A 111,841-nucleotide genomic window follows, 5' to 3' on the forward strand; every position below is an offset into this window, starting at 1 on the left:
CTCCTTATCTCCCAACCCTCCTGCTCCCCCCCCCCACTCCTCAACACTCAGGAAAACGAAGAAGAAGAAGAAGAAGAAGCCCAAAACAAAACCGCCTCAGTTCCCAAAAGAAACTGAGGCGGTCTCATCTTCAAACAAACAGCAAACAGGCCAAAGCCTTACTTCTCCACGCCCCCACCCAAGATCACGCCGTTCACCTCCTTACCGTAGTAACTTTCCTCGCCATCATGGAACTCCACACGCGCTTGCTCAACCGTCCCCTTCTGACGAGCATCCTTGGGACGCTCATGACTATTGATGTAAGCCGCTACGTCCCAGGCATCCTGATCGGACAAGGAGAACGGTTTACCCAAAGGCATATTGGCCTTGATGAAACCAGCAGCCGTATCAATACGAGCCATCCCGGCACCCCAGTTATACGAGTTGGGGCCCCACAAAGGCGGGAACACCACGCCACTTTCGGCATCCTTCTGCCCCTGGCCATCGACCGCATGACACAAGACACAGTTGTTGGTGTAGACCTCTTTACCGCGTGCTACGTCATAGCCCAGCTCAGTCTTTTTAACTTTGGGGAAACCAGCACCCGGCAACTTCTGACCCGTAGGCGCCCCATCGGACATCCAGTACATATAAGTCATCAAGTCACGATACACGTCGCTGCCAGCGGGCGGCGCAACACCCGAGGGCGAAGCCTGCGCATTCATGGAATAGGTAAAACAGCCAATGATGCGATCTTCCAGCGTGCTGATCGCCTTGGTCTTGGCACGATAGGCGGGATAGCTGACATAGGCTCCCCACATAGGCGCAGAGTGTTCACGACGACCGCCGTCCAGGTGGCAGTTCACACAAGCCAAGGTATTGCCCACGTGATCCGACACCGTGGTCGAGGTTTCCATAAAGATCTTGTGACCGCGACGAACCGCCTCGCCATACGGCGTATCCGGAATGCTGCTCTCTGGCGGTGGCACGTAGTAACCATCTGCGCCTACCGGCATACCAGCCGTGACCGAATGCTTGTCCTTGCTCTGTGCCTTGCGATCGGCTTCCATGGCCTCACGACTATAGGTGGCCTCGCCAAGCTGGATGGTGCCCTTGTCGGGCGAACCCAGGGAAAAGGACAACCAACCCTTGGCGTTCATGCCATAGCCAATCGCAAAAAGCAGCACACCAATACCGGCCCCCCAGGCCAGTCTGCGCCCACCCGACATGGTGGATTTGCTGCGACCATTTTTTTGAGTGTCTTTCATAAAAAGCTCTCTGTTCTGATCTTATTTCGCCTGCTTGCCATTGGCTGGCAGCGAGGCGGCGTAATAGGAAACCGCATACAGGTCCTCGTAGGACAAGCGCGATGCGATGTCATCCATCAGGCTTTGCGGCGAGTTGTGACGATGACCACCTTTCCAGGCCGACAACTGACTGAACAAGTACTCGGCCTGCTGCGCAGCCAACGGCGGGAAAGACGTACCTACGCCTTCACCCTGACTGCCGTGGCAACTGATACATGCAGGCACGTTCTGCTTCCAGTCCCCTTTATGGAACAGGGCTTCGCCACGGGCCAGGTTCGCTTCCGAACTGGGCACATTAATGGCAGGAGCAGGCAGCTTGGCGTAGTAAGCAGCCAGCTCTTTCATATCCTCAGGCTTCAAACCGCGAGCTACGTACTGCATGGACTCGTTCAGGCGTGTACCTTGAGCAAAATCCTCCAGTTGCTTGAGCAGATACGCCTCGGGTATACCGGCCAAACGAGGAGTGATGCCTGCGCCTTCACCGGCCTCGCCGTGGCAGGAAGCACAGCTCCACACACTGCCCTGCCCCGAATGCACCAGTACGGGTGCATCCTTCAATGCGGGAATGGCTGGCACCACAGGGGTGCCGCCTGCATTGGAAGCAACAATAGCAGCGGTCGGCTTGTCCGCTGCGGCATGTGGCGCCAGATCGTGCAGGTAAAGACCCACACCGGCCAAGGCCAAGGCGAACAGCACAGCCAACAGGAAGATCGGAATGGGACGCGGCGGCTCCCACGGCTCGAAGGTGGGGTCGATGTTCTCGACCTGGGGCGAACTAGAAACTTTTTCCATTGTCATGACTTGTCCTATTTAGCGCCCGAATCCGTCGAGGCTTCAGCGGGGCGACGATCGTAGCCACGGTCACGTTTATCCAGTTCCTGCGCGCTGGTCGCATAGGTGCGATCCAGAGCCAGCAGGTACTCCACCAAGTCCAGCGCTTCCTTGCGAGCAACCACATGCTTGCCCGCAGGCTGCAGGGACTCTGGCAAACGCACCACTACATCGCCTTCGGAAACCTGGTCCTTCAGTTCGAACATATAGGGATAGGACGGCATCAGGCTCCAGTCAAAAATCGCACGGGGCTGATACAGGTGGGTCAAATGCCAGTCACGGCTTTTCATGCGCGCACCGACGTTAAACAGGTCCGGACCGGTACGCATGGTGCCCAGCAGGTGGGGCGAATCGTAAAAGTAATCGCCCGGTGTAGACGCACGGCCCCAGCCACGTGCCGTATCAAACAGGGTTTGACCGGTAGAGCGTGGCTGCTGGCTGTGACAGTACAAACAGCCGTTGGCCACGTACTCGTCACGCCCCAGCAGTTGCTGGGCGGTATAGGGTTGCAACTGCTCCGGCGGTTCCGAGGTACGCAATTGCCAGGCTGGCAAAATCACCAGCATCAAGGTAGCCAGCAGCAACACGCCAATGGCCCCGATTAGTAAAGGTAAGAGTCGATTCATGACGCATCTGCCCGAGCAAGTGTAGGAGTCGCATTAACAGCGGAACCTTTGCGCAGCAAGAGCAAGGCAAAGTGAGCCGCAAAGACAAAGTGGCCCAGTGTCATCATGGTGCCGCCAATGGAGCGGGCTTCCAGATACGGAACCATCTTGCGAGTGATCTCGCCAAAACTTGAACCTGGGTCCATCAAGCCCATGCCCTGCACCACACCGGCAATGCTCAGAGCCAGCACGTAAATCGTGAAGCCTGCCGTCACCAGCCAGAAATGGGTTTTGATCAGAGCCGGGAAGGGCCAGCGACGTCCCAGAATGTGCGGCATCATGTAATACAGCGTGCCGAACATCACCATGGACACAAAGCCGTAGGCGCCCAGGTGAGCGTGACCGACGGTGTAATGCGTGAAGTGCGTCACTGAGTTCACCGAGCGGATGGCTTCCAGCGAACCCTGGAAGGAGGACAAGGTGTACATCAGCGCGCCAATCCAGACGAAACGCAGGGCCATGGATTGCTTGAAGGCCCACAGGTTCTGCGCAACGGTTACGTGCTGGTTAATGGCCACGGCAATCACCGGCACAAACATCATGATGCTGTGCACCACGGACAAGGTGACGGCCCAGGTTGGCACCGGACCGCCCATCAAGTGGTGAATACCGACCTGGCTGTAGAACAGCGCCAGACTCCAGAAACCCAGCAAGGACACGTTGTAGGAATACACGGGCTTGCCGATGATCTTGGGGATGATGTAGTACGCCGCACCTACACCCATCGGCGTCAGCCACAGACCCAGCACGTTGTGAGCAAACCACCAGTTCACGGTTGCTTGCTGAGCACCGATGTGCAGACCGGGGATGTTGGACACCAGAAACAGGAACGGAAACCAGACCATGCCGGCCAGGAAATACCAGCCCGACACATAGATGTGGCGCGATTTGCGGTTGGCGGCGGTTTCAATGGCAGGCCAGGCCAGGAAAAAGCCCCCTACTGCCAACAGAATGTCGATCTGCCAGGGGAATTCCAGCCACTCGATCCCGTCGGACCAGCCATTGGCCACGGCAATCGTGCCGCCCAATACCCCCAGGGTCCACAAGGCAGCGCCGAAGTACACCATATTGGGACGTCGCAAAGGCGTATGAAAAATACGCGGCAACAACCACAGAGCCACGCCAATCCCGGTCACCGACAACCAGCCGTAAGCCACGATGTTCAGGTGCAAGGTACGCGCACGACCAAAGGTCACTTGTGCCACGTCGGCCAGCCAATCGGGCCAATGCAATTTCAGCGAGGCCATCACGCCAAACACCGAACCGATCAGCAGCCAGGTAATCCCGACCGTGACCAGAAGCAGAACCGGCCCCCGACCACTGCGGTCAATACCGGCACGCAAAACGTCAAAGCGATGCGTCTGTGCTTCGTTCTCCCCCCCAAAGGAAGCACTGTCATCCGGCTGACCAAGCTCACCTTTCATGAAGATGGTCTCAGCTTCGTTCTTCCCAACGAAGATCAGCTTGTTTGCCACGGCCCAGACAAGAATGCCCAGTGCCACCAAAGAGGCGACAAAACTGGTCGCCAGTAATATTCCTAATATAGGAGTCATGTGAATAAATGCCCGATATCTGTCATGCGGCTAAGCCTAAAGAAACGTCATTGCCCAAGCCGGTTTTATTAAAAAAGTAAGTACCGAGATACAAATGCAATGCAATCTACATCACAGTAGAGGATCAGGATTAAGGCCAAATTAAGAGAACTTTCCCTCTCGCCCCTGCCCTCAAGGCTGCTAACATGAACGCCGAAACGTAATAAACATCAGGCTTTGCCTGCACAAGCCGCATTTACCACAGGGGGGGAGAATGCACGTTTTACTTATTGAAGATGATGCGCTCGTCGCCAGCGGAATTGTGGCGGGCTTGCGACTGCATGGGCTGACCGTGGACCACGTGGGCACGGCCAGCCTGGCCGACACGGCCTTGCTGTCTTCGCACTTTGATGTCTGTATTCTGGATCTGGGTTTACCTGATCAGGACGGGCTGACGCTGCTGCGGCGTTGGCGCGAACAAGGCCGTAAACTGCCCATTCTGATTCTGACGGCTCGCGACGCCCTGCATCACCGGGTTGAAGGGCTGCTGGGTGGGGGCGATGACTATGTCATCAAACCTTTTGACCTGGACGAGCTGCTGGCACGCCTGCATGTATTGACACGACGTGTGGCGGGCCACGAAACAGATTGCATTGAATATGGGCGACTCAGTTTCTGTGCCTCCACCGGCCATGTCACCCTGGACGGCAAGCCAGTCAGTCTGGCGCGACGTGAGCTCTCCTTGTTGCGTGCCCTGCTCAGCAAACCGCACACCATCCTGAGTGCCGAACAACTGTGCGACAGCGTCTACGGCTACGATCAGGATCTGGAAAGCAATGCTATCAATGTGCACATCTACCATTTGCGCCGCAAGCTGGGCAGCAATATTGTCGAGACCGTGCGGGGCCTGGGCTACAAACTGGGGCCTGCCGGTTAGGTATTTCACACCATGAGCCTACGCCTTAGATTGCTGCTGGTTATCGGCATTTCCCTGACCGTGCTCTGGAGTGCGGTCGCCACCTGGATGCTGATGGATGCACGCCACTCCTTGCGTGAAGCGCTGGATAGCCGACTGGCAGCATCGGCCCGCATGGTGGCTGGACTGGTGGCCCAATTTCCAAACTTGCAGGAGTTGGCCCAATCCGCGGAGCGCCCCCTGGACATCATTGCCCGAGATGGGGTGGCTTGCGAAATCAGTGTGGTGCGCAGTGAAGTAGAAATTCAGGCGGTCAGCCGAACTGCGGGTAGCCCGGATATGTCACAAGTGGCTTTGGGCTTTGGCACGCACGTGCATGGTGGCAAGCGCTGGCGCACCTTTGTGCTGCGCGAAGGCCATATTCAGATTGCCGCCGCCGACAGCATAGAAATACGCGAAGCACTGGTACGGGAAATCATGCTCTCGGCTGGCCTGCCCTTTGTCGTGGCCTTGTTTGGCAGCCTGCTGCTTTTGTGGGTTGGTATCGGTCACGGCCTGGCTCCCCTGGAGCGAATTCGGGACATGCTGTCGCGCCGTCGTCCTGGGGATGACAGCCCACTGCCCAAAGTCAACGTCCCGGTTGAGCTGCAACCCTTGCTGCGAACCCTTGAAGAACTGCTGGAGCGACAACAAGCCGCCATCATGCGCGAACGCCGCTTTACCGATAGCGCTGCCCACGAACTGCGTACACCCCTTACCGGAATCAAAACCCATATTCAAGTTGCCCATCTGGCTGCCCAACGTCCTGGAGAACGCAACACGCTGGATACGGCCTTGAGCCAGGCAGACCAGGGCGTGCAACAGCTACAGAACATTTTGCAGCGGCTGCTGGAGTTGGCACGGCTGGACGGGCAAAGCGCCCGAATGGAAAGTAGCCAGGCCGACGAGGCGGTATACGCTGCCCTGCATGCCCTTAAAGCCATCTACGGCGACACCATAGACCAGATCACGCTGGATATACGCAGCAAACCCGGCCCGGTGCAGATTGAAAAAACCCTGCTGACAGTGGCCGTACAGAACCTGATCGACAATGCCTTGCGCTATACCAAAGCCCAGCAACCGATCAGCCTGCGGATTGAAGCAGGAGAGCCGGGCTATCTGCGTCTCAGGGTGCTGGACCACGGTCCCGGATTAAGCGACAGCGAACGGGATCTGGCCATGAACCGTTTTTGGCGTGGCTCGCAACAACAGGCGGGCTATGGCTTGGGCTTGTCGATTGTGAACGCGATCGCCACCCAGCATGGCGGAACGCTGGAGCTGCTGAATCGCAAAAGTGGCGGACTGGAAGCGCGTCTGACCGTGCCCCTTGCCGACCAGGGCAACTGAAACCAAGCCACGCAATAAAAAAAGGCCGGAGCCCATGAGGGTCCGGCCTTTCTGTTTGACGCGGTGCTTGCCTGTTTCAGGCAAGCCCATCATCAAAGAATTTGGATTTTAGTTGCGCATGGGCCTTTTTGGCCTGCACCTTCGATGAAGGAAACGCGTTGGTTCTCTTCCAGAGTTTTGAACCCGGTTCCCTGAATTTCACTGTGGTGTGCGAAGAGATCCTTGCCGCCGTTCTCCGGCACGATGAATCCGAAGCCTTTTTCGCTGTTGAACCACTTCACAATACCAATTTCTGTCTTCAAAATAAGTCCTAAATGTAATAACGATCAGAGAAAAAAATTTTCTCTCCCTGAACTATCCTCCGATTGCGTCCACAAAGATAGCTCCGTTACTTTTTAATTGTAAAAATCCGGAGATTCTGTTGTTTCCTGAGCCTGTCCATCCTGTTTGTCTAGCCCCGCCCTTGCATCCGGGATGCCACTGCGCACCATGTCCGGGCCAGCTGCCCCTGCCATCTCCAACACAAGAACGCCTGGGGAAAAGCGCCGCCATTTCAGCGCCAAACGGTATTTGAGGCCTGAACAACTCACTTCAGCCTATAAAAAATCCCCACGCAATCAAAGCACTCTTGGCTATACTGGCTCGCACTAAGCGGTCTACTCATCCTGATTGACGTGTGTCATGTCATGATCACGAGGAACATACAATGAAACGTAGAAACTTCCTGCTGGCCACCCCAGCCGCCGCACTTGGAACGCTGGTTCTGCCCTCCACCAGCCTGTCTGCCCCCGCCATCATCACCAACACCAGCCAAATCCTGCCGCGCCACACCAAAGGCCCGCGCATTGTCATTTGTGGCGGCGGTTGGGGCGGGATGACAGCCGCCAAATACCTGTCCAAACTGGTGCCGCAGGCGCAAGTGGTATTGATCGAGCGCAACCCCACGTTCTGGTCCGGCCCCATGAGCAACAAGTGGCTGATTGACATCGTCAACACCGATTTCCTGAACCACGACATGCTGGCGCCATCCATCAAATACGGCTACAGCCTGGTGCATGCCGAAGTCACCGCCATCGAACGCGACAAGAAAACCGTGCGCACCACCCAGGGCGCGCTGGAATACGATTACCTGATCCTGTCGGGCGGCATACGCAATGCCTACGACGCCTGGTTCGGCAATGACACTTATGCGGCGGAATACACCCGCCAGCATTTCCCCAACGCCTACATCCCGAATGCCGAGATGTTCGCCTTGAAGAACAAGCTCAAGGCCTTCAAGGGTGGCACCATTGTGATGACGCTGCCCCCGCCACCCCATCGCTGCCCGCCCTCGCCCTACGAGCGCGCCTGTCTGATGGCCTGGCATATCAAGACCAACAAGATTCCGGGCAAGATCATTATTCTGGACCCCAAGCCCACCATCGCCCCCATTGGCGAAGGCTACCGCGCGGCTTTCCAGGAGCTGTACCCGGACATCATCACCCACGTCCCCAATGCCCGAGTGCGCGAAGTAGATCCCTTCAAGAAACACATCAAGACCACCGCTGGCGACTTTGATTTTGACGACGCCGTGCTGATGCCCCCGCATCAGGCCGCCGACATGGTCTGGAATGCGGGCCTGGTCGGCACAGGTCCTGACGGCAAGCCAACAGGCTGGGCCAATATTGACCCGCGCCTGTTCACCTCTCGTGACGACGACAATGTTTACGTGGTCGGGGACTCCATGGGCTTTATTTCCGACCAGTTCGGCCACTACCCCAAGAGCGCTCACGTGGCGCACGCGGTGGCCAAAATCGTTTCCCAGAATCTGGCGGAGCGCATTGCGGGCAAGGAAGTGGTGCCCGTCCTGCCCGACAACCTGTGCTACATGATGGTCAACGGGGATCCGCAAGAAGAAATCTCGGTCAAGTTTGAATACGAGCTGGACGCAAGCGGCAAGGTTCTGCAAACGCAGATTGATATGGACGTACGTACCCCCGACCTTGTTCAAGAAGACTTCCAGTGGATCCAGAGCCGTTTCAATGACTTCCTCTAAACTTCCTTCCCGTTTTGTCCGCCGCCGCCAGCTTGTGCTGGGCAGTGCCGCCGGACTGGGCGCCGCGTGGCTGCCCATCAATCTGCATGCGCAAGTTGCCTTTGATCAATTGCTGAAACCGGCCACGGCGGCCCAGGTGCAAGCCATTGTGGACGAGTTCCTGAAAGGCGCCAGCCCAGAAGAAAAAGGCATGAAGCTGGATATGCCTGCTCTGGGCGACAACCCCGCCGCAGTGCCCGTCAAAGTGGTGCTGGACTTGCCCGCAAGCGACGATGTGTACTGCCAGGAACTGATCATTCTGGCCCAAGGCAACCCGCATCCGCTGGCCTGCCGCTTCAACTTCACGGCCCTGGCCGGAACAACGGAAGTGGCCGTTCGTCTGCGTCTGATTGAAACCCAAACCATCCGCGCCCTGGCACGGTTAAGCGACGGCCGCGTCCTGAGCGCCCAGCATCACATCACCGTGACGGCTGGTGGCTGCGGCATGTAAACAAGGGGCACTCATGAGTAAACCACGTATCTGGATCAGCAATGCCAAGCCCAAGGCGGGCGAAATGGTGCGCGTGCGCGCCCTGGTCGAGCACCGCATGGAAAGCGGTCTGCGCTTGAGCAAAGAAGGTCAGGTTGTGCCGCGCAACATCATCCACGAATTCAAGGCCACCTTTAACGGCGAGCCCTTGTTCAACTGGCAGCCGGAAACAGCGATTTCCCAAAACCCGTACATTGAATTTACCTTTGTTGCACGACACTCCGGGGCTCTGGAGATGAGCTGGACGGACGATCAAGGTGCCGTCATTACCGGCCAGACGGAGCTGAGCATCAGCGGCTGATTGCTTGCCACTTGCTGCCAGACTCCCAGACCTGCCCTCTTCAGCGCCCTGCCCGGGCGCTGAGTTCATAACAGCGTTCTATATAGTCATACAGGGTGGGCTTAACGGTAATGCTACGCTGGCGTCCTTTCCTACAACGAAGCACATTGACAAGAAGAATGCCCATGTCCCTCTCTCTGGTAGGTCGTCTCCTTATCGCCCCCGCCTTGCTCGTGGCCAGCAGTGCCACCGCGCCGGCCTGGGCCAGTTCCACATTGGACATCAAAACGGTGGCCAACTCCTGTGCGAACTGTCACGGCCCGGATGGGCGTTCCACGACCATCATTCCCTCGCTGGCAGGCCGTCCCGAAGCTGCCTTGCTGGAGCAACTGCGCGCCTTTGCTTCGGACACACCTCCGGCAGGCACCACCATCATGAGTCGTCTGGTCAAAGGCTACCAGGACGCGGATCTGGAAGCCCTGGCACGTCATTTCTCTGAAATCTCCTCCACCCCTCGCAGCGTTGCGGAAGGACGTTAAGAATGAGCACCCCCTTGAACTCCTCCCGTCGCCAATGGCTGAGCCGTGTCGGTAAAACCAGTGTGGCTGGCCTGGCCTTAAGCACCCTGCCGGTGTACGCACGCAGCAGCTCGGCCCATGTGATTGTGGTCGGTGGCGGCTTTGGCGGGGCAACGGCTGCCCGTTACTTGAAGCGCGGTGATCCGTCCCTGAAAGTCACCTTGATTGAACCGGCCACCACGTTCTACACCTGCCCCTTCACCAATCTGTATCTGGCCGGTTTGCGCCGCTTTGAACAGCAAGGCCACGGTTTCGATGATTTGCGCGCCGCCGGGATCGACGTGATTCACGACCTGGCCACCGCCGTCGACTCCCAGGCCAAGACCCTGACCCTGTCCAAGGGCCAGAAGCTGTCCTACGACAAGCTGCTGCTCTCGCCTGGCATTGATTTTCGCTGGAACACGCTGGAAGGCTATGACGAGGCCGCTTCCTTGCTGGCTCCGCACGCCTGGAAAGCAGGCGATCAAACCCGTTTGCTGAAAAGCCAGCTGGATGCCATGCCCAATGGCGGCACCTTCATTATGGTGGCCCCCGAAAACCCCTTCCGCTGCCCGCCCGGCCCGTACGAGCGCGCCAGCATGGTGGCCCACTACTTCAAGCAGAACAAACCCAAATCCAAGATTCTGATTCTGGATGCCAAAGACAGCTTCTCCAAACAAGGCCTGTTCCAGGACGGCTGGAAACAAGTCTATGGCGACATGATTGAATGGGTGCCCTTCTCCAAAGACGGCAAAGTCACCCGCGTGGATGCGGCCAAGCTAAGCGTGGAAACCGAGTTTGGCGAGATTCACAAAGCTGACGTGCTGAACGTCATCCCGCCACAAAAAGCCGGGGCCATTGCCGAGCAGGCCGGTGTCACCAACGCCAGCGGCTGGGTGCCGATTGACCCGCATACCTTCGAGTCCGAGCAGGTCAAGGACATCTATGTGGTGGGCGATGCCACCATTGCCTCGCCCATGCCCAAGTCGGGTTTCTCGGCCAATACACAGGCCAAGCTGGCAGCAGCCTCCATCATTAATGCCTTGAGCGGCAAGCCTGCACCACAGGCCACACTAAGCAATACCTGCTACAGTTTGATCGCTCCCGACTACGGCATTTCCGTGGGGCACTTGTACGCCTTTGCCGATGACAAGTTGGCCGAAGCCTCCGGCGGGGTCAGCCCCAAAGAAGCCAGCCCGGCCTTTCGCAAGCAGGAAGCCCAGTATGGCGAGGCCTGGTATGCCGCGATCAGTCGCGACATCTGGGGCACCAAAGGCTAAGTGGTTCTAATCCGGTCCTAACATCCAGCGCACATGATGAATACAGAACTTGTACTGTGGGTTAGCTTGGCCATTGGCCTGCTCTTTGGCATTGGCGGCCAGCTCAGTGGTTTTTGCTTTTATCGTGGCTTGACCGAGCGCTGGTCCGGGCGCAACGGCTACAAGCTCCAGGGTTTTGCCCTGGCGCTGGCCGTCGCCCTGGCCGGGACACAACTGGCCGCAGGCTATGGCCTGATCAGTCTGGACAAGGTCCTGTACCTGAACCCCACCTTTTCCTGGCTGCTGGTGCCGCTGGGTGGCGTGTTGTTTGGTGCCGGCATGACGTTGGCCAATGGCTGCGGTGCCCGTGCTCTGGTTTTGCTGGGACAGGGGAATCTTCGCTCCTTTGTCGTCGTGCTTTGTCTGGGCATCGCCGCCTATATCACCTTGACGGGCCTGTTGGCACCGCTGCGCATGAGCATCGCCCAAGCCAGCAGTGTCACTTTGCCGGCGGTCACTCTGCCCGAAGGCCCCGTCCGATCTATTGTGATTGCCCTCATTGTCGCGGGGCTGATCGCCTTTTCCCTGCTGCGCCGACAGGACGGCCAGCGCCTCAATGACCTGCTGGCTGGAGCACTCATAGGACTGCTGATTGTGGCAGGCTGGCTGACCACGGGCTGGCTGGGCGATGATCCCTTCGAGCCTTTGCCCGTCAGCTCGCTAAGCTTTGTCGCCCCAATTGGTGAAAGCATTCAATACGCCATGATCTCCACCGGCATGAGCCCGCGCTTTACCATCATGATTGTGGCGGGTGTGGTGGCCGGTTCCTTGCTAAGCGCCCTGCTGCGTCGCCGCTGGAAGCTGGAAGGTTTTGAGTCACCCCGCCACATGCTGCGCTCCATGGCAGGCGGAGCCTTGATGGGAGTCGGTGGCGTGCTGGCCCTGGGCTGCACCATAGGCCAGGGTTTGAGCGGCCTGTCCACCTTGTCGGCCACCTCCTTGCTGGCGGTGCTGGGCATCATCGTCGGTGCACGCCTGACCTGGGCCCGCCCAAGCGCCTGAGTCCATGTTTCAATAAGGGCTTGATTGACGGCTCTTCAGACTGCCCAGGCCACCTCCGTCTGGCATCGCTGATGCGCTCTTATTGAGACTCCCGCAATGCGACAGATCCTGCTTGTTGTCGATGTGCAAAGCTACTTTTCACCACCCCCGTGGCTGATTGACGGCATTAACGCCCTGAGCACCCGCCTGCCTTGCGCGGCCTTGATTGAACTGCACGACGAGTCGCAAACGCCCTTTTCCAGCCAACTGGGCTGGTGCCCACCACGCAGCGATCGCTGTCTGGTCGATGCCAAACAAATCTTCATCAAGCACGGCTATGCCCCCAGCCCGGCGGCGATGGAGTATTTGCAGCAATGCCAGGCTGATCGCATTCTGGTCTGCGGCATTCAAACCGATACCTGCGTACTGGCAGCCGGTTTTGCCTTGTTTGATGCCGGGCTGCACCCCACGCTAATTACGGATCTGACGGTAGGCTCGTCCCTGGATCGCTCCGGCGAACTAGGCATCAAGCTGTGGAAACATCACTTCGGGCGCACAATTCACAGCAGCGAATTGTTGGCAGAACTGGACCCGCCATAAACAGCTCGCTTTCACAGCCTGCGCCCCTTCACACCCATCTGATCCCCCCTTCTATCTGCCCCAGCCACAACGCCCCTCACTCGATTCCCGACTCCTGCTGCCCCACTTCCTGAAAACCGCGCCTGCTCCGTGCAAGTACAAAAGCGTGCTAGTTGAAAGCTCAACCATCGCCTCCCTGACTAATCATTACGTTTAGCGTAATTGTTCAGTCATAAGCTTTATTGATAGCCCCATACCGCCACTGATATGGTCGTTTCCAGAAACCTGCAAAAGGTTCACTTACAAGGAGACGAGACATATGCATTGGCTATCCATTGCCGTATTAGGAGGTATGTTCGTGCTGGCAACTGCCCTGCCCATCAATATGGGGCTGATTGCTTTTGTAGGCGCTTTTCTGGTGGGTACGCTGGTGGCGGGCATGGGCGCCAAAGAAATCATGGGCGGCTTTCCGGCTGACCTGTTTCTGACACTGGCCGGTATTACCTATTTGTTCGCTCTGGCTCAGAACAACGGCACGATCAACTGGCTGGTCAGCATGGCCGTGCGAGCAGTGCGTGGCCGCATCGCCGCCATTCCCTGGATCATGTTTCTGATCACGGCCGCATTGACCGCTGTCGGCGCCGTCAGCCCGGCTGCCGTTGCCATCATTGCCCCGATTGCACTGGGCTTTGCCCGCCAGTACGGCATCAACCCGCTCCTGATGGGTTTGCTGGTGATACATGGTGCGCAAGGGGGCGGCTTCTCCCCAATCAGTATTTATGGCGGCATCACCAACCGTGTGGTCAGCGCCGCCGGTTTGCCCTTGAATGAAATGGCCACCATGATGGCCAGCCTGGGCATCAACCTGGCCGTGTCCATTTTGCTGTTCGTGTGGATGGGTGGTTTGAAGCTGATGCGTCAGAAAGTGGACTTAAGTTCAGCAGACGTAAACGTTGCCCGCGTGGCCCATGGCTCGGGTGGACCGCAAGTATTCGGCGATGCCGAAGCCGAAGCCTTTGGCGAAGAGCGCAAGACTGCCCGGAAAAGTCCCGATGCCCTGGTCGAAGCCGGCAATGGTGCCAGCGAGGCCCCGCACTGGTATCGCGTCCTTACCTTGATCGGCCTGTTCATCCTGGCCGTTCTGACCTTGTTTTTCAAACAGGATATTGGCTTTACCTCGATCACCATCGGTCTGGTACTGACCTTGATGGCCCCCAATCTGCAAAAACGCGCGCTGGGCCAGGTGTCCTGGCCTGAAATCATGCTGATTGTGGGTGTCAGCACCTATGTGGGCGTGATGGAATCCATGGGCACGATTGATTTTGTCGGCCATAGCGTTGCCCAACTGACCTCTCCCTTGATGGCGGCCTTGCTGCTGCTTTTTGTGGGTGCGGTCGTGTCGGCTTTCGCCTCTTCCACCGCCGTGCTGGGTTCGCTGATTCCACTGGCCGTGCCCTTTTTGCAAGGCGATGGCGGCGTGGGGCCGGTGGGCTTTATTGCGGCCATGGCCGTATCCTCCACCATTGTGGACGTCAGCCCCTTCTCCACGAATGGCGCACTGGTACTGGCCAATGCCCAGGGAGTGTCGCGTGATGCCTTCTTCCGTCAGCTTTTGCTATACGGCGCTGCCGTCACGGTTATTGCCCCGGTCGTCGTCTGGCTGCTGTTTGTGGTGCTCTAAAACTCCCGGCGAAGCAGAAATTCAGCTGGCCCCGGCACTTTGCTAGCCGGGGCCTTTTTGATGGGGATTCTGGCCTCATCAACCGGCAGTTAACGCTCTATGGTCCAACTCCATAGTCCATAAGATTTGCTAGTAGCGTGGAATGCCTGCAAGGCGTATTCCCTTCTGCCTCATCCCGGCGTTCAGCCCTCAGCCCGGAACCGACAAGACTTATTCCCGCCCGAGTCTCACCAGCTCATCGCCCCGCCTCCCTCTCAACCGCGTTTTTCCCTATGGAAAACGCCAAAACAGCTATGGCGCCGCATTAATTTCTGAATAAAGCCTTGAAAGCTGGAAATTCCCAACACCGAAATGAGAATGATTGCTATTATTCTGCCGTTGTTTCAAGCCTGATGCCCTCTTCCCCTCTCTGTCACCAAGAACTTGCTTACTGAAAAGCGAAGCTTGCGTGATGAGCGCAGCGTACAAGAATGGCGGACTCAATCCGTCACCCACAGCTGCCAAGCAAGCACGGCTTTTCTCGGTTTAATGGTCATCAATCCAGCACCCGGAGACGGTGCTGAAGTAGGAGGCGCGTCAGCGTGAAAGAGTCATTTCGCCAATGTATGGCATGGCTGCATACCTGGGTCGGTCTGGTGGTGGGCTGGATCCTGTTTTTCGTCTTCGTCACCGGCACCGCAGGCTATGTAGACGATGAAATCACCCGCTGGATGGAGCCGGAGCGTCCCTTGCCCATGCAAGTCCTGCCCGAGCAATCCAGCCAGATGCTGGATCAGGCCCTGACGCAGCTGCAAGCGCATGCCCCGGCAGAATCCAAAGCCTGGACCATTACCCTGCCGCATCAAGCCCTGAACCCGCGTGCCACACAAGGGCTATCCATTGGCTGGGAAGAAATGCCCCAGCCCGGTCAACGCGCCCGTCGCGGAGGCGAAGAGCTGGACCCGGTCACCGGCCAGATTCAGCCTGAAACCGAGCCCCGCGCCACGGCCGGTGGCACTGGCCTGTATCGCATGCATTACGCCCTGCACTACATCCCTTACCCGGTCGCTATCTGGCTGGTCGGTATCTGCACCATGCTGATGCTGCTGGCCGTGATTACAGGCGTGGTGACTCACAAGAAAATCTTCACCGATTTCTTCACTTTCAGACCCGGCAAGGGGCAGCGCTCCTGGCTGGACGCGCACAATATCGTCAGCGTGATGTCCCTGCCCTTTTTTCTGATGATCACCTACACGGGCCTGATCTTTTTCATGTCCATCTACATGCCGACCGGGCGAGAAGTCATGTACGGCGCGACGGAAGAAGGACGACAGGCTTACTTCCAGGACCTTCGCCAGCAAAAACGGGACTTCCTGCCCATCAGCGCGCCGCAGGCCTCGCTAAGCGAGATGATGCATAGCGCTGAACAAGCCTGGGGCAAGAACAGCATTGCCTCGGTGCAGATTACGCACCCGGCAGATAGTCAGGCTTATGTAGAACTGCGTCGCACCGGCGTCACGGGCGTGTATTGGACCCGTGCCGAAACCCTGCGCTTTAACGCCATCGACGGCAGTGCCATGGAGCCGGAGAACAATAGCAATGTCACCGGAGATACGCACCGCGTGTTGCTGGCCTTGCACGAAGGTGTGTTTGCCGAATGGTGGTTGCGCTGGCTGTACTTTATTTCTGGTTTGCTGGGCTGCGCCGTTATTGGAACAGGCCTGGTGCTGTGGACCGTGAAGCGTCGCACCCAGCATCAAAAACGCATGGCCAAAGCCGCCGCGCTTAGCGTCTCCGAGCGCTTTGATGCCGCGGGCCTGCGTCTGGTGGAAATCCTGAATGCCGGAACCCTGGCCGGTTTGCCGCTAGGTCTGGCCGCCTACTTCTGGGCCAACCGCCTCTTGCCCGTCAATATGGCTGACCGCGCGGCCTGGGAGTTCCATGCTCTGTTCCTGGTCTGGGGCTGGTCCTTCCTGTATGCCTCCTGGCGCCCCTTGAAGCGCGCCTGGCTGGAACTGCTGTGCCTGACAGCCGCCGCCTACGCCCTGATTCCCGTCCTGAACCTGCTGACTACCGATCGTCACCTGGGTGTCACCATCATTCATGGCGACTGGGGCCTGGCAGGCTTTGACCTGACCATGTTTGGCCTGGCCGCTCTCTTTGTCTATATCGCCATCAAAATGAAACGCAAATGGCACATTGCCAGCCTGCCTAAAAAAGCCGCTGCCCCGGCCAGCTTGCAAACCGCGGGAGTGAACGGATGAGTGGTCTGACTTCCCGCTACCGCCTGCAAGTGCTGTCGCGCATTGTGGCCGCCACGGTCGGCGGCTATGCCCTGGCCGCTGCTGCCACAGTATTGCTGACCGTGCTCTGGCCTTTGCCTAGAGCCCAGGCAGTTCTGGCAGCGAATATGTTGAGCTTTGTCTGGTACACCATCGCCGTGATGTGGGTGTTCAGCACTAAAAGCGCCACCCGCGCCTGGGTGGGCATGGTTCTGCCTACGGCCTTGATCGCCGTGCTCAGCGCTGTGCTGATGCCCGCCGGAGTGCTGCCATGAGCAATACCAGTCTGTGGCTGAATCTGGCCGTTTTTATCATCAGCCTGGTGGGCTTTATCTGCCTGGCCTTGGCCAGTGATCGCCAGGGAGAATTCCTGCTGCATCGCACGCCCAGCGAGAAGGAAAGACGGATCTTTCGTCTGCTCGGCTGGCCCTTGCTGGCTGTGGCTTTAGCTCTATGCTGGCAAGGCTGGGGCTGGAGCATGGGTACGGTTGCCTGGCTGGGTTGGCTGACCATGGCCGGTGCCGGACTGACCTTTTACTTGCCCTGGTGGCCTTGGCAGGAAAAGAAACCTGTGCGGGCCAGACCTGCGCCAGTTGTGAAGGCAGCGCCTGAAGCGGTTGGAACAGGTAGCACTGAATCCGCACCAAGTAGCGCAGTAGTTGGGAAAAATGGAGTGGCGGCGGCAAATTCAAGCGCTGCTTCAGCTACCGCTGGGGCTAAACGTACAGAGCCTGCTCAAGTTGGAAGGACGCCGACGGCATCACGCTTGACTACCCGTAGCCTGGTTTTTGCCAGCACCCTTCTGGCCATCCCTGCCGCCTTCATGATTTATCTGGCGCAGCAAGGCCCGGAGCCTGTATTTGGCAACAATGCCCTGCAAGGTCAGATTGGTCCATGGTCGTTTGCGCTGGCTGAAACGGATGACAAAGCCCCCATCAGTGGGCCTTCCGGCGCACATCGCAAAGCCTTCCAGATTCGCTTTTGCGAGACCTGCGATCCACATATACGCCGCGCCTATCTGCAAGTCAGCAAGCCCGAGCCTATGCCTGCGCCCCGTCAGGCTTTTAGCAACACCCGCTGGACACGTGCAGTAGACGTTGCCATCCCGCCCAATAGCCAGCTGGAGCATCAACTGTGGTTAACCGTGGAGGCCAAGAGCGGGGAAATCTACCATCAGGCTTTTGATTTCCATCAGGTATCACCCGTAACGGCAGCGTTCATCCAGCAAAAGCCGTAAGAGCGATCTGCACAGCAAGGGCCAAGATTGAACTGCCCCCCGAAAGTTGGATAGCAATCCCGGCTGTGGGGGCAGTTCAATCTTGGCCCTGTTTTTATTCCTGCGCCATTCGGGTTCCCTGATGAAACACCATCTGCCAGCGTCCCTGTACCTGCTTCCAGATGGAACTGCGCAAGGATCGCTGCGGCCCTTCATCGCCTGACACTTCACATACGTAAGTCACCAGGACGACATCCTCTGACAGGAGGCGCAGCTTGAAGTCGCTCAGGCGACGCTGCACAAAATCCTGTTCAGGCAGATCACGTAGCACGTCTGCTTTACTCCATGCCGCGCCCCTGGCTCCAAACTCTACAAACTCGTCGGCCAATAAAGCGCCAAGCATCGTCACGTCTTGACGAGTGGCTCGATCAAACAGGCGCTCTTCCAGAGACAGGATCAGGGCTTCAAGGGAATGGGTCATGTTGATGTGGGCACCTTGGAATATGCAGCTGCGTTCCCGAGTTTCATTATGTCGTTGAGGAAGATATTAAGGCTGAGAATCGCCCAAACAAGTCTTCACAAACCCGACAAGATCCTACACTCGACACAATCCAGCACACGAGCGAAATTTCTCACATTTACTATAAAAAAACACCACCCTCAACAAAGGAAAACTTTTAACAGTTGTTTTCCTTTCAAGGAGTTAGCGCCTCTTTCTTATCGCTAGAATCCAGCCGTGTTAAATCACTAACAGGGCAATATCATGTCTTTATTAAAACGATGCACCGCAGAAACGCTGGGCACTTTCTGGCTGGTCTTTGGGGGCTGCGGAAGTGCGATCTTTGCCGCTGCCTATCCTGAACTGGGGATTGGTTTTGCCGGGGTAGCCCTGGCCTTTGGTCTGACCTTGCTGACCATGTGCTATGCCATCGGCAATATCTCCGGTTGCCACATCAACCCGGCTGTCACGCTGGGCCTGGTTGCTGGTGGACGTTTCCCCGCTCGCGACGCCATTCCCTACATCATTGCACAGGTTATTGGCGGCCTGTTGGCCGGCGGCGTTCTGTACCTAATCGCCAGCGGCAAAACCGGCTTTGATCCCGTAGCAGGCTTTGCCTCCAACGGCTTTGGCGAGCATTCGCCCGACAACTACAGCCGTAACGCTGCCCTGATCGCAGAAATTGTGCTGACCGCCTTCTTCCTGTTCATCATCATGGGCGCGACCCACAAGCGTGGTCACGCTGGCCTGGCAGGCGTGGCGATTGGTCTGTCCCTGACCTTGATTCACCTGATCAGCATCCCCATCACCAACACCTCCGTGAACCCTGCGCGTTCTACCGGCGTGGCCTTCTTCCAGGGCACCTGGGCCATCGAACAGCTGTGGCTGTTCTGGGTCGCTCCCTTGATTGGTGGTGTGATCGGCGCTCTGGTGTATCGCTTTCTGCACAGCAACGACGAATAAGCTGCACTGACTCCTGCTGACAGGAGCATTGAGCCGCATCGTCTTGAATCGGGCACATAGCCCGTTCAAGCCGATGCGGCTCAATGCTATTTATGGAACCTAATTGTCGCCCTGCAAAGCACCAGACTTGTCGCGCTTCTGTAGTAGGATTTACACCCTGCCCCAAGCAAACAGGCAGTACGCGCTGCACCTGGCGACTCAACCCAGACTCATACGCTTATCCACGCCCGCACACCCGGAGAACCTCATGAAAAAAGCATTGAACACCGGCCTGATCGCTTTAGGACTCAGCTTGATGGCAAGCGCCTCTTCCGTTCAGGCAGCCGACTGCGGCAGCATGACCAATCAAAACGCCATGAATCAGTGCTTTAGCAACGAGTACAAGAACTCGGACGCCGAACTGAACAAGCTCTACAAGGAAATCGGCAATCGTCTTAAAGATGATGCTGACACCCTCAAAGCCTTGCGCAACGCCCAACGTGCCTGGGTCAGCTTCAGGGATGCGGAATGCGACTTTGCCGCGATCAACACCCAAGGCGGCAGTATTCACTCCATGCTGATCACCACTTGCCGCAATGAATTGACGCAGGCCCGTATCAAGAACTTCAACACCTACCTGTCCTGCGAAGAAGGCGATATGAGCTGCCCGGTTCCACCGGCCATGTAATGACATGCCCGACACCAAACACCCATCCACGCGCGATTTGAACGACCTTTACTACTTTGTACAGGTCGTGGACCACGGAGGATTTGCACCGGCCGGACGGGCTTTGGGCATCCCGAAATCCAAGCTAAGCCGACGCATCACCTTTCTGGAAGAATCCCTGGGTGTGCGTCTGATTCAGCGCTCCAGCCGCCATTTCAGCGTCACGGAAATTGGCCAGATGTACTACCAGCGCTGCGTAGCCATGCTGGTGGAGGCCGACTCCGCTCAGGACATCATCGAGCGCCATCGCAGCGAGCCGCAAGGCTCAGTACGCATCAGCTGCCCCCTGGCTTTGCTGGACTACGGCGTCAATGAATTGCTGGCCCGCTATATGGCGGCCTATCCGCAGGTCAAGCTGGAAGTGGAAAGCACCAACCGCCGCGTGGACGTGATTCGCGAAGGCTTTGATGTGGCCTTGCGCGTCCGCTTCCCTCCTTTGGAAGACAGCGGTCTGGTGATGAAAGTCCTGGGCGAGAGTACACAGTATCTGGTTGCCAGCCCGGCCCTGATCGAACGCATGGGCGGGCTGCCCAAGCTGGACCAATTAGGGAACTGGCCCGCCTTGAGCGACGAGCATCTGCAACGCAATCCCACCTGGCAACTGCAAACCGCAGAAAACACCCTGATGGAAGTGCCCTACCAACCCCGTCTGGTCTGCGACGACCGCATGACTTTGCTGCAATCAGCCTTGCAGGGAATTGGCGTCGTTCAGATGCCGGCCATGCTGATCGCTCCGTACATGCAGGACGGCAGACTGGTGGATGTGGCCCCCGGCTGGAACCCCCGCTCCGGCGTGGTACATGCCGTCTTTCCTTCACGCCGAGGCCTGGTGCCTGCGGTACGCGCTCTGCTGGATTTTCTGGGCCAGGAGTTCGTCACTATTTTGCATACGCCCGCCCCCTGAATCCCTGCTGCAAATTACCCAAAGCCAGCCGCCACTCAGTCGTTCTAATTATGGAACGCTGATGGCCATATTCTTATCTATTCAAGCCATCGTTGCACTCCTATAGTCTCTTCATCACACTATTCATGATGGGGAGTACATCAACATGAACGCCAAAATGGCTGCGGCCACCGCCGCTATTCTCTGGGGCTTTACCTACATTCTGACCACAACCTGGTTGCCACCTAATCCCTTGTTCCTGGCTGCTGTCCGGGCGCTGGGAGGCGCCATCGTCCTGCTGGCATTGGTACGCAGCCTGCCGCCCCGTGCCTGGTGGGGGCGCCTGGCCGTGCTGGGCACCCTGAACACCGGCCTGTTCTTTGGCCTGTTCTTTATCGCTGCCACCCGTCTGCCCGGTGGCGTGGCCGCCATCTTCCAGGCGCTGACACCGCTGGCCACCATCTTTATCGCCTGGGGCATTTTGCGTGCTCGCCCTGCCCTAACGCGGATTGGAGGCGTTCTCTTGGGTGCGCTGGGCGTGTCGCTGGTTGTCCTGTCCAGCAATGCCACTCTGGATCTGATCGGCATTGCCGCCGCTTTGGGCAGCATGTTGTCCATTGCGACGGGCGGGGTCTTGATGAACAAATGGGGTGCGCCACCTATCCCTTTGCTGGGTTTTACCGGCTGGCAGCTCTTGATTGCCGGTGTGGAACTGAGTGTGGTTGTGCTGCTGACGCAGGACATTCCAAGCCAGCTTATCCCTGTGCATTGGCTGGGCCTGTTTCTGCTGGCAACTGTACTGACGGCTGGTCCCTTCGCGCTATGGTTCAGTGCCATCAAGCAACTGGGCGCCGTCACTGTTGCCCCCTTCATGCTGCTGGTGCCTGTGACCGCTTTTATTCTGGACGCGCTGATCAAGGGCATCTGGCCCACCACGCTGCAACTGGTGGGAGTGGCACTGGTCATGGGTGGACTGGTCTTGAGCCAGCAAACACTGGCCGTCGCACGCTCCACGCTGGAAGCATCTGTCCACAAGCCCTGAACGCCCCACCCAAGGAGGAGGCATCATGAACCACGTCATACAAGAATTACTGCGTTCACGAGTGTATTTTGTACTGGCTACTCTGCTCCTGACCTACATTTTCTGGTGGAGCGGTGTGAATAAGGTTTGGGACTTCAGCGCTGCAAAAAAGGAAATGGCCCACTTCGGACTGGAGCCCCAGGCTTTATTCGCCGTGCTGACTATCACAGTTCAATTGCTGGGCAGCTGGCTGATTATCAGCGCAAGTCGCCTGGCCTGGATGGGAGCGCTGATGCTGAGTGTCTTTACTTTGTCCACGATTCCCCTGGCACATCGGTTTTGGGAAATGCAGGGCTTGGAAGCCTTTCTGGAACAAGCTCTGGTGCAGGACCATATCAGTGTGATCGGCGGGCTGGCGGTGGCCGCCGCTTTGGCCCATGCTTACCGGCAGGCGCGCCAGTAAGCGCGATATCAAGCGTTCTTCTTGCAAAAACGGCAGACATGGTTTGATGTCTGCCGTTTTCCTTTACAGGGCCGGTTCGGGCTGATCAGGGTCGCGCTGTATATCAAAACCAGCGGCCCGCCAGGCTTCCAATCCGCCTTCCAAAGGGCGCACCCGACTATAGCCACTTTGCAGCAAGCGTTTGGACACCAAGGCTGCGGACACCTCATTGGGGCAATCGCAATACACAATAATTTCCCCGTCGGTAATCAAATTCAGCGTGGCCTCACCCAAAGCCAGACTGATCGCCCCCGGAATACGTCCTTGCGCCTGCATCAGGGTCGAACGCACATCCACAATCGTGGGGGGCGTGTCCGAGGACAGCATCTGATGCAACTCTTGCACGCTGACACGCTCCATGCACAAGGATTTCATGAAGCGATGGCGCTGCCACCACTTTCTGGCAATGAATACCGCCAAAGCCAGCGCCAACAGGATTCCACCCACCACCCCCAGACTGATCAGCACATTCAGCAGCTCATCCACCGCCGAGCTGAACAAGGAGCCCAGGAACACGGCAGAGCCGGCCCAGACCGTAGCCCCGATGATGTCGTAAAGCAGGAAGCTTCTTCTGGGCGTCCCCACCGTACCGGCCAACACACTGGCAATGGAAGCAAAGCCGGGTATGAACTTGGCCACCATCAAGGACGGTGCCCCCCAACGCATATAAATGGATTCGGTCTGCCGAATACAGGAGTCCGGCGACAGTGAAATTTTGCACAGCAAAGCCAGCAATTTGCCACCATAGCGTCGCCCAGCCAGGTACCAGCCGTAATCCGCAATCATCGCGCCCAGCACGGCAAAACCCAGCAAGCCCCACAGGCTGTAACCACCGGACTCGTGCAAGGCACCCGTTACCACCAACACCGGATAGGCCGGCACCGGCGCCCCTGCCTGCTCCACCAGGACATTGAAAAACACGATCAACAGACCGTGTTGCTCGATAAGTTGCAGAATCGATTCGACCATATTGCGAGGTACAAAAATTGCCAGACAGCCGATATTGTAGGCTGGTGTCGGCCGATTTCTGTTTCAACGCTAAAGCATTCCGGCATAGCTTCCATGCAAAAAACACGGTCCCTTTTAAGGGCATCTGGCCAGACTCGACGCCGCCACTTTCATCACGCCCCTGCACTGTCCCCGAGGCTGGCTCCGCAGCCACAAAACCGCTCAACAAACAAGAACTATTCTCATTAAAAGCCTACAGGTTAACGCTAGTAGTCATCGCTTTTTACCTGTCTATACAATAGCGGCGTCAATAACGGTTCAGGTGAGAGTCTTCACTTTGATGAAGCGCCGACGGAGCAACGACCCCGGAATCTCTCAGGCAAAAGAATCCTGAACCTTTGACCATCTGGAGAGAGGCACACCCGTGCCCACCGAAGGGGACCATCGCGAACCGATGGATAAGCTCTCAGGTAAACGGACAGAGGGGGTACAGAGGCCATATGGCCTGTGTTCACCTATTCGTCCGGAGCCTATTTATGAGCAGATAGTCAGGCGCCTTTTCTGGCCGCCTGGCATACCACATCCCTATTCCCATTTTTAATCGCACACAGGTCTGTTTTGACATTTCATGTCGTCAGAACAAGGAGGACTGCTGTGCGCTCCTCAGCTTATTTAGATCGGCATCAAGAAAACCGTCCTTGAGGACGGGTTGTGCCCTTTGTTTTCTCGCAGCACAGTCATAATTACGCATTTGAACGAAAAAAAATTAGGAGAACAGTGTGTCTCAGCAACATTCATCTGGACTGCAGCGCTCGTTGAAAAACCGGCACCTGCAACTGATAGCAATTGGAGGCGCTATCGGTACAGGGCTATTTATGGGATCAGGCCGCACCATTAGCCTGGCCGGACCCTCGGTCTTGTTTACCTACATGATCATTGGGTTCTTTTTATTCTTTGTGATGCGGGCGATGGGGGAATTGCTCCTGCATAACCTGGAATACAAATCTTTTGTGGATTTCTCCGCCGATATTCTCGGGCCCACCATGGGTTACTTTCTGGGCTGGAGTTATTGGTTCTGCTGGGTGGTTATCGGTATTGCGGATATTGTCGCCATTACCGGCTATACCCAGTTCTGGTGGCCGGACATTCCGCTCTGGTTACCCGGCCTGGCATGCATTGCCTTCTTGCTGATCTTCAACCTGCTGTCGGCCAAATTGTTTGGCGAGCTGGAGTTCTGGTTTGCCCTGGTCAAGATCATCGCCATTGTGGCCCTGATTGGTGTGGGTGCTTACCTGCTGTTCACCGGCTTTGTCGGCCCAACCGGCGAAAAAGCCAGCCTGACCCACTTGTGGGATCGCGGCGGCATGTTCCCCAATGGCCTGCATGGTTTCTTTGCGGCCTTCCAGATCGCCATCTTTGCCTTCGTAGGGATCGAGCTGGTGGGTACGGCCTCTGCTGAAACAGCCGACCCAGCCAAAAACCTGCCCAAGGCCATCAACAAGATTCCCGTTCGCGTGATTGTGTTTTACGTGCTGGCGCTGACTGCCATCATGACCGTCACCCCCTGGGATATTGTGGCGCCCAACAAGAGCCCGTTTGTAAACATGTTCTTGCTGATTGGCGTGGGTGCCGCAGCAGCCATCATCAACTTTGTGGTGCTGACCTCGGCCCTGTCGTCCGCCAACAGCGGCATGTTCTCGACCGGTCGCATGTTGTATGGTCTGTCCAAGAACAAGCTGGCTCCCGAAGCCTTCAGCCAGTTGTCGCGTAACGGCACTCCCCGTAATGGTCTGATCTATTCTTGCGCCCTTTTGCTGTCCAGCCTGTTCCTGCTTTACGCAGAAGGCGACGTAATGCGTGTGTTCACCATTGTGACCACCGTGGCCAGCATCTGCTTTATCTTTGTCTGGGCCGTGATTCTGATCACCTACCTGAAGTACCGTCGCATTCGTCCTGAGGCCCATGCCGCATCGAGCTACAAAATGCCCTTTGCAATTCCCATGTGCTATCTGACCCTGGCGTTCTTTGCCTTTGCGCTGTACCTGTTCAGCCAAGAAGAAGAAACCCTGATCGGCCTGATGGCTACGCCATTCTGGTTCCTGGCCTTGTTCATCTGCCTGCCTTTCTACAAGAAACGCATGAAGCAAGATCTGGCCCTGGGTCTGGCCGCGCAAAACATGCGCTAAGTTGTTGAAGTACACGGCACGGCTCTACCCGGAGCCGTGCTGATGCAGTCGGGTCTGGCCACGTTCTACACAACTTGGCTGGCACACACTGGCAACACTCCACCTTGCTGTCCCTGGACAGCAGATCTGGAACGAGGCTGGAGCCCGGCAGCAAAAAGCCACCCAAACGGGTGGCTTTTTTCATGCTCATTGTCGCCCCGAAAGTCTGGCTTTCACCTTCAGGCCCAGCACGATTTCCCAAGAAAATCACCCTTATTTACGCCTTATTACCCTTAATTATTAAACTCAAGTTTACGTAAGGGTAAACCCAAGTTGTGGCGCTTTAGAGCTTACTCATAGACTAAACCTGATGTGTGGCCAATAAAAACGTACAAAAGGGACAAGCATGGTTTTGCGTCTAATCGACTCAATCAATGAATGGATAGGAAAGCTCATTTCCTTTATTGCCATCATTTTCTCCGCCATTATTATTTACGAAGTGTTCATGCGCTATGTGATGAATCAGCCCACTCGCTGGACTTTTGACGTCACCAAGCAGCTATATGGGTTCTACTTTCTGATGCTGGGCGCCTACGCACTTAAACATCAGGCCCATGTCCGGGTGGATTTGCTGATCAACCGCTTTTCCCCCACCGTTCGCAAATGGACCGAGATTGCGGGTTATCTGATTTTCTTCTTCCCTTTTGCCTGGGTATTTCTGACACGCAGCTACGACTTCGCCATGCGCTCGCTGGCGCAAGGCGAAACCACGTACGGCGCAGTACAGTTGCCCGTCTACCCCTTGAAGATGTCCATGGCCCTGGCCGCCGCGCTTTTGCTGCTCCAGGGCATTGCTGAAGTTATTCGTTTGTTGACCCAGAAGGAAGCCGCTCACCATGACGCCTGAACTGATTGCACTCGTCATGGGTGGCCTGCTTTTACTGGGGCTATTCATGGGCCACCCTTTGGCCTTTGTTCTGGGTAGTACCGCCGTCATCGGCGCGCTGGTGGCTGGCAAGCCCATGGTTCTGGGCATTGTCGTCAACCGCATTTACGGCGATGTTCTGGACAACTACACCCTGATCGCCATTCCTTTATTCATCCTGATGGCGCGCTTTCTGTCCGACTCGGAAGTGACCGACAAGATGTTCGAAGCCTTGCGCCTGCTGATGTCTCGCGTGCGTGGCGGGCTGGCGCTGGCCGTGGTGTTCATCTCCATCCTTCTGGCAGCGACCACCGGCATTATTGGCGCCTCCATTACCGTTACCGGCATGATGGCCTTGCGCCCCATGCTGCGCTACGGCTACTGCCCCAAGCTGACCACCGGTGTTATTGCGGCCTCCGGCTGTCTGGGCATTCTGATTCCACCGTCCATCATGTTGATCCTGATGGCCAGCTACTCTCCCCTGTCCATCGGTGAATTGTTCGCCGGCGCATTGATACCAGGTGTCCTGCTGGGCCTGCTGTATGCCGTCTGGGTGGTGTTCGTAGCCTGGCGTCACCCGGAACGTGCCCCCTCGGTGGAGCCTGATGAAAAGATCTCCAAGCCCGCCTTGATCCGCATGCTGCTGGTGGAAGCCGTGCCTCCTATCTTTTTGATTCTGGGCATTCTGGGCTCCATGCTGGCCGGTATTGCAACGGCCACGGAAGCCTCGGCCATTGGGGTATTGCTGTCCCTGCTGATCGTTATTTTCCGGGGCAAATTCAAATGGTCCATTTTCCTGAATGCGCTTTACGAAACGGGCCGTACTTCCTCCATGATTTTATTTATCGTGGTGGGTGCTACCGCCTTTACCGGCGTCTTTAATATCACCGGCGGTCTGGGTGCCGCACAGGATCTGATGCGTGGCCTGGATATGGAACCCTGGCTACTTATCGTGGTGATGCTGCTGATTATTTTTGTGCTGGGCTGCTTTCTGGACTGGACCGGTATTGTCCTGCTTTCCTTCCCGATTCTGTTGCCCATTGTGCAAGAGATGGGCATCAGCCTGCTGTGGTTTGTGATTCTGGTCGCCGTTGTTTTGCAGACCTCTTTCCTGACCCCTCCCTTTGGTTATGCACTGTTTTATTTGCGGGCCATTACGCCCAAATCCGTCAAAACCATGGAGATCATTACCGGGGTCATTCCATTCATTGGCCTGATTATTTTGATGTGCATCTTGCTGGCCATTTTCCCTGGCCTGGCCACTTGGCTACCCACCGTCCTGTACGGAACTTAAATAAAACAAGGAGACACCATGAAACTGACAAAGAAGGCACTCTTCGCCTTGACGGGTTTTGCCCTGCTGGGCATGACCAGCCTGAGCCAGGCGGCACAGAAGTGGACCATGACCAGTACCTGGCCCGCTTCGATCGAGCTGGTGGAGCTGGACAAGAAATGGGTAGAGCTGGCTAACAAGCTGGTCGGTGATGAGTTGAAGATCGAATTCTTTGAAGGCGGCGCACTGGTTCCAACCGGCGAGGTCTTCAGCGCGGTGGAGTCCGGCACCATACAAGCCGGAGCCGACTGGCCAGGCTATTGGGCCGGCCGCAACCCCGCTTTCTCCCCTTTAGGGACACACTCCAGCCTGTTCAACGCGGTTGACTACGCAAACTGGATCAAGGAATGGGGTGGCGCCGAGCTTTATAACGAGATCTACGGCAAGTACGGCATGGTGTACCTCCCCTACGCCATCACCAATAACGAATCCGGCTTCCATACCAATGTGCCGATTCGCAATCTGGAAGAAATCAAGGGCAAGCGCCTGCGCCTCTCTGGCCTCGAACAAGGCAAGGTGCTTGAAAAAATTGGTGGTACGCAGGTGTCCATGGCTGGCCAGGAACTGTATCAATCGCTTGAGCGTGGCGTGATCGAGGGAGCCGAGTTCTCCACTCCGAACGTGGACGTTTCTGCCGGTCTCCATCAGGTCACCAAGCACTGGACAACGCCGGGTTGGCACCAGTCCGCTTCCGTGTTTGGCGTCATGATCAATAAAACCGCCTGGGATGCACTCAGTGATTCGGCCAAGGAGAAACTGCAAATTGCCGCCGACGCCACCATGATGTGGTCCATTGCTTTTACAGAGAAAAAAGCGACGGAAGGTCTGCGCACCTTCCAGAAAGCTGGTGTGGAAATCCACCGCATGGACGATGAAAGCCTGAAGACTATTCAGCAAGTCACCAACGAGGTGATGATTTCCATGGCCTGCAGCAACCCTGATGCGGCCAAGGTATATGCCAGCCAGATGGAGTATCTGCACGACTACAAGGACTGGCGCGAAACCTCCATGCCCTTCAATCTGGGACGTCCGATTGATGGCCCGGATCTGGAGAAAATCAAAGCCTGCCTGAAATAAAACGCCCTCCTCCAGTGAGCTTAAAAGCGATAGTGGTCCGCCACTATCGCTTTTTTATGCGCCCCGCAATCAAGTCTGAATCACTTTGATCGCTACAGGACCTGCAGAAAGGCCAGCAAAGCCTGAAGTTCCTCATCGCTCAAGTTCAAGACCTGTATCCGTTCCGATTTACGCGGCACCAAAAGGCCGGTTTCTTTAGGGTCCGGCCCCATTGCCACGTCATACATACGCAACAAGCCATCCAGGCTGGGGAACAAACCGTTATGCATCCAGGGACCTGCCTTGGCAACATTGCGCAGGCTGGGTGTTCGGAACAGCCCCAGATCCGCAGGGTCTCGGGTCCATTCAAATCGTCCCAGATCCTGCAAGCGACGCCCATAAAAAGTCAGACCGATATTGTGAAAACCGTTGTCTGTCAGCATGGGGCCGTTATGGCAATTCATGCAGCGTGCCTTGGTACGAAACAAGTGCAGGCCGATCAGTTCCTGATCATTCAAGGCAGCCGTATTCCCGGCGATAAATTCATCAAAGCGCGTTGCTGCCGGGCGAATGGTAACGACATAGGCGGCCAAGGCACGGGCCAATCGCTCGGCGTCGATGGGATTGGATGAGGATGCGCCAAAGGCCTGTTGAAATGCCTGTCTATAGTCTTCCGAGTCCTGCAAACGTGGGATCAAGTCACTCAAGGCATGGTTCATTTCTACCGGGTTTTCTATGGGGCCGACAACTTGCTCCTGCAAGGTTCGCGCACGGCCATCCCAGAACAGAGCGTCAGCAAAAGGCGCAGCAAACAAGGGTGGAGTACGGCGTTTTCCCATCAAGCCATCCTCCCCTACGGCTGATGCCTTGCCATCGGTAAAGGACTTGTCGGGCTGATGACAGGAGGCACAGGAAATCTGCTTTTTACGCGACAGCTGCTTGTCAAAAAACAGGCGTGCCCCCAAGGAGACGATCTGCCTGTTCTTGGCATCCTCTGCCGCCTCGGGCTGGGCGCTGGATCCCGGCCCAGGCACGGGCCCCCACTCTTGCCAGGACTGCCCCGGATCAATGGTGGGCGCTGGCCATTGGACGGGGACATTTTTATAGAGGGCGCGTAGACACCTGGCCTCAAGCATGTCCTTAGCTCCACAGGATTGCTCTGTTGTCTCCGACGCGGAAGGCCCCGTAATGACCACAGGAGCAGAAGCTAAACCTGAGCCAAGCTTCTGGTCCGCTCCTGTCTCCACTCCCCCCGCCGCGCAGGCTGCCCCTGACAGCACTGTTGCCAGTGCTACCATCAGCAAACTTGCGCCCGCTCGTCCTCCTGTTAATACCGGTAGGAAGCGCGCAGCCACAACTCTCGTCCTGTGCGATAAAGGTTAGGGTTCAGCACGGAGGTCGGTGTCGAGACCACCACTGGCGCTTGCTTATCCAGCACGTTCAGCACATCCAGCCCCAGGCCCAGACCTTTAAGCATGGCTGGCTCCCAGTCCAGACGCATATCCCAGGTCCAATAGGAACCGACCCGACCGGATTCATACTTCTCCAGCCCATCACCCCGATTCAGACCCACATAGTGCACATCCATGCGAGCGCTGTTCCAATTGATCCGGTTGTTCATCTGCAAGCCATACCGCGCCCACATGCCGGTTACGCCAGCGCTGACTCGCCAAGGCAGGTTGTAGTCCCCCACTGGACGATCACCACGGCGTATCAGGTCGCCGTTGTAATAGATGTTCTCCTCTTGTGCCTCCGCCTCGCCATCGTAACCGTCGGCCAGCTTGTTGTTCCGCTTACTGTGCTGATAGGTCACATCCACCCGCGCGGTCCACAAGCTCTCGCCCAAGGTCCAGGGAGCCGTGTTCATCACACTCAAGGTGAAGGCATCGGTTTTGGACTTGCCGTTATTCATATAGGTGTAGCCCGTCTTTGCCAGCCCTTCGATAGAGACTTGTTGACGACCATAGCGGCGCACATAAGCCAGCTCGGCGGCCACCTTGCTCGTCAACTGCTGCTGCAAGCGCAAGGCCCATTCGTCGTCATACGGAGTTTTCAGGCCATCCAGCTTGTAGGCTGTATGCGAAGGACGGTCTACCGGATTGCCGCCCATCACCAGCAAGGTGTGCAGCTGGCTCTTGCGCTCACGCATGGCGATGCCAAGAATATCCATGCCGTAATAGCGCGACCAGCCACCCGACAAACAGGTTTCACCCGTCCCCAGCACATCCCATTCCAGCAAGGTGCGCGGAGCCAGATTGGTGTTGCCAAAGTAGTTGTCCTTATCCATGCGCAAGCCTGTTGTCAGGGCCAGACGCTGCCAGGACATGCGATCCGATACATAAACGGACGCATTGGTATAGCTGACGCCCACCTCTCCAGCGCGGTAATAGTTCAAGACCTGCACCTTGCTGGGCTGCCCATCGCTGTAATGGCGTTTCTGCCCCCCGTAGGCATCCCGATCTCGGACAAATTCTCCCTTGGTATGGGCCAGCTCAAAGCCCACGTAGGGCGTATGTTCAATGGCCCCGGTCTGAAACGGCTTGAACTCCAGTCGGGTCTTCATGGTCAGATTGCGTTGCTCGGTAGACTCCTGCCCGAAACCACCGCTGATATAGGTGTAGTCGGGGCGGCCATTGGGCAGAAACACCATATTGACCATATATTCCGTGCCGTCTGAATTACGGTAGCTGTTCATCTGGTCGTAACCCAGCTGAACCCGCCCTTGCCCCCAACCAAAGTCATGGTTCAGGTCGAAACCCAGACCATAGGCTTTTTGTTGATGCTGCCACTGAACACGATTGGCCATCATGCCGGAATCGACCAGATCCTCGCGCCGGTCCGCGTACTTGAAGGTCAAGGCGGAATCCGTGCTGGCACTCCAACGGGTATGGACTTTGGCAAACACATTATCGACACGGTCTTTGGAGTTCGTATTCACATCACTGAACTCCTTCTCGTGCAAGACCCGCATGGTGCGATCAATGCTGGACTCACGCCGGGACACATTAATCAAAGCCGCAGTATTGTCCGTAATGACCACATCCAGCATGGCGGATGAAAAACGCTTGGTCCAGGCAGGGGTGAAACCCGGCTCGCCCGCCCCGAACTTTTTCTTTTGCTCTTCAGGCACAGTCTGCGAGGTCAGCCCGGAAGAGTTGTAGCTGAAGTCCGCACGGAAGCTGTTATTGCCCTTGGGATCACGCACCTTGGCATCAACCACACCCCCAGTGAAGCGGCCGTATTCCACAGGAATGCTGCTATCGAGCACCGTCACGCTTTCCAGCATATTCGTGTCCAGGTTGTAGGCCTGGGAGTAGGCAGGCACATTGCCCACCTGCAAATTCAAATTGCGGCTGGCAGGATCAATCTGATTGGTGGAGCTGATGCCATCAATCTGGAACTGATTCTGGAACGGACTGGCCCCGTAGAAGCTGATATCCTCCAGCGCCAGAGAGCCACGGTTGGCACTGGTTTTTGCGGCCTCGTTCTGACGCACGGCCGGGTTATCGGCCAGAAGGCTGGACAGGTCGCGGTTACCTGCAGCACGTTGATCCAGTTCCTCGCGGGTATAGTTGCGTTCACCAACACGCTGGCCTTGTACGCGGACGGGCTCCAGCACGGACAAACCTTTGGCAACAGTAGCCGTCACAATCGTATAGCGCTGATCGCCCTGAGCTCTGGCCGCCAGTCCCCAAGGGGCCAGTAAGGTATCCAAGGCCTGCTCAACCGTCAGTTCGCCCTGCAAGGCCACGGCTCGCTTTTCCCGAACCTGTCCCGGTGAAAACGCAATTTCCACCTGGGCCAGACGGCCAATTTGCAAAAGTGCATCAGCCAAAGGCTGAGAGGCCATATCCAGCACAATAGGCCCGGCAGCGTGTGCCGGCATGGGCTGCATCACGAGCAAAACACTGGCCATCAAGAAAGCCAGTTGCACCTGCTTGAAGCGCGAGCCTTGGGAAGAAGAAAGAGACTTGGTTGTCACGCCGGGGCGAGCTTGCCTGCGCAAGGCAAAAAGAGACGGCGTGTCCTGCAAAGCGCACTTCATGATTGAGCATCCTATGTAAACAACTACCCTCAGGACGCTGTGCTACCCCTCTCCCCTCACCCCTGATTGCCATCGTATTTTTTAATTGATAATAGTTATCATTAGTAAATAACTATAAGCCCTGGTAACTCCTTGATTTGCAAGCCTTGGCCCAGGGTCAGCAAGTTCAGTGCAGCGGCTGGGCGAGCCGCTTGCACCACACCGGACACTCGCATTGAGCCCGCCTGCTCGCTGCCAATCCAGATCACTCGATGGGTGTATTCCCCCAACTGACGGGCAACTTCTTTCAAGCTGACATCATCAAAGCTCAGCAAGCCGTTCACCCAGGCAGGCGCCGCTTCCGCATACGTGGACGTTGCAGGCTGAGCCAACTGCGCCCGCAGTTGCCCGCCCGCTACCGTGGCACTGTCTCCCGGCTGCAAGATTACTGGCTGCGAGCTCTCGCAAGACTGGCACTGCACCTGCACGGTATGTTCGTATACCGCCACAGCGCTGATCTGATCTATAAGACTGACCTCGTAGCGCGTTCCCAAAGCCGTCGCTTGTGCCGGACCGGCCTGCACGGTGAACGGACCTGTCTGGGGCGAAGCAGGCACCACCTGGAAGAAGGCACGCCCCGACTCCACGCTGACTTGTCGTTGGCCATTTTCAAAATTCAGACGCACACGAGTCTGTGCGTCCAGAATCGCCACCGAACCATCAGGCAAACTCAACTGAGTGATCTCCACCCCGCTGCGGATCGAGCCTTGCAGCTCAAACATCTGCCAGGCGTAAAAAGACGCACCCATCAAGACACAGGCACTGGCCAGGGTTTTGACGCGTGACTTTCTCTTTTTACGGGCGATAGGCAACACCGAAACCTGATCCAGCCTCCGCCAACTGGCTGCCAAGGCATCGTAGGTTTGGGCATGCAACGGATCGGCTTCATACCAGGCGTCGAACTGGGCCTGGGCGTCCGGCTCCAGCTTGGTGCCTTCTTTGCGCACCACCCAGCGGGCGGCGTCTTCGTCTACACGGCTCCAGGCCGAATCTGACTGCGCGTTCATACTGCGGAATTAAAGACTTGGTGCGCCACCAGCAAAATGCGCATCATGTGTTTCTCAATCGTGCTCTCGGACACTGACAACTTCTGGGCGATCTGCGCGTAGCTCATCTCTTCACAGCGATGCATCATGAAAATCCGCACACTGCGCTGGGACTGGGCCATCAAGGCCTGCTCCAGGCGCTGCAAGGTTTCCTTGGCCAGCACTTCCTCATACGTATCCGGGGCATGGTGATGGGCGACACTCAAGGCATAGCCATCGAAAGCAGCCTGCTCACGTGTTTGACGCCGATACCAGTCCGCCACAATATTGGCAGCCACTCTGAACACATAAGCCCGGTGGTTGTCTGCCGTGACCTGCTTGCCCTTCTCCAGCAAACGCAGCCAGGTGTCATGCGCGCAATCTTGCGCCAGTTCAGAGCAGTGAGTACGCCTGCGCAGATAGCGGATCAAATCCGGGTAATGGGTCAGGAACGCCGCCGTCAGCTTGGACATAGAGACAATCAGGTTAATAACTAATTAATAATCATTCTCATTATTATATACACGTCCAGCGCCTTGTTTGCTACTACCTGCCATCAATACGCTAGCTGATAGTTGCTGTCGCCTGGATGCCTTATTCTGTCTGCAGACATAAAAAAAGCGCAGCGTGTCTATACGCTGCGCCTGCAAAAAAACCAAGTTTGGGTACTTAGGCTTTCTTCAAATACATGGCCTTCAACAAGTAGCTGATGCCATCAATTTTGCAATCGACTTCGTGGTCACCACGAACCAGACGTATGCCTTTGGCCTTGGCACCTTTCTTCAAGGTGCTGGAGCCTTTGACCTTCAAGTCGCGGATCAGAATCACATCGTCACCCGCGGCCAGCAAGTTACCGTTGCTGTCTTTAACGATCAGCTCATCGTCATCGGTGTCTGATTCGGCAGCCGGGTCCGCATCTTGCCATTCATAGCCGCAATCGGCACATACCCATTGCTCCGTGTCATGGTAGGTATTTTCCAAGGTGCACTGAGGACAGGGAAGCGGTGTGCTCATATTTTTTTCCTGTAAAAAGCTGGGTGCTGCTGCACCAGAAGTGCGGCCAGTTTAGCCTTTTGCATCCGGAAGACCAAAAACGCAAGATTCACATCAACCATGGCAATGGGCTTGCGGCCAAGCCGTACCTCATTCATAGCAACGTCAGCCCCCTTAAAAAGGGCAAACAAGCTGCGCATCAGGCTACAGAATTAACAATCTCTTCAAACACCAATCCCATACTGCCTCCACCGACTGTCTGACCGGGGCTGATCGCTTGCGTACCAGATAGAAATCCGGCCCTAAAGCCCCTGCTTCCGCCACCTGAACCAAACGCCCAGCGGCCAGATCTGTTGCCACAAAAGCCCTGCACGCCAAAGCCACACCTTGACCCGCCATGGCTGCATCCAATGCCAGCGTTGTCTGGTTGAACACCGGGCCCGGCAATCTGCCACTGCTTTTCAAAAACGTAGCCCAATGATCGTGAGCATCATGCAATAAAGGTAAAGCACTCAGTTGCTCAATCGACAATGGAAGCGTCATGTTCCCTATCAAACGAGGACTGGCCACGGCCACCAGATCCTGACGAAACAGCAGTTGGGCCTCCAGATCCGGAGCAAACGGTGGACGAGTCAGGCGCACGGCAATATCAACCTGATCGCGCTCAAAATCCGACAAGGCCTCGGTTGCCACGGTACGCAGCTCCACATCGGGCAAGACCGCTTGCAAATCCCCCAGGCGGGGAATCAGCAATTTGGCCGCCACCGTGGGCGTGACGCTGATCGTGACTGTATCGGGGCGCACCAACAAGCGCCCTGTTGCATCAGCCAAAGTGTCAAAAGCACGAGTCACCTCGGCCAAATAGGCCGCGCCCGCTAAAGTCAGCTGCAAACCACGCGGATGACGCTGAAACAGCGCCAGCCCCAGATGCTCTTCCAAGGCCCGAACTTGCTGGGCGACCGCACCTTGAGTCACGCCCAGCTCATCAGCAGCGGCACGGAAACTCAAACGACGGCCAGACACTTCAAAAGCACGCAAGGCGTTGAGCGGAGGCAATGAACGGCGAGATTTCATCATTATTCTGACAGTAGTTTTTCTACATCCTGGAAGGTTTATTTATCGCATGATTTTTCCATTTACAGCTGAAATAATAGTATTAATCTCAGCACACGGAGGCTCTCATGACTGTAGAAAAAGTAGCACTGATTAGCGCAGGCGGCTCGGGCATGGGCGCCGCTGCGGCCCGCAGGCTGGCTCAAGATGGTTATCGCGTCGCCATCCTGTCCTCGTCCGGCAAGGGCGAGGCACTAGCTAAAGAACTGGGCGGGGTGGGCCTGACTGGCTCGAATCAATCTAACGAAGATCTACAGCGCCTGGTTGACCTGGCCATGCAGCGCTGGGGGCGTATCGACGCCCTGGTCAGCTCCGCCGGACACGGTCCACGCGGCCCGGTTCTGGAGATCAGCGACGAAGACTGGCATAAGGGCATGGATGTCTACTTTCTGAATGCCGTGCGTCCAGCACGACTGGTAGCGCCCATCATGGCCGCGCAAGGTGGTGGGGCTATTGTGAATATTTCTACAGCCTGGGCGTTTGAGCCTGCGGAGATGTTCCCCACTTCGGCGGTATTCCGCGCCGGGCTGGCCAGCTTCACCAAGATTTTTGCAGACAGCTATGCAGCCAAGAATGTACGCATGAACAACGTGCTGCCTGGCTGGATTGATAGCCTGCCGGCGACCGAAGAACGGCGAGAAAGCGTGCCTATGGGACGTTATGGAAAAGCCGAGGAAATTGCCGCGACAATTGCGTTTTTGTTGTCGGATGGGGCTGGCTACATTACGGGACAGAACATCAAGGTGGATGGTGGGCTGACTCGGTCAGTGTGAACTGCCAAGAGCTGAGCTGACTGGCTGTGTTCACACTAAGGCTACTGTGCACACACTAAATAAAGGCCTTATGGGATCCATGAGTTCAATCCAGCAGCTGAGGCATAAACCAGCAAAGCAATAATCATGTCTTGACCCAATGCTACGGTGCCTGGACGTCCAGGTCGGCTCGAACGAGAGCCGACCTACTCACACCGCACAACATCAACTCTGAACCTCTGCACCAAAAACTCCAGGCGAACAATCACATCCCCGGCTGCTAACGCGCTTGCCCGTGCCACGGAACAAGCTTGGCCTGCAATCGACGCAAACCGATTTCAAGCGCAAACGCCACCAAGGCGATAAGCAGAATCCCCGCCATCACCACGTCAGTTGCCAGAAACTGCCCTGCTGATTGAACCATGAATCCCAAACCACGCGTGGCAGCAACCAGCTCCGAAGCCACAAGGGTTGACCACCCCACTCCCAAACCGATGCGCAAGCCCGTCAAAATATCAGGCAAGGCACTGGGGATAATGATGTAACGCAGCAACTGAGCACGCGTCGCCCCCAGAGATTGAGCCGCACGCAGTTTCACCGGATCCACATTACGCACTCCGCCAGCTGTCGCTATCGTGATCGGCGCAAAAATCGCCAGATAAATCAGCAGTACTTTTGATAGCTCACCAATCCCAAACCAGATCACGATCAGCGGCAAATACGCCAGCGGCGGAATCGGACGATAGAATTCAATCAAAGGATCCAGAATTCCCTGGGCAATGCGATTACGACCAATCGCGATACCCGTAGGAATCGCCAACAAGACAGCGGCAAACAATGCCAAGCTAATCCGCCACAAACTGGCCGCCAGATGCTGCTGCACGGTGGCATCCATATAGCCCACAGAGAACAGACGAAAAACGCGACTCAGCACGGCCTGGGGTGATGGGAGAAACAGCGGATCCACATAGCCCCACTCAGTAACGGCCCACCACAAGAACAGCACTCCACTTAGGGTAAGCAAACTGATCACGGCAATAGACGTTTGCCGAGGCTTAGTGGACGTTGATTGATGAGGCTTGGAATCGCTGCCTACGCTTAAAGACGAAGCACCCGACAAACCAGCGATATCGCCTGGTTGCAGAACCTCGCCAGCAACAGAGGATTTCATAAACAATCTCCCAAGTTCAGGCCGAAGCGGCAACAGGATGCGCCGAGAAAACATGCTCCAGCACGCGCTCTCGCGCCGCGATGAACTCCGGCGAGGACTTCACCTGACGCACCGGCTGCCCATCGGTGTAACGTCGCCCAAAATCCAACGTCAGACGCTCCACCACATGCCCAGGCGTACCGCCCAAAATAATCAGATCGGTAGCCAGAAACACAGCTTCCTCAATATCGTGAGTAATCAGAAAAGCAGGCTTGGCGCTACGCTGCCAAACATTTAACAGCAGCGTCTGGGCCTGCTCGCGGGTAAAGGCATCCAGCGCCCCAAACGGCTCATCCAGCAAGAGCACACGCGGGTCCGCTGCCAGAGCACGAGCAATACCCACCCGCTGCTTCTGACCACCAGACAATTGCCAGATACGGCGCTGCTCCAAGCCCTCCAGCCCCACCAAAGCCAATTGATGACGGGCCACAGCCTGCCGCTGCTCCTTGGACTCCCCCCGCAGCGTCAAACCAAAAGCCACATTTTCCAGAACCGTCTGCCAAGGCAGCAAGGCGTCGTCCTGGAACACCACACCGCGATCAGCCCCAGGGCCGCGCACAGGTTCGCCATCCAAGATAATCGTTCCAGCACTGGGCAAGGTGAAGCCTGCAATCAGATTCAACAAAGTAGTCTTGCCACTGCCCGAAGGCCCCAGCACCACCACCAACTGCCCCGGCCCCAATTGCAGCGACACATCTCGCAGCGCCAAATGATCGGCACCGGGATAACGTGCGCTGACGCGATTCAGTGTTAACTGCGCCATCAGAATTACTTGGCCGACGAGGCAGCCGCCTCGACATATTTGCCGGTGGTGTAACCGGCGTAATCAGGCAAAACCTCGTCGATACGACCCTGCTCTTTCAAAAAAGCAGAGGTATCGGCCAAGGCCTTGGCAGTGGGCTGACCTAAGGTCTTGATCTGATCAGCCGCAGATAAAAAGCCGCTGCCAGCCAGCACATTGGGGATTTCTTGAGGCGTCGCGCCAGTCAGGCGAGACAGCTTGTTGATGTTGTCAGCATTGGCAACCCAGGCAGCAGGATCATGCGTATAGCTCTCGTACGCAGCCAAGGTGACACGAGCAAAAGCAGACACAATATCCGGATGTTTTTCCGCAAAATCCTTGCGCACCAACCACACATCGAAAGTCGGAGCACCCAACTTGGCCAGCTCCCCAGAACTGATCAGCACCTTGCCGCTTTCCTTGGCCTTGCTCAAGGCCGGGTCCCACGTGTAGGCACCATCAATATCACCGCGAGCCCAGGCTGCTACGATATTGGCCGGAGTCAGATTAATGATATTGAGCTGCTTGGGGTCGATCTTCCAATGCTTGAGCGCAGCCAGCAGACTGTAGTGACTGGTCGACACAAAAGGCGTGGCAATCGTCTTGCCAACCAAATCTTGTGGAGACGCAATGTCCGAAGCATTACGCACAACCAGCTCTTCGCTGGTACCCAGTTCGGCCGCAATCAGAAAGGTCTCAATAGGTAATTTACGACTGGCCGCAGCGGCCAGGGGGCTGGAACCTAAATAGGCAATTTGCACATCACCCGAAGCGACAGCATTGATGACCTCTGCCCCACCATCAAACTTGCGCCAGTCGATCTTGGCGCCAGTTTCTTTTTCATAAACACCGTCTGCCTGAGGCACGTTCGACGGAGTAGGAATGGTTTGATAGGCGACCGTCAGACTGGTGGCCTGAGCTGTCAAAGATACGACGCTGGCCGCCAATGCCAGGCCCAGATACTGCAGAGTTCTCGTCAACGACATGGAGCATTCCTCGATTATTTTTGCGGCCCGATAAGCCGTTAGGTCGAGAAATCAGGATAGACAAAGCAAGGCGGCAGGCAAAAGACCGATTGCGCTTATTGTTAGTGCATGAATTTATGAGGTGGGTGAACACCCTAACTACGCACTTTACATTGCATAAAAGTATCCGAACGGATACAATCAACCCCATGAACACGATCAACCGCACCGAGACCTTCAGCTCCTGGCTATCAGACTTAAAAGACCTCAAGGCCAGAGCGAAGATCGTGGTTCGCATTAAACAAGCCAGCCTGGGTAATTTCGGAGACGTAAAACCAATTAGTGATGGCGTGTCTGAGATGCGCATCCACTTCGGCCCGGGCTATCGTCTCTACTATGCTCGTGAGGGCCGTGTGGTCTATCTGCTACTTAGCGGGGGCGACAAGTCCTCTCAAAAACAAGACATAAAAACTGCAATTGCCATGTGGAAAAAATTTCAGGAGGATCAATCATGACCACCATCAAAACTGCCCCTTTCGACGCCGCTGAATATCTTGATAGTGAGGAATCTATCGCCGAGTACCTCTCCGCTGCTTTGGAAGAAGACGATCCAGCCTTGTTCCTTTCTGCGCTTGCGGATGTGGTTAAAGCCAGAGGCATGACAAAGATGGCAAAAGACGCCGGTGTAGGCCGAGAAAGCCTATACAAGGCCCTTGCTCCTGGCGCCAAGCCACGATACGACACTGTGCTGAAATTAGCGCGGGCTGCTGGGGTGAAATTAACGGTAGAACCGATTCATGCTTGACGGTTCACGAAGCGTTTCTAATTTCCCAGAGTTACCCTCAAACAAAGTCAGAATAATACAAAGATCCAAAAAACAAAATAAAAAATACTTACCAGATTAAATTCTAAACCACAAACCCAAGCTTAATATTTCACTGCAAAACTCGCACTCCACCCAATACTCTAGCATTCAACTTCCATCAAACCAAACCTTAAGAATGGGTGTGCGCCAATAAATCCTGTGCCTTTACAAGCACATAGCCAGCCCTACGCTCTAATTTATCCACTTCTTTCTGGCTGCCTGTGGTGTGTTCAATAAGCAAATGCAGTATTGGCAGCAGCCCACCAAGCGCTGGAAATACACCATCAGTACCAAGCCCATATGCCGAAATACCTAAGCCTACTGTTGCATATGCAGTTTTCCAATATCTCCCCGAATTCTTTTTAACATTCTCCAGCTCATTCCGCGTCTCCATTGCCTGAAAGCGAAGCTCATCGACTAACTGACCAGACGATTTATTATAAAAATCATTAGTAGATAAATGACTAGCCAATAACTCTCGCAATCCCGGGAGAGCCTTAGAAGCCTCACTTCTGAGCTCAACAATCTGTGAAGCACTCAACTCAGTAACCCATGGAATTTGAATACTCCGCTTCTCATCAAAAGCTCTTAAAAGAGGGCGTTTTTCTAATTTTTGCTCGCGCTTCACTAAAGCAGCTAAGCCAACCGTAGAGTTAGAAAAAAGAGCGCCATTTCCTTTACTAGCCTCTTCACACACCCACAACGCAGATCGAATTGCAGTATATATAACCTCTTGTTTTGTCTCTTCTACAGTAGGCGTACGCCGTCCACCGACCCTGTTTTTACTCGGGTAAACACCCAAAACCAATGATGGATTATATACAGCCCCCGTATGGAGTATATAAGCGTCGTCACGTATTCTCTCAACATCAAAATCAGAAGAATATTCTGTCAACGTATCTTTCACCATTTTCTCCACTTCATTCTCAAACTCCATACAGCAAGATTTACAGAAACTTTTTAGAGGAGATCGAAATTTTATAACACCCGACGCTATTAATGGAAACAACTCCGCCAGAACAAGAGCATCATTCAAAATTCCGAATAACTTATCATCAGAAACTCTTTTGTATTTCTCTAAAAATTTCTCCGTTAAATAATCCGTAAGCCAAACAGAGTCGCCAATTAAAGCAAGACTACGGGATAAATTCCTTGCTGCTTTTAAACGGCAATCAATATCCGAACAACCAACTCTAGAATCAAATAAATTCAACCCCCCATCCAAATATATACTCAACTCTGTTGGTTTACCCACCACAGTCTGATTAAATGGAAAATTCTCCCAATAAAAACAACTCTGAGCATGCAGCTCAGGCCATAATTTTTTTAATCTATCATAGGCGTCTTGAGAGTCTTTTGATTTTCCAATAACCTCAACAACAAGTAGCGGTACTACCGGCGGGACGTTACTCAGCTCACTCCACATATCTCACCAAATAAAATAACCCAACGTTAAGTATATTTACCTACACAATCAGTAACCAAAAAAACTCATACCCAGCATCACATCAGAGATCTATCTCTTCACATATCAACATAGCTTCAATAAAATTTATTCAGGTACCAATACCTACCCTCAGACAACAGCCCTAAAGTATATCGCCAAGAACAAAGAGAAGTAGACGAATAACTGTCCCCCCCTATCTATCCCAACCCACAAAAAAACCACCCATGGGGTGGTTTTAAACAAACAATAAAAAACGGCCCACATTGCTGTGGGCCGTTTTCCTTATCTTGGTGGCGCATCCCTGATTCGAACAGGGGACCTGCGGATTATGATTCCGTCGCTCTAACCTGCTGAGCTAATGCGCCGAAGAAGAAATTATAGCAAGGTTTCGTCTTTTAGCAAGCACTTATCTCGATCTTTTTTCATCTTTTTGACGATTCTCTCCTATGAAAACGCTAAGCCCTTGTATTCATTGAGCTTCCCTTCTTCAATGCCGGTTCCGGCCACTCAATCAAATGATACAAAAAGTAAACACGCTAGCCATTCCCTGCTACTCCTCCCCCTTGCGCCCTATCAAGCCTGTTTGTCATCCCCTATTGCTACACTGCCTGCTTGGCGTTTGATCCGTCCTTGTTAATTGACTGACGTCCGTGATCCGGACTTTCCACAGGAACTTTGTTTATGGCCAGTACGCTTGCTATTGTTGTCTCGCTTTTGCTGCTGATGTTCTTCGCTTATCGGGGGGTGACGGTTCTGTTGCTGGCTCCCTTGATGGCCGCTCTGGCTGTGCTGCTCTCGGGGGACTCCGGGTTTTTGTTGCCCATCTACACTTCCACCTTCATGAGCGCACTTAGCGGCTATGTGCTTCAGTTCTTGCCCATCTTCTTGTTAGGTGCCTTGTTTGGTCAGTTGATGGCGGACTCCGGAGCGGCTCAGGCGATTGCTCAGTGGATTACGCGCAAGCTGGGGCATCGTCATGCTATTGCCACCATTGTGATGGTGTGCGGCGTACTGACTTATGGTGGTGTGTCCTTGTTCGTGGTGGCCTTTGCCATTTATCCGATTGCCAAGGATCTGTTTCGCGCAGCGGGTATCCCCAAGCGTCTGATTCCTGCGGCAATTGCACTGGGTTCCTTTACCTTCACCATGACTGCTCTGCCTGGCACGCCTGCCATTCAGAACGCGATTCCTATTCCTTACTACGGCACTAACGTGTTTGCTGCACCTGGGCTGGGGATTATTGGTGGTTTGATCATGGCTTTGGGCGGCTTGTGGTGGCTGCAGTCGCGTGCGCGCAAAGCTATTGCGAATGGCGAAGGCTATGGCGACCACGGTCAGGATCATTTTGAGGCCAGCGACGATCACAGTACGCATGGTCAGAAACCCATGCCTATCTTCCTGGCTATCTTGCCGCTGATTCTGGTGATTGGCGTCAATGCCTTGTTCACTTATGGGATTTTCCCCGGCACGAACTTCGAGTTCATGGCCGAGCGCTTTCCTCAGGTTGATCCTGCCAAGATTACGGGTCTGTGGGCGCTGATTATTGCCTTGATTACCGCGAACCTGGTGCTGATCATCAGCCGCTTGGGTCACTGGAAGAGTCTGCGCGAGAGCATCAATAAAGGCGTATTTGGTTTCATGCTGCCTTTGTTCAATACCGCCTCTGAAGTTGGTTACGGCGCGGTGATTGCCAGCCTGGCAGGCTTTGCGATTATTCGGGACTTTGTGTTGAACGTGGCTCCTGGCAATCCACTGATCTCGGAAGCAGTCGCCATGACGACATTGGCCGGGATTACAGGCTCGTCTTCAGGCGGTTTGAGTATTGCCTTGCAGACGTTGGGTTCGGATTATTTGGCGATGGCTCATCAAGCTGGCATCAGCCCTGAACTGCTGCACCGAGTGGCAGTGATGGCAGCGGGCGGTCTGGATACCCTGCCCCATTGCGGCGCGATCATTACCTTGCTGTCCATCTGCAAGCTGAACCATCGTCAGTCCTATGGCAATATCGCCATGGTGACAATGGCTGCTCCTATCTTTGCGCTGATCACCGTGATTACGCTGGGTACGATTTTCGGCAGCTTCTAAGCAAGCTCAAGAAACAGGCTCTATATAGAGCAGCCATGTGCAGATTCGCGCATGGCTGCTTTTTTATTGGCCTCACATCGACCGCAAGCACGTTTCGTTTTCTATCGCGAAAACCCGTAACGCTTTGCTATCCGACAGAGCCCCTCAGCGTGCTAGGATTCAGGCATATGGTCCCGTATTATCAAGGTTAATAATCAGGAGCACGCCATGAACTACACCTACACCCTTAATGAGTTAGGCACTGAAGCGATTCGTCAGTTTGTTCTGGATCGTGGTCAGCCTGATCTGAACCTGCAGGCTTATATCGCCGCTGCCGAAGTAGAGGCCGATAATTTCAATGCGGGCGGCAGCCAGCGCGGCCAGATCGAGATCGATTCCAACTGCAGCAAGGATGGTTTGACGCACACCCTGCTACTGGAAAAACACTGGTTTGCGACCCAGCCTGTTCCTGAGGCGCCCAGTGAAGACAGCTTCTTCTAAATAGAAGCTGGGCTTGTCTGTCAGTTCACAATCGACTGACCAACTGTCAGACAAACACAAGCTCAGTTATCGGCCCCTCGCCTCTCTATAGATATTGGCCCAGGTAAGCCCAAACCGCTGCCTGGGCCTCAAACTGTCTGAGGGACCAATAAGATTCATATAGAAACTGGGCATATTGCCGCATGATCTGATGCCTGCGGGTGCCGGAACACCATCAGAGGAAAACCTGTCGCTTGCGTTCCAGGAGTCAACGAGCCCGCAAAGCAGGGCCCTACCCGCCCTAATCCACCTGCAAACCAATCTTGTAAGCCAAGGCCCCAAATCGGTCGATGTCGTTCCAGATCATGGCCTTGAAGCCACTGGCTTGTGCTGATTCATTGCCTTCTTGCGGCGTATAACCCAATGCCAGCAATTGCGATTGCATGGCCGGGTCCGTCAGGGCTTTTTGCACGACGCGGTTCAGCGTATTGATAATGTGTTCAGGCGTGTGAGACGGAGCCAACAGGCCGTGCCATTGGTCCAGCTCGAAATCACTATGACTGACTTCAGCCACGGTTGGCACTTTAGGCAGAACGGGGCTGCGTTGGGCAGAGGTGACGGCCAAGGCGCGCAAGTGTCCTGACTCGATCAAGGTAGCCGCGCTGGACAAGGTCACAATGCCTAAAGGCACCTGGCCCGCGACCACATCGTTCAAAGCGGGGCCGCAGCCGCGATACGGGATATGCAGCAAGGCCGTGCCTCGCAAGTCATAGAGCATCTCTCCGGCCAGATGCTGAGGAGTGCCATTTCCGCAGGACGCATAAGCCAAGGCCGGTTCGGACTGCTGCTCCAGAACTTGTTCCAGATTCTGAATATCCGACCCGTGTCCGGTCACGATCACGGAGGGCACAAATCCTATATTCGCAATCGGCGCAAAGTCTTCTTTGGGTTTGAAGCCCAGGTTACGAAATACGCCAGGATTGATGGCAAAAGAGCTATTGGCCATCAGCAAGGTGTAGCCGTCAGCGCGGGCATAAGCTACCGCCCGCGCACCAATATTGCCGCTGGCACCAGGTCGGTTGTCGATAATAACGGGTTGGCCCAGCGCTCTTTCCAGCCTGGGGCCCAGTTTGCGGGCCAGCAAGTCGGTCCCGCCGCCAGGCGGAAAGGTGACGATCACGGTAATCGGCTTGAGGGGATATGTCACAGCCTGCTCGACTGCCACCTCCCTTGCCTGCGCCGCTGGATTACCCAAGCCTAGCGCCACCATTCCCAGCAAGGTGGCTGCAGCCGCCCGCTTCCCCACCTGAAAACCCGCCATGACAGCTAACACGTTTCTCTACTCAAGCATCCAGACCAATATCCAGCACACGGGCACTGTGCGTAATCCAGCCCACTGCGATTCGGTCTACACCGCAACGGGCTATTTCTACGGCTGTTTCCGGAGTGATACGACCAGAGGCTTCTGTTTTGGCTCGGCCTGCGACGCGGGCCACGGCCTCGGTCAAGGTTGCGGTGTCCATATTGTCCAGAAGAATGCTGTCCACACCCAGTTCCAGCACTTCATCCAGCTGCTCCAGGGTATCGACTTCCACCTCAATGCAAACCAGATGGCCAATATAAGCACGAGCTGCTTCCACGGCGGCTTTGACGCCCCCGGCAACGGCAATGTGATTGTCTTTGATCAGTACCGCGTCATCCAGACCAAAGCGATGGTTGCTGCCGCCCCCGACTCGAACTGCGTATTTCTGCACAGCGCGCAGGCCGGGCATGGTTTTACGGGTGCAAGTGACTTTAGTGCCGTAAGGCGCAATCGCGCGGGCAATGGAGGCAGTAGCCGATGCCACGCCACTTAAATGCCCCAGGAAATTCAAGGCGCAGCGCTCTGCCGTCAGCATGGAACGGGCCGAGCCACTAATGACCGCAATCTGCGCCCCCGGAGTCAGGACATCGCCATCTTGCAGTTGAGCCTCAAAGCGCAACGTAGGGTCCAGCAAGGTAAAGGCCAGACGAGCCAGATCCAGGCCAGCCAACACACCATCCTCGCGGGCCACCAGGCGCATTTGCGTGCGCGTTGCTGCGGGAACGATGGAGTCCGTCGTCAGATCACCAGCGCGACCCAAGTCTTCTTGCAAGGTGGCGCGCACCAAGGGTTCCAGGATGACGTCGGGCAAGGAAGGAATACGGTGAGCTCGTGTCTCTGCAGCTTGCGCTGTCGGCTCGGGGGCATTAATTATGCTCATTATGAGTATTTAAATCGCTAAAAATAAGGCCTAATGGCACGGTGCATTTATGCTATTCCTGAGCATAAGCACTGTCAAGCCATAGGCCCGCTTTTTAACGCGCTTGTTTCGCCAGCGGCAATTTACTGCCCGAGATGGCCCGTTCAAACAAAACGTCTCCACGAAAGCGAAACAATTTGGCGGGTCGGCCTGAACCACCCACACTCATGGCGCCGGTTTCTTCCACCAGGGCTTGCTGTTCAATCAAACGGCGAAAGTTCTGCTTATGCAGTCCCCGCCCTGCCAGGGCTTCCACGGCCTGCTGCAATTGCAGCAAGGTGAATTCTGGCGGCATCAGTTCAAACACCACAGGGCGATATTTGATTTTGGCGCGTAGACGCGCCAGACCTGTGGCCAGAATACGGCGATGATCGTGACGCATGCCCAGACCCAGCTCGTAATGCTTGCCCAGCTCTTGCTGTTCACGCTGGCGACGGCGACAGGACTCGGGCAACAAGCCCGCTTCGTACAGCAGTTCGTAACGCTGCAAAACAAAGTCCTCGTTCCAGATCGCCCCTTCCAGGCCAAAGCTGTAATTGACACGCTGGCGGCGCAAGGCCCGCAAGGATTCGTCCTGCTCGCACCAGTCCAGCAAGGCAGGCACGATGGTTTTCTGAATAATGTCCGGTGCACCATCGCGTCGATCTTCCCACGGGAAGTAGCGGTAGCAGTCCTGCCAGATCACCTGGGCTACATCCGGCTGGCCCACTTCACGCGTCAGCCCGACATAGCTGACCGACACAATACGCGTGCCCTGCGCGTCAAAACGGTCCCTGTCTGCAAAGGTATACAGCTGCTCCACATACCCCACCGGGTGATGGGTTTGGGTTTCCACCCAATCGCGCAGCCCCGTTTGCAAAGAACGGTGCGTGTGCTGAAACGGCCCGGCGGGCAAGGCTTGGCCGGCGTCCGTGGTCAAGACACGAGGCTCGCCATCGGTGACAGCCACTAAAACAGCCACCAGTTCAGCACTGACTACAGGTTCCTGCGTATCGATCACATATTCTCCTTCTGAATCGCGCCAGCGCGCGTCTGGCGGATTATAAGCGAGGCCCGCTCTGCTCCGGCGGGCGGCAGGGGCGCTATCCGAAAATACAGTGGGTACATTATTTTCAGATGATCAAATTATCACCCATGAACATCTAAGCCTAAAGAAATTCGTTTGATAGCCGTTAAGCGTTTGAAGTGTATGTGTTTGCCATAAATGACACGCAAGCGCTCAGTCAGAGGCCGGATCAGACAACAGTTTCACGCTTTGTTCTGCTCCGCCATTCGCAAAAATAGAAGGTTTCTGACAATTCAGGTCGAACACGGACAGACAGAAGCCTATGCCCCTTTTTTGCATGGCCCATGCGGGCTTGACGGCCCCCCGCGTCCCCTTTGTTGTTCTCCTCCAGGATGATGAATGCGTAAGAATTTCCCCATTACCCAGGACGAGGTTCGTGTCCGGGCCGATCAGTACCTTATTTCAAAGACCGACCTGAAAGGTCGGATCACCTACGCGAACGCGGCCTTTATTGCGATTAGCGGATTCACCCGCGAGGAGCTGGTTGGCAAGGCACACAATATTGTGCGTCACCCCGATATGCCGCCCGAAGCCTTCCAGGATTTCTGGGACACCTTGCAAAGCAAGCGCCCCTGGATGGGCGTGGTCAAGAACCGCCGCAAGGACGGTGGCTTTTACTGGGTCTACGCCATGGCAGTACCCATTTACGAAAATGGCACCGTAGCCGGTTATGCCTCGGTGCGCGTAAAACCCAGCCAGGAACAGATCGACGAGGCCGAAAGCCTGTACGCCGCCATTAATGAAGGCCGCGCCAAAGGTGTGCGCCTGCATGAAGGCCGTGCTGTGCCTACCGGCTGGCGCAAGGCCTTGAGTCAGTTGCGCCGCCCTTTCAGCAATTCCTTGCGTGCCAGCCTGTTCCGTATGGGCGCCCTGGCTTTGGCCACGACCGGCACCGCCCTGTACTTCGCCCTGACGGGGGGCGTACCTCAAGGCTCGGGTTTGTGGCTGACAGGTGGTTTGTGCCTGGCCAGTGCCGTGATGATGGGTTACGGCTGGCTGATTGCCCAGCGTGTGATCCGCCCTCTGGATCAGGCCTCCCTGATCGCCCAGCAGATTGCCACCGGCAACTTGCAGCTGGATATTGACATCAACTCCAGCGAAAGCAATTCGGAAATTGGCCAGCTCTACTTCTGTCTGGATTTGATGCGCAAGAGTCTGGTGGGAATTGCCAGTGATGCCCGCACCGGGATTGATGCCTCTATCCATGCGGCCCGCATTCTGGAAGTCAACAATACCAATCTGGCATCGCGCACCGAAGATCAGGCCGCGTCCTTGCAGGAAACCGCCGCCAGTATGGAAGAGCTGACGGTAACCGTGCGTCAGAACGCCGATAACGCCAATCAGGCCAGCCAGTTGGCCGATGCCAGTATGCAGATTGCTCAGCGTGGCGGCGAAGTGGTCAATGAAGTGGTGCAGACCATGCAAGGCATTCACGACAGCTCGCGCCGCATTGGCGATATCGTCACCGTCATTGAAGGCATTGCCTTCCAGACCAATATTCTGGCGCTGAACGCGGCGGTGGAGTCGGCCCGTGCCGGTGAGGCTGGCCGTGGCTTTGCGGTGGTGGCCGGTGAAGTGCGCAGTCTGGCCCAGAAGAGTTCCCAAGCTGCTGGCGAGATCAAGAACCTGATTGATGCCTCGGTAAGCCGTATGGCCGTGGGTGCCGAACAAGCTGCCCGCGCGGGCGCCACCATGGGTGAGGTCGTGGACTCGGTAAAACGTGTCACGGATATTATTGGCGAGATCTCCACCGCGTCGATCGAGCAGGCCAGCGGTCTGGATCAGATCAACGAAGCGATGGCCAAGATGGATGGGGTCACCCAGCAGAATGCCGCCCTGGTACAGGATCTGGGCAACACCATGAGCGACCTGGCCTCCGAAGCCTCCGAGCTGGCCGATGCCATCAAGGCCTTGAATACCGGCTCTGTCGATTCCAACCAAAGTGCTCCTGCTTTGGCTCAGTTGAGCAAGGCTCCCACCATGCAGGTACTGTCCTACCAGAACACGCAGCCCTTTCAGGCTCAAAGTGCCAAAACAGCGAATGCCCGCCTGGAAGCGATTCGCCGCTAAACCATAAAATCAGGATCGGCAGCGGCTCTGCTGATCCTGATAAAACTGACAGCTAGACAAAACAATAATTCCGGGATCGGTTTTGATACCCGGAATACTTGAAAATAATAATTAATAATAAAATCAAGGAAGTAGACCACGGCAACCTTGCTCTGAAACCCTGGATTTTGCTTGTCATTACCTTGACACATTTAGACTCTAATACAAATACCAAGTAACAAAATTGAGTCAATATGCAACATAATGATCTGTCCTTTCCCGCCTACGTCTTTAACAGGGCCAGATCATGCGTGAAAACCAAGCCATTACCTCTCATGAAACACAGGTACCCGAAAAAACCTATTTAATCTCCAAAACAGACCTGAAGGGGCGCATCATTTACGCCAATCCGGCCTTTATCGAGGTTAGCGGCTACAGCCATGAAGAGCTGATCGGGGCACCCCACAATATCGTGCGTCACCCACACATGCCGGCCGTAATTTTTTAGGATTTATGGCAGACCCTCAAGCAACAACGATCCTGGTCGGGGCTGATCAAGAACCGCCGCAAAGACGGCGGCTTTTACTGGGTGAAGGCCCGCGTCATTCCTTTAATCGAAAACGGCCGCGTCAGCGGCTATGCCTCGGTACGGGTACGCGCCCAGCCTAAAGAAATCAAGGAAGCAGAATATCTGTACCACTCCATCCAGCAACAAGGATTGCGCGGCTTTCGTCTGCATGAAGGCCAGTTGCAAGCCAGAGGCTGGCGCTCTGCCCTGAACACCCTGCTCCAGCCCTTGAACCGCAGCCTGCGCGCCAGCTTGCTGCGCTTCGGGATTCTGACAGGCGGCCTGGTGACGCTAAGCGCCGGTTTGCTACTGGGCAGCGGCGCATCCGGCACCTATCTGACAGCCGGGCTGGCGTCCCTGGGCGTGGTCAGTCTGACCACTCTGGCCTACGGCTGGATCGTGACCCAGCGCATGATGCAGCCCCTGCACAGCGCCACCCATATCGCCCAGCAAATCGCAACGGGCAATTTGCTGATCGACCTGAACCCACAACACACCCGCAGCCAGGAAATTGCACAGCTGTATTTCTACATGGACATGATGCGCAAGAGCCTGCTGAGCCTTGCTTGCGATGTGCATCAGGGCATTCAGGCTTCTCTGGATGTATCCACACAGATTGAGGACGGCAACCGCCAGCTATCCCACCGCACCGCCGCCCAATCCGGCTCCTTGCAGCGCACGGCCGCGAATATGGAGCAGTTGACCATGAATGTGCAGCAGACCGCGGACAATGCCAGGCTGGCAAATCAGCTGGCCGACCAAAGCCTGTCTACCGCAAGGCGTGGAGGCGAAGTGGTTCAGGACATGGTCAGCACCATGCAGGACATCCACAATAGCTCCGAGCGCATTGGCGATATTGTGTCGATTATTGAAGGCTTGGCGTTTCAGACGAATATTCTGGCGCTGAACGCCGCCGTGGAATCAGCCCGTGCCGGTGAAGCAGGCAAAGGTTTTGCGGTGGTGGCCGGTGAAGTACGCAGCCTGGCGCAGAAAAGCGCGCAGGCCGCCGGGGAAATCAAGCACCTGGTGGAAGACTCCCTGAAACGCATGGCAACCGGCGCCCATCATGCCAAGCGGGCCGGTTCCACCATGGACGAGATCATGCAATCTGTCTCGGACGTGACGCATCTGATCAGCGAAATCTCCACGGCCTCCAACGAGCAAGCCAGCGGTTTGGCGCAGATTAACGATACTGTCTCCACCATGGACAGCGATACCAACGACAACGCCGATCTGGCCCGCAGCCTGGGGGAGACCGTCCACGAACTCAGTCGTCAGGCTCTGGAGTTGAAACTGTCGATTCAATTGCTGAATACCGGCATGGCGAACCGATCTACTTATGTCCCCGACCCCAATGCCACCGAGGAGCCTGTGCCCTTGCTGAAAGTTGCCTGATTAAAAGCATGTCGGTAAAAATACAAGACCTCGCTGCTCCCACCCTCGCAGATACCTGGCAACACAAAGGCCGTGCGCTCACCTGGGTCCTACAATAAATGCCCGCTACGTTTCGACGTTTGCAAGCTACGGCTGGTACGCACGCATAACGCCGGTCTGCTCATGTCTCTCAGACCAGCCCCAATAACAAGATCGCGTGCAGGCCTACGCCAACCAAGCCGCCCACCACCGTACCGTTAAAACGTATGTATTGCAGATCCGTGCCTACTGTCAGTTCCAGCTCGCGCACCAGTTGCCTGTCATCCCATTGACGCACGGTGCGCGAGATATGGTCTTTGGCTCCTTCGCGTAATTGCTCGGCCAGGCCCGCTGCTGCGGACAGCATGTGTTCATTCAAGGTTTCACGCAGCGTCGCATCCGTATTCAAGCGTGTCCCCAAATCCTGCGCCACCTGACGCAAATGAGCCGCCACAGAAGAATCCTCTTTGGCCAGATCATTGCGCACAACACGCATCACATCCGTCCAGACACCATCAATGTACTCACCCACATCTTTATGGTGTAAAAAACGCTGCTTGATGGCTTCTACCTGCTCCATCAAGTCCGGGTCCTGGCCCAGGCGCTGAATATACTCGTGTACCCATTGCTCGTAATCCTTGCGCAAGGGGTGCTCGGGTTCGCTCAAAATGGCTTGCACTTCGTCCACCAAAGCGCGCGCCAGGCGGTCCGCCATCTTGCCGGATAGCTCGTCTACCGAAGTCACTACTCCGACCATGGCCAGGAGCTTGGGCCATTCACGCTGGGCGTAGCGCACCAATACATCGGCCACACGCTGCTTGACCGCCTCGTTGGACAGATAGCCACCCAATTGCTGTAAGACTTCATCCAGCAGGCGCTGGTGGCGGGCATTGCGCGTCAGCAGCCCCAGAATCTGGGAACTGGAACTGGCCATGTCCACCCGCATCAAGTAGCCACGTACGCCATCGGTCAGCGCTTGTTTGACGCTGCGTTCATCCAGCAATCGCAGGGCCTCGCCCATGGCGGTTTGCAAGGCACGGCTGACACGTTCGCTCTGCTCGGGTTGCGACAGCCACTGCCCCAGACGCGCGGCCGGGTCCAGGCTGCGCAGCTTTTCCAGCAGCATGGCGGAATCCAGAAAGTGGTCGCGTACAAAGACGCCCAGGCTTTCACCCAGGCTGTTTTTCTTGTTGGGGATAATCGCAGTATGTGGAAACGGCAGGCCCAACGGGTGGCGGAACAAGGCCACGACGGCAAACCAGTCTGCCAGCGCACCGACGGTGGCGGCCTCGCTAAAGGCACGCAACCAGGGCCAGAATCCGGCGACAGGTGCCGCCTCGCCCTGCCGCATCATGGCGTGGCTTAGCAGGAACAGGCAGATAGTCAGCACCAGCAAAGCCAAGGCGCTGCGCTTCATGCGACGCAGGCGGCGTTCGGGCGAGTCAGGGCGAGAGGATGATGTAGACATTTCCACAGTCTATGCGTAGTTCAGCGCAAAAGCGGTATTGAATAGTGCGGAGCCAAGTCTCGGGGAAAACGATTCCAAGCCTCAGACCACCCGTTCTGTCACAGAAATCTCATTGCGAACTTGGCATCACTTACGGTCAATGCGGACAGAACCGGACCTTAGCCCTCTTGGCAAGTTCACACATAGTCATCAGGCCCTTATTGTGGCCCTGTCTTTTTCTGCCTGTCCAGAAACGAATCAGCCTGGGCGAACCCAGGCTGATCACGGCACATCAACAAGCTATGTGTTTATTTGCAGGCTTGCTCGGCGCGCTTCACAAAGTCCGTTGTGGCATCGCGCAGGGCTTTGGCAATCTGACCAGACTGCTTGGGAGCCAGCGTGACCCCGCCGGTTGCCGTTGCCGCGCAAGCTGACAAACCTTGCCCGGTAATATCCACCACGTTAATGCGCAAACGTGGCTTGGCACGGGCAATGCTGCGCGACACGGCGCAAATATCCTGATCGCAACCGTCATTGCCATCCACGAACAAGACGATCAAGGCATCCCGATTCACCCCATCCACCCGGCTGGCAGCCAGATTCAGGGACTGCACCAGGTTGGTACTGTCCTTGGCCTCGATATTCTGGATCAGACTCTTCAAGCGTCCACGCTGGGCAGTCGTAAAGCGGCCCTGGTAATTGGGCGCGGCACACTGCTGCGCAAAGGTCACCAAGTGCAGATCCTGTCCGGCCGGCAAACTGTCCACCATGCTGGAGAACGCACTGCGCGCCGCATCGATACGCGACGTACCCCGGAACAGAGTTTGAGCACGCTGGGTTGCGTAATCACTCCAGGAGCCCATATCGTCCAGATCCTGACTGAAGAACCACTCCTCGTCCTGGATCTTGGCATCGACGCTCAGCAACATGGACATGGAGGAATCAAAAATGATGTAGACCTCGGGCTTGAGCACTTCACCCTTCTCGTCCTGAGCACACACAAAGTTAGGATCAGACGACACCTTGGGACCCGGCTTGGGTTTGGGTTCAGGCTTGGGTTTCGGTGGTGGCTCAGGCTTGGGCGGCGGCTCCGGTGCAGGAGGAGGCACAGGCGGCTCTTCCACCACGGGCTCGGGCACGGGCTCTACTTTAATTGGCTCGGGTTCCGGTTCAGGAACAGGCACCACCGGCTCTTCGGGTGGTGGCGCTGGAGGGACAACAGGCTCTTCCACCACAGGATCAGGCTTGACCACGGCGGGCGGCTCTACTGGCACCACCTCCTTGTCCCACCAGCCCGGAGGCCACTTGAACCACCACGACAAGAACAGCGCCAGCAATAAAGCCAGCAAAGCGGCCAACAAGAACCACAGCCACGGACGAGCTTTGGAGGTGGCCACCGTCGTCGCAGCAGCCCCTGCCCCCACGGCTGCTGCCGCAGGCACCACAGGTGGCACAGGCGGTGGGGGCGCCACCCGCTTCTGATAGGACTCGAACAAGGGCTCGGGCGACAGCGCCGGGTTCTCGCTCATGACCAGCAAAGGCTTGCCGCCTACGCTGTAAACCGCCCCTTTGGCCGACACATCTTTCAGCAAGGCTTGCAGCGCTTGCGCGTCCTGCGTCGCCCCCTGCTCTTGCAACTGGCGGCTCAGAACCTCGATCCGGTCCAGCGACTGCTGGTAACGCGCATCCAGAGCCTGTTGCTGTGCCGCAGACAAGCTGTTTTTGGGCACGGCTTGGCCCTGCATGCCCGTCCACCAGGCCGTGGTGTCGGAACCATCAGCCTGATAGGTGGAAAACAGATGCGTTAAAGGTTCATCCTGGCGTTTCAGCACAGTGAGTGCATGCTGATGCTGCTGATACGCCGAGGATGGTCCAACCGAATCAAGAATGACGCGCTGCATAGGCTTTTACTCGTCGTAACCCAAACTGGACTGCAGGCGGCTGACGTCTTTTTGCAGCTTCTGCAATTGCTGCTGCTTCTGGGCGATCGCGGCCGGGCTATTGTCTTCGGTAGAGCGGTTCACGTCTTTCAGGCCCTTATCCAGGTCCTTGAGCTGGTTCTGCAAACCGGCTTCCTTGCCTTTGCTGGCCTGCAAACTGCGCACCAACTGCCCCATGGAACGGTTCAGGGCCGTCTGGGCCTGACGCTGCTGGGCCAGACTGGCTTTGCTCAGGCTTTGCTGGGTCTGAATATCCTTGTAGACCTGATGAAACAGCGCATTGGCTTCCTGCGCGCTCAGCAAGCCCTGTTCGCGCGCATCAATATGCTGGCGATACGCGCCCGAAGTGTCGCAACTGATTTTGGTGAAAAAGCCGGCGTCCTGATCAGAGGGGTCGCATTCGCTCATGGTGGTGGCACAACCGGCCAGCAACAGGCTGGCTGCCAAAGGGGTCCAACGCAGAAATACTCGCATAATCCTTAACCCAAAGTAACGGCGGAACGCATGGAATACAGGTCGTCTACTTCTTTCTGCAGCACGGCCACTTTCACATTCATCTGATCAATTTGACGATCCAGACGCTGGACTTCGGACTTCTTGCCCCCGTCCTTGCGTTCAGCATCGGCCACGTCGCGGTACAGGCTGACCTTTTCGTTCATGTTTTTCAGATCACGGTTGAGCACTTCGATATTTTTATCGATACGGGCCAATTGCTTCTCGGCCTGTTTTTTCTCCATCGTTTTTTCTTTCATGTGCTTTTCGATTTCAGCAATCTGCCGCTTGTCGTCAGCAATCACTTGTTGAGCCGTATTGGTACGCTCAATGATATTGGCCGTATCGGCTTCTACGTCGCGCTGCATGGCGGCCAGACGATCCGAGGTATTGGCGTATTCCGTGCGACGCTGGTCCAGATAGTAGTTGGTCCCCATGGCGACACCGCAAGCGGCCACACCCGCAATAATCGCGCAAGCCGCTTTATTGCTGGAGTTGGACAACATGCAAGCCAGCACACCCACTGCCGCAGCACCAGCACACGCCTGAAAGCCCGAGCGGCTAAAGAATTTCGCATCCTGACCACTGGTCAGACGATCATCGGCCTGGGTACCGCCCAGCAAACTACTGCCAGTACTGGCACAACCCGAGAGCAAGGCCACGCCCAGCATCAGGCTGCCCAGCAAAGTTCTAGGGGTAAAACGGCGCACGTGTTGCATAACTTCCTCTTCCATTTGAAGTACGTCTGTTTTTATTGACTCGTGATTCACGAGTTGGGCACGGATTTACAACTGTTTTTCCAGGCATTGATATCAATGGCATCTGTTTTCAGATAGTCCTTCTGATTTTTCCAATGCACTTCCAGGTAGGGTTTCAGGGCACTGAGGCTCTTGTTTTGTTCCATCATCTGGCGCTCTACCGGCACCTGTTTTTCCAGCAAATTCAGGCCATACAAGGACGAGGCGTCAATCAAATTGCTCGCATAATAGCGGGCCAATTTGGCAACACGGTCTTCCTGTTCGTCCAACTTCACCTTGCGGCTGGCACATTGCTTGTCGTCCGTATCGGCTTCACACAAGGCATCGTAATTTCGGTGCAGCAATTCTACGAAGAGCACATCGTCTTTCAGCTTGGTGCACAGGAACGAGCCCAGCTCCAGATTGGCGCGAATGGCTTGGTCACGCATCTCTTCCTGACGCAGATTGGCCGCTCGCAAATCCCCTTCCAACTGCTTCAACTGGGCTTTGAGCTTGTCGTCTTCCAGCGTACTGGCTAAGGAGCCCAGGCGCTGCACCGCGGACTCTTCGGCTGGCTCATTCGGATTCACCGTGCCTTGCTCGGTGCCCAGGGCTTGCCAGCTCTTTTCAATCGCCTGCACACGCTCGCGCGAAGTCAGGGCAATCGACACCAGGGCCAGACGCATGCCGGTTGTTTTGGCTTTTGTTGGTCCTTTAGGTCCGTAGTACGCCAGCTCTTTACGAGCCGAAGAACGCAGTGCTTCGGGCTTGGACAGGAAATTGCCGCCACGCACCACAAAGCCACCGGCCTGTCCGTGCTGACGATCCAGCTTGTTCAGGCGGAAAGACTCCAGAATGATCTCGTCTACATTGCCCAGCATGTCATGCAGGCCCAGCGGGTTGGGCTTGAGCCGTCCCATCAACTGAACCGCCCCATTGGAGGACTGGGCACCGGCATACCATTCGTAGTCATTCATGCCTTCGGGCATGGGGTAACGCACATCACGGAACTCGGCCGAGGACAAGGCTGAGCCGCCGCGGGCGGCATATTCCCATTCAATTTCGGTAGGCAGACGCACAAAACCGGCCAAACCATCCTCCTTGGGCAGCTTGTCGGCGGCGTTCTCGCGCAACCACTGGTTGTACAGATCGGAGAAATGCACCGCATCCATCCAGCTGATGTCGGTCTGCGGCACCACCAAGTTGTTCTTGGGCGTAGGGCAAGTGGCCTCGGTCAAGGCCTGGTACTGCAACTTGTTCAGTTCGTACTTGGCCATCAAGTAGTAGCGCGACGAACCCGCCTTGCTATCGGTAAAGCTGCCTGCAATGAACTCGGGGCGCTTGTGTTCGATATAGCCCCATTCCTCGGCTTCCTGTCCCACCACCACTCGCATATCGTCCAAAGGTCCAGCCACGGGCACGGCCACGCGACGAAATACCATGGCGCCTTCGCAAGGCATGGGCAGAACCACATCCCCTTCAGCTGGCTTGGGGTTGTAGTACTTCTCGTCCCAGGGCGCTGCCTGCGCCACAGCGCTGAAACCCAGCAGCAAGCTGGCTGCACTGAACAAAGGTTTAAATTTCACGCAAACTCTCCGCAGGTTGAACACGAACGGCCCGCCAGGCTCCGATCGCCGCCACCACACACGCCAACCCTGCCACCATCAATAAGGCGTACAGGGCATGGGCTACGGTAATGCGACACACGAAGTCCGTCTGCAGGCCATCTCCCACCAGTAGTTGATTGAATAAGGTGCTGCCCAGGCCATACAGGCCCAGTCCCAAGGCATAGGCGATCAGGCTTAGCAAAATGGCCTGAATCAGCACATAGCGGATGACTCCACAGCTATCAATACCCAGCAAACGCAGGACCGCCAGATCTTTGCGCTTGCGGTCCACGTTCGCCAAAAATGCCCCGCCCAAAGAGGCCGCGCAGCCCACGATAGCGGTCAGGGCAATCACACCGAAGATCAGGCTCAGCACCCGGTTGATGGCGCGCACATTCTCAATATCGGCATAGCGACTGGCGACCGGAATGCCTTGCTGCTCCAGTCCTTTTGCCACCTCGCCAACCTGATCAATCGTGCTGGCATAGACACGGGCGCGGGCGTAGAGCACGGGCATATCGGCGGCCAAAGGCTTGCCGGTCAGCAGGGAAAAATCGGGGATTTGAAAACCATCGCGGGCGTATTCCAGAGCCAGCAAGGTTTCAGGGGCCACGAACACGGCGGGACGCGAATAGCGGTGTTCCGCCAGCACATCCACCACGGTCATGGCTTTATTGCCCTGCTCCAGCTGTCCGTCCAGACGGCGGCTCAGGCGCAAATACACGGACTCGCCCGCTGTCCAGTTCAAGCGACGGGCGGCTTCCTGAGTGAGGATGATTTCATTGGGAGATAAGTCACGGGCCTGATTTTGCAACAAGGGATCGCCCTGTGCGCTGGCCAGTACTTCGACGTTTTCGAGAAAACGGCGTCGGTCTAGACGCAAATCTGCCTGAGTATTCAAGGAGCGTGTCATGCCAATGGCATAGCCCACGCCGGGCATTTGACGCAGCTTGTTCAGCCAGGCCTGGTCAAAGCTGCCGCTGCTCAACATCTTCACTTCCAGGTTGCGTGGATCTTGCAGCAACTCCTGCTGCAACTGGGTGACCACACCGTGCTTCAAACCAAAGAGCAGCAGCAAGGGAGCCACCACGGCTACCATGGCCGCCACCATGCAAAAAGAAATGCGCCAGTCAAAACGCAAGTCGGCCCAGGCCAGACGAAAGACGTTCACAAACATGGGGCGGCAACCTCGGGAACAAAAATACTCAAACCCGGTTCCAGCTTGGCTTGCAAACGCGGAATGGCGAACTGGCTCAAGCTGTCCCAATCGTGCGAGACCAGCAAGACCGCCAGATCCAGCTCCTTGGCCAGACTGAAAAACAGCTGGAACACATTGTGAGCCGTTTCGGGGTCCAGAGCAGCGGTAGGTTCATCTGCCAGCACCAGACCAGGGGCGTGAGCAATGGCGCGAGAAAAGGCCACGCGCTGTCGTTCCCCAATGGACAAGGCCGAGGGGTACAGATTCAGTAGTCGTTCCAGCTTCAGGGTAGCAATGGCTGCGTCCAGATGGTCTGCCTTGATCGGCAAGCCCAGCAAGCGGCGCGGCAAAACCATGTTTTCCCAAACCGAAAGATACGGCAGCAAGCCGCCGTTCTGCAGCACAAAGCCCAGGTTCCTGGCCCGCCATTGGGCCAATTCAGACTCGCGCCCGCTGGCATACAAGGCATTGATGTCCTTGGCCTCTTTACCCAAAGTAAAGACCTGAGCCTGAGTGGGTCGCAAAAGCAGCCCCAAGGTTTCCAGCAAGGTGCTTTTACCGCAACCGCTCACGCCGGTCACGGCCACAATCTGCCCCGCGTCCAGAGCAAGCTCGGGCAGTTGCACACGAAAAGCGTGGGGGCCTTGCCCCCGGGAGACCTCTAGCTGCTGAATGCGGAGCATGTCAGGGCATCATCTCCAAAGGCACGGGATAAACGTCATCACGTGCATCGGCGCCTTCAGCCAGCGACACCCAGCGATCCGCATCGGCGTTGTAGCGCTCGTAGTAGCGCAGCTTGGTGCTCAGGTCACGAATGAATTTTTCCTGGCTCAAGGCATCCCAACTGGTCCAGGTATCTTCATCCAAGGTCAGTACCGCGCTCTGGTAAGGCAGGTCTTCCAGGTACTCGCTCATCAGGCCCAGTTCGGCCAGCTTGGTGCCCTTTTCCTGTTTCAGGGTGCTGGGGTCCGCCCCCATGGCCGCTGCCACGGAACGCAAGCGGTTGAACATATCGGTAGGCGAGATCATGCCTTCGTTGGCTGCATCCAGAATCTGTTTGACCACATCGCTCAAGTCACTCAACTGAGCTTTGGTCAGCAGGACACGCACATCGGTTGTCGGGATGTTCTGGCGCACCAGATCACGGTCGCTGATCCAGGCATGGAACACTTCAGGCGCGGTGGTGCCCGTGGTTTTGCCCAAATAAGCCAGGCGCATGGCATGGCCGATCAGCTCGGCGTCGGTCAGCATCTGGTCGGTGGTGGTGTCGCCGGTCTCCTGGGCACGGGCTGCACTGCCAATCGCATCCCCACCCTGGTAGGCCACTTTGACCTGCTCGGTCAGTGCGGTCGCCAGGTTATCGACCATCTTGCCAAACTGGTTCACGTCACCGGCATTAACCGGGTAGTACAGCGAAGTTTGTGTGCCACCGTAAGTGGATAGCTCGCGGTATTGGTCTTCGGCCTTGGCGTGGTTGTTCTTGCCCGATGGTGTCTTCAAATGCAGGGTGTAGATCGCCACACCGGGCTTGGCGGCTTCGATGCGCAGTTGCGGTGCATCCAGTCCGGTCGAGGAGTACTTGTTATTGCCTTCCAGCGCCCCGGCATCCGTAATCAGCACCACATAACGCGCGCCAAAATTGTTCCAGTTCACCTTGTCCAAGGCTTCCAGCACGCCCGCGTAAGCATCTTCGTCGTAAGCAACGGTAGAGACCTTGGCTTGCTTCAAGCCCGACACTTTGGACAGGAAGTCTTCGCTGCTGGTCACGGTATTGGGGTCCGCATACACATGCGTCAAATACTCGATGCCCGGCGCGGCTTCCATATTGGAGCGAAACGCGATCAGGCCAAACTTGACCTGTTCGGACAAGCCCTGCTCTTCCACCTTGGCATAGACCTTGCGCACGGCCTCGCGAGTGCGATCAATGTACGGGTCCATGGAGATGGTGGAGTCAATCACAAAGACCACGGCCGCACTAAAGCCCTTGATCTGGGACGTACGTTGGGCGGTATCCTGATCCTGAGCCTGCTCAGGCTCTTGCTTGGCGGCTTCCGGCTCTTTCTGGTCTGCCGTGTGCTTGGTGACGGACGCCACATTCAGCAAACGGGTACGAAAGCCGTTTTCAGTCATGACTTCTTCGCCGCTCAAGACGGGCAAGAGGTAGAACTGTTCCTGCACATCCACAAAGTACTCGGGCTCTTGCGCCAATACGCCCTCTGTTTGCGCGTCTTTACGCAAAGCCTGACGCATAGGGGCCACCAAGGTGGCCGGGTCTGGCGTGTCCAGCACTTTTTCCAGCAAGGCGCGATCCTTGAAAAACAGCATGCGATCGCGGTTGGCCGGGTTGGTGAAGGCCAGGGTCAACTGCATTTTCCAGTCCACCGTGCAGGCCTTGTCCAGCCAGCCTACGGTCTTGCCCTGGCTATCCGGGCCAACTTGCACGCGCTCTGCCCCGCCCTGCTCTTTGCGCTGGTAAATATAAAAGCGGCTGAACGCAGGCACCGGCTTGCCCTGCTGATCCGTTTCCGAAGAAAACAGACGGCAGGACGGCGTGGTCAGAACACGTTGATACAGCGTCTTCTTGCCCTCTTGCAGCAAGGGAGCCGCGGCCTGTGCCTGGCTTGCGCCCAACAGGAGAGCACCAAGCAAACTGAATCGAACAAGGGGACGTATCATCATTGACTCAACTCCTGGAAGCGGGCCTTGGCTTGCGCGTTATCAGGCTCGGACAGCAAGACGGTTTCGTACCAGTACGCAGCCGTAGCGGGATTGGGCTTGCTAAAGCAGGCATTGGCCTGGTGATCCTTGGGATCGTATTCACGGGCGTAAGCCATGGCGATTTTCACATCACCGGACTGTGCCTTGTTCACGTACAAGCGCTGGGCCACGTCACACTGTTCCGCCTTTTTGGCTTCCTCAATCACGGCCAGCCATTGTTCGGAGGTTTTGCTTTCCTTGACGCACTCTTGCACAAATTGCAGGCCAGGACGGTCTGCCAGCTTGTCCATGGTGCAGTTGTCTGTTTCCACGACCGCAGGCCTGGACTCTGGCGCATCGGGGGCGGCCGGGCTGTCGTCCTTGGCAGATTGGCTGTAGAACCAGTAACCTGCTGCCCCTGCCACAATCAACAACAGAACAAGCAAGACAATCCATTTGCCCATACCGCCTTTCTTGGCAGGAGGCGCAACAGGAGCAGTCGTCTCTACCTTGGGCGCAGGTGTTTCTTCCTTGACGGGTTCTGGCGGTGGAGGAGCCACCGTTTCCACCACCGGAGGCGTTTCAACAACCGGCTCCGGAGCAGGCGTTTCGGGTACGGCGGCCACAGGCATGGTCAGCTCCATGGCCTGGGCATTGCCACCGGCTGTGGAGGGCAAGATGCCCTTGTCCAGCTTCAGCGGGCTGCGGCCCAGCTCTTCGCCGCTGGCCTCCGCCAAAGTGATTTGATACGCATCGCTGGCATTGGCCAGCAGCGAATCCACAATGTCAGCGTTCAGCAGAACGGCAATACCCTCTTCATGCTCGGTCCAGCCTTGTTGCGGCAACCAGCGCAAGGACGCATCCCAGCTTTGGGCCGAGTGCAAGTAATAGCTGTTCTGACTGCGCTGAATGGCGATCGAGTATTCGCCCAGGTCCAGCTCTTCATCCAGATCCCGTACATACAGACGAGCACGGCCAGGGACCGCGGGCTCCAAAGCCTGCAAACTAAATCTTAATTTCATGCCACGCTCTTATCGGTAAATCGTTCCAGAATGCGTCCCAAGGCCTGGTTCTGTTCCAGGCTCAGTTCGCGGCCACCTTCATAACCGGCGTTATGCAAAGTGGTATGGGCCAAAGCGGCCAGCCATTGTTCAAAGAAAATCGCGCCGTGGTCCTGGGGCTCTGCCGGCAGGACCGGCATGCCATCCTGGGCGAAGGCTTTGGGACTCTTGAAGAAGTCGTCGCTCCCGCCTTTCAGGTAGAACCAGGTCACAAACTCGCTGATCGTCATGGCCACATTGCAGACCTGGCGATCGGCCAGACGCTCGCGACGCACGCCGCTTTGACGGCGCTTGGTCAGCACAGCCAGCAACTTGTCGCGCAAGGCCCAACGGTCCGAGGCCACAATCAGCTCTTCAACCAGACTGGAGAGCAAATCCACCGGCATGCGCAGCACGTTCTGATTGGTACGGCCGGCGGGCAGCTCGCGCAACTGACTGACCCAACTGCGGTACACCAGATCGGCGTACTGCTGCTCGAAGGGCTGCTCTTGCGTCAGAACGCCCGGCTCGTCCGGTTCGGATTTGCTGGAGCCCAGGCTCAGGAACAGATCACGCAAGGTATCTTGTGGCAGGTGCAGCGCAGCCAGCAGCTCGCCCACAATGGCGCGGTAAGCAGGCAGTTCCTGCCGGAACTGTTTGGCCAAGGCTTCCTTGACCACCGATTGCTGGTCGCCGTCCTGGCTGTACCAGGAATGCAGGGACTTCTTGACCAGGCTGTCATGCAAGCTACGGAACTGTTCCTGCAAGCGCATCAGTTTGAAGTCCAGACCACCAATCTGGGCCACATACGCACGCAAACGCTGCATGCCGCCATCATTCAAAGCCAGCATGGCGTCCCAGGCTTCGGCCGGATCACTTAATTGCTGTGCCAGTAGCGGGTTTTCGATAAAGCTGCCACGCATGCGCCCCATTTTCTCGGCCACGGATGCCGTAATGGATAGCTCCCGGCTTTCAGTGTCCAGATCAATAAAGGGGGTGGGCATGCCAGGCTTGCGCACCAGGAAGGTGTTGGAGAAGGGCTGGTCCGGACGCCATTGCTGCAACCATTCGCAGTGGCCGAAACGCTCCTTGAAGCTCATCTTCATCAAGCCGTCCCAGCTATCGCGCACCTGGGCGTCGTCCTGAATCAGGGAGGCGCCGATACGCTTGTCGAACATGGTGATGGCCCACATCAGGCCCACTTTACGGTTCTGACGTTCCTGAGGCGTGGCACCTTGAGTGCGATGGACCCAGCGTGTCAGCACGGGCTCTACGTCTTTCACATCGCTTTGCTTGTCCGAAGCGGTACACATGACCAGGCCATTCATTTCCTGCTGGTCGGTATAGCGTTCAAACAGATAAGCCACCTTGCCGCGCAGAATCAGTTGCGAAGCGGGGTTGCCACCGCTGCTTTCCGAAGCGGCACCGGCATCCTGCACGGAGCGAATATTCAAGCGACCGCGGTAACCGGGGAAGTCCAGCAGATCCACCTTGTCCACGCCGCCGCCCTGGGTTTCACCAATCAGGGGGAAGGTCAGTTCCACCGTCAGCGCCGCCAGGTGGGCCAAAGGCACTTCCACCGCCTGGGCGGCCACAACGGGCTGGCCGTCCTGCTCGCGCACGGGCAAGACGCTCAGGCTTTTCTCGGTGGCACTGCCCAGCGATTCGAGCACGTCCACGTTCATGATGCTGTCTTGCTGCACAAAGCCATCGCCTTCGCGACGGATCAGCGCCGTCAGCGGTGCGTAGACCTTGCTGGGATGCCCCAGAGCCTGCAGCACTTTGGCCAGGCCGATATAAAGCTCGCTCAGCTCAGCCTGCTCGCCCCACAAGATGGAGAACAGCTGTGCCCGGTCTTCCAGACGCAAGGCGGGGGCCAGATTGATGACCTCCGGCCAGTAAGTGCTGTCCAGCAAACGAGTGGTATTGCCAAAGCTGCTGCGCACGTAGTCCCACAGGGACACGGCATCATCAGCGCTCAAGCCGGCATCGTTCGCACCGGCACGGCTCTTGAGCGATTCGATCAAGGCCTTGATGCGGTCTGCGGCAAAGGTGTAGCCGATCTGTTCCTTGTCAAAGTCATTGAAGTAACTATTGACCAGGATTTTCACCATATCGACTTCAGAGAAAATCTGCAGTTCGACGGGATAGGCATCCGGGCCTGCGGTGGCATTGCGGCTAAAGCGCGTCACCAGACCCGTGGCTTCCTTGCCGCCCCCTGGCGGGTTCACATGGCGCAGGAAGTCGATGGTTTCCCCGCCGTAATTGGTTTCCAGACGGCCATTGCCACCGGCGGCAAGACTGGAAATCAGGTAAGACTTGCCCGCCTGCGACAGGCCAAAAAAACCAATCGTCATGGGGCGGCCCGAGACCAAGCCCAGACTGCGGGCGGTATTGCGGGCACGGCGCAGTTCCAGCACCAGACTATCGGCCTGCGCGTTCAGGCGCTGCGATGAACCGCGAGCCTGCATCACCCAGTCAATGGCCTGTCCGGCACCTTGGTATACGTTCTGCCAGTCCTGGCACAAATCCTGCTGTAAGGTCGTCATGTCCATCATTTGAGCACTACGCTCCCGCTATCGAGCCAATATGGAGAATCACCCAGGCCTGCTTCCAGCATGGTGTTGAGCTGGATACGGACGGCCCCTTTGGACACGCCACTCAGTTTGAAGTCTCGGGGTGCCGAGTTCTTGATCTTCAGACGATCGCTGATCAAACGGCGTCCTTGCCCACCTTGGGACGCCTTGTCCACCATCAAGGTCACTTCCATGGATGGCAGCTGGCCATCATCGTCGGGCGCATCGGCCATCTGGCGACGCACCTTCTCGTTCAGGTGCAGGTAATACAAGGGCGAGGCGGGCCAGCGCTCTACATCCAGTTGTCGATAACCCAGGCGCAGATAGCTGCCCTGCATGAGCAGATGGTAGCCATCGGAGTCTTCACTGCTGACGCTTTCCAGCGTCACCATTTCCTCGCGGGTATCGGGGTCCATCTGGAGCACGTCCTTGTAGACAATGTCCTGATCCTTGATCTGATTATTGGAGTCAATAATCCCGATGTGACGCAGGGTGGAACGCGGGCGCAGATTCGATACTTTGAAATTGAACTGGTCAATATTCATGTTGTAGCAAAGCAGGCACAGCATGGCGCCCACTGAGGCCGTGCTCTTGGGATCGTCGATCCGACCATTGGTATGGAAGGGATACCAGCTGCCCGTGCGGTAATTGTGCAAAGGCAGCAAGCGCGCAGGCGATACCGGCATTTGCGAGCGCACATAGGCTTGTACGCCCGGCAGACGCGAAGGACGGCCAGCCATCAGCACAATGTCGCAATCGTAGTAATTCAGCACTTCGCAGAAGGCGCGCAAGGGATCGTTGATGTTCAGAGAACCGCTGACCAGACCCTGGTGCAAATGGGCCAGATCAAAAGGCTGTTCAACCTTGGCCAATTCCAGACCGACGCGCTGACCGGCATGCTTGTGCAACTCGTCCAGCACGTACTGAACCACCTTGCTGGAGACCCGTGGCAAGGCATCGGCCGAGCCTGCCGACGCGTGAGACAGCGGTGCATTGGCCTGATCGCCCTGCAAGTGCTCGAACTCCAGCAACTCGCCCCACGGCAAGGACTGGACGGCACGCGGGTCTTCATGCGGGTCGTAGGCTTCGTAGCGTTTCAGGAACTCCAGGCCCAGCGGTACAAAGACCTGCAAGGCCAGTTGCTGACGCAAGACGGCTTTATCGGCATCGGCTTTTTCATTGCCGCACAAACGCGACAGGAACACATCCGTGTCTTCCACACCGGCATGGCTCAAGGCATCTTCAAAGGCGGGCAGCACATAGCGCTGGATGACGTCCAGCAAGATGTCATCACCGGCCACGCGGAAGCTGTCACGGAAACGCTGTTTGGGCGAGATGGTCAGGTTGCTGCCACCGCCCGCCCCTGCCGGGCGACGCAAGGTGTAGTCACTGATCACGATATCGGTGGTACCGCCGCCAATATCAATAATGCCCAGCGTCAGTGTTTCCCGATCTTCCTTGTAGGGAGCGGCAACCGCATCAAAGAACTCGTCAGCATGGCCAGCGAAGTTCTGGGTAATTTCGGTAAACAGGTACACCAGCTGAGAGCTGGTGGCCTCGTCCCATTCCACCCGGAACTCGGGCAGAGGTACGCGCAGACTCTCCGGCATGCGGCCCGATTCAGAAGGCTCCAGACCATAAGGGTCTTCTTCGCCTTGATACCAGTCCATGCTGGTCCACAACAGACCAATGGCCTGACGCAGACGTTCAGCCAGCAGGCTGCGTTCTACCAAAGGCATGCCGGGCGGCACGGTCAGAACAATATTGCTCAAGCGGCGAGGCTTGTTGGAGTGACCTTGGCGTACCCGCTGGGCCGGGCTGTTGATTTGCAGCAGCGCCTGGGCCAGCACCTCAGTCAGCATGAAAGTCATGACCGAGCTGCGCGAATAGAAAGGCTCGAACACCGGCAGACGGTCGTCTTCCTCCAGGGTGTACAGAGCTTCGCCACGCTCGTCGATATGCAGGGAGAACGGTGCCGCCAGGGCACGCGGCTCTGCATCGGAGCGGTCGTACTGCTGACTGAAACGCCAGCCGTGCTTGTATTCGTTTTCGTCCCACAAGTAGCGCTTGGGGCTGGACAGCCCGGTCGTGCCCTCGGTGCCGCGACGGCGGGCAGCCAGACGCGCGGCCTCATCCCCGACACGCACTAAAGTGGGCCAGGAGAAGGCGGTGGGGCGTCCGCTTTTCAGGGACAAGTGGTTCTTGCCAAAGTCCGTCTGCGCAAACTCCACGCGACTTTCAAAGGGCTTGCTGTACACCTGATGCGGATGCGACAAGTCCCGCAGTTGCAGCACATAATTCTGCCGCAAGCCGGAGTCGTCCTGACCGTGGTTTTCAATCAGAATCCCGCAAGTGCGCGAGTTCCCAACGTCCAGCACCAAGTCCACAGGAATGACCTGTTCACTTTGCCAGTTGGCGGCCAGCACCTTGATGTCCGGCAGGCGTACCCAGGCTTCAGAGCGACCATCCACACACTCATGCGGTGGTGCGAACAGGCTGAGCAAATTCAGGAAATGCAGCTGGGCCGAACGCAAGGCGTTCACGTCTTCGCCAAAGTCGATATTGCGCGTTTTGTTGACGTTGTCTTTATAGACTTCCAGCAACCATTCCTGCACCCAGTCGCGGTTCAGGAACCAGTCCATATGGGCGCTGTCGCAGGCAATGCGGAACAAGGCCCCGGCATTGATGTCTTCACGCAAGGGGGCCAGGTAGGCCGCACCCTCGGTCAGGTCCACCACGCTGGTATCGCAGGCAACCGTAATACGGTGTGTATTGCCGTCGCGATCGGGCGTTTCCAGACGCACGACGCGCAGACGGCTCCAGCTGGCCGGGCCATGGTCAAAGCGATGCGGTGCCACAAAGCGCACATAGGGCACGGGCAGCCACAGGCCATCGAACAGATCCAGGGTGCGGCTCAGAGAGACATCGCATTCCTGATCATTGCGACCGCCACCCTGGTACACCCCAACCTCGCCTTCAGGCTGATGGAACAGGGTTTGTTCCTGGCCAAACTGCAAGCCTTCAAACAGGAAACGCCAGTTCTGGCCGTTCGTGCTGAAGAAAGAATGGTTCAAGGTGCCCAGCTTCTTGCTGCCCAAAGTGGGAGCGTTGATGTCAAAACCGAAGTCCATGAACTGGACTCCGGTGTTTTCAATCAAAGTAACCAAGCCATCGTGTTTGAGTAATTCAGGCAACATAAGATTCAAGCACTCATCATTCGGATTGCTGCAAGATCAAAGGAAAGGCATTGGAGCCGTACATGCCCGCACATTGGGCAGCTGCGCCCGCTGCGCCGGGGTCGCACACAATCTTGGGCATATCGTAAGCGGCATTGTCCGTGCACTTTGCGGCGGAATTGGCATTCAAAATCAAGCGACCCTGCTCAGACGACGCAGACACGGGAGCTTCACACTGAACGCCGTCGCCACGCTTGATCTGCACATTGCCTGCACCGTCTTTCAACTGATATTGCAGTTGCACGGGTTTGCCGGTCTGGCTGTCTTGCACACCCATGCGGGCAGCCCACTGGCCATTCAGGAAATCCATCTTGCCGGACTGCAAGGCATCAGGCGGCACCACCAAGGAACCGGCAGGGGCAGCAGGCGTGGCCGGAGCAGCCGGGTTGGCATCCGATGTTGGGGGCGCGGCAGGATCAGCAGGCGGGCTTGCCGGGTCTTGCGGCAACTCGGGCGGCTGGGGATTGGCGTCTGCACCGGGTTCAGCTGGCGGTGCAGGCGGCGTGGCATCAGGAGCCTGCCCCCCATCCGGAGCGCCCGCTGCGGCAGGAGCATCCGCCCCCGGAGCGGCAGCCCCTGGTGCGTCAACACCGGGAGCGGTGCCAGCACCCGTGGCGCCTGGACCCAATGGAACGGTGCCCGTGGGGACAAGGCCTGTCGCATCCACACGACCATTCGGTAGCAAGGCGCCAGCATCCAGTTTGGGCAAGGACCAGCCCAGCCAATTACGGACTTTCTCGGGCAAGTAGCTGCCTACGCTGGAAGTGAAGGAACCCAAAGGGGTATCGGGCACAACCGGCGTGGTGCACCAGCGCAAACCGAACAAGAGCAAGGCCAGCAGCAAGAGCAAAGCCAGCAAACGCCACCACCAGCGGGACCACCAACTGGCAGCAACCGGGGCCACGACAGGGGCCACCACGGGCTCGACGGGCGGCACCACAGGTGGAGCCACGACAGGCGCGGCTTTAGGCGCGGGCATCAAAGGCAGCAAGGGGTCCTGATTCTGATCTGCACCGTGATGCAGAAAACCCCAGAAGGTCAACACGGGCTTGCCATTGACCAGATACACAAAGTTATCGTCCGGGAAATAAAGCACGCGGCGCAGCAAGCTGGAGAACAAGGCCTTGTCGCCCAATGCCTCTTGCTCTTCGGCATCCATGCTTGGGGTCATCTCGTTCAACCGGGCCTGAAAAGCACTTAATTGCTTCAAGCCTTCTTCGCGTTCTTGCTCGGTAGCGGCGGTCCAGGGTACGACCTGGCCAGAGACCGGGCTGTACCAATCCAGCGTGGAACCCGTTTCATTGCTTTGCGGAATCGCCAGATGGTCGGCAAAGTTGCCCGCCCGACGGCGCAAGGCTTCTCGCAACTGTAAAGCGGAGCGAAATACCGGTCGACCGCCCTCACCTAAAGCCATGAAAGCATCGGCACGGCCACTGCGCAGTAAAACCCCTTGCTTCATTGAGTTCCCGAAGAAAAAAAAGAAACATAGTACAACAAATAGGAAGTATCAAAGCCTCTGAAAAAGGCCCATTCATGGGGCGTACACCATGAAAAAAAACGGGCTTTGAACCTTAAAGATTCCTGAACAGCAAAAAGAACTCAAGGTCGCTTTAGCCCTTGCGTTCTAAATAGATAGAGAAATCCTCAAACAGAGTTACGGCAAAAAACATAAAAAATGTACAACTCTGTACATGAAACAAAAACAATATTCATCCAATAGCCAAGGCACTGATTTTTTTAATTAAAACAAAAGTCCAATTCCAGCCTGATCCGGCGAACAAACCAGCATCGCCAAAAACCAGCGCCAGACCCTGCCCGCTTGCCCCTTCGTTTCCCCTCCACCCGGGCAAGCCAACAAAAAGCCACCATCCCGAACATTCAGCTCCTTGTCATAGACCTTTCACGTTGAGCCACTAGCATGAGCGCTACCCCCACAACTCAGCCTTGGCGCTATTGATCACTATGAGCAAACATATCTCCGACAAGACTGTACGTAACGTCAGTCAGAACACCCCTTTTAGTGAAATTCTGGAAAAAAGCATGTCACGCCGTGCCGTGATGCGCGGTGGCCTGGCGGCCGCACTGGCCACCATGACCAGCTTTGGTCTGGCAGGCTGTGATAGCGGCAGCACGGGTGGCAATTCCACTGGTAACGGTGGCGGCGAGAACCCGAACCCCGGCCCCGGCCCTGATCCAGAACCACCAGCAAGCGTCAAACTGGGTTTTGAATCCCTGCCCACTTCCATGACCGACGGCTGTGTCGTGCCTCCCGGCTACATTGCCCATGTGCTGGCCCCTTGGGGTACGCCGATCAATGACAATGCCCTGCCCTGGGACAAGAACGGCAACAACAGCTCCAACGACCTGCTCAATTCCATGGGCATGCACCATGACGGCATGCACTTCTTCCCCCTGGAAGGCAGCTCTACCGAGGGCCTGCTGGCCGTCAACCACGAATACATTGATGAAAAAGCCCTGCACCCCAATGGCCCGACCCTGGTCAATGGCAAGCGCCCGGCTGAAGAAGTACGCAAGGAAATCAACGCCCACGGTGTCGCCATCATCCATATTCGCCGTAGCAATGGCCGTTGGGACATCGTTCAGAACTCGCGCTACAACCGTCGCTTTACCTCTGCCACTGCCATGAAACTGGCTGGCCCTGTTGGCGGCACGGACTGGGTCAAGACCCCCTTCTCGCCCAACGGCACGCAAGTGCGCGGTACCAACAATAACTGCGGTAACGGCACCACCCCCTGGGGCACCTACATCACCGCTGAAGAGAACTGGGCGGCCTGCTTTGTCAACACCGGCAATCGCCCGCCTCACCAGCAGCGTGTGGGCGTATCGGCTGGCCCCGTTGGCCGCTACCAGTGGGAAACGGCTGCCAAGGATCCTTCGGAAGTCCTGGGCGAATTCGCCCGCTTTAACGTGACCGAAACCGGCGCCAGCGCAACCGAGGACTGGCGCAACGAAGTCAACGGCTTTGGCTACCTGGTCGAGATCGACCCTTACGACCCCAACAGCATTGCCACCAAGCGCACCTCCATGGGTCGCTTCGCTCACGAAGGCTGTGCCTACAGCAAGCCTGAAGCCGGCAAACCCCTGGCTTTCTACAGTGGCGACGATTCGCGCTTTGAATACGTTTACCGCTTCGTGTCCGAAGCCAACTGGGACCCGAAAGATGCCCAGCGCACCGACCGCTTGGCCGTGGGCGCCAAATATCTGGACAAGGGAACCTTGTATGTTGCCCGCTTCAATGAAGACGGCTCGGGCGAATGGCTGGCACTGACGGGCACAAGCAAAGGCAAGGATGGCGGCACCTTGTCCGACAAGTTCAAAACCCTGGAAGAAATCCTGATCAACACCCGTGGCGCAGCGGACTTTGTGGGTGCCACCCCGATGGATCGCCCCGAGTGGACGGCCACCCACCCCAGCAACGGAGACATCTACCTGACGCTGACCAACAACACCAGCCGCAACGCATCGTCCGGCACCAACGCCGCGAACCCGCGACTGAACAACGTCAACGGTCACGTTATTCGCTGGCATGACGAACCCGGTTCGAACAAGTTCAAGTGGGATATCTTCGTATTCGGCTCGGATTCGGGTGCGGACGCAGATACCAACCGCTCGGGCCTGACCGATCTGAACCAGTTGGCCAGCCCTGACGGTCTGGGCTTCGACAGCCGAGGCATTCTGTGGATTCAGACCGACAACGGCATCGACGGCGGACGCAAAAACAATGTTGCCCGCGCCACCAACGACCAGATGCTGGCCGTTATCCCCGGCGCCCTGGCAGACAGCTCGGGCACCGGCCCAGCCATCAACGCCAGCAACCAGTCCGATCTGCGTCGCTTCTTTGTAGGCCCGAACGAAGCCGAAATTACGGGCTTTTCCATGACGCCCGACCACACCAGCCTGTTCCTGAACATTCAGCACCCCGTGAACTGGCCGGCCTACGACACGCATGACGCCACGGTAGTCAGCATGAACACGGTACGCCCGCGCTCCTCGACCGTCGTCATCCAACGTGCGGATGGCAAGCCTATTGCCGTGTAAGCGCAAGGGCGGGTTCGCTATTTGAATCCGCCCAAGCCAGTTTTTTATTAAGTTTTTGCAATGCGGGGCCGTCAATAGATGGCCCCGCTGCTTTTTTTGACTGCGCAATTCAAACAAGGCCTCTGGATTGTCTGCTGCGGCACAGAGCTATCTGCTCCATTTCCAAGCAGCGAAATGGAAAAATCAGAATTCAGAGTCGGAAAACGAAAGCAAACAGGCCGCTCGGCACACCGGGTCGTCATGCTTGAAGCCGCGTAATTCAAGGCTTCAAGACAAAGTGGAGAAAATTTTCTCAACAGCCCCCTAAAGAGTTTTTTGCCCCTTCCGTTAATGGTGCTGTACAGGAAGAACGCAGTGTGTCGAATGCGCGATCAGCCCCCTGGGGCCTAGCAGAACGCCAACGCTTTCCTGGGCAAAGGGCGAAACCGTTTCGCCGCTCTACTCAACATTGGGAGTTACCATGTCTGTTATCAATACCAACTACCTGGCTCTGGTTTCGCAGAACAACCTGACCAAGTCCCAGAATTCCCTGGGCACCGCGATTGAGCGTTTGTCCTCCGGCCTGCGTATCAACAGCGCAAAAGACGACGCTGCTGGTCAAGCCATCGCCAACCGTTTCACCGCCAACATCAACGGTCTGACACAAGCTGCTCGTAACGCTAACGACGGTATCTCTATCGCTCAAACAACTGAAGGTTCGTTGAACGAAATCAACGAAAACTTGCAGCGTATTCGTACATTGACTGTACAAGCATCCACAGGCTCTAACTCTGATTCGGATTTGCAATCCATTCAGAACGAAATCAATGAGCGTCTAGCTGAAATCAACAGAGTCTCCAAAGAAACTCAATTCAACGGTAAATACGTACTAGGTGAAGATGCATCCCAATTGACGGTACAAGTGGGCGCCAACGACAACGAAACCATTACTATTGATTTGAAAAAAATCGATAGTAATGAACTGAACCTTGCCAACTTCAACGTCACCAACAGCATCAGCACCGGTAAGGTTACAACCGCGCCAAGTACTACGGTCACCGTTACTAAAGAAGTTGGCAGCCAAGTAGGCAGTTTTACCCCTGACGCAGACGATATGCTGAGCACTGGTAGCTTTGGTTCGCTGCAAACAGACGGCACAGACTACTACGTCACATACTCTGGTGGTACTACAGAAGGCGCAAACCCTGGCGATCCAGATGTAGCTGTAGATGCTAAAACTTACAGAGTGACCATTACTGATGGCAAGCTGGGGTTGGGCGCTGAAGTTACAGATCCGGCCGACATCCCCACCGGTATGACAAACACCAGCACCTACAAAGCTGATATTACCGCCACTGGTGCAGACGCAGATAAACTTCATGCCTACACAGGAAAAGGCCGGGACTACGTCATCCAAGAAGGCGAAAAATACTTTGAGGCCAAGGTAGACAATGAAGGCAAAGTCACTCGTGGCGCAGAACTAAGCACCGTCCCAACCACCGAAGATCCGTTGGCTACTATTGATGCCGCTCTGCAACAAGTTGACGATCTGCGCAGCCACCTGGGTGCGATCCAAAACCGCTTCCAGTCCACTATCGCTAACCTGAACAACACTGTGAACAACTTGTCCGCAGCTCGTTCACGTATCGAAGACGCAGACTACGCTGTTGAAGTGTCCAACATGACACGTGCTCAGATTCTGCAACAAGCTGGTACCTCTGTGTTGGCTCAAGCTAACCAAGTTCCACAAACTGTTCTGTCCTTGCTGCGTTAATTTTAACGATAGCAATACTGAGCAGATGGGCAACGTAGCTTGCCCAGCAGCACAAAGCCTCCGAGAAAAATCTTGGAGGCTTTTTTATTTGATCTGATCACACCACTAGCGGCGCACGCACGGCTTGCCCAGCAATAAGACAGCAATGGCTGTGCCTGCTTAATACCTAATCCAAACCCTGACTTAAGCGCTGAACAGCAGCACGGTACGCCGCCATGTCCTCCCGTTTGTCCACCGCTAAAACCAGAACCACCAGCACATCGTCCTCAACGGAATAAACCAGACGGTAACCCTGCTTGAGGAGCTTGATTTTGTAGCAATGCTGCAAATCCCCCCGCAAGGCGGAACCCGGCACGTGGGGTGCATCCAAACGTTTACGAAGCAGGTTCTTGAAGGTGGTTTTGACACTGCCATCCAGCTTGCCCCATTCCTGCAAGGCTTCGGGCAAAAACTTTAATTTGTATTTTGTGGGTTTAGAGTCAGAGCTGCTCAAGATCAACCTCGACCGCCGTATCTTTGACGGCCAGCCGTCGACGCACCAGCTCATCCAGATCCCGGTTAGCCATTTCCTGGACCAAAGCTTCAAACAAGCGAGGCGTCACCATATAAAAAGCAGGCCGGTTATGGTTCAACACAGCAACCGGCTTTTCTCCAGCCGTACGCAATACCTGTGCCGGGTTCTTCTTGAACTCGGACATGCTAATAGAATAATCAGCGTAGATCGCATCCATAACAGCTCCTAAAAAAGCTACGAATTTAGAGCTATTTTAACATCGGACGGTCGTAACCACACAAGAGCCAGAAAAAGGCGCTTATATCAGTCGAAAAAGCGGAAGGTTGGCTGCCAGTAGGCGCAGGCTTACAACAGCACCTGAAGCTCAGCACTATCAGAGATCGCATCCCACTGGTCTTTAGCCAAGCTGGCACGGATGCGGGCTACGGCTTGGCTACGCAATTGGGATACGCGCCCTTCAGTCACGCCCAACACCAGAGCAATTTCTTTCTGATTCAAATCTTGCTCAAACTGCAGGGCGAACAGCAACTTCTCACGCTCGGGCAGTTGGTCGATGGCGGTAATCAGGGCTTGCCGCAAACCCTGGGAGGTCAGCAGGTTCAGGGGATTGTCGAAGTACGCCTGTTCACGCGTGCTGTCTTCCAGAAACTCCAACGCATCGGCGGAGGGATCCGCGTGGCGTTTCAGGTCTTCGTAGTGAATCACCTGCACACCGACCGCTTCATCCAGCAATTCGTAGTAATCGTCCATGCTCATGGACAGCGCTTCGGCAATTTCAGGCTCGGTAGGCTCGCGCAGCAGTTCCTGACGCAAGCTGCTGACGGCCACTTCGATCTGGCGCGCTTTGGAGCGCACGCTACGCGGCAGCCAGTCCTGGCTGCGCAACTCATCCAGCATGGCGCCACGAATTCGGGTGACCGCGTAGGTGTCAAACTGGGCCTCGGCCACCACCTGGTAACGACGCACGGCGTCCAGCAGGCCCATCATGCCCGCCTGCATCAGATCATCCAGTTCAACGCTGGGAGGCAGGCGCGACACGAGCTGGAGCGCTTGGCGGCGCACCAATGGGGCGTACTGCTCAACCAGGACGTCTTCTGAACGAGGCATGGACAGGCACGAATCCGGACAATAAAGATTGAGCTATTTTGCCTGCCAGCTCTGCCTGACAGTCTCCAAATCAAACAGTCTTTCGCTATCTTATTCAGGCTTTAAACGGGCCTGACCGGGCCAAAAACCAAAATACCTCCTAAAGATACGCGCGTGGGTGCCGTAATTGGAGCGTTACAGGTGCCAAGCCCTGCCCTTTTTGCTGGCCTGCCACCAAGCCCCTTTTGGAGTGATGTCATGATCAGCTCAGTTTCATCTCAAACGACGGCCTTGGTGCCCCTGGCCTCCCCTGTGGAGCAAAACCCCGGCACCCCTATGCCTTCGGCAGCCACCACGGTGACTCCCATCAAGGAAAGCAGTACCGATACCCAGTTGCAGCAACGCTGGCCCGATAAACGCGAGCCCGTGCCCGGCATGGTGAACACATTGGACGACACCCTGGACCAGATCAACAACTCCCTGCAGGCCTGGTCCACCGGCATTCGCTTCAATATGGACGATGAAGCCCAGCGTCTGGTGGTCTCGATTGTGGACAACACGACCGGCGAGGTTCTGCGTACCGTTCCGTCTGACGCGGTGATCCAGATTGCCAAGATGATCGTGCAATTGCAGGGCAACGCGGTCAGCGTGAAGGTTTAAAAACCAAACTGGCATCGAAACTTCCCATTGACATGGGCTTTGCGCGCGACACATTCGCGACAAAATAGGACACTACAGGAGTATTTGATATGGCTATTTCTTCAATTGGCGTGGGCTCAGGTCTGAAGCTGGACGAGCTGCTGGAAGATTTGCGCAAGACGGAAAAGAAGAGCCTTGTTGTCATTCAGAACCGCCAGGTTGCCAATACCAACAAGATTTCGGCCTATGGTCAGCTAAAAAGTGGCCTCTCTGAACTGCAAGCAGCTGCCAAAAAGCTGAACTCCGAAGATTTGTATGGTGCCGTCAAGACGACTGCCAATAGCGAAGATATTAAAGTCTCCGGCACAGCCAAAGCCGCGCCTGGTCAATACGCAATCAAAGTGACAAGCCTGGCCACTCGGCAAGCTCTTACTGCCCCAGCTCAGGAAACACGCGACACAGCGCTAGGTGAAGGTGGAAAGATCACTGTTACTTTAGCTAATGGTAAAGAGCACTCGCTAGATATGAGCGGCAAAGACACCTCCCTGCAAGGAGTCATGAACGCCATTAACGCTGATGCTGAACTGGGCATGAAAGCCACCATTATTAATACTGGTGACCCACAAAAACCCTACCACTTACAGCTATCTGCAACCGAAACGGGTAAGGCCGCGTCAATTACTTCAATCAAAGTTGAAAATAACGACGCATTAGCTGATGTGCTGAACATCGACGTAGACCCTGATAACCCGCAAGCTGGTGGCTTCCTGCATGTAAAAGCAAGCAATGCAGAGTTGACCATTAATGGCATCCCGATTACCAGTGAAAGCAACACGTTAAAAGATACTGTTGAAGGCCTGGAAATTACGCTGAACAAAGCAAGTTCCGAAGCCATCAATATTGACGTCAGCAAAGACGATAGCAAGGCTGCCGAGGCTATCAAAGAATACGTTGCGGCTTACAACAAATTCAATACATCCATCCGTTCGCTAACCGCCTACAACCCCGACCTGAAGCAAGGCTCGGCCCTGTCGGGTGACTCCTTAGCTCGCGAGGCCCAAAACGCAATGCGAGAAGCGACGTTGGGCCATGTAAATGGAGACGGGGAAATACGAACTCTGATTGGTCTTGGCATTAACCTTAACCCCAAAACCGGCGAGTTGGAGATTGATGACAAGAAGCTGGACGCTGCCTTAAAAAACAATATGGCTGACGTCCAGAAGATGTTTGTCGGTGAACAAGCCATTGCAGGTCGTGTCCAAAAAGCTGCGGAAGATTTTGTCAAAAAAGGCGGACGCATTGACAAGGCCCAGGAAGGCGCCGAAAAAATCGGTAAAACCCTGCAGGATCAGTACGATAACGCCGACAAACGCATCGAAGAAAAGATGGAAGCCTATCGCAAGCAGTTCGTCCAACTGGACGTCATGATCAACCGCATGCAAGGCACCAGCAATTACCTAAGCCAGCAACTGTCCATGCTGGGCAATATGAACAGCAGTAAATAAACCCCTATGAGCTATCCTGCCCCTTCCCGCCGCTTTGGCCAACAATCGGTTCGTGCCTACGCTCAAGTAGGTCTGGAAACCGAGGTCTTGAGCGCGAGCCCCGAACATCTGATTACCCTGTTATTTAACGGTGCTCGCACCGCCATGCTGCAAGCGCGCTTGCATATGGAACAGGGCAATATTGCCGGGCGGGGGCAGTCATTATCGAAGGCTATTGATATTGTCGATAGCGGCCTGAAAATGGCGGTCGATACCGAAAAGGGCGGAGAACTGGCCCGCAATCTGGTCGCTACCTATGACTTGATTTTGCACAATCTGATGCTGGCCAACCTTCGCAATGACGCGGAAAAGCTGACGCTGGCCGAGCGTTTGCTGACCGATATTGCCGATGCCTGGCGCAGCAATGTTGATACCCAACGTGCCAAGCAGCCAGCTTGACTCCGGGGCTCGCGGGACAGGTTCTGTTCCTGACCTGCACCTCCAACCTCCTTTGCGCCTTTAGCGCCTGGTACGAACATGAGCGATACCTCTAACCCGATCGTCGATCAATATCAAATTATCGCCAGCATCACCCGTCACATGCTGGAGCTTGCCCAAACGGCTCGCTGGGAGGATGTGTTTGAACAATCCGAACACTATCAACTCGCCGTGGAAAAGCTCAAGAACATGGAAGACCTGTCTATTACTGAAAAACAGGCACGCCGTCAGTTGCTGACCCAAATTCTGGAAGACGACGCCCAGATCCGTCATCTGGCCACCCCCGAACTGGGGCGTCTGGGTGCACTGCTGGGCAATATGAAGCGCCAGCAAACCGTGTTGCAAGCGTATTACAGCCCTAGCGTTCATCCATGAGCATAGGCGGCCCCTCCCCTTTGGGGACGCTGCTTATTCAACGGCTCGATGCCGTTCTGGGTATCAGCACTGGACAGCAAAGCAATATCGCCACGGGCGCCCGGCCGGACGCCATCAGCCAGACACCGGGCAGCCAACGCCCCGAGCGCGCCGAAAACCAAACGGCTCGTGATCAACGCCAGAGCGTAGATCAAGCCCGCGCCCACACCCAGGGTCGCGATAGCCGGAATATCCGCACACAAAGCGGTCAAACCTCGACCGACCCGGCTCTGAATGCACGTGGCCCCAATACGGCCACCACGAGCTCGGCCCCCACAACCCTGGGGCGCACTGCCCAATTGATCCTGTCCTTGCTGGAGCGCTTTCCGGATCGTGCCCCTGCGATCCAGGGACGACAGGCCTTGTTACCTGGCCGCCCCACGATGCAGGCAGACGGCAAGGAACCCACGCGCCCCGGCAGTGATACCCAGACGGCGGGACGCGCAAACACAGCACAGAGTACCGCCAGCACAATCGCCACCGTGGCTCAGCAGCGGCTGCCCTTGCCCGGTAGCACAGCAACGGGCAGCGCAAACGCGGGCTCTGCCAATGCAATGACAACAGGCAGCAGTGCTGTGGGAACAGGCACTGCCGCAGGCACGCCCAGCACGGGCACTACGACCACCGGCGCCGCAACCCCAAGCCCCCTGCCTACAGGCAGCACGGCTGCTCTGGCCCAGCATTTCAGCCAGGCTTTGCCCCAGGCCTTGCAACAAAGCGGGCTATTCTACGAGTCTCATCTTAGTGATCTGCACTTTGGGCAACGCAGCGTTGGCGAATTACAGCAAGAGCCGCAAAACCTGAATCGCCCCGCTGCCGAAACACATACCAGCACGAGCCAGAATCCTCAGGCCCAGGCCGGCACCCAGGACCCGGCCAATAGCCTGCTGGTGCGTCAGCAACTGGATACGCTGGCCCATCAGAACCTGCAATGGCAAGGTCAGGCCTGGCCGGATGCCGACATGAACTGGAGCGTGCAACGTCACCAGGCCCAGTCAGAGGACGAAACCGAACATTGGTCCAGTACCCTGCAACTGGACCTGCCCACGTTGGGGCCGATCACCCTACGGCTCAACCTCCTGAACCAGCAATTGCTGGTCCATATTCAGGCCGATCAATCCGCCCCTTATCTGGACGAGAACAGCCTGCCCTTGCGCGAACGTCTGCAAGACCAGGGCCTGATCCTGAGCCAATTGCAGATTGAAGCCGACCCGACCCTGCCGCAGGACCTGCCCGATGAGTCATGATTCCCCCTCCCATCGCCCGCAGGCCCTGGCCTTGCGCTACGAGCCCAAAGACGGGGCCCCGCGTGTCGTTGCCAAAGGCTACGGCACCTTGGCCGAAAAAATTGTCGAGACCGCCCGCGAGCACGGTCTGTACGTACACGAGTCCCCCGAACTGGTCGGCCTGCTGATGCAGGTGGATCTGGACCGTCATATCCCCCCTCAGCTCTATCAAGCCGTGGCTGAATTGCTGGCCTGGCTCTACGCCCTGGAACAAGGCCATCCCCAGGCCACACAAGCCTTGCAGGCTTTGCACGACGCCCCAAAAACTTGAGCCTGCTATTTATAAGGGCTGAAAAGCCCCTGTTTTTGGGCTTAGATACCCTGCTTAGCCTCGCGTTCTAAACGTTACATTAAGCACGGCAAGCTGCCCGCACCTGTGCGCGTGGCCCATCCTGACTTTCTGGCAAGCGAATATGTCGATTTCCAATCTCTCCAGCATTGAAAACCTTTTGGCCCAGATGCGCGCAGTTGCGCAAGCGGCCGGGGCTTCCAGTTCTGTGTCCTCCTCGGCCAGCAGCGCCGCTCCCGGTGGTTTTGCCGCCGAGCTGGCCCGCTCTTTGAACCGGGTTTCCCAGGCACAGAACGAGGCCAATGCCCAGGCTCAGGCCTTTGAAATGGGCGAGCCCGGAATTTCCTTGAACGACGTGATGATTGACCTGCAAAAAGCCAGCGTTGGCTTTCAGGCCACCGTCCAGGTACGCAACCGCTTAGTGGCCGCCTACCAAGAAATTGCCAGTATGCCGGTATAAGCGCCTGATTCTTTCATGCCCGCCGCCCTTTCCTTAATGCTGCCTGAGCACGTCCTGATTTGAACTCCCCTGATTCCATGCAGAACCCTGCCTCTGCCTCACCCATGAGTCAGACAGCACAGTTGCTGAACAAACTTCCTGGCTACGACACACTGCGCGCCTTGCCCAAGGTAGCGCTGATCGGGCTGGGTGCCGCACTGATTGCTCTGATTGTCGCCCTCTTGCTGTGGAGCCGCGGCCCTACCTACCAGGTACTGTTCTCCAATCTGGACGACCGCGATGGCGGTGCGATTGTCTCGGCCCTGGGCCAGATGAACGTGCCCTACCAGTTCAACAGCAACGGTACCGCCATTCTGGTGCCGCAAGATCGTGTGCATGATGTGCGCATGCAAATGGCCTCGCAAGGCTTGCCGCGCAGTGGCAATGCCGGTTTCGAGCTGCTGGATCAAAGTCGCTTTGGCGCCAGCCAGTTCACCGAGCAAGTCACCTATCAGCGCGCCCTGGAGGGCGAGCTGGCCAACTCCATCAAGGCCGTGCATGCCGTCAAGGAAGCGCGCGTTCACCTGGCCATGCCGCGTGAAACCTTGTTTGTACGTGACCGCCAGTCTCCGACCGCTTCGGTAGTGCTGTCGCTGTATCCGGGCCGCGACCTGAGCGAAGGCCAGGTTTCCGCCATCAGCTGGCTGATCTCCTCCAGCGTGCCCAATCTGCATGCCGACAAGGTGTCCATCATTGACCAGAATGGCCGCTTGCTGACCGCGCCCACTGGCGAGATGGGTGCTGATAATCAGCAGCGCAATTTTGTAAACGATATTGAATACCGAGCCGTGCAGCGCATCCTGACCTTGCTGAACCCCTTGGTCGGTGCTGGCAACGTCCGCGCCCAGGTGACGGCGGAGGTGGACTTCTCGCGCCGCGAGCAGACGTCCGAGGTCTACAAGCCCAATCAGCAACCCGGTCAGGCCGCGGTACGCAGCCAGCAGACCAGCTCTTCCTTGCAACGCAACCCGCAGCAACCCCAAGGCGTGCCCGGTGCCTTGAGCAATCAGGCTCCCAACAATGCCACCGCCAATCTGGTCAACCCGCCTGCTGCACCGAATCAGCCCCAAGCCCCGGCTGCTCCGGCAACTGAGCCGGCCAATGCCGCCGCACAAACCGCCAACGCTGCGAACGCTGCAGCGGCCGGTACAGACCCTTCACTGGTGTCCCTGGCCGAACAGGCCCGCTTGCTGCAAAACACCGGCAATGCGCGTAACGACTCCACCGTGAACTACGAAGTGGATCGCACCATCAGCCACGTCAAAGGTCCTTTGGGTCAGCTAAGCCGCCTGTCGGTAGCCGTGGTGGTGAACTATCGCAATACGGACAAGGAGCAACAGCCGCTGGAGCAGGAAGAACTGGACAAGATCCGCGATCTGGTCAAACAAGCCGTGGGTTACTCGGCTGATCGAGGCGATAGCCTGAGCGTGGTGAACGGACAGTTCAACGAACAAGGCGATATTGATACCCCCTTCTGGAAAAATCCGGAGTACCGCGAGCTCGCTATGGAACTGGTCAAGTATCTGGTCTTTGCATTCATTCTGTTCATGGCATGGCGCATCGTCATCAACCCCATCATCCAGGGCCTGATCCAGGCCAAGGCGGTGGCTGACGCCCGCGTCGAGCGCCAGAAAGAAGAATCTGCTCGCGAACAGGCTGCTGAACAACGTGCCGCCGAAATGAGCCGCTACGAAGAGAATCTGAACACCGCCCGCACGATGGCTCACGATGACCCACGTGCCGTGGCTATGGTGTTGCGCTCCTGGTTGAACAAAGATGAAAAAAATGAAAACGGCTAAACCGGACGATTCCATCGAACGCAGTGCGATTTTGATGATGTCCTTGGGGGAAGATGCCGCCGCCGAGGTGTTTCGCCACCTCTCGCCTCGTGAGGTGCAGCAGCTCAGTACCGCCATGGCGTCCCTGAAGCAACTGACCCGTGCCGATATGGACGAGGCTCTGGAGAGCTTTCGCCAGGAGGCCGACCAGTTCATGGCGGTGGCGCTGGACTCCAACGCCTACATCCGCTCCGTCCTGAACAAGGCGCTGGGCTCGGACCGAGCCGCTGGCCTGATCGAAGACTTGCTGGAAAACAGCGAAGGCTCCAGCAGCGGTATTGATGCCCTGAACTGGCTGGATGCCTCCAGCGTGGCCGAGCTGATTGCCGACGAACACCCCCAAATTATTGCCACCATTCTGGTGCATCTGGAGCGTGATCGCGCCGCCGACATTCTGGGCTACATTCCGGATCGTTTGCGCGATGATGTGGTCCTGCGTATTGCTACTTTTGGTGGCGTGCAGCCCACGGCCCTGAACGAGCTGACCGAAGTGTTGAACGGCATGCTATCGGGCCAGGGTGCCAAACGCAGCAAGATGGGTGGTCCACGCACGGCAGCCGAGATGCTGAACTACATGAACGCCAGCCTGGAAGAGTCCGTCCTGACCAGTCTGCGCGGCATGGACGCCGACCTGACCCAGCGCATCGTGGACGAGATGTTCGTGTTCGAGAACCTGGCCGATGTGGAAGACATTGCCATTCAGCTGCTGCTCAAGGAAATCGAGACCTCTGCATTGACGATTGCCCTGAAAGGCGCGCCCGAAGAGTTGCGCTACAAGTTCTTCCGCAATATGTCCAACCGTGCTGCCGAAATGCTGCGCGAAGACATCGACGCCCAAGGCCCGATCCGCATGTCCAAGGTGGAACAGGAACAAAAAGCCATTGTGCAGGTGGCCCGTCGCCTGGCCGAAGCCGGTCAGATTACGCTGGGTGGCCTGAGTGGGGACGAATATGTCTAAGACGGCCTCGTTTGGGCAGCTCCTGCCCGTCCAAGCCGTTATTCGCTTGTGCCCAGGCACGAACCGCCTACGCAGGAGCCTGTAAATGTCCAGCCACCGTAAAGCCTCGGCCTACTCGGAGCTTCAGGAAAGCTGGAGCCGCTGGCAAATGCAGGGGCTGGATGATCCTGTCGTCGCCCCGGAACCGGAAGAGCCCGAGTTCGTCCCTCCTACCCCGGAAGAACTGCAGCGCGATCTGGAAAACCAGCGCAGCCAGGCGCAGGAAGAAGGCCATACCCAGGGTTATCAGGCCGGTTACAACCAGGGCCACGCTGCTGGTCTGGCAGCAGGTCAGGAAAGTGGCCATGCCCAGGGCTATGAAGCCGGAATGGCGGCTGGAATGGCCAGGGCACAAGAACAGATTGACCAGTACATCAAGGAATTTGTCGCCTTGAACCAGAACTGCGCCCAGTCCATTGAACTGATGGATCAGGAAATGGGCCAATCCCTGATTCAGCTGGCGACACGTATTGCCGAGCATGTATTGCAAAGCACCATCAAGGCCGAACCCAGCCGCATCCGCGATCTGGTTGCCGAAGTACTGCGTAGTGATCCAGGCGATACCAGCGCCCTGGAACTGAGCTTGCACCCGGACGACATCAGCCTGGTGCGTGAGTTTCTGATTGAACAAGGCGAGCCCCGCGCCTGGCGTCTGCAAGAAGACCCCCAGCTGCAACGCGGTGAATGTCGTGTGCGCTCCAGTTACGGCGATATTGACGCCACCTTTGCCACCCGCTGGAAACGCGCCCTGGCCAGCCTGGGCTTGCCCGTCTCATCGGAGCCCTGATGGCAACGCCCCTTTTGGCCTCCTCCCCCGAACGCTGGCGCGCCCAGATGCTGTCGGCACAGCAACGGGTCCAGGCCATTGAGCCCTGCTTGCGCAGTGGCCGCGTTGTCCGCGCCACGGGTTTGGTGCTGGAAGCTACAGGCTTGAAGCTGGCTGTAGGAGCCGCTTGCAAAGTGGAGCTGTCTGCCGCACAAAACATCTGGGCCGAAGCCGAGGTTGTAGGTTTTGAAGGCAGATCCTTGTATTTGATGCCCTTGAGCGAAATTTCCGGCCTGCCTCCCGGTGCACGTGTTGTACCAGTTGAAGCTCAATTGCAGCCGCCGGTTCCGCTGCCCGACTCCGATCAACCGGACAGCCTGCCCGCCCAGGCGCGTTCGCGCCATGTTCCGGTCGGCCCCGGCCTGCTGGGTCGCGTGGTCGATGGCAGCGGCAATCCACTGGACGGTTTGGGCCCGATCGACGCGCAAGCGTGCGTCTCGCTCAGCCACACCACACCCAACCCACTGAAGCGCAGTCCCATCGACACGGTTCTGGACGTAGGAGTACGTGCCATCAACGGTTTGCTGACCGTAGGCCGTGGTCAGCGCATGGGCCTGTTTGCCGGTTCCGGTGTGGGTAAAAGTGTGCTGCTGGGCATGATGGCCCGCTACACCCAGGCCGACATCATTGTCGTAGGCCTGATCGGTGAACGGGGCCGGGAAGTTAAAGAATTTATTGAGCACAACCTGGGCGAAGAGGGCCTGCAACGCTCGGTTGTTGTCGCTGCTCCGGCTGATGTCTCGCCCTTGCTGCGTCTACAAGGCGCAGTGTACGCCACCCGTCTGGCCGAGTTTTTCCGTGATGAAGGCAAGAACGTCTTGCTGATCATGGATTCGCTGACGCGTTATGCCATGGCTCAGCGCGAAATCGCCTTGGCAATTGGCGAGCCGCCCGCCACCAAGGGCTACCCTCCTTCCGTTTTTGCCAAGCTACCGGCCCTGGTGGAGCGCGCCGGTAACGGTGAACCCAATGCTCAAGGCCGTTGCGGCTCGATCACCGCGTTCTACACCGTGCTGACCGAGGGCGACGACCAGCAAGACCCGATTGCCGACTCGGCGCGCGCGATTCTGGACGGTCACATTGTGCTGTCGCGCAGTCTGGCGGAAACCGGCCATTACCCGGCCATTGATATCGAAGCGTCCATCTCGCGGGTCATGCCCAGCATTGTGGAGCCAGAACAGATCAAGATGGTGCACCGCTTCAAGGGCCTGCTCTCCAGCTATCAACGCAACCGCGACCTGATTGCCGTGGGCGCGTATACCCGTGGCAATGACCCTGCCATTGATCAGGCCATTGATCGTTTCCCCTGGCTGGAGGCCTATCTGCGCCAGGGCATGCAGCAACGTGTGGACGTGCCACGCGCCTTCGATGAATTGAACGCCGTTCTCAATAGCGAGCAATAGCCATGAAAGCCAACGCTTCTTTACATACGCTGGTCGATCTCAGTCAGAACAATGTGGACGACGCGGCCCGCCATCTGCAGGAGCTGCGAACAGAACGCGATGCGGCCCAGTCGCAGCTGGAAATGTTGCAGACTTATCGCCAGGACTACGCCCAGCGCCTGCTGGATGTGGGCCAAACTGGGGTAACCATGGCGAACTACCACAATTTCCGGCGCTTTATCGTGACATTGGACCAGGCCATTTCCCAGCAAAATAGTGTCATCCAAGCGCTGGAAGAGAAAATGGAACAGGGACGCCAGGTCTGGTATGGCCATCAGCAGCGCCTGAAAGCGTATGAAACATTGATCGACCGCCGTCTCCAGACCCAGCAAGTCCAGCAACAAAGAATGGAACAACGTAACAGCGATGAAATCGCTGCTCGTCTCTTTACCCGTAGCCAGACCGCCTATTAAACAAGCGCCGCCATGACTTCGCCCACTCTTTCGGTTTTACCTGCGGCCCCTGCCGCACCCTCGGCCCCCGTCACCAACACGGCCGGGCCTGCGGCTGCGCATGCGCCCAAAGACGAAGGCTTTGCCCAGCATCTGCAAACCCAACAGCAGCAGGTGCAACACAAAGGGGCTGGCAAGACACCGGCAGCCGCCAAGCAGGACAGCACCAAAACCCAGGTTCCCGCCGACAGCCCCAGGCTGGCTGACGCCGTGGCCGAACAGGCTGGTGCCAGCGAGCTGGACCCCTTGATCAAAGACCCGGCCCTGCTGATTGCCGATCAGAGCGATCTGGAACTTGACACTGATGCCCCGGCCGATAGCGGCCTGCCTGCCATGGCCTTGTCGATTCTTTCGCAAGTACAGGCCATCAAGAGCAGCAAGGTCGACCCCAAAAGTGCCCAAACCGATAGCAAACTGCCACTGAGCGCCATCAACACACGCCAGAATCTGGCCGTCGAGCCAAGTAGCCGTCAAGCTCAGACCGCGCCATTGAACGCTGTTGAAGCAGAAGCCGAGCTTGATCTGAGCGCCGAACTGGTCTTGCCTAAAGCCGTTGAAACCAGCAATCCGCTGGCTGCCACCACTGCTCGCAAACCAGCGGTGAACACAGCACAAGTGCTGAACAACAACCCGCCAGGCACTGGCATCGCCGCTAATGTGCCCTCATCCCAGACACGTTTGATGGATGAAGCGTCGGCTTCCTTGGCTAGCTTTGGTCGACAAATTGCTGACGATGCCCGTGCCGGCGTGAATCTGAACCTGCCCGCTCTGGATGCTTCCCTGCTAGCGCAACTTGGCGCCGCACCCAGCGCAGTCCAGGCCAACAGCCCGGCCGCCTTGCCCAGCCCCCTGACGCTGGCCATTGCCACGCCGGTCCAGTCCCCCGAATGGGGGGCGGCCATGGGTCGTCAAATGATTACCTTGGCCCAACAGGCTCAAGGCGGCGTTCAAAGCGCCGACATTCGTCTGGACCCACCCGAACTGGGCCCCTTGCGCATTACCTTGCAAATGCAGGATGGGATGGCCCACGCCATGATCACCTCGCCCCATGCTCAAGTCCGCCACGCCCTGGAACAATCCTTGCAGCAGCTGCAACAGCAGTTTGCAGAAAACGGGCTGACCTTGGGACAGGCTGACGTAGGCGACCAGCACGCCTCGCACCAGGCCTTTCACGAGCAACTGGCCGCCAGGGGCAATCAAGGCGATCAACCCGCCTTCAGCCTGAACGGCGTGGCTTCCGCTGACGAAAGCAGCCCCTTGGTGAACAGCAGCGCCACACGCTCGCTGAACCCCGACGCGCTGGTTGATACCTTCGCCTGATTCACAGTCCCACAGACAGCCCGGCAAAAAGCATGATTAAGCTCGAAAAGCAGCGTCTATTCGCCGGGCCTGTCCTGTCTGACCTCCGGCACAATAGCTCAGGCATGCAGTCAGGCTCAGGCCCGACATGCGTTTGTCTGTTTGTAATACGCTAGAAAATACATCGCTCACATCACATGGCCCGAAAAGCACCCACCAAACTTGCACGCCTGATGAAAACCGGTCTGCTGGTTCTGTTTATTATCGCCGCTAGCGTGGGCGCAACGCTGTACTACTCCCTGCAACAAAGCAGCACGCCTGCCTGGTTGGCCTGGGCGGAAAAAGGCCAATCGGTTGAAGCGGCCCCTGCCCCGGATGAACCGCCGGTGGTCAAGGTCAATGCCAAACCCATTTTTGCGCCGCTGGACCCCTTTACCGTCACCCTGAACGAGAATGGCCGCTCGCGCATCTTGTACGTAGGCATCACCTTGCGTGTCCAGGACGATGGTTCGCGCTCCATGCTGGTGGAGTACATGCCCATGGTGCGTGATCGCGTGCTCAAGATTCTGGCTGAACAGCGCCCCACCTACATCCAGACCTCCGAAGGGCGTCAAGCCCTGGTTGCACAGCTGAGCGCCGGCCTGAAAGAGCCCTACGCGCCCAACACCGCTGTACCGAACATCAATGATGTCCTGTTCACCGCCTTTGTCATCCAATAAATGTCGTATCAGAGCTTCCTATCCCAAGACGAAGTCGATGCACTGCTGGCCGGTGTTACCGGCGAAGGCGCTGACACCAAGCCCTTGAACGAAAACCTGACTGGCGTACGGGCCTATGACCTGACCTCGCCAGACCGGGTAGTGCGTCACCGCATGCAGACCCTGGAGCTGATCAACGAGCGCTTTGCCCGTCGTTTGCGCTCGACCATGCTCAGCTTCATGCGCCGCAACGCAGACATCACCGTCGGTTCCATTCGTATTCAGAAGTACTCGGACTTCGAGCGCAACCTGCCCGTGCCCAGCAACCTGAACATGGTTGCCTTAAAGCCCTTGCGGGGCGTGTCGCTGTTTACCTTCGACCCGAACCTGGTCTTCCTGATTATCGACAGCCTGTTTGGTGGCCATGGCCGCTACAACACCCGCGTCGAAGGCCGGGATTTCACCACGACCGAGCAGCGCATCATCCAGCGTTTGCTGACCCTGACGCTGGAGAGCTACTGCGGTGCCTGGGAGTCCATCTACCCGCTGGAAGCGGAGTACATGCGCTCGGAGATGCATACCAAGTTTGCCAGCATCAGCAGCAGCAATGACATCGTGGTGGTGACCTCTTTCAATATTGAATTTGGTGCCCAGGGTGGCAATCTGAATATCTGCCTGCCCTACTCCATGATTGAGCCGCTGCGCGATCTGCTGACCCGCCCCTTGCAGGACAAAGGCACCAACGATATTGACCAGCGCTGGACCCAGCAATTGTCACGACAAGTGCGCAGCGCCGAAGTTGAACTGATTGCCAACTTCGTCAATATAGACATGACCATTGCCGAGCTGACCCAGTTAAAGGCCAATGATGTCTTGCCGATTGAAATCCCCACTCTTATTGAAGCCCACGTGGATGGCGTGCCGGTTCTGGAATGCCGCTACGGCACCTCCGGTGGCCGCTACTCCTTGCGGGTAGAAAACATCTTGGCCACCAACGACAGCGATTTGACTAAAGGTAAGTCCCTATGAGCGACCCTCACAACCCTAACGACCGGTCTGCGCCCGAGGACGACTGGGCAGCCGCGATGGCTCAGCAACAGGCTGGCAGCCAAAGCAGCACCCAAGCCCAAGGACTGGAACAGCCCCTGGAGGATGACTGGGCCTCGGCACTGGCCGAGCAAAGCGCAGCCACGCCTGTGCACGAACCCAGCCCGGCCAGCAATCTGTTCCCGCCCATGGAGCACGCCGAGGCGAACGCCACCACCGATATCGACATGATTATGGACATCCCGGTCCAGCTGTCGGTGGAGCTGGGTCGCACACGTCTGACTATCAAGAACATTCTGCAACTGGGCCAGGGCTCCGTGGTGGAGCTGGACGGTCTGGCTGGCGAACCGCTGGATATTTACGTGAACGGCTACCTGATCGCCCAAGGCGAAGTGGTCGTGGTGGACGATAAATACGGTATTCGCGTCACCGACATCGTGACTCCATCGGATCGTATCCAACGCCTGAACGGCCGCCGCTAGAACATGGAACAAGCCCAGCTCGTCAGAATCATGCTCAGCCTGCTGCTGGTTGTAGGCCTGATTCTGGCGGCAGCCTGGGTTGCCCGCCGAGGCGGGCTGCTGAAAAACAAAAACCAGCAACGCATCAAGATTCTGGACAATCAACGCCTGGGGCCGCGCAGCAGCGTGGCCTTGGTCCAGATTGATGACCGCGAAATTCTGATAGGCATCACCCCTCAGCAGATCAGCCTGCTGCACACCACGACGCCCGCTGGCTCCGAGCCGGACTTCCAGGCCCATCTGGACCAGCACCGTGCACCCCGCTGACCGCATCATGACCGCACTCCTCTCTCCCGCCCAGCGCATCGGCCTGATGCTGCTTCTGGCCCTGATCAGCCTGCTCCTGCCTTCCGAGGCCTGGGCCCAGGCTGTTCCGGCCATTACCAGCACAGCAGGCCCGAACGGCTCGCAAACCTGGTCACTCAGCATCCAGACGCTGGCCATGCTGACCATGATGTCCTTCCTGCCTGCGGCCTTGCTGATGATGACCGGCTTTACCCGCGTCATCATTGTGCTGGGTCTGCTGCGCAATGCAATGGGAACAGGTACGGCGCCGCCCAACACCGTGCTGGTGGGCCTGGCCCTGTTTCTGACTTTCTTTGTGATGTCACCGGTGTTTGATCAGGTGTATCAGGACGCCTACAAGCCCTTGTCAGAAAACAAGATCAGCTTTGAAACTGCACTGGAGCAAGGCGCCCAGCCCCTGAAAACCTTCATGCTGCACCAGACCCGCGAAGCGGACTTGAAGCTGTTTGGCGATATGGCGGGCGTGGCAGAACTGGAATCCCCGGAAGATGTCCCCTTGCGCGTACTGGTGCCGGCTTTTGTAACCAGCGAGCTGAAAACCGCCTTCCAGATCGGCTTTACGATTTTTATCCCCTTTCTGATCATTGACCTGGTGATTGCCAGCGTCCTGATGTCCCTGGGGATGATGATGGTCCCACCCGTGACCATCTCGCTGCCCTTCAAGCTCATGCTGTTTGTGCTGGCCGATGGGTGGCATCTGCTGCTGGGTTCCCTCGCCCGCAGCTTCTACCAATAAAGGACTGTCATGACTCCCGAAACCGTCATGTCCATGACCTATACCGCCCTGAAACTGGCCCTGTCCATGGCCGGTCCCATGTTGATCGTGGTGCTGGTGGTCGGTCTGGGCATCAGTATTTTCCAGGCAGCCACCCAGATCAACGAGATGACGCTGTCTTTCATCCCCAAGCTGCTGGCCATGGGCATTACGGTGGTGCTGCTGGGCCCCTGGTTGATCAACAATATGGTCGACTACATGCAGGGCCTGTTGCGTGGCATTCCCGGGCTGGTCAACTAAGACCGACCAGCGCGACAAGGAGCCTTCCGTGAGTACGCAAATCCGTGACGGGCAAAGTGCCATGCCTTGCCCACTGAACAGGCCCTAGGCGTGCCGTGCTCGACCTGAACTCCGCCCAGCTCTATGCCTGGCTCAACGCCTTTCTGTGGCCCTTCATCCGTATTCTGGCCACCCTGGCTACCGTTCCCTTTTTTAGCGAATCCGCCATCCCCAAGCGGGCCAAAATAGGCCTGGGCTTTATCCTGACCCTGATTATCGCGCCCTCGCTACCGCCCCTACCCGATCTGCCCACAGCCTCTTACGAGGCCCTGCTGATTGCCGCGCAGCAAGTGTTCATCGGTGTCGCGCTGGGTTTGACCATGCGCATCGTGTTTGCAGCGGTACAGACAGCGGGCGAGTTTATCGGCCTGCAAATGGGCCTGTCTTTTGCCTCATTCTTTGACCCCGCTACCGGCGCGAATACGGCCGTGCTGTCGCGGCTGTTGAACGTGATTGCGGTGCTGACCTTTCTGGCCCTGAACGGCCACCTGCTCTTGCTGGGTGTGCTGGTGCGCACCTTCCATGTGCTGCCCATCGGCGCGGACCTGAACATCAATGGCTGGGGTGCCTTGCTCGATTGGAGCAGCGAATTGTGGGTGTCAGGCATGTTGCTGGCCCTGCCGCTGATTATCGTGCTGTTGACCATTAACCTGGCCTTTGGGATCTTGAACCGTACCGCCCAGCAATTGACGATTTTTGCTGTGGGTTTCCCAATTACGCTGACAATCGGCCTGACCTTGCTGACCGTGGTCATTCCTCAGACTACGCCCTTCCTGACCCAGCTATTCAACTCCGGCTACGAAGCCATGATGCGGGTCGCGCTGGGGCTGGCAGGCTCTTAAAACGCGTGCGCCTGCCGCTGCTTGTGCGATTGCATCAAGCGCCGAGCCTGGCCTATGGTCAGGATGCCTTTTTGCTTGGCGCGCCCAATCAGTAATTGCATCAACTGTGCACTGACCAGGGCATCTCCCAAGGCATCATGGCGGTCACTTACCGGCAGGCCACAATATTTCAGGCAATCGTCCAGGCCCAGACGACGACCACGCCAGTCGGGCAATACACAGGCAGCCAGTTCAGCCAAATCCAGAGCCAAAGGCCGGGCCTGTTCCAGGCCCGCCTTCGGCCAGGCACGATCCAGAAACGCCAGATCAAAGTCGGCATCCCAGGCGACCCATACCGTATTTTCGGAATAGCGGGCAAAGTCCCGCATCAGCTGGGGTAGTGGCTCGCCTTCTTCCTGTTGTTGCGGGCTGATCTCATGAATCAGCAGACTTTCATGACTACGCTCACCCTGGGACCGAACCAGACCGGACCAGATATTGCCCAAGGCAATCGAACCGTTTTCCAGGCGGACCGCACCCATCTGAACAATATGGTGGCGCTTGGGCTCCAGACCACTGGTTTCCAGATCCAGCACAGTAAAGGCCGCTTCGTCCAAAGCCAGTTCGTCCACCCCACTCCAGGACAAGGAGGGACTGCGTGCGGCAAAAGAGGATTTACGCCAAGGTAGCCAGGAAAACAGTTTCATAAGCGATACCGGAAAGCCAGAATACGTTGGGCACGGCGCACTTGCGACAAGGCTTCACGCAAGACACGTGCATCCAGTGCACCTAAAGTACTCAAACGCACCAGATTGTTGGGCTCCTGCCCCTGCTGCAACTGGGTTTGATGATGTTGCAAGCGCAGCAATTGCAAATAGCGGTAGGCCTCGCACAGGCCCTCTGACTCCTCGTCTGTGAAGACACCGCGCTGAGTCAGCACGGCCAGCCTGTCCATGGACGAGGCCAGTTCGCAACCATGCGCCAGGGCCAGCACCCGCAGCACATCCACCATCGGTGCCAAGGCCTGTTTCTTGATGTCCAGCTTGTCATCGCCCTGCCCCATCAGCGCTTCCAGACGACTGCGCTTTTTACCGCTGGGAATACGGGTCTGACAGGTACTTTGAGCCAGCATGCGCTGGAACACAGGGTTATCGTTCACCATGCCCAGTACCCGGCGCTGCATGCGTTGCAGCATACTGCTCTGGCCCCAGATGGCGCGGCAGTCAAAGTAAATCGTGGACTCCAGCAATTGCTCGGGCGCAGGCCGTTCAATCATGATCTGGAAACGATGCAGCCATTCGGCTTCAGACAGGCAAAGGTCAGGATTGCTGGCCATGATATTGCCAGTGCACCAGGCCATCCCGCAGCGGTCCAGGGCCTCGTTCACCCGACGCGCAAAAGGCAGGAGCAAGGCGCGATGGGCTTGGGCCTGTTCGGGCGAATGGGCGGCAAACAAAATGCCATTGTCCTGATCGGTATGACGGGTTTGCTCGCCACGAGCCTGACTACCAAAAGCCAACCAGCAGAACTCGATGCCATCCAGCCCGGAGCCGGGCAAGCTCAGTTCAATCGTGCGCTGAACCGTGTGATCATTCAAACGCGTAATCACCGCAGTCAGCTGTTCAGAACGCGCACCGTGAGCCAGCATGGCATCCACCAGCCGACCAATATCGGACTGCAGACGTACCAGCACGGACACGTCCTGGGCACAGCGCAAGGCACGCGACAAATGCACCAGATCCACGCGCTGCAAGGAGAACACATCGCGCTCGGACACCATGCCCACGACTTTATGGTCTTGAACCAGACAGATATGGCCGATCTGATGCTCTACCATCAGCAAAGCCGCATCAAAGGCCGAGGATTGGGGAGCCAGCCAGACCGGGTCCGGTGTCATGACTTGAGACATGGCCTGGGTCGGATCGTATTGACCACCGGCTACCAAACGGCGCAAGTCTCGCAAGGTGAAGATGCCCAGCAAATGCTGGTCCGGATTGACCACCACCATGCTGCTGACCTGACGCTCGTGCATGTCCTTGACCGCCTGCTCGACCGGACAATCCGGCAAACAGCTGAGCAAACCGCGTTCTGTCAGGGCTTGCAGACTCATGTCCAGCGTGTAGCTGGCACCCAGGTCGGCGCTGGCACTTTTCTGGGCACTGCGCCAGACCGAGGCCAGCAGGCTGCTGGCACCACGCAAGCAGTAATCCCGAAAAGGCTCGCTGATGGTCAGCAGATGGGCAACGGCTTCACCAGCCACGCACAAGGTAAAGCAGTCTTCCTGCACCAGGTAATCACTGTCCAGAGCCTGACCCGAGACCAGTTCACGCACGGGCAGAAGATCCCCTTCCACATACTCGTGAGTTTCACCGTGTTCCTGGCTGGAGATCTGACCTTGGCGAACAAGGTAGAGCTGGTCAACACGCGCGCCTTCTTCCAACAGCACCTGTCCGGCTGAAAAAAACCGTAGCTCGCTATGCTCGATCAGGTAATCGCAGTGCTGCGCCTGCATCTGATCGAAAGGCGGGTAAGCAATCAACCAGGCCAAGATGCCGGGCGCCTTTTGGCGCACCGCCGTCTTGGCCACGGATTCACCGGGAATCGCGAAGGACATGGGCGTCTCTGCTGGCTATAGGCAAAGAATTATTGTGCCATGCAGCATGGCCCTCGCGGACCCTGTTTTTCTAGGGGATTTCAACTATAGGCATGCGCCTTTTTTTCCCCTCAAAGCGCTTAACGCAAACGATCGTAGTCGCGCTCGGCCATATCGATGACATCGCCTTCCTGGACCTTGAATTGGGAGACCGCCTCGGCCAGGGTCTCGGATTGAGACTGCAAAGAGCCTGCTGCTGCAGCCGCCTCTTCCACCAGCGAGGCATTTTGCTGCACCACAGCATCCATTTGTGCCACAGCAGTATTGATCTGCTCGATACCCGCCGTTTGCTCTTGAGAGGCCGAGGAAATCTCGCTCATCAAGGTGGTCACGCTATTTACCGCGCGCACCACTTCCTGAATAATGTCGCCCGCGCTGGCCACTTGCTGTGTGCCGGTCTGGACTTCATTTTGCGAGGCTTCAATCAGGCCCTTGATTTCCTTGGCCGCTTGCGCGCTGCGCTGCGCCAGGCTGCGTACTTCGCCCGCTACCACCGCAAAGCCCTTGCCCTGCTCACCGGCACGGGCGGCTTCCACGGCGGCGTTCAAAGCCAGAATATTGGTTTGGAAAGCAATACCGTCAATCACGTTAACGATGTCTGCCACTTGGCCGGAACGCGCAGAAATCTGGTTCATGGTATTGACCACGGCACCGACCGACTCCCCACCCTGGCGAGCAACCTTGGCGGCGTTATGAGCCAGCTGGTCTGCCTGATGAGCATTGTCCGCATTCTGGCGCACCGTGCTGGCCAATTCTTCCAGACTGGCCGCCGTTTCCTGCAAGGCGGCGGCTTGTTGTTCGGTACGGGAACTCAAGTCGGTATTGCCTGCAAAAATCTGCGAGGAACCTGAAGCAATCTCGTCCACACCCTGGCGCACGGTCAGCACAATGCCTTGCAAGCTTTGCTGCATGCGGCGCATGGCATCATACAAAACACCGACTTCATTGGCCGAACGATAGGTAATCTTCTTGGTCAGATCGCCATTGGCAATATGGTCAAAATGCACACCGGCTTCACGCAGGGGAGCCAAAGCGGTACGGCCCAGCACCAGGCGCAGCGCCACAATAATGGCCAAGCCAATCAGCAAACCCAAACCAATCGCGCTATTGGCAACGCGGGTTTGCAATTGAGCCTGTTCCAGCAGCAAATCCGTCTGATCGTTGTAGAACTTGCTCAGCTCTTCAATACGGAACTGGAAGGTAGCGGCGCGCAGCACCCCAAAACCTTCACTGACAAAGTAAAAAGTACTGTAGTCGCGCGTCTCCAGCGCCTGCACCATGGGCTCGATGCCATCATCCAGATACGCCTGATAGGAAGCGACCAGACCCATGGCCAGTCGGCGCAGCTCCGGTTCGGTAGGCATATTGGCACGGATATCCGCAAAGGCCTTGCGTACCTCATCCAGTTTCTGGTTAGCCATAATCACCAGATTGTCTGCGCTTTGCAGCGTATTGGCGTCGTTATCGATGCCGGCTTCCTGATAAAAACGGGCCGCGCTCATCAAGCCAAGACGCGCTTCCATCATATTGTTACTGAGTTGCAGAACCTGTACGGCACGATCGCTTTGGCGATTAATGGTGCGCAAGGCATCGCCGCTTTGCTGCAGGAAATACGCTGCCAGACCACCGACAGCCACAATCAACACCATGAACAAGCCCATGCAGATCATCAGCATGGTGCTGATCTTCAGGCCTGAAGCGGCTTTTAAACTTGGGCGAAAAGATTTGGAAGAACGACGTTTAGATGCGCGGGACGCGGACGGAAGACTGCTTTCAATACCCAGCATTTGCTAAATCCAAAGAAAACTCTAGTGGCTGACCGGCAAGATGGTGATCATGTCCGTGCCAGGGTGCTCAATCGTGACCGAGCCAGGGGTGGCGCTACGCGCCTGCTCGCGATACATGGAAGGAATATGACTGCGTTTGACCACTTGCTGGAAACGCCCCTGGGCATCGAATTGAAGCCACAGTTCCTGTCGAAAATAGACCGCATCCGTTGCCAGGGTTGTGCCCTGGAACCACACGGCCATTTCACTGCCATCGAGCTGTCGGTAGACCTGATGAGGGCGACCTTGCAAAGACAGCTCGGCATCGGCACGAGTACTTTGGCCCAGGACCAGATCGTTCAAACCCGAAGCCTTGAAGGAGGAACCCTGGGTGGCGCACGCCGCCAGGGTTAACAAACACAAGCCTATCAGTGTCTTACGTCCCAGCCCGACCCAGGTACTTAGTCGGGGAAAAGACATTAAAACTCCTCCCAATCATCATCCGAGGACGCCGCGTGTTGCTTGCCACTCAGGTCGGGGCGCAACAGGCGCTGGCTATCATCCTGAGCCGCTGCCGACGCTTTGGCCGGCGCGGCTGCCCTGGCGGTCGTCGGCGCAGACAGGCCCTTGGTCGCCGTGCCAGCCGGTTTGCTGGCTGCCGCACTGCTCTTTAACGATGGGCTGCGACGCTGCTCGGACTCGGAAGTGGAGGCATTGACGCCGCGGCGGTTGGCCACCCGGCGAGCGCTGACATCAATGACTTCAGTACCGGGCGAACGGAAGAAGGCGATGGCCTGATTGACCTTGGTCACCTGCTCGCTCAGGCCGGAAGAAGCCAGGGCAGCTTGCTCCACCAGACGGGCGTTGTACTGCGTGGTTTCATCCATTTGGGAGACAGCTCGGTTCACCTGATCAATCCCTGAGGACTGCTCAATCGTGGCCGCCGTAATCTCGCCCATGATGTCGGTTACACGGCGCACGGAATCCACAATTTCCTGCATGGTGGCGCCGGCACGTTCCACTTGCGAGGAACCTTCCGTCACTTTACGCACCGAGTCTTCGATCAAGGCAGTAATTTCACGCGCGGCCTGCGCACTGCGCTGAGCCAAGGCTCGCACTTCAGCCGCTACCACCGCAAAACCCTTGCCCTGCTCACCAGCACGTGCCGCTTCCACAGCGGCGTTCAAGGCCAGAATATTGGTCTGGAAAGCAATGCTGTCGATCACGCCCACAATGTCGGAGATCTTGTTGGAGCTGGCCGAAATGCCTTGCATGGTGGCGACCACTTCATTGACAGCGCTGCCACCACGATGAGCCACATCCGAGGCCGTTGCGGCCAGTTGGTTGGCTTGCTGAGCGTTGTCGGCGTTCTGGCGGACGGTACCGGCCAGTTGTTCCATACTGGCAGCAGTCTGCTGCAAGGAAGCGGCCTGCTCTTCGGTACGGCTGCTGATATTGGTATTGCCCTGGGCAATTTCCTGAGCACCGGCGTGAATTTCTTCCAGACCCAGACGCACCGTGGTGGTGGTCTTGACCAGGGATTCCTGCATGCGGCCCAGCGACTCGAACAGATCACCGATTTCGTTGGCAGTCAGCACGCGGATACGTTGAGTCAGATCGCCCTTGGCAATCGCATCAAAGTACGCGGCAAAGTCGCCCAAAGGACGCACCACACGACGGAAGAAGTAGCTGATAGCCGCCAGGCCCAGCAACACGGCCAGCACCAGCACTGCTGTCAGCACAATGTTAAAGGTGCTCTGCTGCGCTTGCAGGGTGCTCAACACCTTGTCGCCCGAGCCCAAGGCCAGCAGATCATGAAAGTAATACAGGGCCCAGCCTGCCATGGCCACTGTCAATGCCATCAGAGCAGCAATACAAAAGGTCATGCCGACCTTCAGACTCAAATTCTTAAAAAGCATAGAAGATTCCCGCACGTGGTGCTTGACTGCCGGTTAAGGAAAAACCACCCAAAAAAGGACCGCAGACTTAGCGATTCATATTGAACAGACTCATGCTCTGAATCGTCTGGAACGCCATTGCCGACATTTCCAGCGCGGCCTTGCGCAACTCCAGATCGGTGGAAGCCTGAAAAATATTCAGATCCTCCAGACGCGAGAGTTCATTGGTGTAGTTCAAAGCACGAGCCGCGCCGTTGGCGCTCAAGGCATCAATTTCGTTCATGCGCGTACCCACCGAGGAAATCACGGTCTGCACGTTATCGAAGTTTTCCCCGATACGTTGCATGGCCGAGTTCATCGTGTTGCGGAACTCTGCCTGCCCGGCGGGATCGCCACTGACAGGTTTACGCAGGGCCTCAACCACCGATTGCAAGGTGTTGAACATGTTCATGTCTGCCGAGCTGGTGCTGTCTACCGAGCTGACCTCGAAACTGTCACCGACGGCAGGCTTGCCTTCGATCTGGACGCTGACGCCACCGGGCAAATTAATGCGTTGACGCTCGTTCTCGTCCAGTACGCCCTGGCTGACAACCGCGCCATTCACTTCGATGTCGTACTCGGTTTCCGAAGTAAAGCGAATGGTGTAATGGGCTTCGGCACCGGCCAGCGAGGAGTTGCCATTAGGCGCACTGACTACAGCCGAGCCCGTATTGGCATTGGCCTGGGTGAAATAGGCGGTCGAGCCGGGATTGGCGCGCTCGAAAATGGTGCGGCCATGATCGGCCGAATCCATTTGACGAGTTTGCTCAACCTGAATATTTCGGCTGTTGGTGTCGCCCGTGTAGCTGAAGGTATTGCCCGTACGCTCGAAGGCCTGTGTCGTGCCCTTGGCACCGGAGAACAGGTATTGCCCCGAACCATCCTTGGTATTGGCAAAGCCAAACAGAGTATCCAGCGCACTTTCCACCACCGTGGCCAAGGTGCTGCGATCCGCGTCGGACATGGTGCCGGTAGAGGCTTCCACCAGACGGGTCTGCACGCCTTGCAACTGCAGGTTGACGGCATTGAGCAGGTTTTCTTCCTCACCCAGGGCACGCATGGCCACTTCACGGTTTTCACCGTAACGCTTGTCCATGGCCTGGGACTGGGCCAGATTAATGGTCTGGGCCGAGGCCAGCGGATCATCCGATGGGGTGATCATGCGCTTTTGCGAGCCCATTTGCTGAAAAACTCGCATCAGATCGGACTGCTGCTTGTTGATCGAAGTCAGGCCCGTCTGAAAGAAAAGAGAAGAACTGATACGCATAGCAAGGTTCCAATTTCAAGACTAAAGAGCCGTACTCAACTACGCAGGCCTAAAAGGGTGTCAAACATCTGGGAGCTGACGTCAATCAGACGGGCAGCGGCCTGATACTGCTCCTGATAACGCTGGAGCATGATGTATTCCTCGTCCTTGTTCACGCCGGACAAGGTTTGCTGAGCGGCATAGTTTTGCTCGATCAGCTTTAACTGGGCTTTGGCCGCCGTGCCGTTTTGCTGCGTTTGCACCGCAATACGGTTCACGATCTGACCAAAAGAATCGTTCAGGCTCAAGGAGCCGTCGGCCAGCACCTTGCTATTGCGCAAGTCCGCCAGTTTCTGGGCGATGGCACCGTTAGCCGAACCGGTGTCTTTATCAGCTGCAGCAATATCCTGTGGGCGCTTGATCTCCACCTGCAAGCTGCTGCCTGCATTGACGGTGGGCTGCAGCAACCAGGAGTCGCCATCCTGAGATTGGGTCTTCAAGCCGGAGACATCAATTTCCAGACCATCCACCCGGGTAATGCCACCGTTCTTGTCCGGACCGTTCAAGGGGGTAACGTCGTTGCTGCTCAAGTTACGCAGCTGGAAACGACCATCCACGCGCTCGATGCGGTAGTTGTCACCCGTCAGTTTGTCTACTGGCTGGGTGTAGCCCTTGCTGGGATCAGCCGGATCAACAGGGTCTTTGTAGAAAGACACACCAGGCACACCGCTGCTGACCGGGTTATTGCCATTGGCAATCACTTTCGGGCCGCTGACGCTGAACATGTCTTTGCCCGCCTCACCCTTCAGGTCCACACCTTGACGGTGAATATCGTTCACCGTGTGAGCCAGACCCACAGCCAAGCGACCCAGCGCATTGATAGCCGGCTCCAGGCTTTCCTGACGGAACTGCAACAAGCCCCCCAAGGTGCCGCCTTTAATGGTGCCCTCGCGGAACTCGGACACCACCATCTTGCCGTCCACATTCAGTGCGGAGGTAAAGCCGACCACCATACGCTCAGGGTTTTCAGCCGAACGCACGGCGTGCAAGGGGTAAATACTTTCGCCACCCAGCAGCATCTGGCCGCCAGCGGTGGTGATGCTCATCCGTCCATCCTGCTCGACGGTACGCACATCAATCAGTTGCCCCAGCTCGGACACCAGCTGCTCGCGCTGGTCCAGCAAGTCATTGGGTTCGTGACCGGGCGTGGTGCCTTTGGCAGCAACGATCTGTTTGTTGACGTTATCAATCCGTTCCAGATAGCTGTTGATCTGGGTAACGGTGGTACCGACCTGGGTATTGATGTTCTCGTTGACGCGGTTCATGTAGGATGTCGCGTCACGAATCTGGGTAGCCAGGCTTTCTGCACGGCCCAGCAGTTCCTGGCGAGCCGAAGGATCCGCAGGTTGCGATGCCACGGCTTCCAGACCATTGAAAAAGTTTTGCAAGGCGGGGCTGACGCCGACCGTGCGGTCCGAGAACAGATTGTCCAGCTGGGCAATTTCCGTACCGTAGCTAACCAGAGCCGCACCGGTAGTTTGCGAGCGCACCAACTGCTGATACAGAAAGTTGTCGTAGGAGCGCTGAACGGTAACCACCTGCACGCCACGGCCGTAATAGCCATTGCCGCTTCCTACCGAGCCAGCCGTCTCAACCAGGACCGATTGGCGGTTATAGCCAGCGGTATCGATATTATTAATATTGTGGCCCGTCACCTGCATGCGCTTTTGAGCGGCAAACAAGCCGGTAATACCAAGGTTGGCGAGATTCATATCAAATCCTTTCTGTCCTGCCCGGCCCGTAGTGTCCAAGGCGAAAAATGAACATGCTGCTTTTTAACGACCACCTTGGTGCAATATTTAGACCTGTATCAATAATTAAGACTTGCCGCCATCAAAGTAGGCCATGATGGAGATCAGCTTTTTGGCGTAGGAGGGGTCGGTGGCGTAGCCCGCTTCCTGAATGCGTTGCGCCGCTTCTTGAGGCGAAGCCGCTTGTTTTACGCTTTCATAGCGTTTGTTATTACCGATCAGGCGCGCGTAGTCCGCAAACGACTCGGCATAGGAGTCATACGCACGGAAGGTCTGCGTCATTTTGCGCGCCACGCCGTTCTGATACTCCGTCGTCATGACGTCCACCGTTTTGCCCTTCCAGGACGGCGTAGCCTTGATACCAAACAGGTTATGGCTGGTGGAGCCATCTGCGTGCATGATTTCACGCTTGCCCCAGCCCGACTCCAGCGCCGCCTGGCTCAAGATCAGTTGGGCCGGAACGCCACTGTCCTCGGCAGCCAATTTGGCGGCCGTGTTCATGCGGTCCACAAACTGGCGAATATGATTGGGCGCGCCCTGAATCGAGGAGTACACGCGCTGCACCGTGTTGTTATTGCTGAGCTTGTCGATCAGCTCGGCTATCGATGCAGCATCGATGGAACGGTCATTGGGCATGCGTGAGCGCAGATCCGCACGGCGCGAATGGGCTGCTTCCGGATCATGGGACGCGACACCAAAAGGCTCGCTGTTCTGCCCGCTCATCTGGGCCTGCAAGGCTTTGGCCAAACCGATTCCGGGGTCAGCCAACTGCATGGCCAGTTGCTCATCACCCAGACTTTGCGCCATGCGCACCGACTGCGTATCAAACAGGCCACCTTCAGGATTGGCAGCCCGTGCCTGCTTCAAAATATTCTGAATGAACAGGGACTCGAACTGGCGCGCCACTTGCAGCTGGGTAGCCTGATTCTGACCGTCCTGCCCGGCTTGCCGGCGCAGTTGGGCCAGTTGTTGCGGGTCAAAAATCGAAACCTGCGTTCCCGTGCCCGGACGAGGGAAGTACTGCACCGTCATTAGATGATCTCCAAATCGGCCCGCAAAGCGCCCGCGCTTTTCAGGTTCTGCAAAATGGACAACAAGTCTTGAGGGGTTGCCCCCAAAGCATTCAAGGCGCGGACCACGTCGGCCAGATTGGCACTGGTCTTTACGCGTTGCAGGGAGCCACTATCACTGCGCATTTCAATCTGGGTGCTGTCAGCCACCACGGTCTGACCGCCACCAAAAGGAGTATCCGGCTGGCTGACTTGCGGTTGACGGCTAATGACCACGGACAGATTGCCGTAGGCAATGGCGGCTTCATCAATCGTGACCGTGCGGTTCATGACCACCGAACCCGTACGAGCATTGATCACCACACGAGCACGTGCCGGTGGCAGATTCACTTGCAGGTTTTCAACATGGGAAATAAAGGCGGTTTGAGCCTGGGGATCCAAGGGACCGCGCACCTGAATCAAGCGACCATCCAGCGCTGTTGCGGTCGAAGGACCAAACTGCTTGTTCAGGGCCGCCACCACGTTCTGGGCTGTACCGAAATCCGAGGAATTCATTTCCAGATTGATCACGCCATCCCGTGCGTAAGTCGTGGGTACGCTTTGCTCGACCGTTGCGCCGCCTGGAATGGTGCCGCCATTGAGCTGGTTGACCTGTACGCTGGAACCACCTGCTTCGGCCCCTGCCCCACCCACCAGCAAGTTGCCTTGGGCAATGGCATAGACCTGACCGTTCGCACCTTTCAAGGGCGTCATCAACAAGGTCCCGCCACGCAAACTCTTGGCATTACCCATGGAGGACACGACCACATCCACAGCCTGACCAGGACGGGCAAAGGCTGGCAGACGGGCCGTCACCATGACAGCCGCCACGTTCTTGAGCTGCATATTGCTGCCCTGGGGAATGGTCACCCCCAACTGGGACAGCATATTGGTCAAGCTTTGCTGGGTGAAAGGAGCCTGACGCACCTGGTCACCGCTGCCATCCAGACCTACGACCAGACCGTAGCCGATCAGCGGGTTGTCTCGCACGCCCTGAATGGATGCCAGATCCTTGATACGCTCGGCCTGACTGACCGGAGCCAGCAACAGGCCCGCCGCCAGCATGGCTGCTTGCAGCACATGGCGATAAGAAGAAAAACGAGTACGACTCATGGAAAACGCCATAGCAAGCAAAAGGCTCAGAACGGAGAAATATTCAGGAAAAAACGCTGTAGCCAACCCATGGTCTGGACTTCGTCCATAACCCCTTTGCTACGAAACTCGATACGGGCATCGGCCACCTGGGTGGAAGACACCGTATTGCTGCCAGTAATGGAGCGTGGGTCCACCACACCAGAAAAGCGGATGTGCTCGCTGCCACGGTTAATGGCGATCTGCTTCTCACCGGCCACCTGCAAATTGCCGTTAGGCAAAACGCCGACCACGGTGGTCGTCAAGGTGCCGCTAAAAGTATTGTCGGCACGGCTGGAACCCTTGCCCTGAGCCTTGTTCGAGCCACTGACTTCAAAGTTCTGCTTGCTACCCACTTCGTTAGGCAGGAAAGCTGGAACGCCGGTAAAGTCCAGACCACCGCTTCCGGTCCGATCCGTATTGGTCGAGACATTCTTGGCCGCGTTGGTCCGCTCCTGGATCATGATCGTGACAATGTCGCCCACATTACGTGGTCGTCTGTCTTCAAACAGCGGATAGTTACCGTAAGCCGAGGGCTGGTAGATAGAGCCATTGGCCACCACGGCGGCAGGCACCGCCGGTGGCGGGGCCGCCGTCAGGGGGCCGGTTACCACATCTTCAGGGGGCACCAGCGCACAACCGGACAGGGCTACAAGCGCACACAAGGCAAGACGGCTCATCAGAGCTTGGAACATTGTCACGATCTCTTTAGATTTACAGCTGTGTCAGGCGAGCCAGCATCTGGTCAGCCGTGGAAACGGCCTTGCTGTTGATTTCGTAGGCGCGCTGGGTGCTGATCATATTGACCAGTTCCTCGGCCACATTGACGTTGGAGGTTTCGTTGTACTTGTGCATGACCAGACCAGCACCGTCCATGCCAGGTTGCAGGAAGTTGGCGGCACCCGAGGCATCGGTTTCGATGTACAAGTTCTCGCCCATACTTTGCAGACCGGCCGGATTCACGAAGGTGCTCAATTGCAATTGGCCCACTTCCACACTCGTACCGGCTGCACCAGGCTGAGTGACCGACACGGTGCCATCACGGCCAATCGTCAGTTCCAGCGCGTTATCAGGAATATTGATGGGGGGCTGAATGGGATAACCGCCAGCAGTCACCAACTGACCATTCTGGTCGCGCTGCAAGCTACCGTCACGTGTGTAGGCAAACGTGCCGTCCGGCATTTCCACCTGCAGGAAACCGCTACCCTGAATCGCGATATCCATATTGTGGCCCGTATGCTTCATGTCACCTTGGGTATGAATACGCTCGGTAGCTACGGTGCGCACACCGGTGCCAACCTGCAAGCCGGTAGGCAACTGGTTGGCAGCACCGACTTGAGCGCCAGGCTGACGAATGGTTTGGTACATCAAGTCCTCAAACACCGCACGGGTACGTTTGAAGCCAGTGGTATTCACGTTGGCCAAGTTATTGGAGATAACGTCCATATTGGTCTGCTGGGCTTCCAGACCGGTCTTGGCAATCCACAGAGAGCGAATCATGTGTGTGTAATCCTTGCAGCTAGCGCCTGCGCAATCAGCGCGGCTTAGCCATTAAAAGAAAGTAGGGAGTTGGCCCGATCTTCGCGTGCGCTGGCGTCCTGGATGACCTTCATCTGGGTTTCAAAGCGGCGCGCATTGGCAATCATGGCCACCATCGCTTCAGCCGGGTTCACATTGCTTTTCTCGATAAAGCCCGAAACCATGCGGACCGACGGATCAGCCGGGGCCGGCGCGCCATTGCTCATGCGAAACAAACCATCCTGCCCCCGCAACAAATCAGCAGAAGGGGGATTGACCATCTTCAATTGACCCATCACCTGGATATCGCGTGGGTTGTCACCCGCACCCAGCGCGGTCAACTGACCGTCGCTGGAGAACGTGATCGATCCGCGATCCGGGATTTCAATGACCTGCCCATCGGCGCTGAGCACGGGCAAGCCACCTTGTGTCACCAGCTGGTTCTGGGCATTGACCACCAGATCGCCTGCCCGCGTATAGGCTTCCTGACCATCCAGCGCACGGACGGCAAACCAGCCCTCGCCCGCAATGGCCACATCCAGCGCATTGCCGGTCTCGGCCATCGCACCAGGTTGAAAACGGCTGCCTGGCGTCACTGTGGCCGTGCCTACGCGGGTTTGCGAACCCACATCGCTTGTGACCGGCACGGAACGGTAATACGCCAGCTGCTGGCGAAAACCGGACGTGTTCACGTTGGCCAGGTTGTTGGTAATGACGTCTTGTTGCTCCAGCGTGCGCTGGGCGCCATTCATGGCGGTGTAAATCAGGCGATCCATGACAGCTCTTAACGCAGGTTGACCAGGGTTTGCAGAACCTGATCCTGCGTCTTGATGGTCTGGGCATTCGCCTGGTAGGTACGCTGGGCAATAATCATATTGACCAGTTCCTGACCCATATCCACGTTGGAATCTTCCACCGCCTGACCCTTGATCGTGGCCAAGCCGTTCTCGCCGGGACGACCCAGGATAGGCTGGCCCGATGCGCCGGTTTCAGCCCAGGCGTTACCGCCTACAGGGCTCAGACCTTGCAGGTTGCTGAAGTCAGCCAGAACAAGGGAACCCAGACGCTGCGTTACACCGTTGGTGTAGGAGGCAATCATGGTGCCGTCCTTGTCGATGCTCATGCCAGCGTACTCACCCGTGGCGTAACCATCCTGGTAAGGCTTGCCCTTGGCAAACTCGCCACCGAACTGGGTGGTGCCGGTGTAACGCACATCAAACACCAGATCATCAGCAGGCGACGCATTGCCGCCCGGATTGGCCAGGGTCAGATTGACGGTAGCCGGATTGGGGCTGGTCATCACACCTGCACCGTTAAAGGTCAAGGTTGCGCTGGCAGGCGACAAGGGTGTGCTGCCTTCCATGTAATACACGTCCCACACACTCTCACCGGCCGCATTGGCGGGGCGCTTGACGAAGTATTGGGAAACCTCGTGGCTGTTACCCAGCGAATCGTAGACGGAGTAGCTGAATGCGTTGCTGTAAGTGGTGGGGTCTTTGGGATCAAACACATTGACCGCAACGGTTTCCATGTCTGGTTCCATCACGGGCTCCATGACGGGGTTACCGCTGCCATCCAGAACGGGATCACCATTACCGTCCAGCTTGGGAGTCATTTCAGGATTACCGTTGGCATCCAGTTTGGGCTTGAATACCAGATCACCGTTGGCATCCACTTTTTGCTGTGTTTTGGTCGTTGGAATTGCTTCGGCACCACCGGGCAGGTTGGGCTTGAAATCCAGGGCGGTCGTGGCTTTGGGAGGCACGTTGGCCGAAGGCACTTGCAAGCGCTCCAGCTGGCTACCACCTGGGCCGTAACCGGTCAGGTAATGACCTTGGGCGTTAACCAGATAGCCCGCCTTGTCCGGATAGAACTGGCCATTGCGCGAGAACAGGACAGCGCCGTTACTTTGCTCCAGGCGGAACAAACCGTTTGCACCGTCAATCGCCATGTCGAACTGGTTACCCGAGTTGCTGACGTTACCTACCGAGAAACGCTGGCTGACCCGCGACACCTGCACACCCAGACCGATGCGCGAGTTGGCATACACGTCCGCAAACTGCACGGTCGAGGCCTTGTAGCCCACCGTGCCCGAGTTGGCGATGTTATTACCAATAGAATCCAGGTTTTGGGAGGCGGCGTTCAAGCCACTCAATCCTTGTCCGAAGCTCATGAACTTTCCTTTTAATGTCGTGTTGGCCCAGCCCGCTGTTGGGGCAAGCGGCGCTTACATGATTTTGCGTATATCCAGCAGGGAGAACGAACCCGCCAGGCCAAGGTCCAGCATCAAACCGCTGGAGGTATAAGCCACGCTATCGACCTTGCCATGCGTCAATGGGCTGGCTGTGACGGCCGTGCCGTCATTACTGGCCAATACACTGACGGTGTACGAACCATCGGCCAGCGGTGAACCATCGTTATCCAGGCCGTCCCACTCCAGCGAGTACACGCCCGCGTCTTTGGCGCCCAGATCGTATTCACGAACCACTTTGCCGCTACTGTCCTTGATCTGAACCACGGTCGAAGTCGCTCCGCTGACCAGATCAATGCCGTAGGGCATGGCCACTTTCTCGCCATCCTGGCTGGTCCCCAGGGACACTTTCGAGCCCGGCACCAGCACTTGCTTGCCGATCAGATTGGCGGCCTGCATGGACTGACTGACGTCCATTTGCCCGGCCACAGCCAGCAAGGTGTTATTCAATTGCTGAATCCCCGCCACCGTGGACATTTGCGCCATCTGGGTCGTGACCTGGGCGTTATCCATGGGGTTGAGCGGGTCCTGATTACGCAGCTGCGTAATCAGCATGGTCAGAAAGCGGTCTTCCGTTTCCGCCATGGCGCTTTTGTTGCGGGCATCCACACCAGCCATGGTCCCTGCAGTGGGGTCCAGGGCGGTGCGATCATTATTGACTGTGCTCATGTTCTATCTTCCGTAAACCGGCTTACTGACCAATGGTCAAGGTGCGCAACATCAGATTCTTGGAGGTGTTCACCACTTCCACATTGGCCTGATAGGAGCGCGACGCGGCCAGCATATTGACGGTCTCGGCCACCACATCCACATTGGGCAGAGTCACATAGCCTTGTTCGTCGGCGTAGGGATTGCCGGGGTCATATTGCAAACGGCCGGGCGCATCACTTTCCTGCACACCCACCACTTGCACGCCACCCACGGGGCTGTTGCCCTGAGGAGTCATTTGAAACACCACTTGGCGGGCCTTGTAGGGCTGGCCATCGGGTCCAACCACGCTATCGGCGTTAGCCAGGTTGCTGGCCGACACGTTCAAGCGCTGCGATTGTGCCGTCAGAGCAGAACCGGCAATCTGGAAAATACTGAAACTGGACATGAAGACTCGCTATTACTGTTGCAAGGCCGCCATCAAGCCTTCCAAGCGCTGGGAAGCCAGGTTGATCGTGCTTTGATAGTGCAAGGTGTTATCGGCAAATTGCATGCGCTCCACATCCATCTCGACCGTGTTGCCGTCCAGAGAAGGTTGTACAGGAACGCGATAGAGCAACTCGTCCGTGCTGGGCGGACGGGTTGCCTGGGCGGGAATATGACGGGTCGAGGTCAAGGACAAACTGGTATTGGGCAATGCCATCTGGCCCTGCCCCCCTAAAGCGGCCTTCAAGGTGGCCGTAAAGTCCATATCCCTGGCCTTGTAGTTAGGCGTGTCGGCATTGGCAATATTGGAGGCCAGCACCTCCTGGCGCTCCTGGCGCACAGCCAGGGCCGTCTGGTAAAACTTCAGGTGCTCACCGATGCGATCAATCATGGAGTCAAGCCAATATTCTGTGTTCAAGTTTGAGATCCAGGTGAACGCGCGCACGCCTTTTCACCGCCATAACAGAATGGTAGCCAGAGGCACTGCTTCACAAATCAGGGAACAAAACGCAATTTATCGGCCAGTTCAGCTCTTGACCTGGCGGCTGAGTCCGTAAAATTCAGTCATGACCTTATATAGACTCCTGATCTGCGTATGCCTGTTCGCCCTGGGTGCAACAGCGAACGTGCGCGCTCAAGAGAGCGTTCAGGCTCTGAGCGTGCAAGCCATGCAGGACCAGGCGCAGGACTATCTGCTCAAGCTGGCGCAGATGTATCCCGGTATCGCCACCATCACCCTGGATAGCGCGCGCCTGAACGCCATGCCTGCCTGCACCCAGAACCAGATATTTCTGCCCAGCGGTCAACGTCTGCGATCACGCATGAGTGTTGGCGTGCGCTGCCTGAGCCCACAAAGCTGGAGCACCTCCATCAGCGCCACCTTGTCTATTCAGGGACACTATTACGTCACCAACCGCCGCATCAATCCGGGCGAGACCATTCATCAGGACGATCTGCTCGAGCGCGAGGGGGATTTGCTGGCTCTGGCCAATGGCGTGGTCATTGATCCCAACCAGATCATCGGGTATGTCGCCAGCCAGCGTATTCCTTTGGGCAATGCGATACGGGCTTCGGCTCTGCGCGACCCGCAATCGGTAACACGCGGCCAGATGGTGCGCACCATTGCGCGCGGTATGGGTTTTGTAGCGACCGGCGAGGGCCAGGCGCTGCAAAGCGGCTCACCAGGCACCCAGATTCAGATCAAGGCCAGTTCGGGGCAAGTGATTTCCGCCACGGTACTGGATGCATCCACGGTTCAGGTCGTTCTCTAAACTAAATCGGATGAGCATGCTAAAGTTTGCGTCCAGAGCGCCGTTACAAGATCAACGCAAAGAACAGGCCGCACGGAGAAACACGTGAAGATCAGCCCCTCCCCCCTCAAGACACCCCTTGCTGAAACGTCTGCCGCAGAACGCAGCACGGCATCCCCTCGTGCGCGCCAGGCGTACAACAACAGCAGCAGCACCAACGAAGTGGACTTCAGCGCTGCAGCCCGCCAGCTCAATTCCCTGCAAGACAGCAGTGCCGATGTCGACATGAAAAAAGTCGAGGCCTTGCGCGAGGCCATTGCAGCCGGCGAGCTCAAAATTGACACCAGTCGGATCGCCGACTCCCTGATTGCCTCTGTGCGCGATCTTCTCAAGTAACTCACCTGAAACGGCCATGTCTTTGCAAACCTGTCTTGCCGATCAACGCCAAACCCTGCTGGACTTCGAGCAGCTACTGGCAGAAGAAAACACTCTGCTGCTGCGCAGCTTCGAGCCACAAGAACTGGCCCAGATCACACTGCGCAAATACCAACTGGTTGAACGTATCGAACAACTGGACCAGGCCCGCGCCCAGCTCCTGCAAGCGCGTGAACTGGAAAACAACCTCCAGGGCCTGCGCTACGCGACTGAAGAGGACGAACTGGAACAAGAGCTGGAACAGTTGATCGAGCTGAGCGAGAAGGTGCGCAACGCCAGCGACAACAACCGCATTCTGGTTGATACCTTTTTGATCGATACCCAGCAAAACCTGGACGCCCTGGAAGCCTTCACCGGCCGCAATACCTTTTATGACGCCTCCGGCAAAACTCAGAATACCCAGTCTTCCTTGAGTTTGAAGGTATAGGACTGAGCAGACGCCAGTAGCGGCATGCCCAATATTGAAAGCGCCAACTATTTAGTTGGCGCTTCAGACTGCTGATAAACCCCTGGTTTTGCGCCCTGGGGTTTATTTTTTTGTTCTCCCGCCCAGGCGATGAGGTGTCGCTCACGATTCTACGGTTTTCGGTCGATCAGGCCTCAGATCACACCATCAGGCCGTTTGCGGGCCGGGGGCAAGCTCGCAGGCGCGTGAA

General features: G+C 56.8%; 107 protein-coding genes, 1 tRNA gene and 1 riboswitch. Of the genes, 55 read left to right on the forward strand and 53 right to left on the reverse strand.

The window, feature by feature from the left end; all coding sequences use genetic code 11:
• Positions 1 to 158: 158 nt before the first annotated feature.
• The 4 genes from KOE80_RS12920 to KOE80_RS12935 are packed head-to-tail and all read right to left on the reverse strand — an operon-like array spanning position 159 to position 4,335.
• Positions 159 to 1,247 carry a c-type cytochrome gene (locus KOE80_RS12920; RefSeq protein WP_035269194.1) on the reverse strand — a complete coding sequence of 363 codons (1,089 nt, stop codon included), beginning with the start codon at positions 1,245 to 1,247 and terminating at the stop codon, positions 159 to 161.
• A gap of 21 nt (positions 1,248 to 1,268) precedes the next feature.
• The gene (locus KOE80_RS12925) at positions 1,269 to 2,084 is read right to left on the reverse strand and encodes a c-type cytochrome (protein WP_035269192.1); all 816 of its coding nucleotides are present in this window, start codon (positions 2,082 to 2,084) and stop codon (positions 1,269 to 1,271) included.
• Between the two features lie 8 nt (positions 2,085 to 2,092).
• A complete protein-coding gene (locus KOE80_RS12930) occupies positions 2,093 to 2,743 on the reverse strand; it encodes a cbb3-type cytochrome c oxidase subunit II (protein WP_009461016.1) in 651 nt (216 codons plus the stop codon).
• Positions 2,740 to 4,335: a cbb3-type cytochrome c oxidase subunit I gene (locus tag KOE80_RS12935; RefSeq protein WP_031232271.1), complete on the reverse strand. Its 1,596-nt coding sequence runs from the start codon at positions 4,333 to 4,335 to the stop codon at positions 2,740 to 2,742. Before KOE80_RS12935 ends, KOE80_RS12930 begins: the two co-directional genes overlap by 4 nt.
• Positions 4,336 to 4,588: 253 nt before the next feature.
• On the opposite strand from KOE80_RS12935, the gene KOE80_RS12940 reads away from it, so the two are divergent.
• The gene (locus KOE80_RS12940; protein ID WP_226349290.1) at positions 4,589 to 5,251 is read left to right on the forward strand and encodes a response regulator; all 663 of its coding nucleotides are present in this window, start codon (positions 4,589 to 4,591) and stop codon (positions 5,249 to 5,251) included.
• Positions 5,252 to 5,263: 12 nt separating this feature from the next.
• The gene (locus KOE80_RS12945; RefSeq protein WP_226349291.1) at positions 5,264 to 6,616 is read left to right on the forward strand and encodes an ATP-binding protein; all 1,353 of its coding nucleotides are present in this window, start codon (positions 5,264 to 5,266) and stop codon (positions 6,614 to 6,616) included.
• Between the two features lie 92 nt (positions 6,617 to 6,708).
• Here KOE80_RS12945 and KOE80_RS12950 read toward each other — a convergent pair whose 3' ends face one another.
• Entirely contained in the window at positions 6,709 to 6,918 is a 210-nt protein-coding gene (locus KOE80_RS12950; protein ID WP_009461028.1) for a cold-shock protein, read from the reverse strand.
• A 404-nt stretch (positions 6,919 to 7,322) separates the two neighbouring features.
• Here KOE80_RS12950 and KOE80_RS12955 point away from each other — a divergent pair, with 404 nt between their 5' ends.
• The 11 genes from KOE80_RS12955 to KOE80_RS13005 all read left to right on the forward strand — a co-directional run bounded on the left by KOE80_RS12955 (position 7,323) and on the right by KOE80_RS13005 (position 18,075).
• Positions 7,323 to 8,651, forward strand: coding sequence for an FAD-dependent oxidoreductase (locus KOE80_RS12955; RefSeq protein WP_222652927.1), 1,329 nt, complete (start codon positions 7,323 to 7,325; stop codon positions 8,649 to 8,651).
• A complete protein-coding gene (locus KOE80_RS12960; protein WP_045931680.1) occupies positions 8,638 to 9,141 on the forward strand; it encodes a thiosulfate oxidation carrier protein SoxY in 504 nt (167 codons plus the stop codon). Before KOE80_RS12955 ends, KOE80_RS12960 begins: the two co-directional genes overlap by 14 nt.
• Before the next feature lie 13 nt (positions 9,142 to 9,154).
• A complete protein-coding gene (soxZ, locus tag KOE80_RS12965) occupies positions 9,155 to 9,481 on the forward strand; it encodes a thiosulfate oxidation carrier complex protein SoxZ (RefSeq protein WP_042489075.1) in 327 nt (108 codons plus the stop codon).
• A 164-nt stretch (positions 9,482 to 9,645) separates the two neighbouring features.
• Complete coding sequence (locus KOE80_RS12970; protein WP_052363045.1) at positions 9,646 to 9,999, forward strand: c-type cytochrome; 354 nt, start codon at positions 9,646 to 9,648, stop codon at positions 9,997 to 9,999.
• A 2-nt stretch (positions 10,000 to 10,001) separates the two neighbouring features.
• Positions 10,002 to 11,297: an NAD(P)/FAD-dependent oxidoreductase gene (locus KOE80_RS12975; RefSeq protein WP_042489078.1), complete on the forward strand. Its 1,296-nt coding sequence runs from the start codon at positions 10,002 to 10,004 to the stop codon at positions 11,295 to 11,297.
• Between the two features lie 33 nt (positions 11,298 to 11,330).
• Positions 11,331 to 12,338: a YeeE/YedE family protein gene (locus KOE80_RS12980; protein WP_226349292.1), complete on the forward strand. Its 1,008-nt coding sequence runs from the start codon at positions 11,331 to 11,333 to the stop codon at positions 12,336 to 12,338.
• A 96-nt stretch (positions 12,339 to 12,434) separates the two neighbouring features.
• Positions 12,435 to 12,917, forward strand: a complete 483-nt coding sequence (locus tag KOE80_RS12985; RefSeq protein ID WP_226349293.1) for an isochorismatase family protein — start codon at positions 12,435 to 12,437, stop codon at positions 12,915 to 12,917.
• A gap of 298 nt (positions 12,918 to 13,215) precedes the next feature.
• Positions 13,216 to 14,577 (forward strand): SLC13 family permease, encoded by a 1,362-nt coding sequence (locus KOE80_RS12990; RefSeq protein WP_226349294.1) that lies wholly within the window; start codon positions 13,216 to 13,218, stop codon positions 14,575 to 14,577.
• Between the two features lie 581 nt (positions 14,578 to 15,158).
• Positions 15,159 to 16,820, forward strand: coding sequence for a PepSY-associated TM helix domain-containing protein (locus KOE80_RS12995; protein ID WP_226349295.1), 1,662 nt, complete (start codon positions 15,159 to 15,161; stop codon positions 16,818 to 16,820).
• Complete coding sequence (locus KOE80_RS13000) at positions 16,817 to 17,113, forward strand: DUF3649 domain-containing protein (protein ID WP_009461049.1); 297 nt, start codon at positions 16,817 to 16,819, stop codon at positions 17,111 to 17,113. The genes KOE80_RS12995 and KOE80_RS13000 overlap by 4 nt, the downstream gene beginning before the upstream one ends.
• Positions 17,110 to 18,075 carry a DUF3325 domain-containing protein gene (locus tag KOE80_RS13005; protein WP_086060767.1) on the forward strand — a complete coding sequence of 322 codons (966 nt, stop codon included), beginning with the start codon at positions 17,110 to 17,112 and terminating at the stop codon, positions 18,073 to 18,075. The genes KOE80_RS13000 and KOE80_RS13005 overlap by 4 nt, the downstream gene beginning before the upstream one ends.
• 94 nt (positions 18,076 to 18,169) lie before the next feature.
• Here KOE80_RS13005 and KOE80_RS13010 read toward each other — a convergent pair whose 3' ends face one another.
• On the reverse strand, positions 18,170 to 18,535 hold the full coding sequence (locus KOE80_RS13010) for a DUF4440 domain-containing protein (RefSeq protein WP_086060768.1): 366 nt from the start codon (positions 18,533 to 18,535) through the stop codon (positions 18,170 to 18,172).
• A gap of 282 nt (positions 18,536 to 18,817) precedes the next feature.
• Here KOE80_RS13010 and aqpZ point away from each other — a divergent pair, with 282 nt between their 5' ends.
• The 5 genes from aqpZ (at position 18,818) to KOE80_RS13035 (ending at position 22,589) form a co-directional block, all read left to right on the forward strand.
• On the forward strand, positions 18,818 to 19,516 hold the full coding sequence (gene aqpZ, locus KOE80_RS13015) for an aquaporin Z (protein WP_162090082.1): 699 nt from the start codon (positions 18,818 to 18,820) through the stop codon (positions 19,514 to 19,516).
• Between the two features lie 247 nt (positions 19,517 to 19,763).
• Positions 19,764 to 20,183 carry a lysozyme inhibitor LprI family protein gene (locus KOE80_RS13020; protein WP_086060770.1) on the forward strand — a complete coding sequence of 140 codons (420 nt, stop codon included), beginning with the start codon at positions 19,764 to 19,766 and terminating at the stop codon, positions 20,181 to 20,183.
• Between the two features lie 4 nt (positions 20,184 to 20,187).
• Positions 20,188 to 21,126 carry a LysR substrate-binding domain-containing protein gene (locus KOE80_RS13025; RefSeq protein ID WP_115635005.1) on the forward strand — a complete coding sequence of 313 codons (939 nt, stop codon included), beginning with the start codon at positions 20,188 to 20,190 and terminating at the stop codon, positions 21,124 to 21,126.
• A 145-nt stretch (positions 21,127 to 21,271) separates the two neighbouring features.
• Positions 21,272 to 22,147 carry a DMT family transporter gene (locus tag KOE80_RS13030; protein WP_226349296.1) on the forward strand — a complete coding sequence of 292 codons (876 nt, stop codon included), beginning with the start codon at positions 21,272 to 21,274 and terminating at the stop codon, positions 22,145 to 22,147.
• Positions 22,148 to 22,172: 25 nt separating this feature from the next.
• The gene (locus tag KOE80_RS13035) at positions 22,173 to 22,589 is read left to right on the forward strand and encodes a DoxX family protein (RefSeq protein WP_035269171.1); all 417 of its coding nucleotides are present in this window, start codon (positions 22,173 to 22,175) and stop codon (positions 22,587 to 22,589) included.
• 63 nt (positions 22,590 to 22,652) lie between these two features.
• Here the strand turns inward: KOE80_RS13035 and KOE80_RS13040 are convergent, their stop codons facing one another.
• Entirely contained in the window at positions 22,653 to 23,597 is a 945-nt protein-coding gene (locus KOE80_RS13040; RefSeq protein ID WP_060186948.1) for a rhodanese-like domain-containing protein, read from the reverse strand.
• Positions 23,598 to 23,887: 290 nt separating this feature from the next.
• Positions 23,888 to 23,977: riboswitch (glycine riboswitch) on the forward strand.
• A gap of 378 nt (positions 23,978 to 24,355) precedes the next feature.
• On the opposite strand from KOE80_RS13040, the gene KOE80_RS13045 reads away from it, so the two are divergent.
• The 4 genes from KOE80_RS13045 to dctP all read left to right on the forward strand — a co-directional run bounded on the left by KOE80_RS13045 (position 24,356) and on the right by dctP (position 29,076).
• The gene (locus KOE80_RS13045; protein WP_031232286.1) at positions 24,356 to 25,762 is read left to right on the forward strand and encodes an amino acid permease; all 1,407 of its coding nucleotides are present in this window, start codon (positions 24,356 to 24,358) and stop codon (positions 25,760 to 25,762) included.
• Between the two features lie 385 nt (positions 25,763 to 26,147).
• Positions 26,148 to 26,648 (forward strand): TRAP transporter small permease subunit, encoded by a 501-nt coding sequence (locus tag KOE80_RS13050; protein WP_226349297.1) that lies wholly within the window; start codon positions 26,148 to 26,150, stop codon positions 26,646 to 26,648.
• On the forward strand, positions 26,638 to 27,960 hold the full coding sequence (locus KOE80_RS13055; RefSeq protein ID WP_035269167.1) for a TRAP transporter large permease: 1,323 nt from the start codon (positions 26,638 to 26,640) through the stop codon (positions 27,958 to 27,960). Before KOE80_RS13050 ends, KOE80_RS13055 begins: the two co-directional genes overlap by 11 nt.
• A gap of 18 nt (positions 27,961 to 27,978) precedes the next feature.
• Complete coding sequence (gene dctP, locus KOE80_RS13060; protein WP_026484510.1) at positions 27,979 to 29,076, forward strand: TRAP transporter substrate-binding protein DctP; 1,098 nt, start codon at positions 27,979 to 27,981, stop codon at positions 29,074 to 29,076.
• 92 nt (positions 29,077 to 29,168) lie between these two features.
• Here the strand turns inward: dctP and KOE80_RS13065 are convergent, their stop codons facing one another.
• The 7 genes from KOE80_RS13065 to KOE80_RS13095 form a co-directional block, all read right to left on the reverse strand.
• A complete protein-coding gene (locus KOE80_RS13065) occupies positions 29,169 to 30,191 on the reverse strand; it encodes a cytochrome-c peroxidase (RefSeq protein ID WP_226349298.1) in 1,023 nt (340 codons plus the stop codon).
• A gap of 191 nt (positions 30,192 to 30,382) precedes the next feature.
• Positions 30,383 to 33,100, reverse strand: a complete 2,718-nt coding sequence (locus KOE80_RS13070; RefSeq protein WP_226349299.1) for a TonB-dependent receptor — start codon at positions 33,098 to 33,100, stop codon at positions 30,383 to 30,385.
• A gap of 101 nt (positions 33,101 to 33,201) precedes the next feature.
• Positions 33,202 to 34,146, reverse strand: a complete 945-nt coding sequence (locus KOE80_RS13075) for a FecR family protein (RefSeq protein ID WP_226349300.1) — start codon at positions 34,144 to 34,146, stop codon at positions 33,202 to 33,204.
• On the reverse strand, positions 34,143 to 34,637 hold the full coding sequence (locus tag KOE80_RS13080) for an RNA polymerase sigma factor (RefSeq protein ID WP_009458412.1): 495 nt from the start codon (positions 34,635 to 34,637) through the stop codon (positions 34,143 to 34,145). The genes KOE80_RS13075 and KOE80_RS13080 overlap by 4 nt, the downstream gene beginning before the upstream one ends.
• A 196-nt stretch (positions 34,638 to 34,833) precedes the next feature.
• On the reverse strand, positions 34,834 to 35,178 hold the full coding sequence (locus KOE80_RS13085; RefSeq protein WP_009458410.1) for a zinc ribbon domain-containing protein YjdM: 345 nt from the start codon (positions 35,176 to 35,178) through the stop codon (positions 34,834 to 34,836).
• Entirely contained in the window at positions 35,175 to 35,315 is a 141-nt protein-coding gene (locus KOE80_RS13090) for a hypothetical protein (protein WP_226349301.1), read from the reverse strand. The genes KOE80_RS13085 and KOE80_RS13090 overlap by 4 nt, the downstream gene beginning before the upstream one ends.
• A 46-nt stretch (positions 35,316 to 35,361) precedes the next feature.
• A complete protein-coding gene (locus KOE80_RS13095; RefSeq protein WP_226349302.1) occupies positions 35,362 to 36,234 on the reverse strand; it encodes a LysR substrate-binding domain-containing protein in 873 nt (290 codons plus the stop codon).
• Positions 36,235 to 36,338: 104 nt separating this feature from the next.
• Between KOE80_RS13095 and KOE80_RS13100 the strand changes: the two genes are divergently transcribed.
• Positions 36,339 to 37,043, forward strand: a complete 705-nt coding sequence (locus KOE80_RS13100) for an SDR family oxidoreductase (RefSeq protein WP_060186934.1) — start codon at positions 36,339 to 36,341, stop codon at positions 37,041 to 37,043.
• Positions 37,044 to 37,302: 259 nt separating this feature from the next.
• Here KOE80_RS13100 and tauC read toward each other — a convergent pair whose 3' ends face one another.
• From tauC to tauA, 3 genes are read right to left on the reverse strand one after another with little or no spacing between them, the layout of a single operon-like run.
• Complete coding sequence (gene tauC, locus KOE80_RS13105; protein ID WP_226349303.1) at positions 37,303 to 38,193, reverse strand: taurine ABC transporter permease TauC; 891 nt, start codon at positions 38,191 to 38,193, stop codon at positions 37,303 to 37,305.
• Positions 38,194 to 38,209: 16 nt separating this feature from the next.
• Positions 38,210 to 38,995, reverse strand: coding sequence for a taurine ABC transporter ATP-binding subunit (gene tauB / locus KOE80_RS13110; protein WP_226349304.1), 786 nt, complete (start codon positions 38,993 to 38,995; stop codon positions 38,210 to 38,212).
• 5 nt (positions 38,996 to 39,000) lie between these two features.
• Positions 39,001 to 39,999: a taurine ABC transporter substrate-binding protein gene (gene tauA, locus KOE80_RS13115; protein WP_226349305.1), complete on the reverse strand. Its 999-nt coding sequence runs from the start codon at positions 39,997 to 39,999 to the stop codon at positions 39,001 to 39,003.
• A 188-nt stretch (positions 40,000 to 40,187) separates the two neighbouring features.
• Between tauA and KOE80_RS13120 the strand changes: the two genes are divergently transcribed.
• Both KOE80_RS13120 and KOE80_RS13125 read left to right on the forward strand, forming a co-directional pair.
• Positions 40,188 to 40,493 carry a type II toxin-antitoxin system RelE/ParE family toxin gene (locus tag KOE80_RS13120; protein ID WP_226349306.1) on the forward strand — a complete coding sequence of 102 codons (306 nt, stop codon included), beginning with the start codon at positions 40,188 to 40,190 and terminating at the stop codon, positions 40,491 to 40,493.
• Complete coding sequence (locus tag KOE80_RS13125; protein WP_226349307.1) at positions 40,490 to 40,783, forward strand: addiction module antidote protein; 294 nt, start codon at positions 40,490 to 40,492, stop codon at positions 40,781 to 40,783. The genes KOE80_RS13120 and KOE80_RS13125 overlap by 4 nt, the downstream gene beginning before the upstream one ends.
• A 190-nt stretch (positions 40,784 to 40,973) precedes the next feature.
• Here KOE80_RS13125 and KOE80_RS13130 read toward each other — a convergent pair whose 3' ends face one another.
• Positions 40,974 to 42,269, reverse strand: coding sequence for a hypothetical protein (locus KOE80_RS13130; RefSeq protein ID WP_226349308.1), 1,296 nt, complete (start codon positions 42,267 to 42,269; stop codon positions 40,974 to 40,976).
• Positions 42,270 to 42,578: 309 nt separating this feature from the next.
• Positions 42,579 to 42,655 (reverse strand) — tRNA-Met (locus KOE80_RS13135).
• Positions 42,656 to 42,971: 316 nt separating this feature from the next.
• Between KOE80_RS13135 and KOE80_RS13140 the strand changes: the two genes are divergently transcribed.
• Complete coding sequence (locus KOE80_RS13140) at positions 42,972 to 44,375, forward strand: GntP family permease (RefSeq protein WP_226349309.1); 1,404 nt, start codon at positions 42,972 to 42,974, stop codon at positions 44,373 to 44,375.
• A 207-nt stretch (positions 44,376 to 44,582) separates the two neighbouring features.
• Positions 44,583 to 44,855, forward strand: coding sequence for a hypothetical protein (locus KOE80_RS13145; protein ID WP_009458345.1), 273 nt, complete (start codon positions 44,583 to 44,585; stop codon positions 44,853 to 44,855).
• A gap of 280 nt (positions 44,856 to 45,135) precedes the next feature.
• Here KOE80_RS13145 and KOE80_RS13150 read toward each other — a convergent pair whose 3' ends face one another.
• The 3 genes from KOE80_RS13150 to KOE80_RS13160 all read right to left on the reverse strand — a co-directional run bounded on the left by KOE80_RS13150 (position 45,136) and on the right by KOE80_RS13160 (position 48,116).
• Positions 45,136 to 46,155, reverse strand: a complete 1,020-nt coding sequence (locus KOE80_RS13150) for a tripartite tricarboxylate transporter substrate binding protein (protein WP_226349340.1) — start codon at positions 46,153 to 46,155, stop codon at positions 45,136 to 45,138.
• Positions 46,156 to 46,177: 22 nt separating this feature from the next.
• A complete protein-coding gene (gene nadC, locus KOE80_RS13155; RefSeq protein ID WP_088452421.1) occupies positions 46,178 to 47,077 on the reverse strand; it encodes a carboxylating nicotinate-nucleotide diphosphorylase in 900 nt (299 codons plus the stop codon).
• 94 nt (positions 47,078 to 47,171) lie between these two features.
• Positions 47,172 to 48,116, reverse strand: a complete 945-nt coding sequence (locus KOE80_RS13160) for an NUDIX hydrolase (protein ID WP_021446810.1) — start codon at positions 48,114 to 48,116, stop codon at positions 47,172 to 47,174.
• A 405-nt stretch (positions 48,117 to 48,521) separates the two neighbouring features.
• Here KOE80_RS13160 and KOE80_RS13165 point away from each other — a divergent pair, with 405 nt between their 5' ends.
• The 3 genes from KOE80_RS13165 to KOE80_RS20460 all read left to right on the forward strand — a co-directional run bounded on the left by KOE80_RS13165 (position 48,522) and on the right by KOE80_RS20460 (position 52,194).
• Positions 48,522 to 50,252, forward strand: a complete 1,731-nt coding sequence (locus tag KOE80_RS13165; RefSeq protein WP_226349310.1) for a PAS domain-containing methyl-accepting chemotaxis protein — start codon at positions 48,522 to 48,524, stop codon at positions 50,250 to 50,252.
• A 286-nt stretch (positions 50,253 to 50,538) separates the two neighbouring features.
• On the forward strand, positions 50,539 to 50,739 hold the full coding sequence (locus KOE80_RS13170) for a PAS domain S-box protein (RefSeq protein WP_226349311.1): 201 nt from the start codon (positions 50,539 to 50,541) through the stop codon (positions 50,737 to 50,739).
• Between the two features lie 81 nt (positions 50,740 to 50,820).
• Positions 50,821 to 52,194, forward strand: a complete 1,374-nt coding sequence (locus tag KOE80_RS20460) for a methyl-accepting chemotaxis protein (protein WP_226349312.1) — start codon at positions 50,821 to 50,823, stop codon at positions 52,192 to 52,194.
• A 169-nt stretch (positions 52,195 to 52,363) separates the two neighbouring features.
• On the opposite strand, the gene KOE80_RS13180 is transcribed toward KOE80_RS20460, so the two are convergent.
• From KOE80_RS13180 to KOE80_RS13235, 12 genes are all read right to left on the reverse strand, one after another.
• Positions 52,364 to 53,680 carry a DUF445 domain-containing protein gene (locus KOE80_RS13180; RefSeq protein ID WP_086060795.1) on the reverse strand — a complete coding sequence of 439 codons (1,317 nt, stop codon included), beginning with the start codon at positions 53,678 to 53,680 and terminating at the stop codon, positions 52,364 to 52,366.
• Between the two features lie 287 nt (positions 53,681 to 53,967).
• Positions 53,968 to 55,560, reverse strand: coding sequence for a vWA domain-containing protein (locus KOE80_RS13185; protein WP_226349313.1), 1,593 nt, complete (start codon positions 55,558 to 55,560; stop codon positions 53,968 to 53,970).
• Positions 55,561 to 55,566: 6 nt separating this feature from the next.
• On the reverse strand, positions 55,567 to 56,073 hold the full coding sequence (locus tag KOE80_RS13190; protein WP_042487427.1) for a hypothetical protein: 507 nt from the start codon (positions 56,071 to 56,073) through the stop codon (positions 55,567 to 55,569).
• 5 nt (positions 56,074 to 56,078) lie between these two features.
• A complete protein-coding gene (locus KOE80_RS13195) occupies positions 56,079 to 56,825 on the reverse strand; it encodes a hypothetical protein (protein WP_226349314.1) in 747 nt (248 codons plus the stop codon).
• 32 nt (positions 56,826 to 56,857) lie between these two features.
• A complete protein-coding gene (locus KOE80_RS13200; protein ID WP_083053866.1) occupies positions 56,858 to 58,414 on the reverse strand; it encodes a formylglycine-generating enzyme family protein in 1,557 nt (518 codons plus the stop codon).
• Entirely contained in the window at positions 58,404 to 59,612 is a 1,209-nt protein-coding gene (locus KOE80_RS13205) for an ABC transporter permease (RefSeq protein WP_226349315.1), read from the reverse strand. Before KOE80_RS13205 ends, KOE80_RS13200 begins: the two co-directional genes overlap by 11 nt.
• A complete protein-coding gene (locus tag KOE80_RS13210) occupies positions 59,603 to 60,316 on the reverse strand; it encodes an ABC transporter ATP-binding protein (RefSeq protein ID WP_226349316.1) in 714 nt (237 codons plus the stop codon). Before KOE80_RS13210 ends, KOE80_RS13205 begins: the two co-directional genes overlap by 10 nt.
• Before the next feature lies 1 nt (position 60,317).
• Positions 60,318 to 62,312: a vWA domain-containing protein gene (locus tag KOE80_RS13215; RefSeq protein WP_096917376.1), complete on the reverse strand. Its 1,995-nt coding sequence runs from the start codon at positions 62,310 to 62,312 to the stop codon at positions 60,318 to 60,320.
• Entirely contained in the window at positions 62,309 to 63,352 is a 1,044-nt protein-coding gene (locus tag KOE80_RS13220) for a hypothetical protein (RefSeq protein WP_226349317.1), read from the reverse strand. The genes KOE80_RS13215 and KOE80_RS13220 overlap by 4 nt, the downstream gene beginning before the upstream one ends.
• Entirely contained in the window at positions 63,349 to 65,919 is a 2,571-nt protein-coding gene (locus tag KOE80_RS13225; protein WP_226349318.1) for a virulence factor SrfC family protein, read from the reverse strand. The genes KOE80_RS13220 and KOE80_RS13225 overlap by 4 nt, the downstream gene beginning before the upstream one ends.
• Before the next feature lie 5 nt (positions 65,920 to 65,924).
• Positions 65,925 to 69,143 carry a virulence factor SrfB gene (locus KOE80_RS13230; RefSeq protein ID WP_226349319.1) on the reverse strand — a complete coding sequence of 1,073 codons (3,219 nt, stop codon included), beginning with the start codon at positions 69,141 to 69,143 and terminating at the stop codon, positions 65,925 to 65,927.
• A 16-nt stretch (positions 69,144 to 69,159) separates the two neighbouring features.
• On the reverse strand, positions 69,160 to 70,641 hold the full coding sequence (locus tag KOE80_RS13235; RefSeq protein ID WP_226349320.1) for an SrfA family protein: 1,482 nt from the start codon (positions 70,639 to 70,641) through the stop codon (positions 69,160 to 69,162).
• Between the two features lie 503 nt (positions 70,642 to 71,144).
• Between KOE80_RS13235 and KOE80_RS13240 the strand changes: the two genes are divergently transcribed.
• Together KOE80_RS13240 and KOE80_RS13245 are read left to right on the forward strand one after the other, a co-directional pair.
• A complete protein-coding gene (locus tag KOE80_RS13240; protein WP_226349321.1) occupies positions 71,145 to 73,241 on the forward strand; it encodes a PhoX family protein in 2,097 nt (698 codons plus the stop codon).
• A gap of 460 nt (positions 73,242 to 73,701) precedes the next feature.
• Positions 73,702 to 74,994 (forward strand): FliC/FljB family flagellin, encoded by a 1,293-nt coding sequence (locus KOE80_RS13245; protein WP_226349322.1) that lies wholly within the window; start codon positions 73,702 to 73,704, stop codon positions 74,992 to 74,994.
• A gap of 166 nt (positions 74,995 to 75,160) precedes the next feature.
• Here the strand turns inward: KOE80_RS13245 and KOE80_RS13250 are convergent, their stop codons facing one another.
• The 3 genes from KOE80_RS13250 to KOE80_RS13260 form a co-directional block, all read right to left on the reverse strand.
• Complete coding sequence (locus KOE80_RS13250; protein ID WP_226349323.1) at positions 75,161 to 75,487, reverse strand: type II toxin-antitoxin system RelE/ParE family toxin; 327 nt, start codon at positions 75,485 to 75,487, stop codon at positions 75,161 to 75,163.
• Entirely contained in the window at positions 75,474 to 75,725 is a 252-nt protein-coding gene (locus KOE80_RS13255) for a type II toxin-antitoxin system prevent-host-death family antitoxin (protein WP_226349324.1), read from the reverse strand. Before KOE80_RS13255 ends, KOE80_RS13250 begins: the two co-directional genes overlap by 14 nt.
• 128 nt (positions 75,726 to 75,853) lie before the next feature.
• Positions 75,854 to 76,615: an RNA polymerase sigma factor FliA gene (locus tag KOE80_RS13260; RefSeq protein ID WP_226349325.1), complete on the reverse strand. Its 762-nt coding sequence runs from the start codon at positions 76,613 to 76,615 to the stop codon at positions 75,854 to 75,856.
• Between the two features lie 237 nt (positions 76,616 to 76,852).
• Here KOE80_RS13260 and KOE80_RS13265 point away from each other — a divergent pair, with 237 nt between their 5' ends.
• From KOE80_RS13265 to fliR, 20 genes are all read left to right on the forward strand, one after another.
• The gene (locus tag KOE80_RS13265) at positions 76,853 to 77,254 is read left to right on the forward strand and encodes a flagellar protein FlaG (protein ID WP_226349326.1); all 402 of its coding nucleotides are present in this window, start codon (positions 76,853 to 76,855) and stop codon (positions 77,252 to 77,254) included.
• Positions 77,255 to 77,343: 89 nt separating this feature from the next.
• A complete protein-coding gene (fliD, locus tag KOE80_RS13270) occupies positions 77,344 to 78,738 on the forward strand; it encodes a flagellar filament capping protein FliD (protein WP_226349327.1) in 1,395 nt (464 codons plus the stop codon).
• 6 nt (positions 78,739 to 78,744) lie between these two features.
• Entirely contained in the window at positions 78,745 to 79,176 is a 432-nt protein-coding gene (gene fliS, locus KOE80_RS13275; RefSeq protein WP_026484537.1) for a flagellar export chaperone FliS, read from the forward strand.
• A gap of 78 nt (positions 79,177 to 79,254) precedes the next feature.
• Positions 79,255 to 79,590, forward strand: coding sequence for a flagellar protein FliT (locus tag KOE80_RS13280; RefSeq protein ID WP_026484538.1), 336 nt, complete (start codon positions 79,255 to 79,257; stop codon positions 79,588 to 79,590).
• Positions 79,587 to 80,876, forward strand: a complete 1,290-nt coding sequence (locus KOE80_RS13285; protein WP_226349328.1) for a flagellar hook-length control protein FliK — start codon at positions 79,587 to 79,589, stop codon at positions 80,874 to 80,876. Before KOE80_RS13280 ends, KOE80_RS13285 begins: the two co-directional genes overlap by 4 nt.
• On the forward strand, positions 80,866 to 81,186 hold the full coding sequence (locus tag KOE80_RS13290; RefSeq protein WP_035269091.1) for an EscU/YscU/HrcU family type III secretion system export apparatus switch protein: 321 nt from the start codon (positions 80,866 to 80,868) through the stop codon (positions 81,184 to 81,186). The genes KOE80_RS13285 and KOE80_RS13290 overlap by 11 nt, the downstream gene beginning before the upstream one ends.
• 142 nt (positions 81,187 to 81,328) lie before the next feature.
• Complete coding sequence (gene fliE, locus KOE80_RS13295; protein ID WP_009458068.1) at positions 81,329 to 81,664, forward strand: flagellar hook-basal body complex protein FliE; 336 nt, start codon at positions 81,329 to 81,331, stop codon at positions 81,662 to 81,664.
• 104 nt (positions 81,665 to 81,768) lie between these two features.
• Positions 81,769 to 83,502, forward strand: coding sequence for a flagellar basal-body MS-ring/collar protein FliF (fliF, locus tag KOE80_RS13300; protein WP_226349329.1), 1,734 nt, complete (start codon positions 81,769 to 81,771; stop codon positions 83,500 to 83,502).
• Positions 83,489 to 84,499, forward strand: a complete 1,011-nt coding sequence (gene fliG / locus KOE80_RS13305; protein ID WP_226349330.1) for a flagellar motor switch protein FliG — start codon at positions 83,489 to 83,491, stop codon at positions 84,497 to 84,499. Before fliF ends, fliG begins: the two co-directional genes overlap by 14 nt.
• Before the next feature lie 85 nt (positions 84,500 to 84,584).
• On the forward strand, positions 84,585 to 85,325 hold the full coding sequence (fliH, locus tag KOE80_RS13310; protein WP_226349331.1) for a flagellar assembly protein FliH: 741 nt from the start codon (positions 84,585 to 84,587) through the stop codon (positions 85,323 to 85,325).
• On the forward strand, positions 85,325 to 86,767 hold the full coding sequence (gene fliI, locus KOE80_RS13315; protein ID WP_021446820.1) for a flagellar protein export ATPase FliI: 1,443 nt from the start codon (positions 85,325 to 85,327) through the stop codon (positions 86,765 to 86,767). The genes fliH and fliI overlap by 1 nt, the downstream gene beginning before the upstream one ends.
• Positions 86,768 to 86,769: 2 nt before the next feature.
• Complete coding sequence (gene fliJ / locus KOE80_RS13320; RefSeq protein ID WP_009458076.1) at positions 86,770 to 87,219, forward strand: flagellar export protein FliJ; 450 nt, start codon at positions 86,770 to 86,772, stop codon at positions 87,217 to 87,219.
• Between the two features lie 12 nt (positions 87,220 to 87,231).
• Positions 87,232 to 88,578 (forward strand): flagellar hook-length control protein FliK, encoded by a 1,347-nt coding sequence (locus KOE80_RS13325; RefSeq protein WP_226349332.1) that lies wholly within the window; start codon positions 87,232 to 87,234, stop codon positions 88,576 to 88,578.
• 212 nt (positions 88,579 to 88,790) lie between these two features.
• Positions 88,791 to 89,276: a flagellar basal body-associated FliL family protein gene (locus KOE80_RS13330; RefSeq protein ID WP_226349333.1), complete on the forward strand. Its 486-nt coding sequence runs from the start codon at positions 88,791 to 88,793 to the stop codon at positions 89,274 to 89,276.
• Positions 89,277 to 90,284, forward strand: a complete 1,008-nt coding sequence (gene fliM, locus KOE80_RS13335) for a flagellar motor switch protein FliM (RefSeq protein ID WP_009458081.1) — start codon at positions 89,277 to 89,279, stop codon at positions 90,282 to 90,284.
• Complete coding sequence (fliN, locus tag KOE80_RS13340; RefSeq protein WP_226349334.1) at positions 90,281 to 90,784, forward strand: flagellar motor switch protein FliN; 504 nt, start codon at positions 90,281 to 90,283, stop codon at positions 90,782 to 90,784. Before fliM ends, fliN begins: the two co-directional genes overlap by 4 nt.
• A gap of 3 nt (positions 90,785 to 90,787) precedes the next feature.
• A complete protein-coding gene (gene fliO / locus KOE80_RS13345) occupies positions 90,788 to 91,090 on the forward strand; it encodes a flagellar biosynthetic protein FliO (protein ID WP_226349335.1) in 303 nt (100 codons plus the stop codon).
• Positions 91,091 to 91,097: 7 nt separating this feature from the next.
• On the forward strand, positions 91,098 to 91,865 hold the full coding sequence (gene fliP, locus KOE80_RS13350; RefSeq protein ID WP_035269878.1) for a flagellar type III secretion system pore protein FliP: 768 nt from the start codon (positions 91,098 to 91,100) through the stop codon (positions 91,863 to 91,865).
• Positions 91,866 to 91,874: 9 nt separating this feature from the next.
• Positions 91,875 to 92,144: a flagellar biosynthesis protein FliQ gene (gene fliQ / locus KOE80_RS13355; protein WP_003804652.1), complete on the forward strand. Its 270-nt coding sequence runs from the start codon at positions 91,875 to 91,877 to the stop codon at positions 92,142 to 92,144.
• A 95-nt stretch (positions 92,145 to 92,239) separates the two neighbouring features.
• Positions 92,240 to 93,025 carry a flagellar biosynthetic protein FliR gene (gene fliR, locus KOE80_RS13360; protein WP_042487514.1) on the forward strand — a complete coding sequence of 262 codons (786 nt, stop codon included), beginning with the start codon at positions 92,240 to 92,242 and terminating at the stop codon, positions 93,023 to 93,025.
• Here fliR and KOE80_RS13365 read toward each other — a convergent pair.
• The 16 genes from KOE80_RS13365 to flgB form a co-directional block, all read right to left on the reverse strand.
• Positions 93,022 to 93,711: a PolC-type DNA polymerase III gene (locus tag KOE80_RS13365; protein WP_203144952.1), complete on the reverse strand. Its 690-nt coding sequence runs from the start codon at positions 93,709 to 93,711 to the stop codon at positions 93,022 to 93,024. The two genes, fliR and KOE80_RS13365, sit on opposite strands and share 4 nt — an antisense overlap.
• Entirely contained in the window at positions 93,708 to 95,618 is a 1,911-nt protein-coding gene (locus KOE80_RS13370; protein ID WP_137431359.1) for a DUF294 nucleotidyltransferase-like domain-containing protein, read from the reverse strand. Before KOE80_RS13370 ends, KOE80_RS13365 begins: the two co-directional genes overlap by 4 nt.
• A gap of 119 nt (positions 95,619 to 95,737) precedes the next feature.
• A complete protein-coding gene (locus KOE80_RS13375; RefSeq protein WP_226349336.1) occupies positions 95,738 to 97,444 on the reverse strand; it encodes a methyl-accepting chemotaxis protein in 1,707 nt (568 codons plus the stop codon).
• A gap of 21 nt (positions 97,445 to 97,465) precedes the next feature.
• On the reverse strand, positions 97,466 to 97,903 hold the full coding sequence (locus KOE80_RS13380; protein WP_042487528.1) for a hypothetical protein: 438 nt from the start codon (positions 97,901 to 97,903) through the stop codon (positions 97,466 to 97,468).
• On the reverse strand, positions 97,903 to 99,342 hold the full coding sequence (locus KOE80_RS13385; protein ID WP_319002427.1) for a methyl-accepting chemotaxis protein: 1,440 nt from the start codon (positions 99,340 to 99,342) through the stop codon (positions 97,903 to 97,905). Before KOE80_RS13385 ends, KOE80_RS13380 begins: the two co-directional genes overlap by 1 nt.
• A gap of 67 nt (positions 99,343 to 99,409) precedes the next feature.
• Entirely contained in the window at positions 99,410 to 100,627 is a 1,218-nt protein-coding gene (gene flgL, locus KOE80_RS13390; protein ID WP_088452375.1) for a flagellar hook-associated protein FlgL, read from the reverse strand.
• Between the two features lie 35 nt (positions 100,628 to 100,662).
• Positions 100,663 to 102,378 (reverse strand): flagellar hook-associated protein FlgK, encoded by a 1,716-nt coding sequence (flgK, locus tag KOE80_RS13395; RefSeq protein ID WP_009458104.1) that lies wholly within the window; start codon positions 102,376 to 102,378, stop codon positions 100,663 to 100,665.
• A gap of 105 nt (positions 102,379 to 102,483) precedes the next feature.
• A complete protein-coding gene (gene flgJ / locus KOE80_RS13400) occupies positions 102,484 to 103,449 on the reverse strand; it encodes a flagellar assembly peptidoglycan hydrolase FlgJ (protein WP_226349337.1) in 966 nt (321 codons plus the stop codon).
• On the reverse strand, positions 103,449 to 104,579 hold the full coding sequence (locus KOE80_RS13405) for a flagellar basal body P-ring protein FlgI (protein ID WP_083053887.1): 1,131 nt from the start codon (positions 104,577 to 104,579) through the stop codon (positions 103,449 to 103,451). Before KOE80_RS13405 ends, flgJ begins: the two co-directional genes overlap by 1 nt.
• A gap of 26 nt (positions 104,580 to 104,605) precedes the next feature.
• Positions 104,606 to 105,292, reverse strand: a complete 687-nt coding sequence (locus KOE80_RS13410; RefSeq protein ID WP_009458110.1) for a flagellar basal body L-ring protein FlgH — start codon at positions 105,290 to 105,292, stop codon at positions 104,606 to 104,608.
• A 19-nt stretch (positions 105,293 to 105,311) separates the two neighbouring features.
• The gene (flgG, locus tag KOE80_RS13415; RefSeq protein WP_021446824.1) at positions 105,312 to 106,097 is read right to left on the reverse strand and encodes a flagellar basal-body rod protein FlgG; all 786 of its coding nucleotides are present in this window, start codon (positions 106,095 to 106,097) and stop codon (positions 105,312 to 105,314) included.
• Positions 106,098 to 106,141: 44 nt separating this feature from the next.
• Positions 106,142 to 106,891 carry a flagellar basal-body rod protein FlgF gene (gene flgF / locus KOE80_RS13420; RefSeq protein WP_009458114.1) on the reverse strand — a complete coding sequence of 250 codons (750 nt, stop codon included), beginning with the start codon at positions 106,889 to 106,891 and terminating at the stop codon, positions 106,142 to 106,144.
• Positions 106,892 to 106,899: 8 nt separating this feature from the next.
• Positions 106,900 to 108,288, reverse strand: coding sequence for a flagellar hook protein FlgE (locus KOE80_RS13425; protein WP_009458116.1), 1,389 nt, complete (start codon positions 108,286 to 108,288; stop codon positions 106,900 to 106,902).
• A 54-nt stretch (positions 108,289 to 108,342) separates the two neighbouring features.
• On the reverse strand, positions 108,343 to 109,035 hold the full coding sequence (locus tag KOE80_RS13430) for a flagellar hook capping FlgD N-terminal domain-containing protein (RefSeq protein ID WP_035269042.1): 693 nt from the start codon (positions 109,033 to 109,035) through the stop codon (positions 108,343 to 108,345).
• 22 nt (positions 109,036 to 109,057) lie between these two features.
• Positions 109,058 to 109,462, reverse strand: coding sequence for a flagellar basal body rod protein FlgC (flgC, locus tag KOE80_RS13435; RefSeq protein ID WP_009458120.1), 405 nt, complete (start codon positions 109,460 to 109,462; stop codon positions 109,058 to 109,060).
• Positions 109,463 to 109,474: 12 nt separating this feature from the next.
• Positions 109,475 to 109,891 (reverse strand): flagellar basal body rod protein FlgB, encoded by a 417-nt coding sequence (gene flgB, locus KOE80_RS13440; protein WP_226349338.1) that lies wholly within the window; start codon positions 109,889 to 109,891, stop codon positions 109,475 to 109,477.
• A 175-nt stretch (positions 109,892 to 110,066) separates the two neighbouring features.
• On the opposite strand from flgB, the gene flgA reads away from it, so the two are divergent.
• The 3 genes from flgA (at position 110,067) to flgN (ending at position 111,612) form a co-directional block, all read left to right on the forward strand.
• The gene (gene flgA / locus KOE80_RS13445) at positions 110,067 to 110,771 is read left to right on the forward strand and encodes a flagellar basal body P-ring formation chaperone FlgA (protein ID WP_035269039.1); all 705 of its coding nucleotides are present in this window, start codon (positions 110,067 to 110,069) and stop codon (positions 110,769 to 110,771) included.
• A gap of 84 nt (positions 110,772 to 110,855) precedes the next feature.
• Positions 110,856 to 111,146 carry a flagellar biosynthesis anti-sigma factor FlgM gene (gene flgM, locus KOE80_RS13450; protein ID WP_153229546.1) on the forward strand — a complete coding sequence of 97 codons (291 nt, stop codon included), beginning with the start codon at positions 110,856 to 110,858 and terminating at the stop codon, positions 111,144 to 111,146.
• A gap of 16 nt (positions 111,147 to 111,162) precedes the next feature.
• The gene (gene flgN, locus KOE80_RS13455; protein WP_226349339.1) at positions 111,163 to 111,612 is read left to right on the forward strand and encodes a flagellar export chaperone FlgN; all 450 of its coding nucleotides are present in this window, start codon (positions 111,163 to 111,165) and stop codon (positions 111,610 to 111,612) included.
• Positions 111,613 to 111,841: the final 229 nt, after the last annotated feature.

Source organism: Alcaligenes sp. 13f (assembly GCF_020496585.1).
In the GTDB taxonomy this organism is placed as follows: domain Bacteria; phylum Pseudomonadota; class Gammaproteobacteria; order Burkholderiales; family Burkholderiaceae_B; genus Alcaligenes; species Alcaligenes phenolicus.

Bases quoted from the DNA above. Each gene is read 5' to 3' on its own strand.
- fliE (WP_009458068.1), top strand. From the start codon at position 81,329: ATGTCGATTTCCAATCTCTCCAGCATTGAAAACCTTTTGGCCCAGATG.
- flgJ (WP_226349337.1), bottom strand. From the start codon at position 103,449: ATGACGGTGCAGTACTTCCCTCGTCCGGGCACGGGAACGCAGGTTTCG.
- KOE80_RS13365 (WP_203144952.1), bottom strand. From the start codon at position 93,711: ATGAAACTGTTTTCCTGGCTACCTTGGCGTAAATCCTCTTTTGCCGCA.
- KOE80_RS13225 (WP_226349318.1), bottom strand. From the start codon at position 65,919: ATGACGACCTTACAGCAGGATTTGTGCCAGGACTGGCAGAACGTATAC.
- flgA (WP_035269039.1), top strand. From the start codon at position 110,067: ATGACCTTATATAGACTCCTGATCTGCGTATGCCTGTTCGCCCTGGGT.
- aqpZ (WP_162090082.1), top strand. From the start codon at position 18,818: ATGTCTTTATTAAAACGATGCACCGCAGAAACGCTGGGCACTTTCTGG.
- KOE80_RS13240 (WP_226349321.1), top strand. From the start codon at position 71,145: ATGAGCAAACATATCTCCGACAAGACTGTACGTAACGTCAGTCAGAAC.
- KOE80_RS13230 (WP_226349319.1), bottom strand. From the start codon at position 69,143: ATGTTGCCTGAATTACTCAAACACGATGGCTTGGTTACTTTGATTGAA.
- fliF (WP_226349329.1), top strand. From the start codon at position 81,769: ATGAGTCAGACAGCACAGTTGCTGAACAAACTTCCTGGCTACGACACA.
- fliO (WP_226349335.1), top strand. From the start codon at position 90,788: ATGGAACAAGCCCAGCTCGTCAGAATCATGCTCAGCCTGCTGCTGGTT.
- KOE80_RS13010 (WP_086060768.1), bottom strand. From the start codon at position 18,535: ATGACCCATTCCCTTGAAGCCCTGATCCTGTCTCTGGAAGAGCGCCTG.
- KOE80_RS13030 (WP_226349296.1), top strand. From the start codon at position 21,272: ATGAACGCCAAAATGGCTGCGGCCACCGCCGCTATTCTCTGGGGCTTT.
- KOE80_RS13070 (WP_226349299.1), bottom strand. From the start codon at position 33,100: ATGAAGTGCGCTTTGCAGGACACGCCGTCTCTTTTTGCCTTGCGCAGG.
- KOE80_RS12980 (WP_226349292.1), top strand. From the start codon at position 11,331: ATGATGAATACAGAACTTGTACTGTGGGTTAGCTTGGCCATTGGCCTG.
- KOE80_RS13265 (WP_226349326.1), top strand. From the start codon at position 76,853: ATGATCAGCTCAGTTTCATCTCAAACGACGGCCTTGGTGCCCCTGGCC.
- KOE80_RS13165 (WP_226349310.1), top strand. From the start codon at position 48,522: ATGCGTAAGAATTTCCCCATTACCCAGGACGAGGTTCGTGTCCGGGCC.
- flgG (WP_021446824.1), bottom strand. From the start codon at position 106,097: ATGATTCGCTCTCTGTGGATTGCCAAGACCGGTCTGGAAGCCCAGCAG.
- KOE80_RS13210 (WP_226349316.1), bottom strand. From the start codon at position 60,316: ATGCTCCGCATTCAGCAGCTAGAGGTCTCCCGGGGGCAAGGCCCCCAC.
- KOE80_RS13430 (WP_035269042.1), bottom strand. From the start codon at position 109,035: ATGAGCACAGTCAATAATGATCGCACCGCCCTGGACCCCACTGCAGGG.
- KOE80_RS13215 (WP_096917376.1), bottom strand. From the start codon at position 62,312: ATGATGATACGTCCCCTTGTTCGATTCAGTTTGCTTGGTGCTCTCCTG.
- KOE80_RS13100 (WP_060186934.1), top strand. From the start codon at position 36,339: ATGACTGTAGAAAAAGTAGCACTGATTAGCGCAGGCGGCTCGGGCATG.
- KOE80_RS13290 (WP_035269091.1), top strand. From the start codon at position 80,866: ATGAGTCATGATTCCCCCTCCCATCGCCCGCAGGCCCTGGCCTTGCGC.
- KOE80_RS12990 (WP_226349294.1), top strand. From the start codon at position 13,216: ATGCATTGGCTATCCATTGCCGTATTAGGAGGTATGTTCGTGCTGGCA.
- KOE80_RS12970 (WP_052363045.1), top strand. From the start codon at position 9,646: ATGTCCCTCTCTCTGGTAGGTCGTCTCCTTATCGCCCCCGCCTTGCTC.
- KOE80_RS13190 (WP_042487427.1), bottom strand. From the start codon at position 56,073: ATGCGAGTATTTCTGCGTTGGACCCCTTTGGCAGCCAGCCTGTTGCTG.
- KOE80_RS13410 (WP_009458110.1), bottom strand. From the start codon at position 105,292: ATGTTCCAAGCTCTGATGAGCCGTCTTGCCTTGTGTGCGCTTGTAGCC.
- flgF (WP_009458114.1), bottom strand. From the start codon at position 106,891: ATGGATCGCCTGATTTACACCGCCATGAATGGCGCCCAGCGCACGCTG.
- KOE80_RS13380 (WP_042487528.1), bottom strand. From the start codon at position 97,903: ATGTCTTTTCCCCGACTAAGTACCTGGGTCGGGCTGGGACGTAAGACA.
- flgL (WP_088452375.1), bottom strand. From the start codon at position 100,627: ATGCGTATCAGTTCTTCTCTTTTCTTTCAGACGGGCCTGACTTCGATC.
- fliG (WP_226349330.1), top strand. From the start codon at position 83,489: ATGAAAACGGCTAAACCGGACGATTCCATCGAACGCAGTGCGATTTTG.
- KOE80_RS13035 (WP_035269171.1), top strand. From the start codon at position 22,173: ATGAACCACGTCATACAAGAATTACTGCGTTCACGAGTGTATTTTGTA.
- fliM (WP_009458081.1), top strand. From the start codon at position 89,277: ATGTCGTATCAGAGCTTCCTATCCCAAGACGAAGTCGATGCACTGCTG.
- KOE80_RS13255 (WP_226349324.1), bottom strand. From the start codon at position 75,725: ATGGATGCGATCTACGCTGATTATTCTATTAGCATGTCCGAGTTCAAG.
- fliI (WP_021446820.1), top strand. From the start codon at position 85,325: ATGGCAACGCCCCTTTTGGCCTCCTCCCCCGAACGCTGGCGCGCCCAG.
- KOE80_RS13095 (WP_226349302.1), bottom strand. From the start codon at position 36,234: ATGATGAAATCTCGCCGTTCATTGCCTCCGCTCAACGCCTTGCGTGCT.
- KOE80_RS12955 (WP_222652927.1), top strand. From the start codon at position 7,323: ATGAAACGTAGAAACTTCCTGCTGGCCACCCCAGCCGCCGCACTTGGA.
- KOE80_RS12975 (WP_042489078.1), top strand. From the start codon at position 10,002: ATGAGCACCCCCTTGAACTCCTCCCGTCGCCAATGGCTGAGCCGTGTC.
- fliS (WP_026484537.1), top strand. From the start codon at position 78,745: ATGAGCTATCCTGCCCCTTCCCGCCGCTTTGGCCAACAATCGGTTCGT.
- tauB (WP_226349304.1), bottom strand. From the start codon at position 38,995: ATGGCGCAGTTAACACTGAATCGCGTCAGCGCACGTTATCCCGGTGCC.
- flgC (WP_009458120.1), bottom strand. From the start codon at position 109,462: ATGTCCAGTTTCAGTATTTTCCAGATTGCCGGTTCTGCTCTGACGGCA.
- KOE80_RS12940 (WP_226349290.1), top strand. From the start codon at position 4,589: ATGCACGTTTTACTTATTGAAGATGATGCGCTCGTCGCCAGCGGAATT.
- KOE80_RS13125 (WP_226349307.1), top strand. From the start codon at position 40,490: ATGACCACCATCAAAACTGCCCCTTTCGACGCCGCTGAATATCTTGAT.
- KOE80_RS13000 (WP_009461049.1), top strand. From the start codon at position 16,817: ATGAGTGGTCTGACTTCCCGCTACCGCCTGCAAGTGCTGTCGCGCATT.
- fliD (WP_226349327.1), top strand. From the start codon at position 77,344: ATGGCTATTTCTTCAATTGGCGTGGGCTCAGGTCTGAAGCTGGACGAG.
- KOE80_RS13140 (WP_226349309.1), top strand. From the start codon at position 42,972: ATGGCCAGTACGCTTGCTATTGTTGTCTCGCTTTTGCTGCTGATGTTC.
- KOE80_RS12925 (WP_035269192.1), bottom strand. From the start codon at position 2,084: ATGACAATGGAAAAAGTTTCTAGTTCGCCCCAGGTCGAGAACATCGAC.
- KOE80_RS13205 (WP_226349315.1), bottom strand. From the start codon at position 59,612: ATGTTTGTGAACGTCTTTCGTCTGGCCTGGGCCGACTTGCGTTTTGAC.
- KOE80_RS12920 (WP_035269194.1), bottom strand. From the start codon at position 1,247: ATGAAAGACACTCAAAAAAATGGTCGCAGCAAATCCACCATGTCGGGT.
- KOE80_RS13185 (WP_226349313.1), bottom strand. From the start codon at position 55,560: ATGCAGCGCGTCATTCTTGATTCGGTTGGACCATCCTCGGCGTATCAG.
- flgN (WP_226349339.1), top strand. From the start codon at position 111,163: ATGTCTTTGCAAACCTGTCTTGCCGATCAACGCCAAACCCTGCTGGAC.
- KOE80_RS13020 (WP_086060770.1), top strand. From the start codon at position 19,764: ATGAAAAAAGCATTGAACACCGGCCTGATCGCTTTAGGACTCAGCTTG.
- KOE80_RS13050 (WP_226349297.1), top strand. From the start codon at position 26,148: ATGGTTTTGCGTCTAATCGACTCAATCAATGAATGGATAGGAAAGCTC.
- KOE80_RS13025 (WP_115635005.1), top strand. From the start codon at position 20,188: ATGCCCGACACCAAACACCCATCCACGCGCGATTTGAACGACCTTTAC.
- KOE80_RS13120 (WP_226349306.1), top strand. From the start codon at position 40,188: ATGAACACGATCAACCGCACCGAGACCTTCAGCTCCTGGCTATCAGAC.
- KOE80_RS13075 (WP_226349300.1), bottom strand. From the start codon at position 34,146: ATGAACGCGCAGTCAGATTCGGCCTGGAGCCGTGTAGACGAAGACGCC.
- flgB (WP_226349338.1), bottom strand. From the start codon at position 109,891: ATGATTGATCGCATCGGTGAGCACCTGAAGTTTTACCAGACGGCCCTG.
- KOE80_RS13090 (WP_226349301.1), bottom strand. From the start codon at position 35,315: ATGAATGAGGTACGGCTTGGCCGCAAGCCCATTGCCATGGTTGATGTG.
- KOE80_RS13235 (WP_226349320.1), bottom strand. From the start codon at position 70,641: ATGAAGCAAGGGGTTTTACTGCGCAGTGGCCGTGCCGATGCTTTCATG.
- KOE80_RS13130 (WP_226349308.1), bottom strand. From the start codon at position 42,269: ATGTGGAGTGAGCTGAGTAACGTCCCGCCGGTAGTACCGCTACTTGTT.
- tauC (WP_226349303.1), bottom strand. From the start codon at position 38,193: ATGAAATCCTCTGTTGCTGGCGAGGTTCTGCAACCAGGCGATATCGCT.
- tauA (WP_226349305.1), bottom strand. From the start codon at position 39,999: ATGTCGTTGACGAGAACTCTGCAGTATCTGGGCCTGGCATTGGCGGCC.
- KOE80_RS13065 (WP_226349298.1), bottom strand. From the start codon at position 30,191: ATGCTTGAGGCCAGGTGTCTACGCGCCCTCTATAAAAATGTCCCCGTC.
- KOE80_RS13280 (WP_026484538.1), top strand. From the start codon at position 79,255: ATGAGCGATACCTCTAACCCGATCGTCGATCAATATCAAATTATCGCC.
- KOE80_RS13145 (WP_009458345.1), top strand. From the start codon at position 44,583: ATGAACTACACCTACACCCTTAATGAGTTAGGCACTGAAGCGATTCGT.
- KOE80_RS13170 (WP_226349311.1), top strand. From the start codon at position 50,539: ATGCGTGAAAACCAAGCCATTACCTCTCATGAAACACAGGTACCCGAA.
- KOE80_RS12935 (WP_031232271.1), bottom strand. From the start codon at position 4,335: ATGACTCCTATATTAGGAATATTACTGGCGACCAGTTTTGTCGCCTCT.
- KOE80_RS13370 (WP_137431359.1), bottom strand. From the start codon at position 95,618: ATGTCCTTCGCGATTCCCGGTGAATCCGTGGCCAAGACGGCGGTGCGC.
- KOE80_RS13150 (WP_226349340.1), bottom strand. From the start codon at position 46,155: ATGGCGGGTTTTCAGGTGGGGAAGCGGGCGGCTGCAGCCACCTTGCTG.
- KOE80_RS12945 (WP_226349291.1), top strand. From the start codon at position 5,264: ATGAGCCTACGCCTTAGATTGCTGCTGGTTATCGGCATTTCCCTGACC.
- KOE80_RS13220 (WP_226349317.1), bottom strand. From the start codon at position 63,352: ATGAAATTAAGATTTAGTTTGCAGGCTTTGGAGCCCGCGGTCCCTGGC.
- KOE80_RS12930 (WP_009461016.1), bottom strand. From the start codon at position 2,743: ATGAATCGACTCTTACCTTTACTAATCGGGGCCATTGGCGTGTTGCTG.
- KOE80_RS13245 (WP_226349322.1), top strand. From the start codon at position 73,702: ATGTCTGTTATCAATACCAACTACCTGGCTCTGGTTTCGCAGAACAAC.
- KOE80_RS13425 (WP_009458116.1), bottom strand. From the start codon at position 108,288: ATGAGCTTCGGACAAGGATTGAGTGGCTTGAACGCCGCCTCCCAAAAC.
- nadC (WP_088452421.1), bottom strand. From the start codon at position 47,077: ATGAGCATAATTAATGCCCCCGAGCCGACAGCGCAAGCTGCAGAGACA.
- KOE80_RS13195 (WP_226349314.1), bottom strand. From the start codon at position 56,825: ATGGAAGAGGAAGTTATGCAACACGTGCGCCGTTTTACCCCTAGAACT.
- KOE80_RS13330 (WP_226349333.1), top strand. From the start codon at position 88,791: ATGAAAACCGGTCTGCTGGTTCTGTTTATTATCGCCGCTAGCGTGGGC.
- KOE80_RS13180 (WP_086060795.1), bottom strand. From the start codon at position 53,680: ATGTCTACATCATCCTCTCGCCCTGACTCGCCCGAACGCCGCCTGCGT.
- KOE80_RS13325 (WP_226349332.1), top strand. From the start codon at position 87,232: ATGACTTCGCCCACTCTTTCGGTTTTACCTGCGGCCCCTGCCGCACCC.
- KOE80_RS13085 (WP_009458410.1), bottom strand. From the start codon at position 35,178: ATGAGCACACCGCTTCCCTGTCCTCAGTGCACCTTGGAAAATACCTAC.
- fliQ (WP_003804652.1), top strand. From the start codon at position 91,875: ATGACTCCCGAAACCGTCATGTCCATGACCTATACCGCCCTGAAACTG.
- KOE80_RS13005 (WP_086060767.1), top strand. From the start codon at position 17,110: ATGAGCAATACCAGTCTGTGGCTGAATCTGGCCGTTTTTATCATCAGC.
- KOE80_RS13040 (WP_060186948.1), bottom strand. From the start codon at position 23,597: ATGGTCGAATCGATTCTGCAACTTATCGAGCAACACGGTCTGTTGATC.
- soxZ (WP_042489075.1), top strand. From the start codon at position 9,155: ATGAGTAAACCACGTATCTGGATCAGCAATGCCAAGCCCAAGGCGGGC.
- KOE80_RS13405 (WP_083053887.1), bottom strand. From the start codon at position 104,579: ATGAGTCGTACTCGTTTTTCTTCTTATCGCCATGTGCTGCAAGCAGCC.
- KOE80_RS13260 (WP_226349325.1), bottom strand. From the start codon at position 76,615: ATGCCTCGTTCAGAAGACGTCCTGGTTGAGCAGTACGCCCCATTGGTG.
- KOE80_RS13285 (WP_226349328.1), top strand. From the start codon at position 79,587: ATGAGCATAGGCGGCCCCTCCCCTTTGGGGACGCTGCTTATTCAACGG.
- fliN (WP_226349334.1), top strand. From the start codon at position 90,281: ATGAGCGACCCTCACAACCCTAACGACCGGTCTGCGCCCGAGGACGAC.
- KOE80_RS12985 (WP_226349293.1), top strand. From the start codon at position 12,435: ATGCGACAGATCCTGCTTGTTGTCGATGTGCAAAGCTACTTTTCACCA.
- KOE80_RS13385 (WP_319002427.1), bottom strand. From the start codon at position 99,342: ATGCTTTTTAAGAATTTGAGTCTGAAGGTCGGCATGACCTTTTGTATT.
- KOE80_RS13055 (WP_035269167.1), top strand. From the start codon at position 26,638: ATGACGCCTGAACTGATTGCACTCGTCATGGGTGGCCTGCTTTTACTG.
- KOE80_RS12960 (WP_045931680.1), top strand. From the start codon at position 8,638: ATGACTTCCTCTAAACTTCCTTCCCGTTTTGTCCGCCGCCGCCAGCTT.
- dctP (WP_026484510.1), top strand. From the start codon at position 27,979: ATGAAACTGACAAAGAAGGCACTCTTCGCCTTGACGGGTTTTGCCCTG.
- KOE80_RS13080 (WP_009458412.1), bottom strand. From the start codon at position 34,637: ATGTCCAAGCTGACGGCGGCGTTCCTGACCCATTACCCGGATTTGATC.
- flgK (WP_009458104.1), bottom strand. From the start codon at position 102,378: ATGAATCTCGCCAACCTTGGTATTACCGGCTTGTTTGCCGCTCAAAAG.
- fliJ (WP_009458076.1), top strand. From the start codon at position 86,770: ATGAAAGCCAACGCTTCTTTACATACGCTGGTCGATCTCAGTCAGAAC.
- fliP (WP_035269878.1), top strand. From the start codon at position 91,098: ATGACCGCACTCCTCTCTCCCGCCCAGCGCATCGGCCTGATGCTGCTT.
- KOE80_RS13375 (WP_226349336.1), bottom strand. From the start codon at position 97,444: ATGCTGGGTATTGAAAGCAGTCTTCCGTCCGCGTCCCGCGCATCTAAA.
- fliH (WP_226349331.1), top strand. From the start codon at position 84,585: ATGTCCAGCCACCGTAAAGCCTCGGCCTACTCGGAGCTTCAGGAAAGC.